107 protein-coding genes, 3 tRNA genes, 1 other RNA gene and 1 pseudogene (1 of these 112 running past the window's edge) are annotated in these 115,343 nt (G+C 48.5%); 63 read left to right on the top strand and 49 right to left on the bottom strand.

Features of this window, described 5'->3' with window-relative positions; translation table 11 throughout:
* Positions 1-535 precede the first annotated feature (535 nt).
* The 4 genes from IPL32_15700 (at position 536) to IPL32_15685 (ending at position 3,606) form a co-directional block, all read left to right on the top strand.
* Complete coding sequence (locus IPL32_15700) at positions 536-1,228, top strand: hypothetical protein (protein ID MBK8467262.1); 693 nt, start codon at positions 536-538, stop codon at positions 1,226-1,228.
* Complete coding sequence (gene terL, locus IPL32_15695) at positions 1,225-2,253, top strand: phage terminase large subunit (GenBank protein MBK8467261.1); 1,029 nt, start codon at positions 1,225-1,227, stop codon at positions 2,251-2,253. Before IPL32_15700 ends, terL begins: the two co-directional genes overlap by 4 nt.
* A 75-nt stretch (positions 2,254-2,328) precedes the next feature.
* Positions 2,329-2,844, top strand: a complete 516-nt coding sequence (locus IPL32_15690; GenBank protein MBK8467260.1) for a hypothetical protein — start codon at positions 2,329-2,331, stop codon at positions 2,842-2,844.
* A gap of 192 nt (positions 2,845-3,036) precedes the next feature.
* A complete protein-coding gene (locus IPL32_15685) occupies positions 3,037-3,606 on the top strand; it encodes a hypothetical protein (GenBank protein MBK8467259.1) in 570 nt (189 codons plus the stop codon).
* A gap of 89 nt (positions 3,607-3,695) precedes the next feature.
* Here the strand turns inward: IPL32_15685 and IPL32_15680 are convergent, their stop codons facing one another.
* The 6 genes from IPL32_15680 to IPL32_15655 all read right to left on the bottom strand — a co-directional run bounded on the left by IPL32_15680 (position 3,696) and on the right by IPL32_15655 (position 11,757).
* Positions 3,696-5,429 (bottom strand): hypothetical protein, encoded by a 1,734-nt coding sequence (locus tag IPL32_15680; GenBank protein MBK8467258.1) that lies wholly within the window; start codon positions 5,427-5,429, stop codon positions 3,696-3,698.
* Positions 5,430-5,433: 4 nt separating this feature from the next.
* Positions 5,434-7,242, bottom strand: coding sequence for an HD domain-containing protein (locus IPL32_15675; protein ID MBK8467257.1), 1,809 nt, complete (start codon positions 7,240-7,242; stop codon positions 5,434-5,436).
* A gap of 78 nt (positions 7,243-7,320) precedes the next feature.
* Positions 7,321-8,979 carry a SpoIIE family protein phosphatase gene (locus tag IPL32_15670; protein ID MBK8467256.1) on the bottom strand — a complete coding sequence of 553 codons (1,659 nt, stop codon included), beginning with the start codon at positions 8,977-8,979 and terminating at the stop codon, positions 7,321-7,323.
* Positions 8,980-8,981: 2 nt separating this feature from the next.
* Positions 8,982-9,482: an RDD family protein gene (locus tag IPL32_15665; GenBank protein MBK8467255.1), complete on the bottom strand. Its 501-nt coding sequence runs from the start codon at positions 9,480-9,482 to the stop codon at positions 8,982-8,984.
* A 19-nt stretch (positions 9,483-9,501) separates the two neighbouring features.
* Entirely contained in the window at positions 9,502-11,328 is a 1,827-nt protein-coding gene (locus IPL32_15660) for a protein kinase (GenBank protein MBK8467254.1), read from the bottom strand.
* 24 nt (positions 11,329-11,352) lie between these two features.
* Positions 11,353-11,757 carry an FHA domain-containing protein gene (locus IPL32_15655; GenBank protein ID MBK8467253.1) on the bottom strand — a complete coding sequence of 135 codons (405 nt, stop codon included), beginning with the start codon at positions 11,755-11,757 and terminating at the stop codon, positions 11,353-11,355.
* A gap of 430 nt (positions 11,758-12,187) precedes the next feature.
* On the opposite strand from IPL32_15655, the gene IPL32_15650 reads away from it, so the two are divergent.
* From IPL32_15650 to IPL32_15640, 3 genes are all read left to right on the top strand, one after another.
* On the top strand, positions 12,188-13,729 hold the full coding sequence (locus IPL32_15650; GenBank protein ID MBK8467252.1) for an efflux RND transporter periplasmic adaptor subunit: 1,542 nt from the start codon (positions 12,188-12,190) through the stop codon (positions 13,727-13,729).
* A 154-nt stretch (positions 13,730-13,883) separates the two neighbouring features.
* Positions 13,884-14,561 (top strand): ABC transporter ATP-binding protein, encoded by a 678-nt coding sequence (locus IPL32_15645; GenBank protein MBK8467251.1) that lies wholly within the window; start codon positions 13,884-13,886, stop codon positions 14,559-14,561.
* A gap of 206 nt (positions 14,562-14,767) precedes the next feature.
* On the top strand, positions 14,768-15,298 hold the full coding sequence (locus tag IPL32_15640; GenBank protein MBK8467250.1) for a TonB family protein: 531 nt from the start codon (positions 14,768-14,770) through the stop codon (positions 15,296-15,298).
* Positions 15,299-15,359: 61 nt separating this feature from the next.
* On the opposite strand, the gene IPL32_15635 is transcribed toward IPL32_15640, so the two are convergent.
* Positions 15,360-16,016 carry a hypothetical protein gene (locus IPL32_15635; GenBank protein ID MBK8467249.1) on the bottom strand — a complete coding sequence of 219 codons (657 nt, stop codon included), beginning with the start codon at positions 16,014-16,016 and terminating at the stop codon, positions 15,360-15,362.
* Positions 16,017-16,208: 192 nt separating this feature from the next.
* Between IPL32_15635 and IPL32_15630 the strand changes: the two genes are divergently transcribed.
* A complete protein-coding gene (locus IPL32_15630; GenBank protein MBK8467248.1) occupies positions 16,209-16,406 on the top strand; it encodes a hypothetical protein in 198 nt (65 codons plus the stop codon).
* Here IPL32_15630 and IPL32_15625 read toward each other — a convergent pair.
* The gene (locus tag IPL32_15625; protein ID MBK8467247.1) at positions 16,403-17,260 is read right to left on the bottom strand and encodes a hypothetical protein; all 858 of its coding nucleotides are present in this window, start codon (positions 17,258-17,260) and stop codon (positions 16,403-16,405) included. The two genes, IPL32_15630 and IPL32_15625, sit on opposite strands and share 4 nt — an antisense overlap.
* Before the next feature lie 159 nt (positions 17,261-17,419).
* Between IPL32_15625 and ftsY the strand changes: the two genes are divergently transcribed.
* From ftsY to rsmA, 4 genes are all read left to right on the top strand, one after another.
* A complete protein-coding gene (gene ftsY / locus IPL32_15620; protein MBK8467246.1) occupies positions 17,420-18,454 on the top strand; it encodes a signal recognition particle-docking protein FtsY in 1,035 nt (344 codons plus the stop codon).
* 126 nt (positions 18,455-18,580) lie between these two features.
* Entirely contained in the window at positions 18,581-18,946 is a 366-nt protein-coding gene (locus IPL32_15615; protein MBK8467245.1) for a hypothetical protein, read from the top strand.
* Positions 18,947-18,948: 2 nt separating this feature from the next.
* Positions 18,949-20,046, top strand: a complete 1,098-nt coding sequence (gene ribD / locus IPL32_15610) for a bifunctional diaminohydroxyphosphoribosylaminopyrimidine deaminase/5-amino-6-(5-phosphoribosylamino)uracil reductase RibD (protein MBK8467244.1) — start codon at positions 18,949-18,951, stop codon at positions 20,044-20,046.
* A 12-nt stretch (positions 20,047-20,058) separates the two neighbouring features.
* Complete coding sequence (gene rsmA, locus IPL32_15605; protein ID MBK8467243.1) at positions 20,059-20,865, top strand: ribosomal RNA small subunit methyltransferase A; 807 nt, start codon at positions 20,059-20,061, stop codon at positions 20,863-20,865.
* A 27-nt stretch (positions 20,866-20,892) separates the two neighbouring features.
* On the opposite strand, the gene IPL32_15600 is transcribed toward rsmA, so the two are convergent.
* From IPL32_15600 to IPL32_15580, 5 genes are all read right to left on the bottom strand, one after another.
* Positions 20,893-22,890 carry a hypothetical protein gene (locus IPL32_15600; GenBank protein ID MBK8467242.1) on the bottom strand — a complete coding sequence of 666 codons (1,998 nt, stop codon included), beginning with the start codon at positions 22,888-22,890 and terminating at the stop codon, positions 20,893-20,895.
* A gap of 13 nt (positions 22,891-22,903) precedes the next feature.
* Positions 22,904-23,545 (bottom strand): RNA polymerase sigma factor, encoded by a 642-nt coding sequence (locus tag IPL32_15595; GenBank protein MBK8467241.1) that lies wholly within the window; start codon positions 23,543-23,545, stop codon positions 22,904-22,906.
* A 38-nt stretch (positions 23,546-23,583) separates the two neighbouring features.
* A complete protein-coding gene (locus tag IPL32_15590) occupies positions 23,584-24,735 on the bottom strand; it encodes a hypothetical protein (GenBank protein MBK8467240.1) in 1,152 nt (383 codons plus the stop codon).
* 28 nt (positions 24,736-24,763) lie between these two features.
* Positions 24,764-25,483 (bottom strand): hypothetical protein, encoded by a 720-nt coding sequence (locus tag IPL32_15585; protein ID MBK8467239.1) that lies wholly within the window; start codon positions 25,481-25,483, stop codon positions 24,764-24,766.
* Positions 25,484-25,667: 184 nt separating this feature from the next.
* Positions 25,668-27,740, bottom strand: a complete 2,073-nt coding sequence (locus IPL32_15580) for a CHRD domain-containing protein (protein ID MBK8467238.1) — start codon at positions 27,738-27,740, stop codon at positions 25,668-25,670.
* Positions 27,741-28,535: 795 nt separating this feature from the next.
* Between IPL32_15580 and IPL32_15575 the strand changes: the two genes are divergently transcribed.
* The 19 genes from IPL32_15575 (at position 28,536) to IPL32_15485 (ending at position 47,556) form a co-directional block, all read left to right on the top strand.
* Positions 28,536-30,197 carry a ribonuclease J gene (locus tag IPL32_15575; GenBank protein ID MBK8467237.1) on the top strand — a complete coding sequence of 554 codons (1,662 nt, stop codon included), beginning with the start codon at positions 28,536-28,538 and terminating at the stop codon, positions 30,195-30,197.
* A 14-nt stretch (positions 30,198-30,211) separates the two neighbouring features.
* Positions 30,212-30,580 (top strand): hypothetical protein, encoded by a 369-nt coding sequence (locus tag IPL32_15570; protein MBK8467236.1) that lies wholly within the window; start codon positions 30,212-30,214, stop codon positions 30,578-30,580.
* Positions 30,577-31,311 carry an SDR family NAD(P)-dependent oxidoreductase gene (locus IPL32_15565; GenBank protein MBK8467235.1) on the top strand — a complete coding sequence of 245 codons (735 nt, stop codon included), beginning with the start codon at positions 30,577-30,579 and terminating at the stop codon, positions 31,309-31,311. Before IPL32_15570 ends, IPL32_15565 begins: the two co-directional genes overlap by 4 nt.
* A 130-nt stretch (positions 31,312-31,441) precedes the next feature.
* Positions 31,442-32,338: a UDP-diphosphatase gene (locus IPL32_15560; protein ID MBK8467234.1), complete on the top strand. Its 897-nt coding sequence runs from the start codon at positions 31,442-31,444 to the stop codon at positions 32,336-32,338.
* 21 nt (positions 32,339-32,359) lie between these two features.
* Positions 32,360-34,060, top strand: a complete 1,701-nt coding sequence (gene recJ, locus IPL32_15555; protein ID MBK8467233.1) for a single-stranded-DNA-specific exonuclease RecJ — start codon at positions 32,360-32,362, stop codon at positions 34,058-34,060.
* Between the two features lie 5 nt (positions 34,061-34,065).
* Positions 34,066-36,705 carry an LPS export ABC transporter periplasmic protein LptC gene (lptC, locus tag IPL32_15550; protein MBK8467232.1) on the top strand — a complete coding sequence of 880 codons (2,640 nt, stop codon included), beginning with the start codon at positions 34,066-34,068 and terminating at the stop codon, positions 36,703-36,705.
* Positions 36,706-36,717: 12 nt separating this feature from the next.
* A complete protein-coding gene (lptB, locus tag IPL32_15545; GenBank protein ID MBK8467231.1) occupies positions 36,718-37,482 on the top strand; it encodes an LPS export ABC transporter ATP-binding protein in 765 nt (254 codons plus the stop codon).
* A gap of 107 nt (positions 37,483-37,589) precedes the next feature.
* Positions 37,590-39,167, top strand: a complete 1,578-nt coding sequence (gene rpoN, locus IPL32_15540; protein MBK8467230.1) for an RNA polymerase factor sigma-54 — start codon at positions 37,590-37,592, stop codon at positions 39,165-39,167.
* A gap of 41 nt (positions 39,168-39,208) precedes the next feature.
* Entirely contained in the window at positions 39,209-39,553 is a 345-nt protein-coding gene (gene raiA, locus IPL32_15535) for a ribosome-associated translation inhibitor RaiA (GenBank protein ID MBK8467229.1), read from the top strand.
* Between the two features lie 4 nt (positions 39,554-39,557).
* Positions 39,558-40,466, top strand: a complete 909-nt coding sequence (gene rapZ / locus IPL32_15530) for an RNase adapter RapZ (protein ID MBK8467228.1) — start codon at positions 39,558-39,560, stop codon at positions 40,464-40,466.
* A 1-nt stretch (position 40,467) separates the two neighbouring features.
* Entirely contained in the window at positions 40,468-40,902 is a 435-nt protein-coding gene (locus IPL32_15525) for a PTS sugar transporter subunit IIA (protein MBK8467227.1), read from the top strand.
* Entirely contained in the window at positions 40,895-41,173 is a 279-nt protein-coding gene (locus IPL32_15520; GenBank protein ID MBK8467226.1) for an HPr family phosphocarrier protein, read from the top strand. Before IPL32_15525 ends, IPL32_15520 begins: the two co-directional genes overlap by 8 nt.
* Before the next feature lie 3 nt (positions 41,174-41,176).
* Positions 41,177-42,106, top strand: a complete 930-nt coding sequence (rocF, locus tag IPL32_15515) for an arginase (GenBank protein ID MBK8467225.1) — start codon at positions 41,177-41,179, stop codon at positions 42,104-42,106.
* 557 nt (positions 42,107-42,663) lie between these two features.
* Positions 42,664-43,242 carry an RNA polymerase sigma factor gene (locus IPL32_15510; protein MBK8467224.1) on the top strand — a complete coding sequence of 193 codons (579 nt, stop codon included), beginning with the start codon at positions 42,664-42,666 and terminating at the stop codon, positions 43,240-43,242.
* A gap of 12 nt (positions 43,243-43,254) precedes the next feature.
* Positions 43,255-43,953, top strand: a complete 699-nt coding sequence (locus IPL32_15505; GenBank protein MBK8467223.1) for a hypothetical protein — start codon at positions 43,255-43,257, stop codon at positions 43,951-43,953.
* A complete protein-coding gene (locus IPL32_15500) occupies positions 43,904-44,542 on the top strand; it encodes a periplasmic heavy metal sensor (GenBank protein ID MBK8467222.1) in 639 nt (212 codons plus the stop codon). Before IPL32_15505 ends, IPL32_15500 begins: the two co-directional genes overlap by 50 nt.
* 117 nt (positions 44,543-44,659) lie before the next feature.
* The gene (locus IPL32_15495; protein ID MBK8467221.1) at positions 44,660-45,430 is read left to right on the top strand and encodes an ABC transporter permease; all 771 of its coding nucleotides are present in this window, start codon (positions 44,660-44,662) and stop codon (positions 45,428-45,430) included.
* A gap of 20 nt (positions 45,431-45,450) precedes the next feature.
* A complete protein-coding gene (locus tag IPL32_15490) occupies positions 45,451-46,344 on the top strand; it encodes an ATP-binding cassette domain-containing protein (protein MBK8467220.1) in 894 nt (297 codons plus the stop codon).
* A gap of 6 nt (positions 46,345-46,350) precedes the next feature.
* Positions 46,351-47,556, top strand: coding sequence for an MCE family protein (locus tag IPL32_15485; GenBank protein MBK8467219.1), 1,206 nt, complete (start codon positions 46,351-46,353; stop codon positions 47,554-47,556).
* Positions 47,557-47,609: 53 nt separating this feature from the next.
* On the opposite strand, the gene IPL32_15480 is transcribed toward IPL32_15485, so the two are convergent.
* From IPL32_15480 to gap, 6 genes are all read right to left on the bottom strand, one after another.
* Positions 47,610-47,694: transfer RNA gene (locus tag IPL32_15480), tRNA-Leu, on the bottom strand.
* Positions 47,695-47,745: 51 nt separating this feature from the next.
* Positions 47,746-48,117, bottom strand: coding sequence for a preprotein translocase subunit SecG (secG, locus tag IPL32_15475; protein MBK8467218.1), 372 nt, complete (start codon positions 48,115-48,117; stop codon positions 47,746-47,748).
* Positions 48,118-48,160: 43 nt separating this feature from the next.
* A complete protein-coding gene (locus tag IPL32_15470; GenBank protein MBK8467217.1) occupies positions 48,161-48,922 on the bottom strand; it encodes a triose-phosphate isomerase in 762 nt (253 codons plus the stop codon).
* 4 nt (positions 48,923-48,926) lie between these two features.
* Positions 48,927-50,156, bottom strand: a complete 1,230-nt coding sequence (locus IPL32_15465) for a phosphoglycerate kinase (GenBank protein MBK8467216.1) — start codon at positions 50,154-50,156, stop codon at positions 48,927-48,929.
* 40 nt (positions 50,157-50,196) lie between these two features.
* On the bottom strand, positions 50,197-50,814 hold the full coding sequence (locus tag IPL32_15460) for a hypothetical protein (protein MBK8467215.1): 618 nt from the start codon (positions 50,812-50,814) through the stop codon (positions 50,197-50,199).
* 6 nt (positions 50,815-50,820) lie between these two features.
* On the bottom strand, positions 50,821-51,828 hold the full coding sequence (gene gap, locus IPL32_15455) for a type I glyceraldehyde-3-phosphate dehydrogenase (protein MBK8467214.1): 1,008 nt from the start codon (positions 51,826-51,828) through the stop codon (positions 50,821-50,823).
* Positions 51,829-52,579: 751 nt separating this feature from the next.
* On the opposite strand from gap, the gene IPL32_15450 reads away from it, so the two are divergent.
* A complete protein-coding gene (locus IPL32_15450; protein MBK8467213.1) occupies positions 52,580-54,358 on the top strand; it encodes a TolC family protein in 1,779 nt (592 codons plus the stop codon).
* A 99-nt stretch (positions 54,359-54,457) separates the two neighbouring features.
* Here IPL32_15450 and IPL32_15445 read toward each other — a convergent pair whose 3' ends face one another.
* Positions 54,458-55,972: a hypothetical protein gene (locus IPL32_15445; GenBank protein MBK8467212.1), complete on the bottom strand. Its 1,515-nt coding sequence runs from the start codon at positions 55,970-55,972 to the stop codon at positions 54,458-54,460.
* Between the two features lie 171 nt (positions 55,973-56,143).
* Here IPL32_15445 and IPL32_15440 point away from each other — a divergent pair, with 171 nt between their 5' ends.
* From IPL32_15440 to IPL32_15425, 4 genes are all read left to right on the top strand, one after another.
* Positions 56,144-56,908, top strand: coding sequence for a glycosyltransferase family 2 protein (locus IPL32_15440; GenBank protein ID MBK8467211.1), 765 nt, complete (start codon positions 56,144-56,146; stop codon positions 56,906-56,908).
* A gap of 81 nt (positions 56,909-56,989) precedes the next feature.
* Positions 56,990-57,625, top strand: a complete 636-nt coding sequence (locus IPL32_15435; GenBank protein ID MBK8467210.1) for a hypothetical protein — start codon at positions 56,990-56,992, stop codon at positions 57,623-57,625.
* Positions 57,626-57,637: 12 nt separating this feature from the next.
* Positions 57,638-58,177 carry a hypothetical protein gene (locus IPL32_15430; GenBank protein MBK8467209.1) on the top strand — a complete coding sequence of 180 codons (540 nt, stop codon included), beginning with the start codon at positions 57,638-57,640 and terminating at the stop codon, positions 58,175-58,177.
* A 13-nt stretch (positions 58,178-58,190) separates the two neighbouring features.
* Positions 58,191-59,090, top strand: a complete 900-nt coding sequence (locus IPL32_15425; GenBank protein MBK8467208.1) for a VWA domain-containing protein — start codon at positions 58,191-58,193, stop codon at positions 59,088-59,090.
* Positions 59,091-59,100: 10 nt separating this feature from the next.
* Here IPL32_15425 and IPL32_15420 read toward each other — a convergent pair whose 3' ends face one another.
* Together IPL32_15420 and IPL32_15415 are read right to left on the bottom strand one after the other, a co-directional pair.
* On the bottom strand, positions 59,101-60,174 hold the full coding sequence (locus IPL32_15420) for a D-alanine--D-alanine ligase (protein MBK8467207.1): 1,074 nt from the start codon (positions 60,172-60,174) through the stop codon (positions 59,101-59,103).
* 3 nt (positions 60,175-60,177) lie between these two features.
* Positions 60,178-61,647, bottom strand: a complete 1,470-nt coding sequence (locus tag IPL32_15415) for a proline--tRNA ligase (GenBank protein MBK8467206.1) — start codon at positions 61,645-61,647, stop codon at positions 60,178-60,180.
* 145 nt (positions 61,648-61,792) lie between these two features.
* On the opposite strand from IPL32_15415, the gene IPL32_15410 reads away from it, so the two are divergent.
* Positions 61,793-62,968 carry a proline dehydrogenase family protein gene (locus IPL32_15410; GenBank protein ID MBK8467205.1) on the top strand — a complete coding sequence of 392 codons (1,176 nt, stop codon included), beginning with the start codon at positions 61,793-61,795 and terminating at the stop codon, positions 62,966-62,968.
* 23 nt (positions 62,969-62,991) lie between these two features.
* Here IPL32_15410 and IPL32_15405 read toward each other — a convergent pair whose 3' ends face one another.
* Complete coding sequence (locus IPL32_15405) at positions 62,992-63,351, bottom strand: hypothetical protein (protein ID MBK8467204.1); 360 nt, start codon at positions 63,349-63,351, stop codon at positions 62,992-62,994.
* A 47-nt stretch (positions 63,352-63,398) separates the two neighbouring features.
* Between IPL32_15405 and IPL32_15400 the strand changes: the two genes are divergently transcribed.
* The 7 genes from IPL32_15400 (at position 63,399) to IPL32_15370 (ending at position 70,687) form a co-directional block, all read left to right on the top strand.
* Entirely contained in the window at positions 63,399-63,854 is a 456-nt protein-coding gene (locus IPL32_15400; protein ID MBK8467203.1) for a nucleoside deaminase, read from the top strand.
* A 33-nt stretch (positions 63,855-63,887) separates the two neighbouring features.
* A complete protein-coding gene (locus tag IPL32_15395; GenBank protein ID MBK8467202.1) occupies positions 63,888-65,162 on the top strand; it encodes an acetyl-CoA hydrolase/transferase family protein in 1,275 nt (424 codons plus the stop codon).
* A gap of 65 nt (positions 65,163-65,227) precedes the next feature.
* Positions 65,228-66,421 (top strand): acetyl-CoA C-acetyltransferase, encoded by a 1,194-nt coding sequence (locus IPL32_15390; GenBank protein MBK8467201.1) that lies wholly within the window; start codon positions 65,228-65,230, stop codon positions 66,419-66,421.
* Positions 66,422-66,481: 60 nt separating this feature from the next.
* A complete protein-coding gene (locus IPL32_15385) occupies positions 66,482-66,940 on the top strand; it encodes a hypothetical protein (GenBank protein MBK8467200.1) in 459 nt (152 codons plus the stop codon).
* A 138-nt stretch (positions 66,941-67,078) separates the two neighbouring features.
* Positions 67,079-67,927 carry a 3-hydroxybutyryl-CoA dehydrogenase gene (locus IPL32_15380; GenBank protein ID MBK8467199.1) on the top strand — a complete coding sequence of 283 codons (849 nt, stop codon included), beginning with the start codon at positions 67,079-67,081 and terminating at the stop codon, positions 67,925-67,927.
* Between the two features lie 96 nt (positions 67,928-68,023).
* Positions 68,024-69,778, top strand: a complete 1,755-nt coding sequence (locus tag IPL32_15375; protein MBK8467198.1) for a UbiD family decarboxylase — start codon at positions 68,024-68,026, stop codon at positions 69,776-69,778.
* A 33-nt stretch (positions 69,779-69,811) separates the two neighbouring features.
* Positions 69,812-70,687, top strand: coding sequence for a metallophosphoesterase (locus IPL32_15370; GenBank protein ID MBK8467197.1), 876 nt, complete (start codon positions 69,812-69,814; stop codon positions 70,685-70,687).
* Positions 70,688-70,708: 21 nt separating this feature from the next.
* On the opposite strand, the gene IPL32_15365 is transcribed toward IPL32_15370, so the two are convergent.
* The 6 genes from IPL32_15365 to IPL32_15340 are packed head-to-tail and all read right to left on the bottom strand — an operon-like array spanning position 70,709 to position 76,008.
* A complete protein-coding gene (locus IPL32_15365; protein MBK8467196.1) occupies positions 70,709-71,965 on the bottom strand; it encodes an alkaline phosphatase family protein in 1,257 nt (418 codons plus the stop codon).
* 28 nt (positions 71,966-71,993) lie between these two features.
* Positions 71,994-73,253 (bottom strand): hypothetical protein, encoded by a 1,260-nt coding sequence (locus IPL32_15360; GenBank protein MBK8467195.1) that lies wholly within the window; start codon positions 73,251-73,253, stop codon positions 71,994-71,996.
* Between the two features lie 16 nt (positions 73,254-73,269).
* A complete protein-coding gene (locus IPL32_15355) occupies positions 73,270-73,728 on the bottom strand; it encodes an OsmC family protein (GenBank protein ID MBK8467194.1) in 459 nt (152 codons plus the stop codon).
* A gap of 18 nt (positions 73,729-73,746) precedes the next feature.
* Positions 73,747-74,409 carry a tetratricopeptide repeat protein gene (locus IPL32_15350; protein ID MBK8467193.1) on the bottom strand — a complete coding sequence of 221 codons (663 nt, stop codon included), beginning with the start codon at positions 74,407-74,409 and terminating at the stop codon, positions 73,747-73,749.
* A gap of 9 nt (positions 74,410-74,418) precedes the next feature.
* On the bottom strand, positions 74,419-75,729 hold the full coding sequence (gene asnS, locus IPL32_15345) for an asparagine--tRNA ligase (protein ID MBK8467192.1): 1,311 nt from the start codon (positions 75,727-75,729) through the stop codon (positions 74,419-74,421).
* A gap of 57 nt (positions 75,730-75,786) precedes the next feature.
* Positions 75,787-76,008, bottom strand: a complete 222-nt coding sequence (locus tag IPL32_15340; protein ID MBK8467191.1) for a hypothetical protein — start codon at positions 76,006-76,008, stop codon at positions 75,787-75,789.
* Positions 76,009-76,296: 288 nt separating this feature from the next.
* On the opposite strand from IPL32_15340, the gene IPL32_15335 reads away from it, so the two are divergent.
* Together IPL32_15335 and IPL32_15330 are read left to right on the top strand one after the other, a co-directional pair.
* Positions 76,297-78,129, top strand: coding sequence for an ABC transporter ATP-binding protein (locus IPL32_15335; protein ID MBK8467190.1), 1,833 nt, complete (start codon positions 76,297-76,299; stop codon positions 78,127-78,129).
* 99 nt (positions 78,130-78,228) lie between these two features.
* The gene (locus tag IPL32_15330; GenBank protein MBK8467189.1) at positions 78,229-78,660 is read left to right on the top strand and encodes a hypothetical protein; all 432 of its coding nucleotides are present in this window, start codon (positions 78,229-78,231) and stop codon (positions 78,658-78,660) included.
* Here IPL32_15330 and IPL32_15325 read toward each other — a convergent pair.
* The 3 genes from IPL32_15325 to IPL32_15315 all read right to left on the bottom strand — a co-directional run bounded on the left by IPL32_15325 (position 78,657) and on the right by IPL32_15315 (position 81,489).
* Positions 78,657-79,346, bottom strand: a complete 690-nt coding sequence (locus IPL32_15325; protein ID MBK8467188.1) for a hypothetical protein — start codon at positions 79,344-79,346, stop codon at positions 78,657-78,659. The genes IPL32_15330 and IPL32_15325 overlap by 4 nt on opposite strands.
* A gap of 118 nt (positions 79,347-79,464) precedes the next feature.
* Positions 79,465-80,421, bottom strand: coding sequence for a phosphotransferase (locus IPL32_15320; GenBank protein ID MBK8467187.1), 957 nt, complete (start codon positions 80,419-80,421; stop codon positions 79,465-79,467).
* Between the two features lie 69 nt (positions 80,422-80,490).
* Positions 80,491-81,489: an NDP-sugar synthase gene (locus IPL32_15315; protein ID MBK8467186.1), complete on the bottom strand. Its 999-nt coding sequence runs from the start codon at positions 81,487-81,489 to the stop codon at positions 80,491-80,493.
* Positions 81,490-81,639: 150 nt separating this feature from the next.
* Between IPL32_15315 and IPL32_15310 the strand changes: the two genes are divergently transcribed.
* The 9 genes from IPL32_15310 to IPL32_15270 all read left to right on the top strand — a co-directional run bounded on the left by IPL32_15310 (position 81,640) and on the right by IPL32_15270 (position 89,298).
* A complete protein-coding gene (locus IPL32_15310) occupies positions 81,640-83,007 on the top strand; it encodes an MFS transporter (protein ID MBK8467185.1) in 1,368 nt (455 codons plus the stop codon).
* Positions 83,008-83,063: 56 nt separating this feature from the next.
* Positions 83,064-83,618, top strand: coding sequence for an LOG family protein (locus IPL32_15305; protein ID MBK8467184.1), 555 nt, complete (start codon positions 83,064-83,066; stop codon positions 83,616-83,618).
* Positions 83,615-84,499: a TIGR00266 family protein gene (locus tag IPL32_15300; protein MBK8467183.1), complete on the top strand. Its 885-nt coding sequence runs from the start codon at positions 83,615-83,617 to the stop codon at positions 84,497-84,499. Before IPL32_15305 ends, IPL32_15300 begins: the two co-directional genes overlap by 4 nt.
* 76 nt (positions 84,500-84,575) lie before the next feature.
* Entirely contained in the window at positions 84,576-86,330 is a 1,755-nt protein-coding gene (ptsP, locus tag IPL32_15295; protein MBK8467182.1) for a phosphoenolpyruvate--protein phosphotransferase, read from the top strand.
* Between the two features lie 85 nt (positions 86,331-86,415).
* The gene (locus tag IPL32_15290; protein ID MBK8467181.1) at positions 86,416-87,426 is read left to right on the top strand and encodes a polysaccharide biosynthesis/export family protein; all 1,011 of its coding nucleotides are present in this window, start codon (positions 86,416-86,418) and stop codon (positions 87,424-87,426) included.
* A gap of 63 nt (positions 87,427-87,489) precedes the next feature.
* An RNA gene (gene rnpB / locus IPL32_15285) (RNase P RNA component class A) lies at positions 87,490-87,871 on the top strand.
* Positions 87,872-87,919: 48 nt separating this feature from the next.
* Positions 87,920-88,189, top strand: coding sequence for a hypothetical protein (locus tag IPL32_15280; GenBank protein ID MBK8467180.1), 270 nt, complete (start codon positions 87,920-87,922; stop codon positions 88,187-88,189).
* Positions 88,190-88,279: 90 nt separating this feature from the next.
* A complete protein-coding gene (locus IPL32_15275; protein ID MBK8467179.1) occupies positions 88,280-89,017 on the top strand; it encodes a tetratricopeptide repeat protein in 738 nt (245 codons plus the stop codon).
* Positions 89,017-89,298 (top strand): hypothetical protein, encoded by a 282-nt coding sequence (locus tag IPL32_15270; protein ID MBK8467178.1) that lies wholly within the window; start codon positions 89,017-89,019, stop codon positions 89,296-89,298. Before IPL32_15275 ends, IPL32_15270 begins: the two co-directional genes overlap by 1 nt.
* A 54-nt stretch (positions 89,299-89,352) precedes the next feature.
* On the opposite strand, the gene IPL32_15265 is transcribed toward IPL32_15270, so the two are convergent.
* On the bottom strand, positions 89,353-90,243 hold the full coding sequence (locus tag IPL32_15265) for a prepilin peptidase (GenBank protein MBK8467177.1): 891 nt from the start codon (positions 90,241-90,243) through the stop codon (positions 89,353-89,355).
* Positions 90,244-90,938: 695 nt separating this feature from the next.
* Between IPL32_15265 and IPL32_15260 the strand changes: the two genes are divergently transcribed.
* The gene (locus tag IPL32_15260) at positions 90,939-91,259 is read left to right on the top strand and encodes a hypothetical protein (GenBank protein ID MBK8467176.1); all 321 of its coding nucleotides are present in this window, start codon (positions 90,939-90,941) and stop codon (positions 91,257-91,259) included.
* A gap of 2 nt (positions 91,260-91,261) precedes the next feature.
* Here IPL32_15260 and IPL32_15255 read toward each other — a convergent pair whose 3' ends face one another.
* Entirely contained in the window at positions 91,262-92,005 is a 744-nt protein-coding gene (locus tag IPL32_15255) for a tetratricopeptide repeat protein (protein MBK8467175.1), read from the bottom strand.
* Positions 92,006-92,135: 130 nt separating this feature from the next.
* Positions 92,136-93,836: a glutamate formimidoyltransferase gene (gene ftcD / locus IPL32_15250; GenBank protein MBK8467174.1), complete on the bottom strand. Its 1,701-nt coding sequence runs from the start codon at positions 93,834-93,836 to the stop codon at positions 92,136-92,138.
* A gap of 182 nt (positions 93,837-94,018) precedes the next feature.
* Here ftcD and IPL32_15245 point away from each other — a divergent pair, with 182 nt between their 5' ends.
* The 6 genes and pseudogenes from IPL32_15245 (at position 94,019) to IPL32_15220 (ending at position 100,842) form a co-directional block, all read left to right on the top strand.
* Positions 94,019-95,842, top strand: a complete 1,824-nt coding sequence (locus IPL32_15245) for an FAD-dependent oxidoreductase (protein ID MBK8467173.1) — start codon at positions 94,019-94,021, stop codon at positions 95,840-95,842.
* A gap of 818 nt (positions 95,843-96,660) precedes the next feature.
* A pseudogene (locus IPL32_15240) lies at positions 96,661-96,771 on the top strand (DUF2200 family protein).
* 28 nt (positions 96,772-96,799) lie between these two features.
* Positions 96,800-97,219: a hypothetical protein gene (locus tag IPL32_15235; protein MBK8467172.1), complete on the top strand. Its 420-nt coding sequence runs from the start codon at positions 96,800-96,802 to the stop codon at positions 97,217-97,219.
* Positions 97,220-97,272: 53 nt separating this feature from the next.
* Complete coding sequence (locus IPL32_15230; protein ID MBK8467171.1) at positions 97,273-99,222, top strand: 2-oxoacid:acceptor oxidoreductase subunit alpha; 1,950 nt, start codon at positions 97,273-97,275, stop codon at positions 99,220-99,222.
* 125 nt (positions 99,223-99,347) lie between these two features.
* On the top strand, positions 99,348-99,779 hold the full coding sequence (locus tag IPL32_15225) for a hypothetical protein (GenBank protein ID MBK8467170.1): 432 nt from the start codon (positions 99,348-99,350) through the stop codon (positions 99,777-99,779).
* Between the two features lie 10 nt (positions 99,780-99,789).
* Positions 99,790-100,842, top strand: coding sequence for a 2-oxoacid:ferredoxin oxidoreductase subunit beta (locus IPL32_15220; GenBank protein ID MBK8467169.1), 1,053 nt, complete (start codon positions 99,790-99,792; stop codon positions 100,840-100,842).
* 87 nt (positions 100,843-100,929) lie between these two features.
* Here the strand turns inward: IPL32_15220 and IPL32_15215 are convergent, their stop codons facing one another.
* The 10 genes from IPL32_15215 to IPL32_15170 all read right to left on the bottom strand — a co-directional run bounded on the left by IPL32_15215 (position 100,930) and on the right by IPL32_15170 (position 112,050).
* The gene (locus IPL32_15215) at positions 100,930-102,273 is read right to left on the bottom strand and encodes a TldD/PmbA family protein (GenBank protein ID MBK8467168.1); all 1,344 of its coding nucleotides are present in this window, start codon (positions 102,271-102,273) and stop codon (positions 100,930-100,932) included.
* A complete protein-coding gene (locus IPL32_15210; GenBank protein ID MBK8467167.1) occupies positions 102,273-103,865 on the bottom strand; it encodes a TldD/PmbA family protein in 1,593 nt (530 codons plus the stop codon). The genes IPL32_15215 and IPL32_15210 overlap by 1 nt, the downstream gene beginning before the upstream one ends.
* 10 nt (positions 103,866-103,875) lie before the next feature.
* Positions 103,876-105,807: a hypothetical protein gene (locus IPL32_15205; GenBank protein ID MBK8467166.1), complete on the bottom strand. Its 1,932-nt coding sequence runs from the start codon at positions 105,805-105,807 to the stop codon at positions 103,876-103,878.
* A gap of 11 nt (positions 105,808-105,818) precedes the next feature.
* On the bottom strand, positions 105,819-106,520 hold the full coding sequence (locus IPL32_15200; GenBank protein MBK8467165.1) for a DUF305 domain-containing protein: 702 nt from the start codon (positions 106,518-106,520) through the stop codon (positions 105,819-105,821).
* 125 nt (positions 106,521-106,645) lie between these two features.
* Positions 106,646-106,720: transfer RNA gene (locus IPL32_15195), tRNA-Cys, on the bottom strand.
* Between the two features lie 92 nt (positions 106,721-106,812).
* Positions 106,813-106,887, bottom strand: a tRNA-Gly gene (locus IPL32_15190).
* A gap of 65 nt (positions 106,888-106,952) precedes the next feature.
* Positions 106,953-108,593: an ABC transporter substrate-binding protein gene (locus IPL32_15185; protein MBK8467164.1), complete on the bottom strand. Its 1,641-nt coding sequence runs from the start codon at positions 108,591-108,593 to the stop codon at positions 106,953-106,955.
* A 15-nt stretch (positions 108,594-108,608) separates the two neighbouring features.
* On the bottom strand, positions 108,609-109,715 hold the full coding sequence (locus tag IPL32_15180) for a glycoside hydrolase family 3 protein (protein MBK8467163.1): 1,107 nt from the start codon (positions 109,713-109,715) through the stop codon (positions 108,609-108,611).
* A gap of 35 nt (positions 109,716-109,750) precedes the next feature.
* Complete coding sequence (locus IPL32_15175) at positions 109,751-109,927, bottom strand: type II toxin-antitoxin system HicB family antitoxin (GenBank protein MBK8467162.1); 177 nt, start codon at positions 109,925-109,927, stop codon at positions 109,751-109,753.
* A gap of 896 nt (positions 109,928-110,823) precedes the next feature.
* A complete protein-coding gene (locus IPL32_15170; protein ID MBK8467161.1) occupies positions 110,824-112,050 on the bottom strand; it encodes a hypothetical protein in 1,227 nt (408 codons plus the stop codon).
* Positions 112,051-112,498: 448 nt separating this feature from the next.
* Here IPL32_15170 and IPL32_15165 point away from each other — a divergent pair, with 448 nt between their 5' ends.
* A complete protein-coding gene (locus IPL32_15165; GenBank protein MBK8467160.1) occupies positions 112,499-113,488 on the top strand; it encodes a hypothetical protein in 990 nt (329 codons plus the stop codon).
* A 47-nt stretch (positions 113,489-113,535) separates the two neighbouring features.
* On the opposite strand, the gene IPL32_15160 is transcribed toward IPL32_15165, so the two are convergent.
* The 4 genes from IPL32_15160 to mutS all read right to left on the bottom strand — a co-directional run.
* Positions 113,536-113,697 (bottom strand): hypothetical protein, encoded by a 162-nt coding sequence (locus tag IPL32_15160; GenBank protein MBK8467159.1) that lies wholly within the window; start codon positions 113,695-113,697, stop codon positions 113,536-113,538.
* A 33-nt stretch (positions 113,698-113,730) separates the two neighbouring features.
* Positions 113,731-114,627, bottom strand: coding sequence for a hypothetical protein (locus tag IPL32_15155; protein ID MBK8467158.1), 897 nt, complete (start codon positions 114,625-114,627; stop codon positions 113,731-113,733).
* 10 nt (positions 114,628-114,637) lie between these two features.
* Entirely contained in the window at positions 114,638-115,102 is a 465-nt protein-coding gene (locus IPL32_15150) for a hypothetical protein (protein MBK8467157.1), read from the bottom strand.
* Between the two features lie 95 nt (positions 115,103-115,197).
* Positions 115,198-115,343 carry the 3' portion of a DNA mismatch repair protein MutS gene (mutS, locus tag IPL32_15145; protein MBK8467156.1) on the bottom strand. It continues 2,521 nt past the right edge of the window, so 146 of the gene's 2,667 nt are visible here — the last part of the coding sequence; the start codon falls outside the window, past its right edge; its stop codon occupies positions 115,198-115,200.

The following is a 115,343-nucleotide window of genomic DNA, read 5'->3' as shown; positions in this document are numbered from 1 at the left end:
AAATGTCACAGGAGTTACGCCTTTAAGCCTAAGGTTCTTATTGCAGAAGCCCGCACGGAGTAAGGGCGTTCTTTAGCGGCGACGGACGCCCTTACTTCGTGCGGGCTTCTGCATCAGGTTAGCGGTGTTTAACAATGTAGCTCTGCCTGGAAAGTTAAGCCATATCGTGTAAATCACGCCATATCGTGAAAATTGAGCTTTTTCGGGAAAATTAAGCCGTTTCGGGAAAGTTAAGCCATTTCGAGAAAGTTCAGCCATTTCGAGAAAATTGGGATATCAATTTTCAAAAAACCGCGCTAGCGTGAAGATCGAACGGAAGTATCCGTTCGGTTATCACTATGCAAAACAGAGAAGAATTTATTCAAAAGCTACATGATTGCCGTGATCTGTATTTGAAGCACGACGGACAGAATCACGAACTTATCGAGAAGGAAATGCGCGAGATGGGGTATCGGGACTTTCACAGAAGAAGTCTCTACCGCCGCTTCGAACGAGGCACATGCACGCCCGGATGGATCGAGACCTACGGATTTGAATGGCTGCTGAAGCAACAAAGAGAACAGCAAAAGGCTGCGGCGAAAAAGCCAAGGCTGCCGCTTCGGCAGACGGGGTTGTTCTCTCCAACGAGCCGCAGGCAGAGAGCTACGTCCAGACTACCGCCTTACCCGTCGTTAATAAGGAGGCGAGTTCTTTGCCGGACTTCGAAGAGTTCAAGGATTGGCTAAAACGAACGTGGCCGAAGATGACCTGGGAATGGAAGCATCAGGTCTATATTTACAAGCACCTCAAACGCATTACGGACGGCGACAGCAAACGGCTGATGATATTCATGCCGCCGCGACACGGAAAATCGGAACTCGTCACGGTCCGTTACCCTGCCTACATGCTCAAGAAAGACCCGAAAATGAAGATCATCATCGGCAGCTACAACCAAGGCCTCGCAAACCGCTTCTCGCGAATGATACGAAACGCACTCTTGGAAGATCGAGCCGTGTCAGAACCACCAGCGGCAGCTGGTGGTTTAACAAGCGATCCCACTCAAGTTCGTAAGCGATTACCGGCCAATGCTTCGACACGCTGTAGTTTCTCGCCGAATGCCAGCTTCAACCACCCGCTGCCGCAGGCGGTTCTGACTGGTTCGTCCACACGCGTGCAAAAAACTCCGAAGCCGAATGGGAAACGAGCGAAGGCGGCGGTGTCCGTGCGGTCGGAAGAGGTGCAGGCGTGACGGGTTACGGTGCTCAGCTTATCATCATTGACGATCCTGTGAAGTCCAGAGCCGAAGCCGAAAGTGAGACCTTTCGTGAAAATGTTTGGAACTGGTTCAACGACGACATCTACACACGCCTCGCTCCCGACGGCAAGATCATCCTCATCCAAACCCGCTGGCACGAAGACGACCTCGCCGGACGTTTACTAAGAGAAGCCGCCGAAGAAGGCGGCGAGCAATGGGACGTCATCTCGCTCCCTGCGGTCGCTGAAGTGCGGAATTCGGAATGCGGAATGCGGAATGAAGAAAAAAACGGCTCCCTTTCAGAAATTCCGCATTCCGCATTCCACACTCCGCATTCGACAGATGCGCTGGGACGCGCTCCCGGCGAGGCTCTCTGCCCAAAGTGGTTTGATGAAGAAGCTCTCGACCGTCTTCAACGCAAACTCGGCACTTATTCGTTTGCCGCACTCTATCAGCAAAGGCCGACACCGGCCGAAGGCGGTTTGTTTAAACGTGCATGGTTTCGCAAAGTCGATGCGGCTCCGCCAAACCTGAAATGGAAACGAGGCTATGATCTCGGAATTTCAAAGAATGCGACGGCGGATTACACAGCGAGCCTTAAAGTCGCGTATGACAGTGCAGGCAATATGTACATCGACGGCGGTTTTCGACGCCGTATCGAATATCCCGAACAACGTCGTTACATTCTGGGACGCATTCAGGCCGAAAGCAACACCGAACACGGCATCGAGCTTTCGGCAAACGGAAATGCAGTGATCCAGGACCTAAGAAGCGACCCCGCAACTCGGGGACGCGCTTTGAGAGGCATAAAAGTAAAAGGCGACAAAGTAACGCAGGCACTTCCATGGATATCACTCGCCGAAGAAGGCAAGGTCTTTCTCGTCAAGGGCGCTTGGAACACCGACTTCATAGACGAAGCCGCCGCCTTCCCTTCAGGGACGCACGACGACCAAATAGACGCCACCTCCATAGCCGTAAGAATGCACCGCGAACCCTCGTACAAAAGTTGTGGGTTTTGAAAATTCTGGGACGTAGAAGACAATTCTCATTGATAAGAACGAAATTGGTGTAATATCAACGACGTAGTATTTATTATGAAGAAGCTTTTTTTAATAGTTCTTTGTTTAGGCGTACTGGCTATTCCTTGTCTGGCAGCCAGCTGGAACAATATATTTCCTCTCAAAACAACTCGCGCGGAAGTTATTAAATTACTTGGAGAACCAAAACCATTTCAGCGAACTGGCCCGGAGTATTTTGATCATGGTAACGCACGGGTTTTTATACGCTGGACATTACCGAACTGTATTGTAAAGAAGCTTGTTATTGCAGAAGAACTTGCGGGCCCCGATGCTTTGGTATATCAGATTGCTATCGAACCTAAAGACTATCGGACAAGCCTTCCATACGAGAAAGAAGTGAGTGAATTTCTTGGTTTAATCAAGGCAAAGGATTGTATCGCATCGCGTGGTGGTTCTTGCGGGATAGGTCATGCACTACTTGGCTTCGGATACAACCGATCTGAATTTGGAATAAGTCGATTGGACTATTCTTCCTCACTTGAGGAAATGAACGCCTGGATATCGCAACGTAAACTTTGTAACCCGCGCTGAGTGCGGAAATCGCGATGAACACTTGCGATGGCAATTTGAGCCTAGGCTTTTGCAACTCTTTAGATCTTTGACAACAAGAAAAGACGATACATTCCACGCTGAAATGTAGCGCCCTTATTCTTATTAACGTACGGGCTTAGGCAAAAAAAAGTCGCTGAGAATATCGAAATTAGTGTATTATCACCAAACTGTATGGATACAATCCTTTGGGACGCAATCAACGCCAAGATTCGAACTACCGATATTGCCGGTGCAGTGGAACATCTTGAATATCTGTTGGCACAAGAAAAACACCCGCACTTTATTGAATTGATCGGCGCGGATTTCAGTAATTCAGCGTCTGATATACTGTCGGAAATAAATGAGTTTATAAAAGATTGTCAGTCCAGATTTGAGCTCAAGGCTGTTTACTTGGAAATGAACGGTTTCGATATCAATCCTGACTGCTGGTATTTCGATCTATTTGGCTACGATGAATATTCTGACATACAAACAGACGCAGACTGGTTATGCGATTGGCGTTCAACAGATTGGCCGAAAGTCGTTTTACATGGACTCGAAAGCGTCCAGACAGCATTTGAACAATATCATCGAAACGAACTTTGGAAAGATGACGTTTTTGAGACGCCTTATGAGATCGCCGAGCTATTGGTTTTATGCAAGTTCATGGCGCTTATAGAATCCGCTCTGAAAGGTGTTCGCGATAAAGACATTCCAATAATAGCAACCGCACACGACTTCGATATCTTTGCGCAGTTTTGAATTTCTCAAAACTCATTTCAACCGTTCGTCTTTTTCAATGCGGCCTCGCGGATGGTGATAACACGGTGGAGACGTTCGACGATGATCACTTACGATGGCAATTTGAGCCTGTCTGATGCTTTGAACATCGCAAAGCCGAGGATGCATGAGAATACCACTGCGAAGTAGAATCCAAACAGGCTGCCGATGGCTTTTGCGGGCATGTTGCCGACGCCGGGCATATCGAATGCGAAGAAGACCACGCCTAGAATGCCGCTGATGATGCCGGAAATTATTACTATCACGAGGCACATCAGCAGGATCTTGACGTAATCGAGGCCGAGGCGTTTGATGGTGTCGAGCCCGACGAGAGGATTGACGGTGGCTGCAAATGATTGTGTGTAGCCCGCGACCGCACACGCTGCAGGGAAGTAGAACAATCCCCAAAGCAGGCACACGCCGCCGACAAGCAGAAAGAGTGCGCCGTAACCAAGTATTGTTGACAACAATGCGGAACGCTCCTTCGCAATGGTGTCAGGAGCTTTGCCAACAGCGGCTTCGAGCTGTGCCTTTCGCGTGTCTTGAATAATTTGGTTGGCACGCATCACCATTTCTTCGCTGTCGTCAACAACCGGCGGCGAACCGTTTTCCGGCGAATTGCCGGCGGCATTATTCTGAGTTTGGTTCGCGAGTTGTTGTTGGCGGTTAAAGGCTTCAGCTTCCGGAGCGATCGAGCTAGACTCTCCGGGCATAAAATTCGGATCGTATGAGTATGCTTCTTCCGTTTCTTTTTCGATCTGCTCCATGCGGCGCTTTTGGGCTTCCTTGGTTCGATTGAGCAGTTCGTTGACGGTTTGAGTTTGCTGGTTCGCTTTCGCCGCGAGGGGAAGTTGTGGTGCGACGGTCTGTGCGGCGTCGGATTGAATGCTGTTCAGTTCATTTGATACCGAACTCGTCACAAAAAAGAATGCGACGATCATCAAAAGCAGAAGAGGCCCGAATGACGAAATATAAACTCCGATGCTCAGGAAGAACGGTTGGACGACATCTTCCCAGATCGAAAAATCGTCAAACGAAGGCATGAAATTCTCGCCGATCTTGCCCTGAGCAAAATTCTCGACCGTGTTCGATAGAACACCAAAAACGAGAGTATTGGCGAGCATATAGCTTATTAGACCGGCACCGATCAAAAAGATGCTGCCAAAGCCCGCTGCTCCTTGCCCTAACGAGCAAAACATATACAGTACCGCTCCGAGGACAAGGCTAGTTTTGAACTTTAGGGGATAAGCAAGTGCATTGATAAGATCGCCAAAGCCAAAACCGTTGCCCAAGGCTGCCGCATAATTAACGGATTCGACACGAGCCGCTTCGACCTTTGCCAGCGATTCGCACATCGCACCGCAGTAAGGGCAGATCTTAACGGTGCCGCCGTAAGATTTAGGACAGGTCTTGCAGAAGTTACTAAAGCATGTGCCGCATTGATAAGTCGCCGGAATATCATCATGCATCGAACATGAGGGCTCGGCGTTCGGCATTGGATCAACCGCTTGTGCCGGTAAAGCGTTGACTACTTTTGAAGTTTGCTGGCCTGGAAATACAGGCGGTCCGAGCTTTGTTAAAGTGATAACAGGCTTCGCAGGCTGATCGCCTTCTTTTGCATTAAAGACCGCGAGCAGCGAGGGAACTTTACCTGCTTCGATCCAACGCAGGTTGCCTTTGCGAACACGGTCCATACGCAGCAGATCACCGCGATCGATCAACGTTGTCAATTCTTCAAAACTTGTATCGTAGACTTGGCCGTTAGCCTCGATCTGCCACGTTTCTTGTTGCTGCTCCATGCTCATAGTTCTATGCCACTAATTTGGCGGAAATTTTTGCTTCTTCATTGGCCGCACGCTTTTCGGCCATCTGACGAACGATGCCGTTAGCAACTTCGCCGGAATTACAGGCGTCAACGAGAGCTTCGACGACTTCGCCTTGATAACGCGTGCCGACGAAACTTCTTAGCCGCTCCAATGCAGACGGTAGGTCCATGCCTTTCGAATAAGGCCGGTCAATTGTCATAGCGTCAAAGGTGTCTGCGACAGAAACGATCTTCGCCTGCAGCGGAATCTGATCGCCGGTCAATCCTTGCGGATAACCTTTGCCGTTGACCATTTCGTGATGCATGTACATTCCCGGAAGGTAAGCGTCCATACCCGGAATTTGCGACATTATCTTGTAACCACGTTGAGGATGCGTTTTCATTATTTCGTACTCGGCATCGGTCAGTGCGGCAGATTTTTTTAGAATGGAGTCATCGATCGCGATCTTGCCCACATCGTGCAGCAGGGCACTCATTCGAAGTGTTTCGAGTTCTTTCTCGTCCATTCCAAGACGTTTGCCCATCGCAACTGAAATACGAGCGACCCGTTCGGAATGACCGCGTGTGTATTTGTCTTTTCCATCGATCGCCGTAGCAAGGGCTTTGACAGTGCCGACAAACAGTTCGTGATTTTCCTGCGCAGCCTTGGCCAAGCTATTGATCTGCTCTTCGATCTTGTCGGTCATGACGTTGAACGTTTCGCCCAACGTTCCGATCTCGGTCAAATTTCCGGTTTCGACTCTGGTAGTGAAATCACCTGCACCGATCTTTTTCGCGGCGCTAACAAGTCGAGTGAGCGGGGCAGTCATAAATCGGGCACCGATAAAGCCGACGACCAAAGCACACACCGCAAAGATCATACTGATCAGCCATGTCTGTGCACGCATCTCGCCGACCGACGCGAGAGCCTTGCTTTCATCCTGCATCGTGATGACGCCTAATTGTGTGTTTTTACCAAGGTTGACGGTGGAGTATGCTCCGATCATCTCATGCTTTTTGCCATGAAATTCCGCAGTGAAAGGCACGAGTGCAGATTGAACAGTTTCTCCGGCTTCGAGCCATTCGCCGACGATCTTGAGATCGCCAAGCGACCTTCGCTCAGACACAAGAGTTTGATCTGGGTGAAAGACGGCTGCACCGGTTTGATCGACAACGAAGATTATCGGCAAACCTGAGTTCCATAGATCTTCTTCGCGTGATGGAACCATGCCGACAACACTTCGCTGAATATCACGTAGCGATACGATCGCCACGACCTCCGCCGCGTTCTCACCGTCTATTTTTACGGTGGAACCAAATGCCATAGTGGTTTCGCCGCTAGATGGGATCTTTTTGGGAACGCCGATCTCAAGTTTCTCGTCATCTGAACGCCAAGCGACCTCGTCAGAAATTGATTCGACATCGATCTTGTTTATCGTTTCCGAGCGAAATACTGAAAGCGATTCACCAGTAGATGGTTTTACATGAAGTGCAAGAAGATCCGGATTTTCTCTGAGAATAGAACCAAGTTTTAGTTCGGTTTGAGGAGACGAGACGATCGAAACATCATTTGATAATTCAAGAGCGACCGAAATACTCGAAACAAGGTCACCAAAACGTTTGCCGAACATCTCGATCTGCCGGGCCTTTTCCTGAACGAGTTGGATCTGATATCGATTTTCAGCCGCTCGTAATTCTCGCCCGCTCTTATCGGACAAAATCCAGCCTGTTAGGACAAGCGGAACCAGCCCGACAAGCAAGAGCGTAGCGGTAACAAAATAAATTAGGCTGACTTTTCGCTTTTCAGGAGGCATGGCGGGACGGCCTGTGATAACAAGCCTATACAATTTTATTGCAAAAGCAGGTCCGCGGTCAACAAGTTTTAACGACTGTTAGAGCTTTTTGACGATCACGAGCGTGATATCGTCATTTGCGGGTGCGGTTCCGGTAAATGCGGAAAGAGCTGACTCTACTTTATCGCGAATGCCGGATGCAGTGTTTCGAAGATTGGCCTTGAGTACATTTGTTAGGCGATCGAGGCCAAATTCTTCCTCGGCGAGGTTATTTGCCTCAGATACACCGTCGGAATATATAATGAGTACGTCACCAGAATTAAGGGCAACTTCACCGACTTCATATTCTGCCATAGGCATAAGGCCAAGCGGTAGTCCACCGGAGGATAGTTGTTCTACGGTGCCGTCTGCTCGACCGATCAAAGGCGGATTATGGCCGGCATTAATATACGTCAATTTCCCGGTTACCGGCTCAAGCTCAGCAACAAAAAGAGTCACAAAACGATTGGTCGGTGTGTTTTCTGTCAAATATTGGTTTACTGAGACAATGGCTCCGACCAGCGGTGTTTTTGCGGCAACCTGTCCATGAATTGCGGCATGCAGACTCGACATCAGCAATGCCGCAGCCGTTCCTTTGCCCGACACATCACCGAGAGCGATGAGCATAGATCCATCGTTACAGGGGATGAAATCGTAATAGTCGCCACCGATCTCATAACACGAAAACGAAATGCCCTGAAATTCGTAACCATCGATGACGGGCGGCCCTGAAGGTTGAAAACGCTGCTGGATCTCTGTTGCCAGTTCGAGTTCGCGTTCCATTCTTTCCCGGTTTATGCGTTCATCGAGAAGGCTCGCATTTTCAACCCGAATTGCCGCAACTGACGCTAAAGTGGTAAGAATATCGAGATGCTCTGTATTGAATGTCGCTGAATGGGTGGGTGAATCCACGTAGATTATTCCAAAAACATCAAATTCGTTGACACTCAACGGAACTGCCAACACCGAGCGAATCCCTTGCAATATGAGCGTTTGGCTTGCAAATTTTGGATCCTGTTGCGCGTCGGATGTAAGAACGGATTTTCCATTCTCGACAACCTCGTTCATAATTGTTCGGCTAATTCGGACTTCGCTTATCGGCTCATCAACTCCTCGCGTGCGGGCAACCTTGATCTCCATGCCCTCTTTCGATTTATCGTCACGAAGCATGATGATGACCCGTTCGGCAGGCACGGCTTGAAACACAAGCGAAGCCACTTGATTCAAAGTCTCGTCAAGGCCGCTGGACGAAAGAAGAGCGACGCCAACCTTGCTTATCAAGCCGAGAAGGTCGGTACGACTCGATAACGAAGAATCCAAGATATCGGTCGTAGGATTTTTTCTGGTCGCTAATGAGACCGTATTAGAAGGGTCCAGGGCTTGAGTGCTGTCGGCAATTAATGTCGAACTTATGTTCTTCAACGGTTGGCCATTGTCGTTAAATACGATCTTTGTTTCACCGATCTGTATCTCGCCGCCGGAGTGCAATCGAAGCGGTTCTTTTACCGGAACACCGTTGTAACGCGTGCCATTTGCCGACCCAAGATCGTGGAGCCAGAACGAATCACCTTCTTGCCTGACTTCTGCATGGAGCCTTGAGGCAAACGCATCCGGAATACAGATCTCACTTCGTGCCGAACGTCCGATCGTCACACGCAGGCGAGTCAGCGGAAACTTGTCCGAAGCTCCGTTTGAATGATTGATGAGCAATTCAGCCATATCTAGACGCGTTTCCTACGACCCTGAACAACTATCGTTCCGCCAATAAAATCGTGCAGCGAACGGCCGCTTTTATTAACGACCGCGAGCAGAAATCCCAGCCCAAAGGTAAGGGCTGTCAGTAAATAACCGACGACATTTCTTCGTATCAAATTACCGAGCCTCACCGGAGATCCATCGGTCTTGACCATCGTGATGCCAGCGAGCATTTTCCCAAAGGTTTGACCGGAAAATAAAGGAAACGCTAGAAAATTGATCAACCACAAGATAAGGACAACATACCAGGCAAAACTTGATATACCACTGCTGCCTATAATTTCGCCAAAGGATCTTCCAGAAACAAGCACTACTATTGGCGGAGCCAGCAAAAGCATATAATCGACAAAAAGTGCAGCACACCGCAAATAGAACGGGGCACTTACCTGATTGGCAAAAATTTGGACTGGCTCTTCCATTTGAAATATGGTACTTGAAAGTTCCTCCGGCTGCACGGCGTATTCCATAACTAAGCGTTAATTATCGTCATCCAACTAGAAAATGTAACGTAGTATCTCCGATACGAATTTTATCGCCGTTCGTTAATGCATGCGGCTGACGCGGCATTAGGCGAACTGAATCGCTGTTACCTGACAAAACCGTCGTGCCATTAGAAGAACCGAGATCTTCTAGTAAGAAATTTCCGCCATCGCGCCAAATACGGGCATGCTGGCGAGAGATCTTTGTCTGTGGATCAAATCTGGATAGATCTACCTCAGGGAAAATATTAGAAACCGGATCCCTTCTCCCAAGCAGCGTGTCATTCTTCTCAATAGAAAAAACCGGTGCGTCTAACTCACTTGTGCCATCAATAAACAACTTTGCAGTCAGAGCTGTTCGCCCGTAGATCTCCGAGTGGACGCCGCGCTGCGCTATTGGTTGTTTGGCTCCGCAAAATGCGCAAAAAAGATCGGTCGCAACAATTCGCTGGCCGCAAAATCCGCAAAAGACATTTTGATATGCGAGGCTCACGGCCTCGGGAATTTCTGTTACTCCGTAAGTGACGCTGCCTGTTTTCAGATTCTCAAGATGTTGCGACAAGATGTGCTGCATCTCTGCCGCACTCGAAAATCGGGCGTCCGCATTATATTCAACACACCGCATCAAGATACGCTCCATCTGATCTGAGAGCTGCGGATTTATCTGTCGCGGCCGCGGGTTTTTTTGGAAATCAAAGATCAGCAAGGGATTATTCTGCGGATCGGCTCCCGTCAGCAAATGAAACATCGTCGAACCAAGGCTGTAAATATCGGAACGCGGTTCGACGTTGCCGCTGAACAGTTCCGGCGGAGCATAGCCCATCGTTCCGACTGCTGTTACGCCATGTTCGCGTCCTTGATCTATTGAACGGGCAATGCCGAAATCAATAAGCATGATCCTGCCCGTTTTCTCGTCGATCATCAGGTTCGATGGTTTGAGATCGCGATAAACAATAGTCGTAGGCAGCGTGTGAAGGTACGATAGAACATCAACGATCTGTAAAGCCCATTCAGTAATAGTTTTTTCATCGATCCGCCCGCCGGGAGTTGTTCGCAATCGGGCTGCGAGGTCGCCGCCTCCGATATATTTCATGACGAGATAAAAACGACTCTCGCCTTCGTCAAAAAAATAATCGTAGATCGTCGGTATAGATGGATGATCGAGAGTTGAAAGTATCGTGGACTCGCGTTTGAAATCTTCGATGGCCTTCCTTTGCTGCTCCTCCTCGATCGTCGATTGGATCATTTCCTTAACGGCCCTTTCAATGCCGCCGAGGTTTCGGTCATGTGCGAGATAAACCGCTCCCATGCCGCCGCCGCCAATCTTACGAACGATCTCATATCGAGAATTTAAAATTATGCCCGCGATCAGGGGCTTTAGGCCGGAGGTCTTTCCGACCTCGCTATCATCATTCGAAGCGGATAAGCCCGTAACCGCAGTTTCAACGACAAGATCAACCTCAGCGCCATGAATTTCATCCGAAGGTCCAATGTCGTTGGTTATGATCTTTTCTTCCTGCGTTTGATCAGGGATAAGATCGCTAGACGACAATTCGATCGAAGGTGATACAAACTCTTCAAAATTTTCTGATTCGAGAGTTTTTGCGTTTACAGCGGCTTCTGTACTGGTCGGATCTTCGATCGTCTCTTCACCAAATTCAGATTTTGATGTGTCTGATTCAGGTTTTGTATTTTCGGGAAACGGCATGCTGAGGGTGCTGTCAAAGTCGGATATAACGGGACGCGAAAACGGAAGTTCAATTACAGCTCCGCAGAGCGGGCACGCAAGTTGATCCGCAGCAATCTCGGAGCCGCATTTGTTACATAAAGTCATGAATTTCGACAATCTTTCAGCAAGTCAACGAGTCACCAAAAAGCGTAAAAAAGTTTTGCCGACGATCACTTCGTCGCCATCGTTCAGTATTTGGATGTTGCCCGGTAAAAGTCTTCGGCCTCGATTAACATATGTTCCATTCGTCGAACCAAGGTCCTCTATAAAATATGATCCGTTGTTTCGGCTAATCCGTGCGTGACGGCGAGACACCTTAGCATCGTCGTCGTAAGCGTCAAGATCTACATCCGGAAAAATTCCGTTATCGGCATCCCAGCGGCCGATGGTCGACTCGTCGTTTATCAGCGTAAATTCCGTTCCCGGCGTTCCGCCTCGCTCGATCACTAAAGTTGCGTGAGCATGTTTAACCGTCTGTTCGCCGGACTCATCAGCAGAACCTTCAGCAAGCGGTTCCACTGCGAGCGGAGCCATACTGATCGAGCCGAAATTCGCAGCCTGCGCAACCGGCTGTTCAATCTGCGGCGGAATATAATCCGGTTGTGGCGAAGAAGTATGTACCAATCTCGCTCCGCATTCATCACAAAATCGAGATGTATCAAGATTCGCGGTTTGGCATGTGTGACATTTGATCATTTAGTTAATCGTTCAAGCCTGTCGTTAACAGCTAAGGTTATCTGATATTTTACAACCTAAGCCTTTGTTCGTAAAAGCTAATTCTACCGCAAATTTACGTCAAATATACAGTATGGTTCCGGGTTATTCCGAAAACCGCCGTCAAGCCTGACTTTTTTGAAACAATGGGCAAAAAAGCGTCGTAGTATCCGGTTGTTGCGAATTAACTGCTCCGATCCGATATACTTTAGCAGTAAAGATCTAAATTGATGAGAGGAAAAAGATAAATATGGCATTGAGCCGTAAAAGCAAGATCATAATCGGCGTCAGCGCCGGGCTGCTTCTATTGATCATTATTATCGCGAGTGTCTTTGCGACACGTTCAGACACGCCTGAGGTTACGGTCGTTAAACTTGAAAGGCGAAAAGAACTGCGCTCCACCGTAACGTCATCAGGTGAAGTGCGGCCGATCCAGTTCATGAATCTGACGAGCGAGGTGCAGGGACGCATCGAGGAAATTTACGTTAAGGAAGGCGACCACGTCACGAAAGGCCAGCCTCTTGTAAAGCTCGATCCGAATCAGCTTCAGTCTAACACCGACGCTCAGTTGGCGGCATTGCAAGGAGCTCAAGACGAAGTTCGGATTTCGCAGTCGCAAGTCATCGCTGCCCAGAATGCCTATGCTCAATCGCAGCAGCAGATGAATGTCGCGCAGGTTGCCGTTGACTCTGCTCGACAAGGCGTTATCACGGCGCAAACGGATGTGGACAAAGCGCAGGTTGAATTGAACGCGGCGAACCGAGAATTCAAGCGCAACGCGCAGCTGCTGGAAAGCGGTGTCATCGCACGTCAGATCTATGACGCGGCTAAAGACCGCGTTGATAACGCAAAGGTATTGCTTGAAACCGCTAAGGCAAATCTTGATTCCAGAAAGTTGTCAATAAAAGATGCCACCGCACGAGTGAATCAACAAGCCGTTGCTGTTAAAGACGCACGTCGTGCGGTCGATACTGCCAATCTGAGTGTCGAGTCGAGCCAATCGAGGGCCAACCAACAGTCTGCGACATTGCGCGGTCAGCGAAATCAGCGTGACAAAACGCTGCAGGTAGCGCCGATCAACGGGGTGATCGCAGAGATACCTTCCAAGGTCGGAACTTTCGCAGTCGCCGGACTTTCGACAACGGCACTTTTGACGATCGCAGATATGTCCTCGATCAACGTCGAGGTAAAGGTCGATGAAACATCCATCGATAAAGTCGAGGTCGGTCAAAAGGCAAAGATCAAGGTCGATGCTTTTGGAGACAAAGAAATTCTTGGCCAAGTCACGCAAAAAACTCCGCTTGCCGTTGGCAAATCGCAGACCAGCGGCGGGCTTTCGACAAACATCAACGTTCAGGAAGCAAAAGAATTTCGCGTGGTCATCGAGTTAATGGACCTGACGGAAGAAATTCGCAATGGTCTGCGTCCGGGCATGAGTGCAACTGCTGAGATCACAACAAAGACAGTTAATGAAGTTGTCGCAGTTCCGCTTCAAGCCGTGATCGAAAAGAAACCTGACGCTTCGCCGACTCCGACGCTTGCCGGCGATGCTCCTGCAACTGCGGACAAGCCTAAGACCATAACCGGCGTTTTTGTGCTCGAAGGAAACAAGGCAAAGTTTGTCGAAGTCACGACCGGCATCATCGGCGAATCTGACCGCGAGATCATTTCAGGACTCGAGCCAGGGCAAGAAGTGATCACAGGCCCAAGCCGCGTTCTCAACACGCTAAAAGACGGAACTCTCGTAAAGAAGCAAGCCAAGAAAGAAGGCGAAGCGGCTAATAAGTCTTAAGAACAGTGTGGAGTCTTGAGTTCGGAGTCTTTAGGCGATCCAAATTTTCTCCGACTCCAGACTCCAGACTTAAGACTCCAGACTTCCAACGATGTACAGGTTTATGGACGAAGAAAACGGTAACGGCAAGCAGGCTCCGCCGCCTGAAGATCTGATCATTCGGATGCAGAACATTTGGAAGACCTACCAGATGGGCACCGAGGAACTTCATGCGCTTCGCGACGTTTCTTTTGACGTTAAAAGAGGTGAGTACGTCGCGATCATTGGCCCGTCGGGTTCGGGCAAATCTACGCTGATGAACCTTATCGGTTGTCTCGATTCGCCGTCAAAGGGCGACTATTGGATCAACGGCAATCTCGTCTCGATCATGACCGACGACGAACTCGCCCGCATCCGCAACAAAGAGATCGGCTTTGTTTTCCAGACATTTAATCTTCTTGCACGAGCGACCGCTTTGCACAATGTCGAACTTCCGTTGATCTACGCCGGTATGCGTGCTGCCGAGCGTCAGGAAAAGGCCCACGCGGCTCTCGCTGCGGTAGAACTCGGCGACCGAGTCACGCATCGGCCTAATGAACTTTCCGGCGGACAGCGTCAGCGTGTAGCGATCGCTCGGGCGCTTGTGAATCATCCTTCGATCCTTCTCGCCGACGAACCGACCGGAGCACTCGACTCCAAGACCAGCATCGAGATCATGCATCTTTTCGAACGCCTTCACGACGAGGGCAACACGATCATCGTCGTCACCCACGAACCCGACATCGCCGAACGCGCCCACCGCGTCATCACCATCCGCGACGGCCGCATCGAAAAAGACGAACGGTTGAAATAATAGGCTCAAACTGTGCTCACAATCCATTGGAGCTAAAAACAACCATTTATCGATTGGTCACATCTGTTTAGGGCATGAGATCAATTCTGACGTTGTTTATACTTTCGCTGGCAATACCGGCCTTCAGTCAGCAACCACAGACAACCTATAAAGTCACCGGCACGATAAAAGACTTGAAAGGAGCTGTTATCGGCGGTTTGGCGATAATGGAAAATGAAAAGTACTCTGGTGCTGTAACAGACATCAATGGCGAATTTCAGATTGCATTGTCTCCTGGCGATCATTTATTAACGCTTGGGAAGTTTTACGACCTTCGTCTATTTCTTAAGATCGTTGATGGCGGTCCGAATCCCGACAATGTCGAACTGACCGTCGATACAAGTCGGGTTTGTTGCGTTTTATCTTCCGGCGCTGCTTTTCCTAAGCCAATTGTATTGCCAAAGCCGCCTTACCCTGCTGCTGCGAAAGCGATTCGAGCACGAGGAGAAGTTGTCGTCACTGTGAAGGTCGATCATGAAGGTAATGTCACCTCCGCAACCGCTGAAAGCGGCCATCGCTTTTTAAAGGGCACTGCTGTTGCGGCAGCAAAGTCTGCCCGTTTTGAGCCATCTACCGCAACTGAGCGAGAAGCTCGCCTGACCTTTTTTTTCTGGGACGAGGAGCCTCGTGATGGTTTAGTTCGATATTCCAATCAATATCGGATCGAAATCGTTAGTAATCCGGTATATAGCAATTAGGCGATTTTTCAAAAAGGCCGTCATGTTCACCACAACGGCCTTATCTTTACAGTCAGGAAAACTAACCGGTGATCGTGGCGCTGATGGTTTCGGACCAGGCGCTTACGGAGCCGTCTCGCATGCGCCAGCGGAGCATGTAGTGGGCGACCTTTCCGGCTTCGGCGGCGTCGTATTCGGCTAAATAGGGCGTGAAGGCGTCGAGCGTGAGAAAGATGCAATCTTTTTCGCTGCCGGGCGGCGGGCCGTCGATCTTGACCCAGATCTCGACGCCCATCGCGCCGCGCGGTTTTTTGCGGTTTTCGGGCGTCGCGTTGTCGCGCCATTCGAGTGTGTGCCGCAGACGTTCGGAAGTGTTGACCGTCACGGCAGGCACGGTTGCGTTCGACGGAGCCGAAGCGTCACCGGTCGGAATGCCGAGTGCTGCCATCGCCGCGTCGGTTGCGCCGCCAGCCTTCGCTACGTTTCGCAAAAGCCGTAACTGAGCTTCGACGTTGTCGCGGCTAGCTTCCTTTGCCGCCGTCTTCGATTTGGCTTCAGCCTGTGCCGCGACGTGTGCGATAAGGTCGGTGTTAAATGTATTTTTGAAAGTGTTCAGGTCGTCAACCTGCGGCCCGGTCACGCCGGGATATTCCGCCGTACTCGCGTCCAACACTTCCCAAACCTGTGATGCGATCAACAATAATTCACTGTCCGAAACTGTTCCAATTGAATTTGCCATTGTGTTCTCCAACTTTGCCGTAGATTTATCAAAAGCTCCGGCGAAGTAAGCTGCGGGAGCAACTGACATAACAAAGTGGCGGAATTTTAATACAAAACGCCCAAATTCTGCAACCCTCCACGCCAAAACAATTTCTTTTCTGGTCAAGAAAGATTATTTTCCTGTCGCGAAAGCTTCTTTTACTGTGGAGAAATGTCATTTTCCTGTCGAGAAAATGTTTTTTCTAGTGGAGAAAGTCTTTTTTCCTGGGAAGAAATGTTTTTTTCTGATGGAGAAAAGGTTTTTTCCGATCGAGAAACCTTTATTTCTGGCGGAGAAAGTTTGTTTTACGGTGAAGAAATGTTCTTTTCACACAAAAAAAAACCTTTAGGTTCAAATTGGCGATTCTAATCACAATAGACATATTTGATACCTGGACTGCATCCAACCGTCGCACATTGCGGGCCCGTCCATATTCGATCTTCTTCTACTAGTTTTTTTATATCGTCGCCTTTTGACCGGTAAATGCACTTCTTCATCGGTATTGTTCCACCACAGCAACCGCAACCGCAAGCGATGAATGAAAGCCCTTTTTGCGGTTTATCACATAGTGAGGAAGTTGTTCCAATAGGCCACTTATCACTGAAATAATTGATTTGATAAACCTCATTATCATACATAAATTTCTCATTCTCACCTCTAAATCTAATACTTAAACCCAGTTCACGGTACTCCATTACTACAGATTGAGTGTTCGCTGTATTAATCGTTTTTTCAAAAGAGCTTACATATGGCTGGCTCGACTTACCTTCTATAAAACAAGGGTCGCGACCATAGACGATGAGCATATAGTTGTTGCCAAACTCTTTGATAATGTCGGTTTTGGAAATGTTTTTTGGGTTTGTCTCTATCCAACTAATAATGTGCGATTTCCGATCAATACGAACAATTAAACTATCCGCTCCTCCGTAATTGTAACCCTTTGCTGTGTTGTTTAATGGTGTTTCAATAATCGAAATAGGATTACCCAAAACACGCAGTGTGTCTTTGTCCGTAGATTTTCCGACCTCAAGACCACGGTAATTGGCAGAATGCCACGGACGGAGCTCGTGTGAGATCGGTCGATCTTCGGTAGGTTGAGTTTTTGGATTAGATTGAGACTCTAGCTGTTCGGAATTGGTTGGATGAGAGGCGCAGCTTTGTAGTAAAAGGGTAAAGAACAATACTAAGCCAAAGTAAGCACCATTTCGCATTTCGTCTTTCACCAATTAATACTCTCACTTTCCGCCCGGAAATGTAGCACTTATACCGTTGACTTGGCAAGAACCCATTCGCTATCGCTCACGGTTCTGACAGAAGTTTGTTCGACCTTCAATATTCTTTTATACTCTTTAGTTTGCGAGATAGCTCGCGGTGCATACTATATGGCGTTTTTTTGGCGTAGGAAGAAGGAAGACAAATTCTCGACATCGGTGCTTGGGCTCGATAAATCGATCGAGGAGCTAAAGGCCCAGGAAGAGGCCGTTGAGCGTGAGATCGGCGTCCGCTTTACGAAGGCGATTGAGAAAACGCGGCATTCGATCAATAACCGGCTCGATACGATCTTTGAGGGGCGAAAGCAGATCGACGAAGCGTTCCTGGACGAGCTTGAGGAAATGCTCATCTCGACCGACATCGGCGTTGCGACGACGATGCAGGTGCTTGACAGCGTGAGACGCGGCGTTTCGCGGGCAGAGATCAGCGATCTTACCGCTTTGAAAGCCGCGATGAAGAAGGAGCTGCTCGACATTCTCCGACATTCGACCGAACGTGGCGTCGCCGACGAACGCACCATCGACGAATCGATCAAGCCCTACGTCTTGATGGTCGTCGGCGTAAACGGCGTCGGCAAAACCACCACCATCGGCAAGCTCGCCCAACGCATCAAGGACGAAGGCAACGATGTGCTCATCTGTGCGGCTGATACCTTTCGAGCGGCGGCGAACGACCAACTCGAGATCTGGGCAACGCGCGCGGGCGTTCAATTGATCCAGCAAAAGCAGGGAACTGACCCGGCGGCCGTTTTGTTCGACGCTTTGGCGGCGGCAAAGGCTCGAAACAGCGATGTTCTGATAGTCGATACTGCCGGACGCTTGCACAACAAGGCAAATTTGATGGCCGAGCTTGAAAAGATGAAACGCATCTCTTCGCGCGAGGTCGAGGGCGCTCCGCACGAGACTTTGCTCGTCATTGACGCCGTCACGGGCCAGAACGGACTCGAACAAGCACGCCAATTCATGAAAACCGCCGACGTCACCGGCATTGTTTTAACCAAACTCGACGGCACAGCCAAAGGCGGCATCGCCGTCGCCATCGCAAAGGAACTAAACCTCCCGATCCGCTACGTCGGCATCGGCGAACAGGTCAACGACCTAATGGTTTTCGACGCGGATAGTTATGTTAATGGGTTGTTTAACTAGCAATGGATTATGAAACACCGTTTTCTTATAGCATTATTATTCTTTACATTCTTTCTTGGGTCCGCAGGGATTGTCTCCGCGTGTACTTGTATCCGAAGTCGAGTTGGAGTCTCGGAGAAAGAGCGTGTGGAGTCTGCGAAAGATGATGCCGATGCTATTTTTGTCGGAAGAGTAATAAAAATAATTAAGGAGCGAGATCGCCACGGCGGACTGACAGGTGGTTATTATGCTGTATTCCAAGTTAGCGAATCGTGGAAGGGACCTCAATCTAAAATACTAAGAGTTTCCACGTCTTACCAATGTTGTATGTGTGGCTATGGTTTTTCCAAAGGCAAAGACTATTTGGTCTATGCATATTTCGCTGAAAGTGTGAATGCCCATAAGAAAATGCTGGATACTAGTATTTGTACAAGAACAAGGGAATTAAATGATCCTCAAGTGGAAATAGATCGGCAATATCTAGGTTTTCGACGCACGGGGGCTAGAAAGTAACCTTGACACAGTCTGACGTATTATTTTCTAAACACGCAATAGACTTAGCCGCTAAGGGCATCGGTTTAGTTTCTCCCAATCCGCTTGTCGGCTGCGTCATTGTTTCTGGTGACGGAGAGGTTGTCGGCGAAGGAACTTATGTTTACGATAATGTGACGCATGCTGAGGTCAGTGCACTTGAGCAAGCCGGTGGCAATGCGAAAGGCGGTACTGCATATGTCTCGCTTGAACCGCATTCGCATCACGGCAAAACCCCGCCTTGTACCGAAGCTCTGATCAACGCTGGCATCAAACGCATTGTTTGCCCGATAGAGGATCCAAATCCTCTTGTTTCCGGTGGTGGCTTTGAAGCACTGCGAAACGTCGGTGTCGAGGTCGTAACAGGTATCCTCGCAGATGAGGCGACGAAACAAAACGAAAAATTCATCTGCTGGCATAAGAAGCAGAGGCCGTTCGTACATTTAAAACTTGCGATGTCGTTAGACGGACGTATTTCGCTGAATCATAGCGTTTCGACTGCTTTGTCGGGCGGCGACGCTATTAAGCGTGTTCACGAACTTCGTCACGAGCATGATGCAATACTCATCGGTGGCAACACTGCGATTGTCGATAACCCGATCCTCACAGACCGCAGCGGCAAACCGCGTAGGCGTCCGCTTGTGCGTATCGTTCTCGATAATCAACTGCGGCTGTCGGCGGTCTCTAATTTGATCTCAACAGCCAGTGAAACGCCGACAATAATTTTTACTAACAACCATGACGCTGGCAAAGTGTCCGTCCTGCGAGCCTTGGGTGCGGAAGTCGTCGTATCGCCGATGGGCGGACGCGATCTGAAAGGCGTGTTGGACGAGTTGAAAAGCCGTAACATTCAGAGCGTCCTCGTCGAAGGCGGCAGCGAGATCGCAGGCGCGTTTTGCGATGCAAAGCTTGTTGATAAAGTTACATTCATCGCTGCTCCATTCATTATCGGAGGCCGCGAAGCACCAAATGCCGTTTCCGGCGCCGGAGCAGACTCGATCGCCGAAGCAATGCTGCTAACGGACATTTCCATCGAACATCTCGGCGACGACATCGAGATCACCGGCTATCCAACCGTCTGAGGCCAGAGGCTTATGCGGGCAAAAAAATCACTCGGACAGAACTTTCTACGCGATCAAACAATTATTAAGCGCATCATTGATGCTCTTGATCTTGGACATGATGAAACGGTGATCGAGATAGGGCCGGGACAAGGAGCGCTGACAGAGCAGTTGTTTATTGATGAAGCCAAAGTCATTGCAATTGAATTTGATCGGGATATGATCTCGTTGCTGCATGAACGTTTTGGCTCTTTGCATAATTTTCATCTCATAAACGAAGACGCTTTGAATGTTGATTTTTCTGACGTTCTAAAAGCAAATGCAGTCGATGCAAAAGCCAAACTTATCGCGAACTTGCCCTACAATATTTCTACGCCTATCCTCCAACGGTTGATGGATCAGCGCCATCTTTTTTCGAGCCTAGTTCTGATGTTTCAGCGTGAAGTTGTGGAACGCATTACCGCGAAAGCGGGCGGTAAAGAACGCGGCTTTTTAAGTGTGATGGTCGAGAATACATTTAATACTGAATACCTGTTTGATGTGCCGCCGCAAGCTTTTCAGCCAGTTCCAAAAGTATGGAGCGCGGTCGTCCGCCTTACGCCAAAAAGTTCATTGATCGCAGATGAAGCTCTGTTTCGTCAAATCATCAGCTTTTGCTTTTTACAGAAGCGAAAAACTATTCTCAACAATCTCAAAACTAGGTTTCCCAACGCAGCCGTCTTTCTCGAACAATGTGAGATCGACGGCATGCGGCGAGCAGAAACTCTTACCTTATGTGAGTGGGTCAAGTTAGTGTCAGCAATAAAAAGGGCCGGATCGTCTATCGACGTCCGGCCGTAATTTTGCTAAACACACTAACGTTGTTTTTTAGTCAAATGCAAGATTATCAGTCTCTACCGTTGCAAAAGAATTGGAACCAAAAATTGTAAATCTGGCAACCTGAGATGCTGAAAATCCACTGACTGCTGAAGGATCGACAACATACCACCGAGCAAAAAATGTTTTGCCCGCAACTCGAATGTTGCCGGGAAGCTGCAAGCTGACCGATGCCCAGCCGTTGCCTGCTCCGGTGTTTTGAGTTGTTGTTGCGACACGGGCCAGCGTACCTGTGGCCGGAATAACTGCTCCAACTCCCGGATCAGAATCACTGATCACCAAGACTGCATCCGCATTTCCTAAAGCACCTGAGATCGAAACGGTGAAGTTAGGATTGCCGGCGAGCGGTGGTGAAATTGCCTTAATTTCTGGCGTAAAGCCTCCCGATCCAACACGACCCGTGCCGATGATCTGAGGCACGCGAGTGGATTCGGAATATAGCGTTGGTCTATCAAACGGCGGCAACTCAGCTGTGACACGAGGGTCGGTCAGCGGCCTCTTAAGGAATGCAACTATATCCGCCTGCTGTTGTGCGTTCAATCCTCGCGGACGCACAAGCGGGTCTTTGTTCGGAGCATTAAAATCGCCGCCGCGATTATAAAATGCTACAACCTGATCAAGCGTATTGAATCGTCCATTGTGAAAGAAGGTTCCACGAAGTTCGACATTTCTCAGGCTTGGCGTTTTGAATCTGCCTAGATCACCGTTATTTCCCGTGACCTGAAAGCGACCGGTATCATCGTTCGGTGGACGAACACCAATGTATCTAAAAGTGTTGTCACTCGTGACTGCTCCAGCATGACAAACATTACACTGGACCTGAACGAACGTATTGCGGCCGTTGTTCTCCTGTTGAGACAATGGCGTGATGCCTGCATTAGCAAGATCAACCGGAGCCTGATCGGTGTAAAGGGTGCGTTCGTAGGTTGCGATCGCGAGAGCAATTCTAGCCGGTGTCACATCCGGCGTGCCAAAAACCTCACTAAAGATAGACGGATAACTTCGCCCGCCTATCCAGGTATTGAGTGCAGTCGGAATATTAGTCGCAAGAGCCAAAGGCTTCGAAACGGAAATTCTTGCTGCAACATCGTTCCAGTCGCGTCCTGAATGCGCCATTTCAACAGTACTAACAGGCGGCCCAAGGACTTGACTCTCAAGAGCACCGCCAGTATTGAGTATGATCGCATTCGTTATCGGATCGCGAAAAGTGTCGCTTGCTCGTCCATCCCAAAACGCCAGATTAAGAAAACCGGCATTCAAGTAGGACATTGAGCTACGTCCGGTGACCTGATCGTTAAGACCGTAACTTGAAGACAATAGATATGTTCCGTCAAGATTCGTTTGCGGCACGCCTTTTGAGGCGATGACGTCATCAGGCCCGCCAAAAAACTGATCTATTCCGGGATTGGTTGAGGAGGACGGAGAGGTGAGCGAACGCAGGTCATCGCCGCCGCCGTGTGCTGTGTGACATGTGCCGCAGGCAACAGTTCTTGTCGATGACATCTGCTCATCCCAAAAGAGTGCCTTACCAAGGTAAACCTTAGCAGCGGTTATAGGATTACCGGGCGGTACAGGCGGAGGTCCAAGCGGCGGAACAGGACCTTGCTGCGCTGTGTTGGAGCGTGTTCCTCGATCGCTTATACTCAATGCGCTGACCGTAGTCGCATTTTCAGCCCTTACCCAATAAAAGAACATCTGGCCCGGTGCAGCGGTAGTGTCGAGAAATGTATTCGCCGGTGTATTGCCAATATCAACTGCAGCCGCGGAGTCCGACGTAGTTCCCCGAAACACCCTATACAAAGTCGCTCCGCGAATAGCGTCCCACTCTACTCTGACCTTATCTCTGTACTTAGTGTCAGAAGCCATCACTCCTGTCGGAGCGGAAAGCGATCCGCCTGACTGGCCGTTGACTGGGTCATTAGTTAGTAATGCAAACACTCCAAATGCCGCTGCAAAAAACAAACAAACGGCCAATTTTACTCTTCTCATAAAAGTTTCCCTCTCACTTAAAAAGATGTCCAAATCTATCTCTGATACTATTGCGGCAACGAAATAATCTTGATTTAAGATTTCCGACGCTGATACCTATAACGTCCGCTGCCTCGCTCAATGAATATTCTTCTGAATAGACCAGCGTCATTGCGATCCTGTCTTTTGGGTCGAGCGATGACAGGACCTTTTCCGCGAGTTGAGCTGAAACGAGCTGAACTTCATGTCCTTTGACGCTGCTGTCTGGTATCGATTCGCCGAAAGCTTCTCCGTCGTTTTCCAAATCGGAAAATACGCTTTCCGGTCGTCGTCCGCGTCGACGAAACTCGTCGTAGCAAACGTTCACTGTTATCCGCGTCACCCACGCCGGAAAAGAGTTTCCGCTTGCCCCACGAAAGTCTTTGAGAGAAAAATATGTCTTTGTAAAACTTTGCTGGACATATTCTTCCACCTCCGAACGGTCTCGAAAAAAACGTCCGACCACTCGCGTTACCAAAATTCGGTACCTTTCAAATATCTCGGCGAATGCCTGCTCATCGCCCTCGATCACAAGGCGGACAAGTTGTTCGTCACTTGTCTGCTCACCATCCGAAAAACTGACCGCCGATGACTTAGCTTTATTTTGCAAGCCTGTATTGGAAACCTCATCGAGCATTTTCTTCAATTAGGCTTAAATAAACAAACAAAGATATTTTATCGCTGCCTTGGTGGTTTTCCGCCTGAGTTTTTTACTTCAAAGCCTTCCGGCACCGCGAACAGGCTTGCTGATGGTTCTGTACGTTTGATGTTTACCAAGCGGAAAATATGTTCGCCCGAGAGTGGATCCAGGTGCCGTGACATCACTATCAACTGCAGTTCCGGCGAATACCACTTTTCGGTAACAACCTGTATAGGTTTGTCGTTCCCGATGTGGCCCGCCGGCAGTTCGAATGTGATACGTGTTCCCTCGACCGAAATTCCTTCGATCGTTTTCGTCCCTAGCGAGTCCGACGTCGCGTCCGGATTTTGAGGGTCATCACGCGGCGGCCCGTTTGGGCCTATACCGATCTTTCGGGCGATCTTGTTGCCCAGATCAAAAAAATACTGCGTCTTCTGAGCAAAATCATTTATAAAAACTAACGTCTGAGGCTTATTGTTTTCATTTACTATACTAAAGCCGCCGACCATTTCGAAAGGCTGTTCGCGCCGGGTCCGCCCGGACGAATCACGATAGAACGCGCCTTTCGTCGTCTTAGTGACCGTCGTTCCGTCGAATAACCGACGCGTATCTTCTATAACCGTTTCCGCAGAAAATGGCTGCCCTTTAACAAGCTTGTCGCCAAATCGCAGTTCAGCGGCGATAAATGTCGCATTAAGTGGCGGCCCGACACGATCTTCGATCTCGGCACGTTCCCGCGGCGGGCGAGATTCTTCGCGGTCAAGCACACTGTCACTGTTGATATCCATTTCAGCAAATTTTTCATTTACGGTGCGTTCGAAGTCGGCTTTTGACAATGAATCAACATTCCGAAACCGGTGCATAAAAAAGAACGGCGGCAATTTGTCGCGAAGCTCGCCTGATTCACCAGGCTTTCCACGCCCCATCGGTGGACGACGGTCGGGAATTTCGTTTCGGTCGATCACGCCGTTATTGTTGCTGTCAAGACCGGCAAATGTTCGATCTATCGCGGCCTGAAACTCACTAGCCTCGATCATGCCGTTATTATTTACATCGATGCCTTTCGTCCAATCGCCTTTAGGCCGGCCATCTCCGCGAGGTGGTCCGTCAGGCCGCGGTCTTTGTGCAAAGGCGCCAACGGCTAAAAATAAGCTGAGAAAAATTGCGAATAGTATTTTCGTATTCATTATTACTTCCTTGCCGGACCGAAAAAACTTACCTTATAAATCGTATTGCCCGCGTGAGACCGTCATCGCCGACAAGCACCTCGGCATCTATCATCTCCGAAGGCGTTTTCACACTCGTCACAAGCCCAAGCGAAACCATCATCGAACTCGGCACCTTAACCCGTACGATCTGCCCGCTCTCCGGATCGCGTGCATACGAAAGTGCGATGAATTCTGTTTTGATCTCTTCTTTCTTACTCAAATTCGCTACTTCTGTATTTTTAACCACAGTTTTTCTTTCTGATGTTCGTGGTTTGTCAACGATCTGATGAACTGTATGCTTTGTTGAAACTTTGAAAGATGTTGTTTTTGAAAGAGTCGCGTCCTTTTCAGTTTTCGTCGCATTAGGAATTGCGGGAACTATTTCGCTCGGTCCTACAGGCTCCGGTTGGGTCACGGAACTGATAGGCGGCACATATACAGCCGTTTCCTTATCTCGACTTGGAGCCGAACGGAAAACAAAGAAGGAGAAGATCAAAATCGCAGCAGCCGTTACAGAGGCTCCGGCCAAAAGCCATCGAAGCACTTTGACTACAGGCGGCCATGCAGAGACTTTCGCATCCTTTTGCTCATTGATCTTCCGCTGAACGCCCCACCAAACCGTTGGCGAATCGGCTATCTCACCGAGCAACGCTTCGTCAGCGCCGGCTTCTTTTACAAGCGTTCGCATCAAAGCGTCAAGTTGTTCATCCGAAAGCTGCTTTTTCATCTTTTTGACTCCGCAAATCATCTGCCGTCAGAGAAAAGACGCGCGAGATCGCAGATCGGTTTCAAAAAAAGTTATAAATAGTCAGAATCTCCGTAGCGACTGGGTTATTTGCAAGGCCAGCCAACTAGTAAGGGCGATACACTCAACGAAGAATGTACCGCCCTTATATCCGCTCAAGGCTCAATTAAAACAGTTCGATCTTTCCGTTAGTGATTGTCACTCTCGACTCGCCTTCGTTAAACATTATCTGCTCAAACGAGATCGGCGACACCGAACCAACAGTACCAACAGAAGTAAATCTCAAATTCAACAACACGCCATCGCCATCTATCGGATAAGCTCCGTAAAGAACAACTCTCATTAGCCCTGGCTCAGTTGCATTAACCACCACCGAAAGCCCGCGGCTGACTGTTCCCGAAACATCGACCGGATCGACCAAAGGCTGCAACACCGAAGGATCATACCTGAGATCAAACTCATAAGAGATCACACCTTTGTTCGAAATGCCCTCAACACTCACAGGCACAACGATCTCTTTATCAACAGATCCAACAACCGAAGGTAATTCAACCGCAATACCCCTTTCCGGCCCGCTGCCTTCTACTTCTGCCAACTGCCTACCGTTAAAAGGCCTCGCCGCCGTCGGATTCCAGTTACCTGTGACCTCGCCGACAAGAATGCCGATGTAGTCCTGGCCCGTCTGAACACCTATCGGGTCGGCGTAACTTCGAGTCGTCGGTGATGCTCCGATCGGGAACGTCGGCTCTGTTAAGCTCGGAACGAAGAATCTCCACTGGCCTGCCAAACCTATTGGCGGCCCAAGCCCTGAAACAAACCTTGCGATCTGTGCCGCATCGGTTGAAGAGAGTGCTCCGTTGTTCGTCACGTCCGCCGCGATCCTCTGCCGGTCGTTGGTGATAAGCGAAACACCCGAAACATGCTGAGCGATCCTCGCCGCATCGGCTGACGAGACGCCGTTCTGCCCCGTTGTCTTAGTTACACCAATCGTATAGTTTCCTGTACCAAAACCTGTAAGCGTGTATTGCCCCGCAGTTCCGCCCGGCGCGTCAGTCACCGTCGTAACAAGGGGTGAACCAACCGTACTCGCTACCGTCGCATTAGAGATGAACTTCGTAGTCGGCGACGCCGGATTGCCGTATGTTACCGTTCCTGACACAGAACTTCCGCCGGGCGTAGTCGTGGCAGTTGCGGTCGGCGTGTTTGTCGAAGTAAGGGTAGATGTAGCAGTTGGCGTAGGCGTTGCCAAGCACGGTCCCGGAAGTATCTGGCCGCGAATTTCGCCGCCGGGAAATGTTGACGAATGAACGTTCCAGTAGAACAATCCGTTTTGGAATTGCGTCAACTGTGCCGGTGAGATCGCAAAAGACTGCGTAGGAACTGAGCCTGTTGGCGATAATGGTACGCCAGTCATTCCAAATAGAATTCCGGCATTTGAGCCTGCCGCAGCCGGCCCATGAATATGCGCAGCAGTCGCATTGCTGGACAAACTTGACCAGTCGAGCGTTACCGTGATCTGTGTCTGAGCGGCATTGACTGAAACCGTGCCTGTGCCTGTAGCCGTCGAACCATTAGGCGGCACCTCCTCTGAGCCTGACAAAGTCGTCACTGTGTAACAAGTCGGCGTCGGCGTTGGAGTGTTAGTCTCTGTTGCAGTGTTTGTTGGCGTCGGTCCCAAAGGCAGGCTGACCGCAGTAGTTAGATAGGTCTGATCGCCGCTGGGATTATCGTTGTTGTTTGCCTGATTACCTGCGGCATAGAACGTCACAGGGCCGACATCAGTGGCTGGGGCGTTCCAGTCGAACGTCCAAGTCGCTCCGTTAGGGGTTCCGGCGAATGTACCTGCTTGAGTATGTTCGATGTACCATCGCCCGTCGCCAAAATCTTGCTGAGTAAACGCGGTCGTGTCGGTAAATGTTCCGGCAGCTGAATTGGTGCCATCGAGAGTTGTTAATTCAAATCCCCAACGCAATCTAGTCGTGTCGGTTGTCGCGTGCTGGACCTGTATCTGGTAGGTTTGTCCGGGAATGTAATTTGCCGGAGCAAATACGGTAATAATTCCCGGCCCGGTGTCATCGTGACACAGCGAGCAGTTCTGTTCACCGGGAGCTCCGGTCATTTGCGGTGGCGGTTGGGTAGAATATGACTGCACCACAGGGGTGAAACCGTTGTTGAACAACAAAGCGGCAACGCCAAAGACCATAAAACACAACATGAAAACTAACTTGATCTTGTTCATAAAAATATCCTAACCAATTCTATTACTCTTCTCACCTCGGCCAACAATTGGAAGATACAAATTCTCCCAAAAAGACAAGGCCTTCTAAACAAACAAAACTAACCGGAGAGGGGTGTTGACTAACTATACCATACGCAAAAAACGGTTTCTATAAATATTAAGCCCGCAATAACAAAAAAGCCTCGCCGATCAAGACGAGGCCTTTTAATGCGTTCAGAGTTACGTATTTCTAAGGGCTTTAGCAAGACAGCACAAACTTATTAAACAAAAGCGTTGATCTCGAACCCATAAGCAAGAGACTTCGAGCCAGAAGCAAGAAACTTTGAGCCAGAAGCAAAGAACTTCGAGCCGGAAGCAAAGAACTTCGGAATAGAAGCAGAAATCCTTTACTCACAAGCAAAGCGCTTGCTATCAGAAGTAATTCGCTTACGCCTAACAGCAATGTGCTTTTGGGCAGAAGTAACTCGCTTTTGACCAAAAGTAATCTGCTTTTCAAGAAAAGCAGCCAACTTAGAGACAAAAGCAAACAACTTTACCCTTAAGTATTTTAGCTTTTAGCAAGTATTTATAAGGCTTTGGTGAGAATTACTCGGATAAAAGCGTTGGCTGGTCGTCTTTATTGGCTTTTTGGGTGACTTTTTCCATTGTATACCAGCAAGAAGGCTGGTTCTTGGCACTTACCCAGACCACCTCGTTATCGTAATAAACTGGACGCCACGTTTAGCGTGGCAAGAAAGCTCATGTGAGCATAAATGCCTGTGTTATCATCTAGCTTCGATTCTAATTGAGGTATTTGTGAGTAAGATAGAAATAATTCCGCTGGGCGGTATTGGCGAATTTGGGATGAACTGCATGGGCATTCGATATGCCGATGAGATGATCGTCATCGACGCCGGGATGGGCTTTCCGGAAGAGACGCCGTATGGCGTGGATATTTCCATACCAAATTTCGACTTTCTCGAAGAATACCGTGACGACCTGACCGCGATCATCCTCACCCACGGCCACGAAGACCACATCGGCGCGCTTACCTACATTCTAAAGAAATTCAATCTGCCGGTTTACGCTTCGCGGTTTACGATCGGGCTGGCAGAGAAGCGGCTCGAAGAGCACGGAATGCTCAACGATGTGATGATCCATCGCGTCAAGGCGAACGACATTATCGAGGTTGGGCATTTTCGCGTCGAGTTTATCCACGCTTCGCATTCGCTGGTCGATTGCTTTTCGCTGGCGATCCATACGCCGCTCGGCACGATAATCCACACAGGCGATTACAAGATCGACGACACACCCGTCATCGGCAAGCCATACGATCTCAAAACGCTTTCGAGGATAGGCGACGAAGGGGTACTGCTGCTGCTGGGCGATTCGACAAACGCGACCGTTCCGGGAAGGACGCCTTCGGAAATGGCTGTGATACCGGCTTTCGAGGAAATATTTGACGAGACCGAGGGACGTATATTTGTATCAACGTTTTCGTCTTCGCTGCATCGTCTGCAGATCGTCTTTGACGTCGCCCATCAATTCGGGCGAAAGGTTTGCGTCTGCGGACGTTCGATGCAAAAGAATGTCGAGATCGCTGAGGAACAGGGTTTATTAAAGATACCTTTTGGAGCGATGGTTTCGTTGGGTGATGCAAGAGCATTAGACGACGACGAAGTTTGTTATCTCGTCACCGGTTCGCAAGGCGAAAACCGCGCTGCGTTATGGAATCTCGCGACATCCACCTATAAAGGAATGGAGATCGAGAAAGGCGACACTGTTGTGCTTTCCGCCCGCATCATTCCCGGCAACGAAAAGAACATCAGCCGCCTTATCGGCAGCCTCTACAAACGCGGCGCCAACATCATCGAAGAGAAACGCCGCCTCGTTCATGTCTCAGGCCACGCCTCACAGGAAGACATCAAGATAATGGTAGAAACCGCCCGGCCAAAGTACCTTGTCCCGATCCACGGCGAATACAGGATGCTGTTCCGGCACAAGGAATATGTAAAAAACCACGTCGCCGGTTACAACGACGACAACATCATCTTGATCGAGAATGGCAATGTGCTTGAGGTCGATGAGTTCGCCTGTAAGGTCGTGGACAAACACGACTTGCACAAGACATTTATCGACGAGGAATCGCACGACGAGATCGAATACGACGTCGTCCGCGAACGCAAGAAACTCGCCTACGGTGGAGCGATCTCGCTAGTCGTGACGATCAATAAATCTTCGCACGATCTCTTTGGCGAACCACAGATCACCTTTCAAGGCGTCGCCGGTATCGATCCGACAAACGGTTTCGCCGCCGATGCCCGCTCCGAGATCCGCAAAGCCATCGGCGACATGAAACGCGAACACATCGTTGACCGCAACTTCTTTAAAGAAAACCTTCGTATCCTATTAAAACGATTCGTCCAGAAAAAGATCGGCACCAAACCCGTGATCGTGACGACAGTTGTAGAAATATAACTTCTTTACTACATATGAAGTTAGATACTTTATATTCGATCTGTGTTTTGTCAGCTATGGGCTTTTTGTATTTAGTCCACGAGTTATTGGTTAAATTTCAATTTGGCGGAGTCATAAGACTAATTGTGTTGTTATCAGTCGGGGTTGGCCTTGCTGGAAGTTTTAATTTTTTCATCAAGGGTTTGCTTATCCTTCTAAAAGCAGATGGTCACGATATTATCGACGGGTCCAAATTCGATGGGGATGATGACAAAATGATTTTGTTAAAACTTACAAATGAGAATGAAAGCGACATCTTGAAGGAAGTTCATGACGACGGTGGCGAAACTGAATATCTGGATGAAGATAAAATGATCTCGTTAAATCTCACCGACGACAAATGAAGTGGAAGAACAAAACAGTTCTTCTTACAGGAGCTTCAAGTGGCATCGGCGAGGCTCTAGCAATCGCGATCGCCTCAAAAGGAGCAACAGTCGGCCTGCTTGCGCGGCGTGAAGATCTGTTAAAAGACATCGCGGCCAAATGTGAATCTGTCGGTGGCAAGGCCCGCTATTTTGCTTGTGATGTGGTTGATTCAGATGCAGTGCATGAAGCGGCTCAAAAGTTTCGCGACGAATTCGACCATATCGATATCATGATAGCGAACGCCGGTATTGGCGGTAATAACAAAGAGACTCGCAATTACGAACCGGACGCGGTCAAGAAACTTATTGATATAAATTTACTCGGATCAGTAAATGCCATTCATGCGGTTGTGCCGCAGATGCTTGAACGCGGCTCGGGACATCTTGTAGCTATTTCAAGCCTCGCCGGATTTCGCGGCCTTCCAAAATCGGCGGCCTATTCGGCGAGTAAAGCTGCAATGACTGCATTTTTTGAAAGCGTTCGACTTGATGTAGCCGCAAAAGGTATTGATGTCACTATAATTCAGCCGGGATTCATACGCACACCGCTAACCGCTGGACGCGAAAGCAGAATGCCGTTCTTGATGGATCTCGACCACGCCGTTCCACATTTCATCAATGCTATCGAAAAAAAAAAAATTCGCCGCTTTTCCATGGCAGCTTGCGACTATCGTTCGACTTGGCAAGATAATGCCGGCTTGGCTATATGATCGTGTTGCCGGTAAGGCCCGATACCGCGAATAGCTGCATTTCCCGATAAATTCCAACTCAATCACTGCTGGATAATTGACAATGCTGGCCTCCGCATTGTCCACTATCCCTTGTCCATATTTGTTTCGTATGAATTTTCTCCAAGCGATCATTCTCGGCATAGTTCAAGGACTGACTGAATTTATACCGGTCAGCTCAACCGCGCATCTTGTGTTTGCCAGCCGGTTTACAAATCTTTATGACGGCAATCCCGAGATGATCACTGCGACGATGGCTGTGATTCAGTTGGGCACGCTTGGGGCGGTTCTAATCTATTTCGCGGGTGATATTTTGGGGATTTCAGTTGCGTTCGTTCGCGATCATTTTGCTTTGTTGACCGGTAAGCGAGGAATGAGATTCTCTGGCACTGACGGCGTGAGGCCAATATGGCTGTCTGAAGAAGCCTGGCTCGGATGGCTTGTAATATTAGGCTCGATTCCAATAGGTGCTGTCGGATATATATTTAAGGATTTTATCGAGGGCAGCGGAACTAAAAATCTTTGGATAATCGCAACGATGCTTATAGTTGTAGCCGTCTTTCTTTCCATTGCAGAATACGTCGGCAAACAGCGAAAAGAAATGAGGCATTTGGGACTTGTCGATGCGATCGTAGTCGGCTTAGCTCAGGTGCTTGCTCTTATGCCCGGTGCGAGCCGTTCGGGAACGACAATTACAGGCGGACTTCTCGCAGGTCAAAAACGCGAGACTGCCGCTAGGTTTTCTTTTTTGTTATCTATACCTGCTATCACAGCAAGCGGCTTGCTTGAGCTTCGTAAGGCCATACATATATTACCATCGGAGAGCTTTACACCATTGATCGTGGCGACGATCGTCGCTGGCATCGTCGGCTATCTATCGATCTGGTTTTTGCTGTCATTTCTCAAACGTAATTCGACTGCCGTTTTTATTATTTATCGCATTATTCTAGGAACAGTAATTCTCGTCTTATTAGGAATGGGAATTATTGGTCCCTTAGTAACATTGTGAAATTGGATATTAACTTCTTAAGTGCAAAAACGCTGGAAAATTCGAAAACACGATGCTGCCGCAGTCAGCAAACTTGCCAGTCAGATCAGTGTAAAACCGCTCGTAGCTGCGCTTCTTATTTCACGCGGACACGAAACGCAGGAAAAGGCGTTTGAATTTCTTCATCCTTCGCCTGAACATCTTCACGAGCCTTTTTTATTAAAAGGCATGAAGGAAGCGATCGAGCGTATCCAGAGAGCGATTGCCGAAAGCGAAAAAATACTTATCTGGGGCGATTATGATGTTGACGGCACGACCGGAACAGTTCTGTTGCGTAAGATGTTATCGCTGCTAGGCTCGGACTCCGTTTTTCACATTCCAAATCGCTTTACCGAAGGCTACGGCATCAATATTCCAGCTCTCGAAGAAGCGTATAAAAACGGCGTCACGCTCGTCATTAGCGTGGATACCGGCACGACCAGCGTTAAAGAGGTCGAGTTTGCCAACAGCATCGGACTCGATGTAATAATTACCGATCATCACTTGCCAAAAACCGGCGAACCTCTCCCACCGGCCATTGCAGTCATAAATCCAAATCAACCCGGCTGCACTTATCCAGACAAACATCTTGCCGGCGTAGGTGTTGCTTTTAAACTTGCTCATGCGCTTCTGCGTGAAAATAATCTGGAACATGAAGTTCCCGGTTTTCTAAAGATCGCAGCACTGGGAACGGTCGCCGATATGATGTCTCTCACCGGAGAAAATCGTGCGATCGTTTCACTCGGCCTGATCGATCTCCCAAAGACCGATAGCTTTGGTCTCAAAGCATTAATGGAAGTCGCCGATTGCCGTTCTGATATGACTAGCTATCACATCGGTTTTCGGATCGGACCGCGAATTAATGCCGCAGGCCGCATGGATGTTGCGAAACACGTTGTCGAGTTATTTGAAGAAAAGAGTTTTGGAAAAGCTCGCGAGTTGGCCGCTCTATTGGACAGCCGGAACCGTGAACGCCAACAAATGCAGCAAAAGATAACCGATCTTGCGTTGACCGAAACTGAAACCCACGACGGAAAACATTTTGTTGTTGTTTCAGGCGAAGGCTGGCATCAGGGTGTAATCGGCCTTGCTGCGTCACGTATCGCTGAAAAGCTGTATCGTCCAACTATAGTTTTGTCATTAAGAGACGGAATTGGTCACGGCAGCGCACGAAGCATTGCGGGCTTTCATTTACTCGAAGCTCTCGAATCCTGTGGCGATCTTTTTGAGAAATTCGGCGGCCATGCTGCCGCAGCCGGTATGTCGATCAAGCAAGACAACATCGTCGAATTGAGAGAAAGACTTAATGAATATGCCTCAGCTAAACTCTCACCCGACGAACTAATCCCCGAACTCAACATCGACGCTTTGGTGACAAGTGAATCGCTTGGTCTTGATCTAGTCGAACAGCTTGGTGCTTTTGAACCTTTTGGAATGGGCAATCCAAAGCCAGTGTTTGTGACAAGAGATCTCGTCCTTCGCGATGAGCCTTTTGTAATGAAGGACAAGCATTTGAAATTGAAGGTGATAGGCGAAGGGAACAAGCAGTTTGAAGCAGTTTGGTGGGATGGTGTCGAACGATCAAAGGGGCAAACTCTCAGACCTAATTCACGCATCGAATTAGCTTACGTCGCCGAAGCAAATATTTGGCAAGGAAATACGCGGCTTCAACTTGTCGTAGAGGATTTGAGAACGGATAATTAAGGTCAGTGCCGGAACAAATAACCCACAATCAAGATCTATATAGGTTGCGGGCAAAATTGCCGCAGTACTTCCGCATCGCTGCTGTTGGTGTAATTGCTGTCACGATACTTGCAGTTGTAATAGGTTTTTATCGCGAGCGGTCGAAATCACCATTTAAGCTAAAGAGCGAGCATACTCGGCTTTCTACGGATGTCGTCGCCGACGTTAACGGCTACGAAAGACTTGAAACTGACGGCGGCGTCTCGAAATTCTATATTAAAGCCGACTCCGCCAAAACATTTTCGGACGAGCATCAGGAACTTCAGAATGTCTATGTAGAAACATTCGACAATGAGGGTTTGTCGAACAATAAGATGACAGCCGAATCGGCACTCTATGTTCCCGAAGCAGACAAGAACTTTACGGCCTATCTAAAAGGCAATGTACAGATCGAAACTCCCGACGCGCTTAAGATAAAGACAAACAACATTATCTACACCAAAAAAAATGAAACTGCCGAAGCTGACGAGGCTGTCGAATTTGAACGAGCAAACATTCGAGGTAAATCATTTGGAGCAAGTGTTAAGATTGGCGACAAAATAATCGAACTGTTAAAGAATGTCGAGATCGAGGCGTTTGAATCGCCCGAACTCGTTAGATCAAATATTCGCTATGCGAAGATCAATACCAATTCGGCCGTATTTGACCAATTGGGCAATAGGATAGATCTCCGTGACAATGTCGCTATAAACATCGAGTCAAAAGGGAAGTCGTCAGGAAAGCCGCAAATGACTGATGTCCTTGCAGAACGAGCCTCGGTCTTTCTTAACGGTTCCGATCCTAGATCATCACAATTAAAGAGATTTGAATTTTTTGATAAAGTTCACATCGTTTCATCAGAATCCGGTACGGCATCAACCAATATTGATTGCGGCTACGCATCTTATGACAGGTATGCTGACCGTTTTGAACTAAAAAACGGGACACATATCGTCATGTCCCCAAATGATAAACCGACGGACATTACGTCGTCTGAAGCAATATATGAACAGTCCGCCGGAAAACTCACATTGACTGGCAATGCTGTGATCACACAAGGCTCCGATTATCTGAAAGGTGAACTTCTGCACGCAAATCTGTTTCCCGACAAGAAAGTTAAGGATGCGGTCATTCGGGGCAATGCCTCGGCGCGGCAAACAACGACAGAACGTACAACGCTGATCGCTGCTCCAGAAATGAATGCAGCATTCGGCGAATCGCGTCAGCTTCATGACGCAAATGCAATCGGACAAAGTGACGTTGAGATCATTCCCAACGAAAATAAGGAATATTCAAAAGTTAGTATTTCAGCGGCAAGTGGAATTGGCTTGCTGTTCAAGGGCCCGGGCATGATCGATGCTTTGCGGACAGATGGACGGACATCGATTCAGCTTAGTGCACCTGATGCACCCGACGCGGCAAACAAGCGTGTCTCTGCCGATGTTGTCCGAACGACCTTTGGTGCAAACGGGAAGGACATCAGTAAAGCCGAAGCTGTAGGAAATGCAGAGCTGAATGTAGAGCCGTTGCATAACGATAGAAAAAACTATAAAACAACCATCAATGCACCGCGTTTCGATTGTGAGTTCTTTCCGACGGGAAATAACGCCAAAACTTGTACCGGCGGACGCAAAACAAAAACTGTGCGAGTCCCTACTATTCCGGAACAGACGCACGGGACACAGACACTTGTTGCCGATCAAATAACAGCCAACTTCGATCCGCAATCAAAGGATTTCGAACAGTTAAATGCGTCAGGTAATGCTAGATTTACCGAACTTGACAACAATGCTATAGCCGCAGAAATGACTTTCACCCAAGCGGATGAAACTCTGAGACTTAGAGGCGGTGAGCCGACCGGTTGGAACTCGAAATATAGATCAAAGGCCAAGGAGATCGACTGGAACATCCGCAGCCAGCATTCTTTTATGCGAGGCAAAGTAAGCACAACATACTACAGCCTCAAACAATTGAACAACGCTGCTCCTTTCGGCCAATCGGATAAGCCGGTTTTTATTACATCGGACAGTGCCGAATTTGACCAGCCCGGCGAAACCGCAATCTACCTCGGTAATGCTCGAGCATGGCAGGAAAATAACTATATTCACGGTGATAAATTTACGCTAAAGCAAAAAGATGGCCAGTTCCTTGCTGACGGCAACGTCCGCAGCGCGGCCTACAACGTGAAAGTAAATCAAAAAACGGGTAATGCATCCGTTCCGGTTTTTGCCTCTGCCAGTACCATGACTTATGGCCGTGATAGCCAGCTCCTGCAATATCGAACACATGTTGACATACGACAAGGAACCGACAGGATCACCGCAAACTCCGCTGATGTTTACCTTAATAAGGAAAATGAGGTAACAAAGACGATTGCAGAAACCAACGTTGTGGTATCTCAGCCGGGAAGACGCGGAACCGGTGACTGGCTGCAATACACGTCTAGCGACGAAATGGCTATCCTTCGCGGCAGCCCGGCACTTGTAGAAGACGCTGAAAACGGCTCATCTCAGGCCGCTCAATTGACACTCTATATGCGCGAAAAACGTGTAGTCAGTGAAGGGAAATCTAAGCAACCAACATCCACACGGATGAAGTCAGTTTACAAGGTGCAGGGCAAGCAATAATATATAAGCACAATGGACCCCAACGCCTCAAACGGACATTCGCCTAAACACGATATCGATTCACTGGCCGCCCAACATTTGCAGAAAACATACGGCAGCAGACGTGTTGTTGATAATGTAAGCCTGTCAGTTGCACCGGGCGAGGTCGTCGGCTTATTAGGGGCAAACGGAGCCGGAAAGACGACAACATTCTATATGATGGTCGGGCTTGAAAGTTCTGAAGAAGGCTCGATCTCGATGAACGGCCGCGATGTATCAGCTCTGCCGATGTACCTGCGTGCCCGGCTCGGCCTTGGATATCTACCTCAGGAATCGTCAGTTTTTCGCAAGCTCACCGCCGAGCAGAACATTCTCGCCGTACTCGAAACGATGAAAATGAGCCGCATTGAACGTTTTTCGCGACTCGAAGAGCTTCTTGAAGAATTTGGGATCACGCATGTTCGAAAGAACAGAGGCGACTCACTGTCCGGCGGCGAAAGAAGACGCGTCGAGATCGCTCGCTGCCTGGCTACCAACCCTCGTTACATTTTACTTGATGAGCCCTTTGCCGGCATTGACCCGCTTGCAATAGACGATATTCGCGAGATCATTTTGTATCTAAAAAAGCAAGGCATCGGTATCCTGATCACTGACCACAATGTCCGCGAAACACTTGGAATTACAGATCGGGCCTACATTCTTTCCGAAGGTAAGATCCTTCGTTCAGGCGACCCGTCCGCACTTATTGATGATCCCGATGTCCGGCGGTTATATTTGGGCGAAAGGTTTACCTTGTAAACTTACAGTCTTTTCCATTTTCCATTCAAACTCGGTATAATCTAGGTGTGATTCGCTGTTTCTCACATCGAGTAACAGTTGAATAGCTAACGCGCTCCTTCCTGAATATGTCATCTCTACGGCTAACTCATCAATTGCAGCAAAAGATGGTTTTGACGCCCCAACTGCGTCAGCGTATCGAAATGCTGCAGATGACGTCGCTCGAATTGAATGAACTGATCGAGCTGGAGATGGTAGCCAATCCTGTACTTGAGGAAGTTCTGCCCGGAGAAGAGGTCCAAGAGATCGGAGATAACATTCTTGATCAAAATTCCAGCGGTGATGATGACGGATTCGATAACAATGCTGATCACTCAGCTGATGCCATTTCCGAAGCGCGCACCGATCATCTCGCGGAGATTGACGGAATTGTGCCCGAAGGATCGAGCCTTAACGGCAACGAAGAACATAGCACAGACATCGACGGGGACGACGATTCGCATGCGGAAAGCGCCGATTCTTTTGATGAGATCGATTATGGTCGTGAATTTCAGGATTATCTCGATCCCGGTTATCGCACTCAGGAGATCGAATATAAAGATGACGCTCCGAGCTTTGAACAGTTTTTAACTCATTCGCAGTCACTCAGCGAACACTTAGAATGGCAGCTTCATCTTCTTAGCTTGAACAGCGAAACGGAAGAGGCGGCGATCCTCGTGATCGGCAATTTGGATGACGACGGACGTTTATCGACAAGCATCGACGAAATTGCTGAGATGTGCGGCAGTTCAGTGGAAACTGTTGAACGCGCGAGACAAGCGGTTATGAAGCTCGACCCAGTCGGCTGTGGAGCGTTCAGCGTACACGAATGCCTGCTCGCACAGTTGCATGTGATCGGTGAGCGAGAAAGTCTCGCGGCGGACCTTGTCATAAATCATTTGGAAGACCTTCAGCCGCACAGGCTTCAGCATCTGGCAAAAAAAACGGGTGTTGATCTACAAACTCTCGATAAAGAGATCGAAAAGATCAGGCAGCTTGATCCATTCCCGGGAAGGCGTTATTCGTCCGAAGAAGCGATCTTCGTGTCCCCCGAAGTTTACGTGGAAAAGCTCGAAGACGATTATGTCATCTATTTTGCCGATGATGGCAGCCCGAGACTTCGTATAAGTCACACCTATAACAAACTGCTCGACCAAACCGACTCATCAAAAGAAACTAAGGATTTTATTAAAGAAAAGATGCGATCGGCGGTTGATCTGCTTCGAAATATCGAGCATCGGCGGCAGACTATCTACCGCGTGGTAGAGTGTATAGTTTCTCGCCAACGGGACTTTCTTGATAATGGCGTCGAACATATTAAACCGATGATGTTGAAAGACATTGCGGAAGATATCGGCATGCATCTTTCCACAATTTCGCGAGTAGTAAATCGTAAATACGCCCATACGCCGCAGGGCGTGATTGAGTTGAGGCGGTTTTTTACTGAAGGAATGCTAAATGAAGAAGGTGAAGAGGTTTCGACGCGCATACTTAAGCTGAGGATCAAGAAAATGGTTGAGGACGAGGATACTAAGAAGCCATTGACCGATGACCAGATCGCAAGAGTTTTGAGTAACGAAGGAGTCAAACTTTCAAGGAGAACGGTCGCAAAATATCGCGATCAAATGAACATTCCCGGCTCGCGGGAACGTAAGACTGTTATTTAATTTCGGTAATCATACATACTAATTAAGAGAGACGAACAAACATGAACTTTGAATTCACAGGACGACACATTGACGTAACACCGGCACTAAAATCCCATGTGGAAGAACATTTTAAGAGGATCGAACATATTTTTGACGGCAAGCCGCCTAAAGCGCACGTAATAATTGAAGTAGAGCGCGGCAGGCATCGATCCGAGGTCGTGATCAATTGGCGAAACGAAGTTTTGACGGCTGAGACCAGTAACTCAGATATGTACCAATCGCTGTCTCAGACCATCGAAAAGATCGAAAAGCAGGCTAGAAAATTGAAGGATAAAGTGATCGATAAATCGCACAAAGCGACAAAGGCGTCTGTGATACCGACACTTGAGGATGAGGTCGATTAGCTTTATGCCCTCAGAAAGACGTAAAAAGCAGCGGAAAAGTGTAGAGCTTCCTGAGTTCGTGATCGTGACAGGACTTAGCGGATCGGGAATGAGCTCGGCAACGGATGCATTTGAGGATCTTGGATATTTTTGCGTCGATAATCTGCCTTTGACGATGCTTTCGACTTTTGGACGTTTGCTGATCGAAGGCGAAGACGGCACTCCGCCAATAGAGAAGGCTGCTTTGGTAATAGATATTCGCGAACGTCATTTCTTGTCTCAATTCCAGAGTGAACTTGCTAAGTTAGCAAAGAAAAAGATTAGACCGTTTATCGTTTTTTTTGAGGCGTCAGACGAAGTCTTGCTTCGTCGCTTTTCCGAAACGCGCCGTCGTCATCCTGCCGACAACGACAAAGGCCTTCTCGCCGCGATCCGCGCGGAACGACGGACGCTCAAAGATGTCCGCAAACTTGCGGATCTTCACATCGACACGTCCGAGCATACTGTTCACACGCTGCGACATTTGATGGTCCAGAAATTCAGCGGCTCCGACAAAGGTGTGCCGATGAAGGTCGAGGTGATAAGTTTCGGGCACAAATACGGCAGCCCTCGCGGTGTCGATCTTATGTTTGATGTCCGGCATTTGCCTAATCCATATTTTCAACAGGACCTAAAACATCTTGCCGGCGAAGATCCAAAGATAATTAAATACCTCCGCGACAAGCCTGAAGTAAACGAGACGATTAAAAGACTTATTGATCTGCTGTTATATCTGCTGCCGCTATATCAACGCGAAGGCAAATCTTATTTAACGATCGGTGTTGGCTGTACAGGCGGACGACATCGTTCGGTGATGGTCGCGAACAGCCTGCGCGACGCGCTTAAGAAAGAGAAGTTTGACGTTTCGGTGACGCATCGAGACATTCAGAAATAATATGAGCGAAACAAAACGAATCGGCGGAGTCATCGTATCTCACGGACAAGTCGCAAATGAATTGCTAGCAGCGGCAGAAGCTGTCGTCGGCGATCTCAGCCACATCACTGCGGTCTCGATCGGCTGGCATGACGATGTCGATATGGCCAAAGTCGAGATAGAACGTGCGATCGCACAGGTTTCTAATGGTAACGGAGTTTTGGTGTTGACCGATATGTTCGGCGGCACGCCGACGAATATCTCGGCAATGTTTCTCAAAGAGAACGAAGTCGAGATCGTTACCGGCGTCAATTTGCCGATGGTGATAAAGCTCGCATCCAACAACAAAGAAATTACGCTTCACGAACTCGCAATAGAGGTCGAGGATCAGGGTAAAGAAGCGATCTGTCGAACTAGCGCCTTTCTTGAGCCGCAGAAAATGAAAAAGGATGCTTGAGCGCGAAGTGAGTATCACAAACGCGCTCGGCTTGCATGCGAGAGCGGCGGCAAAGCTCGTGCGGCTTGCTAACACGTTCCGCAGCAGCGTTACGCTTACGCGAACTGACACAAACGTAAGTGCTGACGGCAAGGATATATTAGGCCTTTTGCAGATCGCAGCGGGAATCGGCGTCGATCTGAAGATCACAGTCGAAGGCATTGACGAACAAGACGCCATCGAGCAGATCACAAAACTCTTCGCCGACAAATTTGGCGAGGATCAAGATTGAATTATGACTGATAAAAAAGTAGGAATACTCGGCGTGCCGCTTGGCTTTGGTGCGGGGAAGACGGGAAGCGAGCTTGGCGTTAATGCGATGCGTTTGACGGAGTTTCGCGGGCTGAGCCTCGCTGAGCACATACGCGGCGGCTATCAAGTCGTCGATCACGGCGACGCAGCGATTGTCCAACCCGAGCCGGGATCTGACGGAGGCCATCCCAAACATCTAAAGGAAATGCTCGCTTCAAGCGAGAACATCATCAAAGCGGTGAGCGACATTCTCAACGCCGGTGAACTGCCGATCATTCTCGGCGGCGATCACGCTATTGCGATACCGACATTCTCGGCCATCGCCAATCACTATAAGCAAAAGGGAACTGAGATCGGCTTGATCTGGTTTGATGCTCACTCGGACATCAACACGCCTGATACTTCGCCGTCGGGCAACATTCACGGCATGCCGCTGGCGACGATACTCGGCTACGGCAACGAACAGCTCGTCAACCTCTGCGGCTACGCGCCAAAGCTCAACCACAAATACTTCGCGCACATCGGAGCCCGCGACATCGATCAGGGCGAACGTGCCACGATCGAAAAGCTTGGGCTTCGCAAGAATTTCTTTACGATGAGCGACATCGACAAACGCGGGATGGCTGCGTGCGTCGAAGATGCTATTAAGATCGCTTCACAGGCTCCGGGCGGTTACGCCGTGACGTTTGACATCGACATGATCGATCCGCGATTCGCACCGGGCAGCGGCACCTTGGTCCGCGGCGGCACGACCTATCGCGAAGCCCATCTCGCCCTAGAGATCATCGCCGAACACGGCGGCATGCGGTCCTTCGAAATAGTCGAAGTCAACCCGCTCCTCGACCAAAGCAACATCACCGTCGAACTAGCCTGCGAACTGATCCTGTCGGCGTTGGGTAAGACAATCTTGTAGGTGATTTCTAAGATAGAATCTGAAATTTAGTTTATTTTCATGAAACATGCTTTTTGTCGCCAGCGTATCACAGATAATATCTTCGACGACATGTGCACATATGTTATCTTACAGGATACTTGAATCGATCTTTGACAACTCAAAAAATACCTTGAAACTTGTGTCGGATTGTGGCGCAAATATTTTTTTTTCAAATTAGGCGGACAAAGTAAAAATATGCGATGTAACCTCAATAGTTGCAACAGTTAGAATGTCCGGTGTGGTGTCCGGACACGCCGGACAAGGCGATCTGAAAAACCGGGCTTAACCTATTGCAGCAATTGGGTTTATGCGAATCGTGCTGTGTCACAATGTGACATTTGTCCGGTCGGTAATGCGAGTTTTGTCTAATTTTGAAGCGTTGTTTTTGGTACCCGCTGGCAACATCGCCAAGGAACTTATTCAGACTTTTTTATTATTTTTTGCGTCTTAGTTTTGTTGACGTGAACAGCCTGGCGTTTGGTCCGTGAATTTTGAGGTATGATTCTCGTGAAAAGATAGTGTGTTGACACGAGTCGATGTTGCAAAGCAAAACCGATGAACAGCTTGTCGAACTGGCAGTTTCTGACGACAGGGAAGCCTTCGACGAAATCGTTAGAAGGTGGGAACGAAAGATCTTCGCTCTCTGCTTCGGTATGCTCGGGCGCGAGGACGACGCAGGCGACGCCTGTCAGGAAGCCTTTATCGCGGCCTACCGCAACATAAAGAATTTTCGCGGCGAGGCAAAGGTTTCGTCGTGGCTGCACCGGATTGCGGTGAACCAGTGTTTGACAATAAAACGTCGTCAAAAATCGCGGTCGGAGGATTTCCTCGACGATGATGAAGGAGCCGAAGATCGAACATTCGTTGCATCGCCGAATTATTCTCCGTCGAAAGTCATCGAAAAGAGTGAGCGGTTGACGCTCGTGAGACAAGCGGTTGGCGGTTTGCCGACGGAATTGAGGCAGGTGATCGTGATGAAGGAGTTTGAGGAAATGACGTTTCAGGAAATTTCGGAAACGCTCGAACTGCCGCTCAGCACGGTCAAAAGCAGGCTTTACACGGCATTGAAACAGTTGAAAATGAGGTTGGAGCGAACGCCCGTCGAGGTCGTTTGATCTTTAGAAGCAATGAAGAATAACGGCAAAACAAATTGCCCATTTGAGGACGAGATCGTTTCGTATATGTACGACGAAATGGTTGGCGTTGAGCGTTCACAATTCGAGACGCATCTGGCTGATTGCACAGTCTGTACAGACGATTTCGCCGCGATCTCGGAAGCAAGGTTTTCGGTGTTCGAATGGCAGAAAGAAGAGTTCAACCATCTGCCGACCCCGGAAATCGTAATTCCATACGAGCCGAGGCAAAAGTTTGTCGAACAAAGTGAGTCTGTTGGACTATGGGCAGGGCTTCGCGGTTGGCTACAGCCTTTACCGCTTGCGGCTGTGGCTGGATTGGTACTATTTTTGGGCGTGGGCTTTTTGATGTTGAGATCAACCGGCACGAGCGAACTGCCGATCGCGTCTAACGTCCGGCCAAACGACGTGCCGAGTACCGCTCCGCTCAAGAATACTGAGACGAGCAAGCAGCCAGAGTTAGATCAGTCTGACGTTGCTGTAACGACTCCTAAGACAACGAATAAGGACATTCAGCCGATCAAGGCCGTCGCCCGTCGTCAGATTTCTAATGCGAAACAAACAGTCGCGACAACCGTTAGAAGGCAACCTACGACGACATTGCCTTCGACCGCTCCGGTTTTGAGCAATTATGAGGCTGAAGATGACAATTCGCTTCGGCTCGCCGATCTGTTTGCGGATATTGACAGTTAAAAAGTTTAAGGAAGATATGATGGGAAAGAAATACTTCACAACAATTATCATGCTGGCTTTGGCATTTGTTTTTTCTTCAACTGCCATTGCTCAAGATGCAAAACCCTCTGACGCTCCTCCGCGTGAAGTCCAGCGTCCGGAGATGAAGCAAACCCGCGACCCTCGCACCGACTTTCTTCACAAGCTCGGATTGACGGAAGAGCAAGTACAGCAGATCCGTAAGATCCATCAAGAGAAAAAGGCATTGATGGAAGAAGCTCAAAAGCGTTTTCGAGAGGCCAACCGTGCTCTTAATGAAGCGATCTATGCCGACCAGACCAATGCAGAAGAAGTCCAGGCTCGGTTGAGTGAACGTCAGATGGCGCAGGCTGAAGTTGAGAAACTGCGGTATATGAATGAGTTTGCCGTCCGCCGTGTTTTGACGCAGGAGCAATTGGTTCGTTTTCGTGAGCTTCGTCAGAGATTTGAAAAGATGCGGGAAGAGCTAAAGATGCGTCGTCAATTCAATGTTGATAGAACCCGACATCATGGCAAACCACAGACTGCAGAGTCCTCAAGATCAAAAGACCAACAACGGCAAGACTTGTAAAAATAGTAATTTGTTTTATGATTCAGCCGGTTCTTGAAAGGGCCGGCGGTTCTTTTGTGTTTGATGTTTTGTAAGTGTTCGTTATATCCTGAACCAAATATATTTGGCTCTCCATTAATGAATCCACTAACAAAATTCCTTTTCGAACTTCAAGATATCACAAATCTATTGTGGCGTTCGATCAAAGGTCTGCGCAAGAGACCGCGATATTTTGATGAGATCATCAATCAAATGGACCAGATCGGTGTCGGCTCGCTGGGAATTGTCGTACTTACCGGTTTTTTCACCGGCGGCGTATTGGTTCTGCAAACATACCCCACGCTGCAATATTATGGAGCCCAAAGCAACGTAGGGCAGGGAGTTGCGGTCTCATTGATCCGTGAATTGGGGCCAGTTTTGACAGCGTTGATGGTCGCAGGCCGTGTTGGCTCTGCGATAGCCGCCGAGCTAGGGTCAATGGTCGTATCGCAGCAGATCGATGCAATGCGTGCGCTTGGAACGTCCCCGGTTCGTAAGCTGGTCACTCCGCGATTGATCGCTTTGCTGGTCACTCTTCCGTTATTGACGATCGCGGCTGACCTGTTTGGGTTGATCGGCGGCGGAATCGTCGCAAAGCAGTTGCATGGACTCGATCTTAATGTTTATATATCGTCGGTTCGCACCGGCACTGCCGTTGACGACCTAGTGGCGGGTATCGTAAAGCCAGTATTTTTTGGTGTGATCATAGGAATGATCTCGTGCTACAAGGGGTTGAATACCAAAGGCGGTACGGTTGGGGTCGGAGTTTCTACTACGCAGGCGGTTGTCGCGTCATCAATCAACATTATCATTGCAGATTTTTTCCTCTCCAAAATTTTACAAACTTTACTGCAGGGTACATTATTTTAAGGCGGTGAGTACGAGCTGATATGTCATTTGAGAATATTGAATTTCGAGAGCAGATACACGCGGACGGTTTGCTTCCCGCTAGCTCGTCGGACGCCCGCAGTAGTGAGCGTATTCTGCCTGCGATCGAGTTTCGAGACGTTGAACTGGCATTTGACGATCAGGTCATTTTGGACAAGATCAGCTTTTCCGTTAGGCGTGGAGAGACAAAGATAGTTTTGGGCGGCTCGGGAAGCGGTAAGTCAACGATCATCAAGCTGATTCTCGGACTCTTAAAGCCCGATGCGGGCCAAATCTTTATAGAGGGCGAAGATATCACGGACTTAGACGACGTCGAGCTGATGCGTATCCGTGAAAATATCGGTATGGTGTTTCAGGAAGGAGCCTTGTTCGATTCTTTGTCCGTATATGATAATGTCGCTTATCGCCTGCATGAAGATGGAATTGATGAGGATGAGGTTGAGCACGAAGTCCGCCGAATGCTCCAATTCGTTGATCTCGAAGACGCAATTGATAAGATGCCTATAGAGCTTTCCGGAGGCATGCGGCGGCGTGTAGGTATAGCCCGGGCACTCGTAGGAAATCCCGGCATCGTACTTTTTGACGAACCGACTGCAGGGCTTGATCCGCCGACTGCGAGAACCATATGCGAACTGGCAATTAAACTTCGCGACCTCGAGGATGTATCATCTATATTTGTAACGCACGAGATGAACAATCTTGAATATATCTCTTCTGAATACACTGTGCTGGACCGCAAGGGAAAGGTGCATTTTGAACTCGAAGGCGAACGATTGTGCTTAATAAATACCGAGGTAATGATGCTGCGGAACGGTAAGATCATCTTTAGCGGAAAGGACGAACAACTTCGTGCCAATAGTGATTCTTACATACAGAGATTTATTCGAGGAAAGTAAAAAACGATGCCCAGACGTCAACAAAAACTTACCTTAAGTGAGCTTCGCGTGGGAATATTTATGCTCGGCGCGTTGCTGGTCACTGGTTTCCTGATCCTTAACTCAAGTGGGGGCTTTAATCCGTTTGAGAAAAAACTGCGGCTAAAGTCCCGATTCGAAAGCGCAGACGGCCTGCATCCGGGAGCCGATGTTCAGCTGGCTGGCGTTTCCGTTGGGAAGGTCGAGGACGTTAGGTTTCTTCCGCCTGACTCGCCCGCAGGACAACGGATCGAAGCGACGCTTGCAGTAGTCCAGGAATTGGACAACAAGCCAATTTCCGACCTGATCCGTACTGATTCTCGTGCACAATTGGTCGCTACGTCGATCCTCGGCAACGACAAGATGATAAACATCATTCCCGGCACGTCAAAAGGCAGTCCTATCGTCAATGGTGCTTTGCTCGATTCAAGCGCGGGAAATTCGTTAACCCAACTGACTGAAACCGGAAATGATCTGCTCAAAAAGATCAATGAGATCGCTGTTCCGGCAAATGATATTCTGAACAAGGCTAACCAAGGCGACGGCACACTTGGCCGCATTATCAATGATGAATCGCTCTATAAAAGTCTCGACAGCGCCGTCCTTGAAACTCGAGCAACGATGACGCGCCTGCAAACTACGATAGACAAAATAAATAAGGGCCAGGGCAGCGCAGGCAAATTGGTGAACGATCCCGCTCTTTACGATAGTTTGAATAAAACAGTAGCGCAGTTGGAAGCTATCTCAGGCGATATCAAAGCCGGACGCGGCTCCGCGGGGAAATTTGTCAATGATGACGCTTTGTATTTAGAGACTCGCGATGCAGTGGCTAACCTAAAAGTTTCGGCGGAAAAGATCTCGGCGATCGCCGATGATGTAAAACTAATAACGTCTGACATTCGAGACGGTAAAGGTTCAGCCGGAAAATTGTTCCGAGACGACAAGTTATACGACGAGACGAAAGATGCTATTGCCCGCTTCGCCGCAACAACTGTCCGTATCGAAGCGATACTCGCCGATGCACAGGCAGGCAAAGGAACGATCGGACGCCTTGTAACCGACGAAACGCTTTACAACAGCATTAATCAAACCGCTAATAACGTAAACACCCTATCGAGCGAAGGCACGAAACTTCTCTATGATTTTCGGCAGAATCCTAAGAAATTCCTACGCATTAAATTGGCGTTGTTTTAGAAGTTACTTACAAATAAAAAAGACAGGTACAAAACCTGTCTTTTTTATTTCGATGGTGCTCAGGGCGAGACTCGAACTCGCACGGATTACTCCACACGCCCCTCAAACGTGCGCGGCTACCAATTACGCCACCTGAGCAGTATCTTTCTCAAATCTGAGATATCAGATCTGAAATTTGAAATATCAAAATTACTTGTTCGCCGGAGAACCTTCAGTGGGCTCGGACGTATTTGCATTGGCATCGGCCGGTGCAGCAGTATTCGAGTTAGCATCCGTTGATGTCGCCGTGTTTGAATTTGCATCATCGGGGTTTGCATCAATCGAAGCCGGAGCTTCCGTCGGTGTTTCCGGAATGCTGTTCAAAACCGAGACGTTACCGGTCAAAGCAGGCATCGCCAGCAACAATGCTGATAACATAAACATTGACGCTGCTGCGATCGTCACTTTTGACAACACCGTTGCGGTTCCGCGCGGACTCATTGCCGAACTCGAAACATTGCTGGTGAACAAAGCTCCTGCATCAGTCTTACCAGGCTGCAACAAGACCGCAGCGATAAGCACAAAACAAGAAAGGAAAAATAAACCGTATAAAAAATAAACCATCTTAATTACGTCCGTAGTTTACGATCTGAGCGAAGCTCCCCGCTTCGAGACTCGACCCTCCGACCAATGCACCATCCACATCCGGCTGCGACATAAGTGTCGCGATGTTGTCCGGTTTTACCGATCCGCCATAGAGAATACGAACTTTGTCCGCTGTTTCGCCGGCGTGTGTTTCGGCAACGGTTCGGCGAATGAAGCCGTGCATTTCTTGAGCCTGTTCGGGCGTCGCGGTTTTACCCGTTCCGATCGCCCAGACAGGCTCGTAAGCGATTATGATACGTTCCATATCCGCAACTGTCAAACCGTCTAACCCGCTTACCAGTTGTCTTTTAACGACACTTTCAGCCTGTCCGGCATCTCTCTCATCAAGCATTTCGCCCACACATACGATGGCTGTCAACCCAGCCGCAAGGGCAGCTTTCGTCTTTCTATTTACCGATTCGTCGGTCTCCCCATAAAACTGCCGCCGCTCGCTGTGGCCGATAATAACGTATCGACAGCCGACATCCTTTATTATCGTTGGAGAGATCTCGCCTGTGTGAGCACCAAATTCGTTCCGAGCAGCGCAATCCTGAGCCGCCAGACCTATATTCGAACCTTCGAGCCGGTCGGCAACAGTTTTCAATGCCGTAAAAACCGGAGCAATTACAATTTCGCAATGATTAGCGTTTGCCACAAGCGGTTTTAACGCAAGCGCAGTGTCAACTGCCTCTCCGAGCAGTTTGTACATTTTCCAATTTCCGGCGATTACGGGTTTTCTCATATTTTTACTTATCGTTCAGTGCGGCTACGCCCGGAAGCACGTCACCGGCCAAAAACTCTAGTGTTGCTCCGCCGCCGGTTGAGATGTGGCTTATTTTTTCGTTAAGGCCTGCCTGATTTACGGCAGAGACTGAATCGCCGCCGCCGACGATTGATATTGCTCCGTTGTCGGTAGCGTTAGCGACTGCTTTTGCTATCGCGACTGTGCCTTCGTCAAACGGCTTTTCTTCGAACATTCCCATCGGCCCGTTCCAGACGATCGTTTTTGCTCCTTCGAGGGCTTGTTTGAATATTTCAATTGTCTCGACGCCGATATCGAGGCCTACTAGTCCCGCGTTTGTAAATGCGACAGGAATGGTCTTTCGCGAATTAAGCGGGTCATAGCTATCGACGACCTGATGATCGGTTGGCAGTATCAATTCGACGCCGGCATCCTTTGCCATTTGCTCGATCTCGAGCGCTTTTGGCATCATTTCGTCCTCGACCAGCGATTTACCGATGGTAAAGCCTTGAGCCTTAAAGAACGTGTATGCCATTGCTCCGCCGATCAGCAGCTTATCGACTTTGCGGTTTATAAGCGATTCTATGACAGGTATCTTGTCCGAGACCTTTGCACCGCCTAAAATAGCCACGAACGGCCTTTCCGGGTCATGCAGAGCTTTTCCGAGAAAATTAAGTTCTTTCTCCATCAACAGCCCTGCAACGCAATCATCAACATAATGCGTTATGCCTTCTGTCGAAGCGTGTGCTCGATGTGCCGTACCAAAAGCATCATTTACATAAACGTCAATCTCTTCTGCAAGTAATTTCGCGAATTCTGGGTCATTCTTTTCCTCGCCCGGATGCAGCCTAAGATTTTCATACATTATTATTTCACCATTGACCATCGCATTTTTCATAGAAAACATGTCCATCGCATCATCGACATCTTCAAAATGTATGGATTTGCCGAGCAATTTTGATAAATATTCAGCGACAGGCCGCAGACTGTATTTTGCCGGATCATACGGCAAGCCTTTTTCCTCAGTCTTCTTTTTGTCCTTTAACGGGCGTCCCAAGTGCGAAGCCAAAATGACCTTTGCTCCTTGTTCGACGGCATACTGAATCGTCGGCATGGCTCCGAGAATGCGAGTATCGTCGGAGATTTTCCCATCTTTGATCGGCACGTTGAAATCAACACGCATAAAAACCCGTTTGCCGGACAATTGGACATCTTTTATGGTTTTCTTATTCATCAGTCTATGCCCTTACTTAGTTCGGGCTTCTACAACCGGTTTATTTATCGAGACCAACCTGTGTTCTTGACATTATCTTGTCGTTCTTAAAAGTAAGTATGATCGACTTAAAATTGTCGCCTTCCCATTTATTGACCGAAAAACGCATCCCTCCGCCGCTTGAGCTGCTGATCTCGACACCTTTTCCGCCGAGAATGCTCTCAACCTCGGAACGGTCCATATCCATCTTGAGACGGTTGTAATTCTCCAGAGTCAGGTAGCTTTCCGATTTTCCGGTTTTAAGCGGCGTTGACGAAGATGTTGGTGATGCCGATGGCTTTTGTGTTGGCAGGCTGGGCCATTCAGAACTTACAGAAGATTGCTGGCTTCGCAGAAACAAAAAGCCGGCGATCGAACCTCCACCACAAAGCAGAATCGAAACCCCAAGTATGAGCAACACCCAAATCCACGCGTTTGAAGATTTCCGAGTCGTTTGGGATTGTTGCATCGGTGTCTGCCATTGAGTCGGAGCGGCCTGCTGAGTTCCGGTTTCACTTGGAGATGGCATCACAACTGTCGGAGCAGCTTGATCCGTGACGTTGAGCGCACTTCCGTCATCAAGACAAAAATTCAGATTATTGTCTTCGTACGTTTTGCGGCATTTCGGACAAATTTTCATCTAAGATCAAAGGCCTTTTTCGGCGACGAACCTTACGAGATCACGCACACGGCATGAGTAGCCCCATTCGTTGTCGTACCACGAAAGCACCTTTATACATGTGCCGCCGATGACCTTTGTATTCTCGGCATCAACGATCGACGAATTCGAATTGCCTTTAAAGTCAATGGAAACCAATGGTTCTTCGCTGAATGCCAAAATCCCTTTAAGTTCACCGTGTGCGGCTTCTTTTAGGATCGCATTGACCTCTTCTGTCGAGGTTTCTTTTTCGACATTCATCACTACATCGACAAGCGAAACGTTCGGCGTCGGAACACGAACTGAAATGCCGTCAAACTTTCCTTTTAATTCAGGAATTACAAGAGCTATGGCCTTAGCGGCACCGGTCGAGGTCGGGATCATCGACAAAGCAGCAGCACGCGCTCGGCGAAGGTCTTTATGCGGCAGATCAAGCAACTGCTGATCGTTCGTGTAGCTGTGGATCGTATTCATCAAAGCGCTTTTGATACCGAATTTCTCATGAATGACCTTCGCAACTGGAGCCAAACAGTTCGTTGTGCATGAGGCATTCGAAATGATGTGATGGCTTGCTGCATCGTACATTTTCTCATTTACGCCTAGTACGATCGTGATGTCTTCGCCTTTTGCGGGAGCAGAAATAACGACCTTCTTCACGCTGCCGCGAATGTGCTTGCCCGCATCCTCCGCCTTGGTAAATCTTCCGGTTGATTCGATAACAATATCGGCACCGACCTCTTCCCACGGTATCAGCGCGGGATCCTTTTCAGAAAACACGCGAAAACTGTCGCCCTCGACCTCGATCTTGCCGTCACCCGCAGTGATCTTGTGGTCTAGATTGCCCATTACCGAATCGTATTTGAGCAAATGTGCAAGCGTTTTGGTATCCGTAAGATCGTTTACCGCAACTAGATCGATATCCGAATCGCCCAACCACGTCCTGACAACCGAGCGTCCGATGCGTCCAAAACCATTTATACCTACTTTTATAGCCATTGTTATCTAAATTCCTCCCAAAAAGTGCGTATATTAAAATCTTGAAGATACCGCAAATTTGCCTAGATTTCAAAGGGCGGCCAATAAGCGTGCGGTCAATTTTGAAATGTAACTTGGTCCCGACACTTTTGTCCGGTCTGTCAGGAGCTTGTCCAATCGCATGGTTATGATGATGTCCCAGTGTCCCACCGTTTTTTCGCAAAAATCGTGCACCAAACGTTCCGCACCGTTCCACCTTAAGGTGGAACGGTGTAAACCTTGACGTTGAACGACTTAGGACGTATAAAACGCCCGCATTCCACGATTTTTTGAAAAAAATAAGACTGCAGGTTACAACACCGGTAACTGTTGCAATCACTAATGTTACGGTTAGCAAGGACCCGTGAAACACCGACTCTTTGCTGGAACGCTATTTCCAAATAAAGACCGCAGACCTAAGACTCCAGACCCCCAAATTTGTCAAAGATCCCAAATCGCCATACAGCAATTCCCGCATCACCCTAGCGCATTTCGAGACAAATTGGAAGACCAACTTTCCCGATATGACGTAATTTTCTTGAAATCACCCAACTTTCCGGGGCTGAATCAGCCAGTCGCTATCGCTCCCGGTGATGTGACAAGATTGTTGAAACAAACCTAAATTCGCGGGCGTAATAACGGATTAAGTTTTTTCTGGCATAATTAAGTGCGACCTACCAATGTGCCGAGGCAAAGGAAAATGAAATTTTTGCGATTAAATCCTACTTTAAGATTGACAGTATTCATTTGCGTTCTCGGCATTTCGGTGATGGCATCGCCGCAGACCGATACACGTACTAACGAAAATGTCAGCGACGACAAGATGACCGCATCTATTGCGAACATCCCGTCACAGCCGACAAATACGAGTTCCCTTAAAACGCGAAATGCGGCTACCGGACTTGCACGCGTCGGAGTTCAAACGGCACAGCCTTTAACACTTACGCTGCAGGATGCTATTCGCCGGGCTCTTGAGAGCAATAATGATATTGAGGTTTCTCGCGGCGATGTTCGTTTCCAGGAAACACAGGTTCGATCACTGAAGGGCATTTACGACCCTGTCTTTTCGGTGTCGCCAAATTATTCACGGAGCAGTACAACCGGTTCACCTGCTACGAATGATTTCCGTGTTAATGCCGGCCTCACGCAGTTCATTGAGCGGGGCGGCGGTAATTATCAGGCATTTTTCAACAATCAGCGAACTGAAAACGCTTTTAATCAGGCTCAGGTGAGTTCGGGCTCTGTCCAGGGCGGCACTGCGGTCTTTTCATCAAGCCTAGGCTTTACTTATACTCAGCCGCTTTTTAGAAATTTTCGGATAGACAGCAAACGTCATCAGATCATAATTGCCCAAAAACGTCTCGAACAAACAGATTCGGAATTTCGACTAACAGCAACGAGCACAATAACTCAGGTTCAGCGGGCCTATTGGGACCTCGTCTTCGCTTCGCGAAATCAGCAAAATCAGATCGCTAATGTTAACCTCGCAAAAGAAAATCTGCGTCAGGTCGAAGCGAAGATCGAGGCGGGTGCGGCGGCTCCGCTTGAACGAGCAGAGGTCGAAACAGAACTTGCGAATCGCGAAGGCGATCTTCTGCTTGCGACCCAGCAGGTTGGAATCGCTGAAAATCTATTGAAACAGTTAATCCTCCGTGACCCGCTTTCAAATGAATGGTCACAGTCATTAGTTCCGACTGACGCTCCTCAAGTTAGCCTGGATGCTCTCAACTTGGACAACGCAATGAAGGACGCGATGGACAATCGTTTTGAACTGCGACGGCTAAAGCTTCAGAAAGAGATCAACTCGACGGATATTCGTTTTTATAAAAATCAGACAAAGCCCCAGATCGACTTTAATTCGACATTTTCACTCGACGGCCTTTCACAAGGGGGAACATCTACAGATTCAACATTCGTTCCTCAGTTCACGGGCAATGATGAAATACTGCGACAAAAATTGAATCTGTTATTTGCTCCGGGTAGTCAGATCCCAAATCCGCTGATTGAGATTCCCGGCACGCCATCATTTTTGGTTGGCGGCTTTAATCGTTCGCTTGCAAATATATTCCGTAGCGATGCTCCCAATTTTTCATTGGGTGTTACGATTTCATTCCCATTCCGAAATCGCACTGCGAAAGCGAATCTCGACGGAGCACGAATACAAGAACAGCAGCTGGAAGCCCAAACCCGCGGCCAGGAACAGACAGTCATCGTCGAGGTGAGAAATGCCGTGCAAGCGGTTGAGACCGCGCGGCAACGTGTGCTGACCGCTCGTCGAGCAAGGCAAAATGCTGAGATACAATTGGCTGGGGAGCAGAAACTTTACGAGGCAGGCAGATCTACAACGTTTTTGCTTTTTCAGCGTGAGAACTCTTTGACCAACGCGAAAAATGCTGAGATACGAGCTGAGACGGATTTCAACAAAGCGGTTGCCGATCTTCAGCGTGTAACTTCAACTGCGTTTCGTGAAAATAACATCACGATAGATTCACCAGTTCCGGGATTGAAATAATTTGGGCAATGCAGAAGCCCGCACTTTTTTCTGGGCGATACATTCGATGTTGAGTGTATCGCCCTTACTTACGTGCGGGCTTGAGCAAGCTATTCTTATCTAAAACAGGTCTATTTTACCGTCGACCAGATTTACCATTGACTCGCCTTCGTTAAACATAAGACGTTCCCAAGTTAGCGGCGAAATTGATCCCGGCTTACCAATCGCAGTAAATCTGAGATTCAAGAGCAATCCATCACCCTCAATCGGCATCGCTCCGTAAACTGCGACTCTCAAGAGTCCAGGCTCAACCGAGTTGACCATTGCAGAAAGGCCGCGGCTGACTGTTCCTACGACGTCGACCGGTTTTTTCAGTGGCTGAATCACCGATGGGTCATATCTGAGATCAAACTCATATGAGATCACTCCCTTGTCAACTATGCCTTGGACGCTCACGGGAACGATCATGTCCCTCGCATTGCCAATTTCAATATTCGGCAAACTGACATTCATTGTCTTTTCCGGCCCACTCGTTTTAGCAGACCGAGCCGCAGAACTGGTCCAGTTGCCTGTAACCTCTCCCATGAGCAACGCCGAATAATCTTCGCCGGAAATACTCGACAACACAGAAGCGTAGATCTTATTTGCCGGAAGGAATTTCCAGTTTCCTGTCACTCCAGAAGGCGGTGTTTGTATCACATAGCTAGCAACTGCGGCCGCGTCAAAGGACGTTATCTGGCCGTTGTCGCTGGTATCAGCCACGATCAACTGGTTGCCGGTCAAAGTAAATGCTCCAGCGACATGCTGAGCGATCCTTGCGGCATCGAATGACGTAATGCCGTTCTGTCCGCCTGACTTAGTTGGCGTGACAGCATAAGAACCGGCTCCAAAACCAGAAAGTGAATAGCTGCCGTCGGGAAAATCACTTGTAGTTGAAACATTAGGCGATCCTGCTCCGCTCAACAACACATTTGAAACAAAACGCGGATTCGGCGATCCAGCCGCGTTGCCATATGTGATCGTTCCGCTTATCGCAACCGTCGGGGTTGGAGTGCTGGTAGGCGACGGAGCGATTTGGCTTGCAGCGGTGGCCGTATACGTCTGATCCCCTAAGCGTCCGTTATTGTTATTCGCCTGAATACCGGCGGCGTAGAACGTGACCGGCCCAACATCTGTTGCCGGAGCGGTCCAATCAAAAGTCCACGTTGCACCGTTGCCAGTTCCCGCAAAAGTTCCGGTCTGGGTGTGCGCCACATAAAATCGTGAATTACCAAAATCAGCGTAAGTGAATCCGTCCGTCGAGGTAAACGAGCCGGCGGCATTGTTCGTACCATCCAGTGCAGTCATTTGAAATCCCCATCTCAGCCGTGTCGCGTCAGTTGTTGAATGCTGAACACTAATTTGGTATGTCTGTCCAGGAATGTAGTTGGGCGGAGCCGTGATGGAGAGTAGTCCGATGCCGGCGTTCTGAGTATGGCAGTCAGTACAAGTGATTTCGCCGGGTGCTCCGGTGAAACTCACTGGAGGTCCTCCAGAAAATGACTCAGCAGTGGACACTATGCCGTTATCTATAAACAGCAATCCGATACCGAACGCTAGAAAACCGATTACAAGAACGATCTTTATCTTATTCATAGTCATTAAAATTTACTTTCTGATCAATGGCATAACAGGGACAAGTTAGGAGGGTCGGAAAATATGATACTTCCGAAGGGTTTTTTTTGCAACCACTTTTCGCTGCCACCTTTGAATTCATTTGCAATTTTAACCTTTATCTTTCCCACCAACTCTGCGAAAATCCAGTGGATGAACATCTCAGCCGTGATCATTGCCGGAAATGAGGAAAGCAAGATAGCCGATGCTATTAGCTCGGTCAACTGGGTCGATGAGGTTCTCGTTGTCGATTCAGAAAGCACCGACAATACTCGTGCGATCGCAGAAGGGATGGGTGCTAACGTAATAACAAGGCCATGGCCCGGTTTTTCGGCTCAGAAGCAGTTTGGCATTGAAGCGGCATCTTTCGACTGGATTCTTAGCCTTGACGCAGACGAGCGCATATCGCCAGAGTTGCGTGATGAAATTCTAAACTTACGAAACGTTCCGATGAGTCTTAGGGCAGACGGCTACAAGATGCCGAGGCTTTCCTTTTATATGGATCGAGCGATCAGGCACAGCGGATGGTATCCTGATTGGCAGCTTCGCTTTTTCAACCGTCAAAAAGGAAAATGGAAAGATGTTTTGGTACATGAGTCATTTCAAATGACAGCGGACGCAAAGGTCGAAAAGTTAAAACACAACATTCTTCACTACAGTTCCGAAGGAGCTCAACATCATCACGAAATGATCGGTAAAAGATATGCTCCGCTTGCGGCACAGCAGTTATTTAACGAAGGTGTTATGACCTCACCTATTAGCATCGCACTCGCGGGGCCCGTAGCTTTTTTCTCGACCTTTTTTCTCAAACTGGGATTTCTTGATGGCCTGCCCGGCTATTGCATCGCCCGTTTTGCCGCTCAACATGCGTTTATGAAAAAATTATGTTTGTGGGAGATCCAAAATGCAAAAAGGTAGTTTTAAGCCGTCATTACAACTATTGAGAGACTCGACTCATCTAAATCTTTTAAGGACAGACAGCTTACGGTATATTTTTTTATGATCATGCATCTCACAAAATTTTGCTTTGCACTTGTATTCACCATCTTGTTCGCTGGGGTTGATGCCTATTCGCAGAAGGGTGTTGACTCGCAAACGCAAAAGATCAAGGACGATGGCAACAAAGTCACGACTCGAAGTAGCGACGCGACTCGTTCATTTGATTGGGGCAAGGGCAAGACTAAAGTTCGCGACCGCCTCGCAAACCCTTATAAACTGGCTTCGCGTCGCGATGTGTTGATTGAGACTATTGTTGAAGTCCTCCGTGAAAATAATATTATTGTCGATGATGCTTCCACCCGGATGAAGGACGGAATTATTATTACTCAGCCTTTTGTTTTTGCGAAAGGTTCCGTAATTGCGCAGAACGAGTTGAATCGTTACGCCGTTCTCGACTCATCTTATTCCACATGGACACGGGCTCGATACACTCTGACCATCGAGGTGCAATCTATCGACGGAGTGCAGAACAATGTCTCTGTGGTTGCCAAGATCGAGGGGCGCTCGGGCAATGGGTTGATGTCAGAGTGGCTGACACTACGCAGTTCCGGGGCTGCAGAAGACGAGTTTATTTCAAAGTTGGTCGAACGTGTAACTGGTTCCTCACCTGAACCGGTTCAGGATACACTTCGATAGGATTTTTTGGCCATGCGATTAATTGATCGAGTAATTCTGATTCTCTCATTTTTTGTTCTAGGCGTTTTGACCGCATTCGGACAAGGTGCGGATGGAAAACCGATCTTTGGAAACTTAAATGAGTGCGAGAGCCTCGAACGAAATCTTAGGGGAACGTGCATCACTCTGCGCATTAAGAGGGAAGAGAAAGAGCACGAAGAAATGCTCGAACGAGCTGAAGAAGTCCTCCGACTCTCCGACCGTCTCGAAAAGTCGTTTGCCCAAAACGGAAATCTATCCCAGACTGACCGTGCGGCGCTTGAGGCTGTTGAGAAAGCTGTCAAAAAGATCCGCAGCGAGCTCGGCGGCGATGGTGATGACGAAAAGATCGACGATATCTTACCGGCAGGTAAGAATGCTTCATTTGCCGACGCTGTGGATACCCTCAAAACTTTTTCTGCGAGTCTTGTGGAAGAGCTAAAAAAGACAAGCCGCTTGACCATTTCGGCGACAGCGATCCAAACTTCAAATGCTGTTCTGACGGTTACTCGTTTTTTGCGTATTAAGAACTGACCTTTGTCGCTGTATGAAGTTTTTCTCAGGTTTAATTTTTCTGGTCCTTGTCCTCTCGCTCAATGTTCCCAATTTCTACGCTCAAACAGACGATGATGCCATTAGTGTCGAATCCTCGATCGTTGTTCTCAACGCTTCTATCACCGACTCGTCCGGAAAGGCAGTAGGCGGCCTTACTCAAAAACTGTTTCATATTTTCGAAGACGGTGTCGAACAAAAGATCGAAACATTTGATACCCAAGAAACGCCGTTTGCGGCCGTGATCCTGCTTGATACGTCGGGCAGCATGGAAAATAGGGTTTCGCTTGCAAGAGCGGCAGCCATCAATTTTCTGGAAAGACTGCGAGTGACAGATAACGCGACAATTTACAATTTCAGTTCAAAGGTCGAATTGGTACAGGATTTTTCGAATAGCCGCGATATTCGCTATCAGGCGTTCGATCTTAAAGCCGACGGGATGACCGCACTTAATGACGCTGTTTACAAAGCGGCTGAAGTTCTCTCAAAGCGGCTGGAAAAGCGCCGTGCGATCATCGTTTTGTCAGACGGGGCCGATACGATGAGCAAAGTCTCGGAGAGCAAATCTCTCAAGGCGGCTCTGTCCGTTAATGCAATGATCTTCGCCGTAGATATGTCGTCGCCAGATCTTAAACCCAACGAACGAACACAAAATCGTGGTACTCTGACAAACTTTGCGGAGAAAACAGGCGGGCGTTATATTTCAACACCTGGCGGCATCGCGATGCGAGATGCGTTTACTCGAATCGTCGAGGAACTCGGCACCCAATACACGCTCACCTATCAACCATCGAACATAAAAAAAGACGGCAAATGGCATGCGATAGAGCTGCGGGTTTCAAAACCCAATCTCGCTATCCGCACTCGCAAAGGCTACAACGCTCAAAAGAAGTAACCACCAAATCTTATTTGGTCGTTTTATTTTTCTTCTTGTCTTTGTGTCGCTCGAAAGCAAATTGAATGAGTTCGTCAATGACTTGGGGAAAAGCCTTTCCGGTGCCGGCCCACATTTTTGGAAAGCCCGAAGCGTCGGTGAGACCGGGCATTGTATTGACCTCATTTACCAATAACGCTCCGTTGTCATTACGCAAAAAGAAGTCAACCCGAGCAAGCCCCGAACCGTCGATCGCCTTGAAGGCGGTGACGGCCATTTGCCGTATTCTGGCAGAGAGCTCCGGAGAGACCGGAGCGGGCACGACGAATTCGTTGTTACCAGTTCCCGAATATTTTTCGGTGTAATCAAGGAACGCTTTCGACGAATCTCGAATTATATACTCGCCGGGCAAACTCGCTTGCGGCAGATCGTTGCCAATGACGGCACATTCGATCTCACGCATTTCAAGGCCCTCCTCAACAATGATCTTGCGGTCGTATTCGGCAGCCAGAGAAATTGCTTCGGCAAGACTCGCAGGATCAACTGCTTTTGAAACGCCAACGGACGAACCTAAATTTGCAGGTTTCACAAAGCAGGGAAAACCAAGTTTGTTTGCAACTTGTGTTAGCGTTGCTTCGCGGTTGCGAACCCATTCGTCCCGAAGAAACCACACGTAATCACATAGAGGCAATCCGGCGTCGCGAAACAGCGTTTTCATAAACGCCTTGTCCATACCGGTCGAACTCGCAAGTACGCCGCAGCCCACATACGGCAGGTCAGCCATTTCAAACAGACCTTGAATGGTGCCGTCCTCTCCGTAAGTGCCATGCAAAACGGGAAAAATGACGTCTAACGAGGTAGGAGACAGAAGACGGGAAACTGGATAAAGAAGTTCCTTGTGATTCTTCGTCTCTTGCGTTCCGCCGTTCTCGAAAAACGCCCGCGACTTTTCGGCGTCAAGCCACACGCCTTCGGGCGTGATGGCAATCGGCACGATCTCATATTTCTCTGGATCAGCCTGCTCGATGACCGTCTTCGCCGATCGGATCGAGATCTCATGCTCACCCGAACGCCCGCCAAAAATTACTCCAACACGTGTTTTCATAGTTTAGTAAGCTCTGGCAAAGATTACTCGCTTATTTGAGGCTGAACCCGAATATACACATTTCCCGCTTTCTTCCACCGCGTCGAGCGGGATGCAGCGGATCGTGGCTTTAGTTTCGGTTTTGATCTTTTCTTCGGTTTCCGAAGTGCCGTCCCAATGTGCCGAGATAAAGCCGCCTTTTTCGATCTGACCCTTGAATTCATCCCACGTATCGACACGAAAAGTATTTTCCTCGCGAAAGTTCAGAGCTTTCTGATAAATAGTTGCTTGGATTTCATCGAGCAGAGCCGTGACGTGTTCGACGATGCCTTCAAGCGGTTGCGATTCTTTGGTCAGAGTGTCGCGGCGGGCGACTTCGACGGTGCCGTTCTCAAGATCTCGCATGCCCATCCCGAGACGAATAGGAACACCGCGAAGTTCATACTCGGCAAACTTCCATCCGGAACGCTGATTGTCGGCGTCGTCGTATTTGACCAAAACCCCGGCGGCCTTTAACTTCTCAAACACTGGCGCGACCTTTTCGGAGATCGTTGCGAGATCCTCGGGAGTTTTGTAGATCGGAATAATAACGACCTGGATCGGAGCGAGTTTTGGCGGCAGGACGAGTCCCTGATCGTCGGAGTGCGCCATGATGAGAGCACCCATCAGTCGCGTCGAAACGCCCCAGCTCGTCGCCCACGGAAACTCAAGCTGATTTTCTTTATTTACAAACTTAACATCGAATGACTTAGAAAAATTCTGTCCAAGAAAGTGCGACGTGCCGCATTGGAGAGCTTTGCCGTCTTGCATCAGTCCTTCGATGCAGTAGGTTTCGACGGCTCCGGCAAAACGCTCGTTCGGCGTTTTCAAACCACGCAAAACAGGCAGGCCGATCCATTCCTCCGCAAATGTCGCGTAAACGCCGAGCATTCGCTCGGTCTCTTCGATAGCCTCGGCTTCCGTCGAGTGAGCAGTGTGGCCTTCTTGCCATAGGAACTCGGCCGTGCGAAGAAAAAGCCGTGTTCGCATTTCCCAGCGAACGATGTTGCACCACTGATTAATGAGCAGTGGCAGATCGCGCCACGATTGTATCCAGTTTTTGTAGGTGTTCCAAATGACGGTTTCGGATGTCGGGCGAATTATCAGTTCTTCTTCGAGTTTGGCGTTCGGATCAACCATCAGCCCGCCATTCGGATCAACTTTGAGGCGATAGTGCGTAACGACCGCACACTCTTTTGCAAAACCTTCGGCGTGTTCCTCTTCTTTTTCGAGAAAAGATTTAGGCACGAAAAGAGGGAAGTATGCATTCTGATGCCCGGTCGCTTTGAACATATCGTCCAACGCACGCTGCATCTTTTCCCAGATCGCGTAACCGTAAGGCTTGATGACCATACAGCCGCGAACGGCTGAATTCTCAGCCAAATCGGCACGTTTGACGATCTCGTTATACCACTCGGAATAGTTTTCCGATCTTTTTGGAAGCCCTTTACTCATAAAATACTATTATCCACGGAGTTCACAGAGAACATTGAGATAAAACAAGAATAATAAGGCAATTACATTCAAGACACAATTTGCCATTTTCATAGTTTGTGTTTTACTCTGCGTCTTTGAGTCTCTGTGGTAAAGTAACTTCTTTATGAGCGAATTCTCTCTGGATTTCCAAGATACAGCAACGGCATTTGCGGACAAATCCGATTCACAGCTAAACGAGAAGTACCGGCTGTTTAAAATGTTGAATTCGCCGTTCATGAATGCGGTCGGTTCAACGGCGGCAAGATTTGCTTTATCCATCGGATTGCCGGTCCAGGGATTGATCAAGGCAACGATCTTTGAGCAATTCTGCGGCGGCGAGACTATCGAGGAATGTGAGAAAGCGATTTCCAATCTCGGCCGTTCAAACGTTGGTACAATCCTCGATTATTCCGTCGAGGGCAAATCTACCGAGGAAGACTTTGACCAGACGAAGGATGAGATCATTCGCACAATAGAACGTGCAAAAAATGATCCTAATATTCCTTTTGCGGTTTTCAAGGTAACAGGAATCGCCCCTCTCGGCACATTGGAGCGTCTGAGCAATAAGAAAAAATTAGATGCCAAGAGTCAGGCAAAATGCGAACGCATACACAATCGCGTTGATGAGATATGTGAATATGCCTACTCTGCCGGCCAGCCGATTTTTATCGACGCTGAGGATTCGTGGATACAAGATGCAATTGATCGTCTTGCGATAGAGATGATGGAAAAATACAATCGTGAGCGACCTATCGTCTTTAACACGATTCAAATGTATAGAACCGACCGTTTGCAATATCTAAAAAACAGCCGGCGCCAGGCGAGGCTCGACGGCTATATCATGGCGGTCAAACTTGTTCGCGGCGCTTATATGGAAAAAGAACGCGATCGGGCCAGGGAAATGGGATATCCCTCACCTATACATGCAACGAAGGCGGACACCGATGCGGATTATAATGCCGCGATCGAATATTGTTTGCGTCATTTCCAAACTATGTCCTTCGTTGCCGCGACGCACAACGAGGACAGTACGAAATTTCTTGCCGAACAAATGCACGATCTCGAAATATCGTCAGATAATCCGAGCATATTTTTTTCTCAACTTTATGGCATGGGAGACAACATTTCTTATGTGCTGGCAGCAGGAGGTTATAACGTATCGAAATATGTTCCGTACGGCCCTGTGGCCGAATCTATCCCATATTTGATCCGCCGTGCGGAGGAAAATTCGTCGTCGGCGGGCCAGGTCAGTAGAGAACTCGAGATGATTGAACGGGAACTGAAACGCCGAAAAATATAAACATACTTAACCGCTGGTTAAGCTCATCGCAAGCCAAGCATCAAGCGCACGGAGCGATCGGACACTTCACGATCAAGATCACTTCTCCATTTATTCAGTGGTTCCACATCCTGATCGGTCAGCGGAACATTCGCTATTCTTGCAACTTGAGTACTCTCGAAAGCTCGATTTGTCAGAGCGATGTGTAGCTTGCTTATGGTTAGACGTTTGGGTTCGTTGGTACTCGCTTCCGCACTATCGACATCTGGAAAGAAATCGCTATATGCGGCAACATGCCAGACTTTGGTATTATCGAGCTCGTCCGTTGCAAGCATACGCAAAAGTGCAAAGCCACTTTCCAACTGAAAAACAAGAAAATCACCTGCCTGAAAATTCTGGGACATAAAACAAGATTAGCATACGACGAAGTTTGCTTATAAAATCGTAGTATATGAATGCCAATCTCGACAAAAATGCATTGCTCAATTTCGCCATCGAGGAAGCTCGAACAGGACTCGCTGAAGGCGGCGTCCCAATCGGTGCGGCTCTTTTTGATGCCGAAGGCAATCTATTAGGCCGCGGCCACAATCGGCGCGTGCAGGAAAGCGACCCGTCGATCCACGGCGAAACCGACGCATTTCGGAAAGCGGGCCGCCAGCGCAGCTACAAAAATACGATTATGGTCACAACGCTTGCCCCGTGTTGGTATTGCAGCGGCCTTGTGAGGCAATTCGGCATCGGTACCGTTATTGTCGGTGAATCGGTGACTTTTCGGGGCGGTATCGAATGGCTTCGCGAGAATGGCGTAGAAGTAATTGAAATTGATTCTACGGAGTGTAAGGAACTGCTCGGCGGATTTATTGCTGAACACCCCGAGATCTGGAATGAGGATATTGGAAAAGAATAAACTTAAACTCTAAACAAATAGCTCTTTAAAACCATGCCAAAGACAATCTCAGCGGACGAAGCCGTAAAAGCTATCAAGTCAGGCGACCGTGTATTCATCCATGGGGTAGCGGCTGCACCGGCAACTTTAATACAGGCAATGACCGATCGTGCCGATGAACTCCGCAATGTCGAGATCGTTCATTTGCACACTGAGGGTACTGCTCCGTATTCGGAACCGCGCTACACCGAAAGTTTTCACGTAAATGCTTTTTTTGTCGGTGCAAATGTTCGAAAGGCTGTGCAGGAAGGACGCGGCGATTACATTCCTGTTTTTCTGTCGGAAATACCGGCACTTTTTCGCAAAAACGTGCTGCCGCTGGATGTAGCTTTGATCCATGTTTCGCCGCCGGACAAACATGGTTTTTACTCGCTCGGTGTTTCGGTTGACATTGCCCGTGCTGCCGTTGAATGTGCTAAATACGTCATCGCCCAAGTAAATCCTCAGATGCCTAGGACTATCGGTGACGCCCTAGTTCGCCCCTGCGACATCGATGCTCTTGTAGAAGTCGATGAACCTCTCCCCGAAGCCCCGGCTCCCAAATTGACAGATATCGACAGCGCTATCGGACAACATATTTCAGGCATGATCGATGACGGTGCGACCCTGCAAATGGGTATAGGATCAATTCCCAATGCCGTGCTTTCGGCGATCACGGATCACCAGCATCTCGGGATCCATACCGAAATGTTTTCTGACGGCCTGATCGATCTCGTTGAACGCGGGGTCGTCACTGGTGAAAAGAAAAAAAAGCATCCCGGCAAGATCGTTGCCGGATTCGTAATGGGAACACGGCATGTCTATGATTTTATTGACGACAATCCTCAGGTCCTAATGCTTGATATCGCCTACGTCAACGACAGCGCAGTTATTCGCCGCAATCCAAAAGTGACCGCTATAAACAGCGCTATCGAGGTTGATCTGACAGGACAAGTCTGTGCTGATTCGATCGGAACATACCAGTATTCAGGCGTCGGCGGCCAAATGGATTTTATTCGCGGTGCTTCATTGTCCGAGGGAGGCAAGCCGATCATCGCATTGCCCTCTACCACCAAACGCGGCGATAGCAAGATCGTGCCTTTTTTGAAAGAGGGAGCGGGTGTTGTCTCGACTAGGGCACACATCCACTACATTGTCACGGAATATGGCGTTGCCAATCTTTACGGCAAAAATCTCCGCCAACGCGCGACAGAACTGATCCGCATCGCCCATCCCGACCATAGAGAGGCTCTGGAAATAGCGGCATTTGACCGGTTCAAATCGAATTGAATTTTGTTTGACGACTGTCAGTGATAGACTATTATTTTATTTAATTTCAATGGGAAACAACATTTATGTCTAATAATAAACAAGCAGTAATTATAAGCGCGGCAAGGACGCCGACAGGAAGATTTCAGGGACTATTAAAGGGCTTTTCAGCCCCAGATCTGGGAGCAATCGCTATCAGGGAAGCCGTCAAGCGAGCCGGCATTACGGGCGACAAGGTTGACGAGGTTATTATGGGTTGCGTTGTTCAGGCCGGAATCGGTCAGGCTCCGGCGAGGCAGGCGGCTTTGAAGGCTGATCTGCCGCCGGAAGTTTCGGCATTGACGATCAATATGGTTTGCGGCTCGGGTTTGCGTGCGGTTTCCTTGGCGTCGCAGGCAGTTCAGCTTGGCGATGCCGAATACGTCGTCGCGGGCGGGATGGAATCGATGTCGAATATTCCTTATGCGTTGCCGGGTGCTCGTGACGGTTATAAAATGGGCAATCAGACTGTCACCGATCTGATGATCCACGACGGTTTGTGGTGTCCGTTTGAGAATTGGCACATGGGCAACACAGGTGAACTCGTCGCCGAAAAATATCAGATCTCGCGTGAAGAGCAGGACGATTTTGCTTTTAACTCGCATAAAAAAGCTCACGAAGCACAGCAGGAAGGTCGGTTCAAAGATGAATTGGCTGCTATCGAAATTCCGCAAAAGAAAGGCGACCCTATTGTTTTGGATTACGACGAACCGGTGCGGCCCGAGACCACGGTTGAGAGTCTCGCCAAATTGCGTCCGGCTTTTAAGAAAGACGGCGGCACGGTTACGGCCGGTAATGCTCCAGGCGTCAACGATGGTGCCTCGGCCCTGGTCGTAACATCAGCAGAAAATGCAGCGAGTTTGGGCATTGAACCGCTCGGTCGCGTGGTAGCATCAGCTACTTCAGGCATCGAACCGAAACTCATAATGATGGCGCCGGTCAAAGGCGTTCAGAATGTGCTCGCGAAAGCCGGATGGGATATGAAGGACGTCGATCTTTTTGAGCTGAACGAAGCGTTCTCCGTGCAGGCACTTGGAGTAATGAAAGAACTCGGCCTCGATATGGAAAAGGTCAACGTCAACGGCGGAGCTGTCGCTCTCGGCCACGCTATCGGCAACTCTGGTGGACGTGTTTTGACCACGCTTCTTTACGAGATGAAACGACGCGGTGTAAAACGCGGCGTCGCGGCTCTTTGCTTAGGCGGCGGCAATTCGGTTGCCATGGCTGTTGAACGCGATTAGTTCGATTTTACGAACAAAATGGAAGTGTTTTCGTAGCTATTCTGGTGAGGGCTAACTCCTATGAATGCTCATGACAAAGCTCGATTACTCGGGCTATTCTTTTGGTTGTTTACAGCGTTTAATGTTCTGGTGGTCGGAATTATTGCGATCATTTATATTGCGTTGTTCGGGTTTATTTTTACTGCGACTCCACAAAAAGCAGGTGATCCGCCGCCAGAATTGATAATGGGCATTATCATGGCGGTTTTTATTTTTGTTCTGATCTTTACAGTTCTTTTCTCTGTGCCAAAGGTTGTTGCGGGATACGGGCTTCGAAAAAATAAACCATGGGCCCGAACATGGACGATCATCGCCTCGATCATGTGCTGCCTTTCATTTCCATTTGGAACTGCTATTGGCGTTTTCGGCCTGATCTTTCTTTTTAGTGATGACGGCAAGCGATATTTTGAGGACGCCGCATACAGAGACCAGTTGGCCGGAAGCAATGTTGCACCGCTGCCGCCAAATAGCTGGCAGTAATAGTGCTCCAGATCATCAGCAAATAGCGACTGGGATTAAGGGCGGCCGGAAGTTAATTCCGACCGCTCGTTTGTCTTGGTGCCGACTTTTCGATAGATTCTTATTTTGCTTTTAAACTTTAATTTGAGGAATTTATAAATGAATGAATTGATCGGTGTTATAGGTGCGGGAACGATGGGCAACGGTATTGCTCAAACAGCTGCAAGCGCAGGTTTTGACGTCGTGATTTGCGATGTAAACACAGAATTCGTCGAGCGTGGATTGGCGAATATCCGCAAGAGCCTTGATCGTTTTGTTAAGAAAGAAACAATGACTGAGGCTCAAAAATCAGATATTCTCGGTCGAATAACGACTACGACGAATCTCGATGATGTGAAAAACTGTTCGCTGATCGTCGAAGCCGCCTCGGAGAATTTCGAGATTAAAAAGGCGATATTTGAAAAGCTGGATCAAATTACTTCGCCGGATGCGATCCTGTCGTCAAACACGTCGTCTATTTCGATCACAAAGATCGCGGCTACTACAAAACGCCCCGACAAAGTTATCGGGATGCATTTCTTTAATCCGGTACCGCTTATGAAATTGGTTGAAGTCATCCGCGGAATTGCTACTTCGGATGAAACTTATGCCAAAATGAAGGGGCTGTCGGAAAAACTCGGCAAAGTTCCTGTCGAATGCAATGATTACCCGGGTTTTGTGTCAAACCGCGTGCTAATGCCGATGATAAACGAAGCCATTTTCGCCCTGCACGAAGGCGTCGCGACCAAAGAATCGATAGACGAGATAATGAAGCTCGGTATGAATCATCCAATGGGTCCATTGACACTCGCAGACTTCATTGGTTTAGACGTTTGCCTTGCAATACTTAATGTATTACATGAAGGCCTTGGCGACCCCAAATACCGTCCAAGTCCGCTACTCAAAAAGTACGTTGATGCCGGATGGCTCGGACGCAAGAGCGGCAAAGGATTTTACGATTACAATTAGTTTTTTGCCACAGAGGACACAGAGAACAGAGAAAATAGGTATTTTACCTCTGTGACCTCCGCGTCTCTGTGGCGTACTTTTTCTGGTCATTAAGGGATGCATCGAAACCTTCGTACATTTATTGAGTCTCTGAGAAATGAGGACGAGATTGTTGAAATCACGGCTGAAGTTGACCCGTATCTTGAGATATCCGAGATCCATCGCCGCGTGATCGATAGTCAGGGTAGGGCTTTGCTTTTTAACAATGTAAAAGGATCTGCATTTCCTGTTGTTACAAACCTATTCGGGACGAACAAACGCATCGATCTGGCATTTGGTAAAAAACCGTTGGAGTTTGTCCGTCGAGCGGTGGAAGCAGCCGAAAATCTATTACCACCGAAACTGAACAAGCTCTGGGAATATCGTGACCTAGCATTTTCTGCTCTTAAGTTCGGCACAAAAGCCACGCAAAACGCTCCGGTACTCGAAAACAGACAATCAGCCGTCAATCTCGAGAAATTGCCTTTTTTACAGCTCTGGCACGAAGACGGTGGACATTTCAACACGCTTCCGCTTGTTTATACCGAGAGTCCGACTGACAGTAAGCACAATCTTGGGATGTACCGGATGCAGCGTTACGACGCGACTTCGACCGGTATGCATTGGCAGATCGGCAAGGGCGGCGGCTTTCATTATTTTGAGGCTGAGAAGCAAAATAAAACCTTGCCAGTCACGGTCTTTCTCGGCGGAGCTCCGGCGATGATCCTTGCGGCGGTCGCTCCATTGCCCGAAGGTCTGCCAGAATTAATGCTTGCTTCGCTGCTAGCAGACGGCAAGATTGAAACTTCTGCAAATCCTCTAGGTGCTGATCGGCATCGTTTAATTGCTGAAGCCGAATTCGCGATCTGCGGTCACGTCCAACCTCACGAACGTCGTCCAGAAGGCCCTTTCGGCGATCATTATGGTTATTATTCGCTAGTACACGATTATCCAGTCTTTCACGCCGACGCCGTATTTCATCGCAAAGACGCGATCTTTCCCGCGACGGTTGTAGGTAAGCCTCGTCAGGAGGATTTTTTTATCGGCGATTATTTGCAAGATCTGCTTTCGCCGCTGTTTCCGCTGGTGATGCCTGCGGTTCGCGACCTGTGGAGTTACGGCGAGACCGGTTTTCATTCGCTTGCGGCTGCTGTTGTAAGAGAACGTTATGCACGTGAAGCCTTATCCGCGGGTTTCCGCATCCTTGGCGAAGGCCAGTTGACACTAACCAAGTTTCTGCTGCTGACCGATACGCCGCTAGACCTTCGTGACTTCAGATCGCTCTTTGAACACATCCTTGCCCGAGCTGATTGGCAGCGCGATCTGTTTATCTTCAGCCAAACAGCGTTCGACACATTAGATTACGCAAGCGGCAAGATCAATCACGGCAGTAAGGCCATCTTGATGGGTTTAGGAAAGGCAAAAAGAGAATTGAAGCGTGAATTTCACAGCGAACTTCCATCTGGCATTAAGCATGTCAAACCATTCTGCGGCGGCTGTCTCGTCGTCGAAGGTGAAACATACGAAAACGACAAAGATCTTGCCGACCATATTGCAAGATCAGGTAACTTCGACGATTGGCAGGTCGTGGTCGTTCACGATGATGCTAACTATGCGAGATCGACGGAACAATTTCTATGGGCAACCTGGACACGGTTTAATCCGGCAACCGACATCTTTGCAAAAGAAATAACGACCAGGAATAATCACATTGGCTATACTTCACCGATAGTCATAGATGCTCGAATGAAACCGTGGTATCCCAAAGAGGTCGAGGCTCGCGAGGATATCGTTGAGTTGGTAGATTCACGGTGGGGTGATTATTTTTGTTAGATTTCACCACAAAGTCACAAAGGACACAAAGAAATGAAAAATAAGATCCTTTACGGTTTTGTGATAATCAGCTTTGTCTCTCTGTGGTGTCTAGCATATTCATATTTCATCGAACCCAACCGTCTTGTCGTCACTTCTGAAACTTTGAAGATCAAGAACTGGAATCCTGCTTTCGACGGCTTAAAGATAGTCATGTTGGGAGACCTTCATGGCGGCTCGCATGGCGTTACTGAGGAAAAGATTCGCGCGATTGTCTTAAAGATTAATGAGCAAGACCCTGACGTTGTCGTTATGCTCGGCGATTATGTTTCGGAATGGAGCGACGGTAGTCTAAAAATGCCGGTAGAAACTATTGCCGCAAATTTGGCCGGCATAAACGCAACTTACGGCGTATTTGCAGTGCTCGGCAATCATGATGGCGACTATGATGATGATCGAGTAGCCGCGGCCTTAAGTGGCAACGGTTACAAAGTCCTTCAAAACGAAGTTGCACCCATTGAAAAAAATGGACAGCGAATACGCATCTTTGGAATGAAAGACCATTTGAAATTGGCCGGCGGATGGCTGCGAATTTCAGCCGACTCAAAAAAATATTTAAGCACGACAGGTTCAGGCGATATGATCGTTCTTCAACACAGCCCTGACATTTTGCCAGTTATCGCGGGCGAATACTCGGTCTCACCTGATCTGCGGCTCATCCTCGCCGCTCATACTCATGGCGGACAAGTTTGGTTTCCTATCTTAGGAAGAATGGTCGTGCCTTCAGGCTTTGGTCAGAAATACGCTTACGGTCACGTACTCGATAAAGGCGTAGATATGTTCGTAACAAGCGGCATCGGCTCAAGCGTGCTGCCATTTAGATTTATGGTCCCGCCTGAAATAGTTTCGCTCACCATCAGATCAGAATAAATTTTCAAGTAGCAAAACGAGCTATCGCAGTATCGCTTTAACTCTATCTAAATCTCCGTCATTTTTTGCAGGCTTAAGCTTTAAAAGCTTACACATCACGTTATAAACCTCGATATTTTCAAACGGCTCCGAGAGATAACCTTTCTTAAAAGCTGGGCCGTGGGCAATGAATGTTGCCTGCATTTCCTGATAGCGATTATCATGTCCATGCCCGCCGCGCGGCCGTTCGGGGTCGCCTTTATCCTTCACATAATCATCATACCGCTCGTGCGTTGTGACAATATAACCTGGATCAGTAGAGCAAACTATCGGAGCGATTCGGCGGCCTTCGTTGTAGTGAAGCCTTGCCGGAATTTCCTCTTTTTTCCAACACGTAGCATGCGGCATGGCTTTGAGTCGGGAGTAGATGTAATCGAGCCTACCGGGCTTCGGGAATATCTGGTTGATCTCGTGCGTGTAAAGCACCTTTTCCGCATCATCTTCGATACTAAAATAATCATCGAGAAAAGATGCTTTTCTAATATCGACCGCAGCCATTCCATGATCGGAAACGATGATGACATTTACCTTTTTATCGACACCGCGAGATTTTAATCCTGCCATGAGACGCGATATATAACGGTCATCATTAAGCACAGCATATTTCAATTCTTCGGAATCAGGACTAAATTCATGCCCTGCGTCGTCCGTATCGCTGAAATACATTGTGATCATCGTCGGACGTTTGTCAGCCGGAAGATCGAGCCACTCAAGCACTTTATCAACACGCATTTCCGGCGGCACTTTACCGTTGTATGCACGCCAGTAATCGGGATGCATGTTCATCACAGGAGCCTCTGATCCGACATAAAAATACGACGCCGCGATCTGTCCCTGTTTTCGCGCCGTCACCCATATCGGTTCGCCCCACCACCAACGCTGCTCCTGCACCTTGTCGCGGTCGTGGATCATAAATACTTCGCCGAAGTCATAAACGTTGTTCTCGACGATGCCATGATGCTCAGGATAGAGTCCGGTTGCGATCGTGTAATGATTTGGAAATGTTTTGGTTGGGAACGATGGGATCATCCATTTCGCTCGCACACCATTTTTTGCAAGAGCGTTGAGCGTCGGAGGTTGATATTTGTCCAGATAATCGTAACGAAACCCGTCAAGTGATATAAGGATAACCGTTGATTTGAGATCTTTGATCGTCTGCTGTGCGACGTTCGAAGTAGCATTGCCCGCAACCAGCAAGAGGAACATCAAAAGAAAACGTATAGCTCCGAATGTGTTCATATATTAACTTCTGTAACAAATTTTCGATTTAGCGTGTGTCGCCGACTCGGTCAAAGCCCCCATCAAAGAACGCTCGCGCTTTTGAGATCGCAGGAGCGATGCCGGTTAAATGATTGAAGGTCGAAGGGATCATTACCTTCCGCATGGTACGCTCCGAGACTCCCCGCCGCCGCATTGATGAATAGGCTTTCTCAGTATTCTCAGGACTGACAACAAAGTCTTTATCAACATAGATCATCAGCATCTCACTCTCAGGCTTCCAATCATAAACATCGTTTTCTTGGAGCATTCTCACAAATGGATTGGTCTTGCGGTTTTCTTTCATATCTTTAAGGAATGCCGGCTGTAGAACATTCGACAATCGATTCTTCGACCGCATTAGAGCCGTCGTAATACCTATATTCTTGATTACGCCTTCGTCGGTCGGGCTAAGACGATAGTTGACACCGAGAGCGTTCGCAAGGGCTTGTTTGTAGAAGGTGTTGAGTTTCACACCTTTCTCCTTATTTAAATAATTTGTGGCATAGGACATTAAATAAAGCCTGAGAACGAAACCGGTTTGCTCACCGGTTTCCTGCAGCATGAACTCACGTGTTGTTCCAGAAAGATCGTACGGCCCACTGGCGGGAGCACTTCGCGTTACCCTAAACTCGTCATTCGTATATGACTGCAATTGTTGCGTAAGCGCCATTGCAACACCACCGCCTTCGCTATAGCCGGTGATGTAAAGTTCCTTACCTATCCTGTAGTTCTTCTGAACCGCAAATGATCGAGCCGCCGATATCATATCAATTCCTGACCGTGCATTTACACGGCTGAGCGGATATGGATGAGCGGCTTTGTGATCTCCGAGCCCGAGATAATCTGGCAAGATCACCGCGTAACCACCTGTCGCAAAGCCGGTGATCGCCTCGATCGTTTCAGGCGCCTCACCTTTTCCTTTGAACTTTGACGGCGAACGATCGCGGTCGACAGTTGTCCCGTGACAATATACAACTAAACCTTTCGGCGCACCGCCAACCGGCCACGCGACAAGCCCGGTGAGATTTACTTTCTTATTGCTTACGTTTAGCGAAGTATAGGTCACCTTATGCAGCTCAACATCGGTCAAAGTCGTCGGAACAGAATAACTGCCAAAGGCCTTTTCCATTCGCTCGTTCAATTCAGCAGCCAACATCGTGCCGTTTAGCGACGACGAAACTAATGATTGGCCTGAAACAAACGTAAAAGCTACTGCAAAAATAGCTGCTACAAGAAGCATTCTGAATGTAGTAGGTGCTCTCAACATAAAAACCTTCTTATTATCAGTTTTTGACGATCACGTCAGATTTGATCGAGTTAGCAATGTAACACTGCTCGTGGGCGTGTCGATGAAGATCGGTGAGCTGTTCCGCCGAAGGCTCGTCGCCGATCCAAACGATCTGCGGGTTGAGCGTGATCTTTGAGACCCATTGACTTCCGCTTTCCGTCGCAGCCATCTCACCAACTGCATTGTCGGTGTATGATTCGATGTTAAATCCAGCCTTTGCCGCGAGCCACAGAAAGGTAAGCATATGACACGACGAGGCCGACGCAACTAAAGCTTCTTCCGGATCAACCGCCGCCTCAACCGAAAACGGAACCCGCACCGCATGAGGCGACGAACTCGCCGGCACAGTCACTCCGCCATCAAACGACCACTCGTGACCCCGCGTGTAATGATTCTTCGAAAACGTTTCCGGCGAGTCAGTTTTCCACGAAATCTTAACTGTGTATGTTGACATGATTCCACTTACCTTTCGCTACGGCTTCTCACGCTCAATTTGTTGCAGCATTTGCTGGGCATCAGCGTCCTTCGGATTGATCGCGAGCAATTTCTTTAATAACGCCTTAGCCTCGGAAAACTGTTTCAAATTCGCATGCATTGCGGCCGCACTAAAAATTCCATTCTCAAATTTCGGATCTAGTTCAAAAGATTTTTTATACAAGTCCAATGCCTTCTTAAAGTCACGTTGGTTCTCAGCGACAACACCTAAACTATAAATCGGTAGTGGGTCTTTAGGAGCGATGTCCGCCGCTTTCTGAAAAGCCTTTATTGCTGCATCAAATTTGTCCTGCATTGCAAGACCGTTGCCTAGATTTATATACGCCTTCCAATATCTCGGGCTTGTATCAATCGCCTTTTGCGCCCAGATAGCTTCTTGTTCAGCATCTCCTTGTTTCCCATATATCCCCGCAATCGTATTCATTGCCGCGAAATCTTTCGGTTCAAGCTTTAAAATTTCCTTGTATTTATCGATCGCGCTAACAAGCATCATCGCATCTTCAAGCTTTATAGCCTGCTTGATCAGTTCAACCGCCTTAGGATTCTTTTCTGAAGGAGATACCGGCTCAGTTTGGGCGGAAACAGATATACAGAAAAGGGCAATTATGACAGTCGTGAACAATTGCAATCTAGTTTTCATATTTTCTCCTTAGGGTTTCAATCGATACAACATCCTTGGAAACGGAATTGTCTCGCGGACGTGTTCGATGCCGGCCATCCAGGCGGTGCAGCGTTCGATGCCCATTCCGAAGCCGGCGTGCGGGACGCTGCCGTAGCGGCGGAGGTCGAGATACCATTCGAAGGTTGCCTGGTCGAGCCCATGATGTTTAAGCTGCTCGATCAAGTAATCGAGGTTCGAGGCACGTTCGCCGCCGCCGATGATCTCGCCGTAGCCTTCGGGAGCGAGCAGGTCGATGCCGAGGGCACATTCGGGGCGATCTTTGTCCACCTCAAAGTAAAATCCTTTGATCGCGGCAGGGAAGTGATGGACAAAAACCGGCTTGCCGTGCTGCGTCGATAGATATGTCTCGTCCGGCGATCCAAAATCGCCGCCCCATTCGAAATTGTTCTCCAACTCGCCTTTTGCGTGGCCTTCCTGGAGCATCTTGACGGCGTCATCGTAATGCAGACGCGGGAACGGCGAATTGATGGCTTCGAGGACTGTCGTATCACGTTCGAGCGTTTTCAGCTCTTCCTGACGATCAGTTAAAACTCGTTCGACGATAGAGAGGATCATCTCTTCGCCGAGATCCATCATGTCTTCGTAACCGGCGTACGCGACCTCAGGCTCGACCATCCAGAACTCTGTCAGGTGACGACGCGTCTTCGATTTTTCCGCACGAAACGTCGGCCCAAAAGCATAAGACTTACCAAAAGCCGCCGCCGTGGCTTCGTTATAAAGCTGACCCGATTGCGTCAAATATGCCTTCGCGTCGTCAAAATAATCAACCTCAAACAGCGTCGTCGTGCCTTCGCACGCGGCCGGTGTAAAGATCGGCGTATCAGCGAGCGTAAACCCTCTGTTGTCAAAGAAATCACGAACTGCCTTGATGACCGTATGACGAATTTTCAAAACCGCGTGCTGCTTTTTCGAGCGTATCCACAGATGTCGATTGTCCATCAGGAACTCGGTGCCGTGCTCTTTTGGAGTGATCGGGTAATCGTGGACGTTTTGCAGGACCTCGAGAGCGGTCACGTCAAGCTCGACGCCCAGCGACGAACGCGTGTCTTCTTTAACCATACCGGTAACGATGATCGAGCTTTCCTGCCCAAGCGAATCGGCAACATCATACAACGCCTCGTCGTTAGGCTTAAACACGACACACTGAACAATGCCCGTGCCGTCGCGAAGCTGCAAAAAAACGAGCTTGCCGCTCGAACGTTTGTTATAGAGCCACCCTTTAAGCGTGACCGATTCGCCAATGTGGCCCTTCAATTGATTAATGTATGTTTGCTTCATATTAGATAAAAGGAAATTCTAAATGAAAGCCGCTAAACAAACAAAAGCAACCTCAAACTACCTATGACCGAACGGACCCCGCCTTGTGGCAGAAGCAAGCGGCTCGCGAACCGGCCGAGTTGTTTCACGCTGCTCTTGCTTTGCGATCAGTAGCCGCCGATCGGCGCGTGCCAACTCCCTAAAGTAGTCGCTGACCGACGAAAAACCGCCATTCCGAACCCGCCAGCGGGCAAAATCTTCGAGCGTTTTAGGTACCGAAATTGTTAATCTTGAGATCATATTTTTCTCCTTTTTCATACTTATTCATACTTATTCATACTTGTTCATACCGTGGGATAGGCTTGGGACAGCCAAGCTATTGTAAATACGTGTTTTAGCAGTTTTGTCCCACTGTCCCAGTGTCCCAGTCTTTTTTCAATGCGTTTTTTGCGGAGCTATCGCATTAGCAAAATTTGCCTTTGATGACCGTATCATAAAATTGCGTGGTTCGCAATATGTCTTATATGTGCAACACCTTTAATGTAGGTTGACATATGTTGCTGCGGTCATCAGACTTAGAAAAAGACTATGGCGGAAGAAGTAAAGAAAAAGAAAATCGATTATTCGAGCGCATGGGCCGAGGCGAGAAAGCTGATATGGAATGCTCGCTGGCGGCTGCTTTTAGGAAGCGTTTTGATGCTGATTTCGCGGCTTGCCGGAATGGTTTTGCCCGCCTCGACCAAATTCATTGGCGACGAGGTTTTCACAAATGAACGCTATGATCTAATCAAATGGATCGCGCTTGCTATCGGTGTATCGACGCTTATCCAAGGCGTCACGTCGTTCGCTCTGTCGCAGATATTGGGCGTTGCGGCGCAGCTTGCGATCACCAATATGCGGATGCGCGTTCAACGGCATATTGAGCGTTTACCGATCTCGTATTTTGATTCGACGCAGAGCGGGCAATTGATCTCGCGGATCATGAACGATGCCGAAGGCATTCGTAATCTCGTCGGCACAGGTCTCGGCCAAATTCTTGGCAGCCTTGTCACGGCGACGATCGCGATCGGCGTGTTGTTTTACATTAATTGGCAGTTGACGACGGCGACGCTCGTTGTGCTTCTCATCTTTGGCGGAGCGTTGATGTATGCGTTTAGCGTTCTGCGTCCTGTGTTTCGCGAGCGAAATGTTATCAACGGAGAAGTTACCGGCCGGCTTGGCGAATCTCTCGGCGGCATCCGCATTGTTAAAGCATACACTGCCGAGAAGCGTGAGGAATTGTCATTCGCACGCGGTGCTCACAAGTTGTTTCGCAACGTCGCAAAAACTGTAACGGGCGTATCAGCGATATCGTCATTCTCATCTGTCATCATAGGTGCCATCGCCGTAGTGATGATTGTCATCGGAGGCAACGCCGTACAAGGAAATACGATGACGCTTGGCGATTTTCTGATGTATATTTCGTTTACGTTTCTGCTTGCGATGCCGGTGATCGAACTAACCTCGATCGGCACACAGATCACCGAAGCTCTCGCCGGACTCGACCGCATTCGCGAAGTAATGTCGATGACGACCGAGGACGACGCTGACTCGGGTAAAGAAGCTCTGCCCGATATCAAGGGCACGATCGATTTTGAGGACGTTCATTTCGAGTACGACGAAGGCGTGCCGGTGCTAAAAGGAGTTGCATTTCATGCGAAAGCCGGTGCGACGACGGCTTTGGTTGGTTCCAGCGGTTCGGGAAAATCAACGATCCTTAGTTTGGTTTTAAATTTTATTCAGCCAACTACAGGTGTTATTAAGATCGATGGTAAAGATCTCCAGAAAGTCAAATTACGAGATTATCGAAGGCATCTCGGCGTTGTGCTTCAGGATAACTTTCTGTTCGACGGAACGATCCTTGAGAATATCCGTTTTTCAAATCCTGAGGCCAATTTCGATACGATCAAAGACGTTTGTAAGATCGCTAACGCGGATGAATTTATCGAGAAATTCCCTAATGGCTACGACACCATCGTCGGCGAACGCGGCGTAAAACTTTCCGGCGGCCAGCGGCAGAGGATTGCCATCGCCAGGGCTTTGCTTGCAAATCCGCGCATCCTGATCCTCGACGAAGCGACATCAAGCCTCGACAGCGAATCCGAGGCACTGATCCAGGAAGGCTTGCTCCGTTTGAGACAAGGGCGGACGACATTCGTCATCGCCCATCGGCTTTCAACAATTCGCAGTGCCGATCAGATCCTTGTCGTCGAAGCGGGTGAGATACTCGAACGCGGCAGTCATGATGAACTCATCGCTCTCGACGGCCGTTACAAACAGCTTTACGATAAGCAGTATCGTTTTGAGCAGAATCTATTCGTCAATCCCGGCGAAGATTTTACCGGCAAACCGCCGGAGGCATTGGCACAGACAAAACTATAGCGGGCGGAAACGCGAGTGTGAACGAGGGTGCCCATTGCAGGTCCGCACACTCGTTTACACTCGCGTTTCTACCCGTAGAATTACAGGAGACTTTACCTAATGACAGATCAAAATTACTCAAATCACACACGCTGGTATCCACTGTTCCATTTTGTCGTGATGCCCCTGCTCACGCTCAATTTTCTTTCGCATCTTTTTCGTTTTTTTATGACTCCGAGTTGGGGCCTGGCATTCTGGACCATCCTCGGCATCGCTCTTATCCTTATGGCTTTTGTATCGCGTCTACAAGCCTTGAAAGCTCAAGATCGGGTCATCCGGCTTGAGGAAAGGATGCGATATCGGGATGTGCTTTCGCCGGAGTTGGCGAAACGCGCTAACGATCTTCGAGCTGGTCAGATCATCGCACTTAGGTTTGCTTCAGATGAAGAGTTGTCCGGTTTGGTCGAACGTACGCTGAACGGTGAATTTGCAAAACCGAAAGAGATCAAGCAGGCGATCAAGAATTGGCGCGGCGACAATTTCCGTGTCTAACGCGGACATGGTTTCTTAATACTAACGAGGTAAATATTTTTCCATCTGTCGAATCTGATCACTTGATTTGGTGAAGTAGTAGCACTCGAACTGGGTGCCTCAATAATTTTACCTTTGCCGCCGTTTTCGGCTTCCTCACGAGTGGTGATTTGAAGGACTCCCTCGCCAAAGACTGAAAGCGAAAGCTGCGACAGTTCTGAATCGTCGAATCCCAAATAAAGTACATTTTCGTCATACGAAACACCTATAGGAATCGATCGAAAAGGAATTCGCCATTTTCTTTTTATTGTCGTTTTATCTTTAGAATCAAGCAATACGGCCTCATTTGAGTAAAAATTGGATGGTAATTGAAACTTAATATTTCTCCCCTCGACGACCGTAACAAAAGCCTTGTCAGTGATCTCCAATATTGGCAATTCAATATAGCAACCGCCACATTCCGCAGCAGTAATATGCGGTTCCGGCAGGACAAGTGAGGCTCCCTCCGCATCGACAGATTTCAAAGTAGCTCCGAGCTTGATGGGAACGTTTGGATCCTTTTGTTGGTCTTTTAGATTTTTTATCTTTTCGCAAGTGGCAGCATCGAATGAGATCACAAAACCGATTCCGTTTTTCTCAAGCAGCCTGTTAGCCGCTTCTGCAAACTCTTGTGAGGTTAACTTTGGATTAGCTGTCTTCAACGCCATTATTTGGTCAATAACCGTTGATTTCCGGACCGAAAACGCCGATATTTTCACTTGTTGGCCGAATATCACAGCCGAAAGCCCGGTAAAAACTAATAACACTAGGACTAATCCAGATAATTTATTTCTCATCGATCTGCTCCATAAGTATTTCTTTTAATACTGGAAAACGTCCGATGTTGATCGCTCCGCGAATAGAGATGCCAAACATCGGCTTGATAAATGGAATGAAATGCTTCTTGCCGCGTACGGCGGATTGATAGGAAAAAGTGCCGGCGGCCTTGAGGCATCGTTGTATGGTTTGCAAGCGGAATTCGTAGGCAAATTCGTCCTCATCGATCTTTGGCAATCCGAGACGCCGCCGCACGTCGAGGAAATATGCCCGTTTATCCGCGAGCCATTCTGGCGAAGGAAGCTCCGTTATCCTATCAAGCAAAAGCGACACCAGATCGTATGCCGGTGAACCGATTCGCGCGTCTTGATGGTCGATGATCCGCATTCGGTCTTCCTTGTCGATCATCAGATTTGCCAGATGAAAATCGCGGTGGCAAAGGACCGACGCATACGATTCAAGCTCGACCGCAAGTTCATGAAACTCAGCCGACAGGCTCGCATCATCTTCGGCGGAAAGGGGCTTATTCAGGAACGTTTCAAAATAATGCGTTTTGAAATAATTCAATTCCCATTCGAGCTTTTCCGTATCAAATTTGAGTCGTGATGCGACTGAATTGATTTGAAAGGCTTTTGGAGTTAGCAATTGAACTCTGGCGATAAGAGAGATCGCTTCGTTACGAAGACGTTTTCGTCTTTCCGCATCTGCCGTACTGATAACATCGCGCAAAATGATGTCGCCGAGATCCTCCTGAATAATAATGCCTTGTTTGCCGTCGAAATCGAGTATCTCAGCGACCGGCAACCCGCCCGCGAGAAAAAGCGTGGTGACGTCGAGATATGTTCGAGCAGCTTCTTCAAAAGGCTCGGGGTAAACACACGCTATTGCACTCTTGCCCTTCCATTCAGTACGAAAATAATCACGGGTTGATGCATCGGCAGTTAGCACCGTAACTTCCGTTGGCAAATTTCGTGAGACTAGGAATTGTTGAAGCCTTGTTAGATGGTCCGACATTTATGAGTGTAAAAATCAAGTTCAGTTTAATGGAACGATATAGTTTTCACCCTGAATATATCCCCTCAAGGCCTTTTTTGGAATATCTTTGCAGCTGCGGACACTATCTGCCCGGACGATCGCAGCGTTTTCAAAATGCTCACCCGCACTGATCGTGACACCGTCAGCAATAATAGTTCGATAAAGAACTGCTCCGTCACCTACCGTTACGTCATCCCAAATCACAGAATTCTTAATGTTCGCTGAACCCGACAATTGACAATGTCTGCCAACATGCACGTCGCTGCCGTTCATCATCGCAAGTGAAATATCGAGATACCGTGGAATCGTTGAAAGTTCGAACCAGTGAGCATCGGTGATATGAGCAGCGATCTTCTCACCTTTTCGCAAAGCCGGATTGTAAAAAGTCGGCACGATATCGGAGTAAATGCCTCGAGGAATATAGTCAAAAACGCGCGGTTCAAGAATATGGATTCCTGTAAACATCAACAGATTTCGTGCTGTCCATTTTGGATCGCGTATCTCGTCTTCAGTCAACGGCGGAGCATCATCGCCAAAACCTGTAACGTAGCCATCGAGCTCTTCGACAATGGTAAATTTCTCCCGTTTAAGGTTTGGCTTCAACACCATGGTCGCGATCGCACCCGATCGTTTATGGGTTTCAACGGCTGCTCCGATATCGATGTCAGTGATTATCTTGCCATTTATGATCAGGAAAGTACCATCTTCGAGAAATTGGCGGGCGTTGTCGAGAGCTCCTGCGGTTCCCAGAATGTTGGGTTCCTCGCGAGTATAATCTATGTGAACTCCAAAGTCGCTGCCGTCACCCAGTGCGTCGATAACGGAGTCAGGCTGATGATGCAGATTGACAACGAAATCCTTGATACCATATCCCGCGACGTACTCGGCAACATAGCCGACAAGCGGCTTCCCCAGAAAAGGAATCGCCGGCTTGGTGCGGTCTATCGTTAATGGAAAGAGCCGCGTGCCAAAGCCGGCGGCTAGGATCATGGCCTTCATATCGTCGAGAGTTCCGAAACTAGATGATACGGGAACACGGAATCGTTTTACAATCGGTGACCTAAAAACATATTACAGTCGCATCGATAGCGATAGACAATTCGGGTGCTCTGCTTTATTGTGAACGGGTAGGAACGATAAGCAAATACAATGGATTCATCTGTAACGGGGAAAAATGATCGAAGGGAGATCTTTGGCTGGCTCACTTATGACTGGGCAAATTCGGCCTTCTACACGACCGTTGTCACTGTTCTTGCCGGCCCGTATCTGACCGCTCTTGCTCAAGATGATGTCGGGAAGGCGGGAGTGGTTCTTCAACTTGGGCCGTTTGGTTCGATAACCTCGGACAATCTTTTTACTTCGACCCTCGGAGCATCGATATTCCTCCAGATCTTTCTGTTGCCGATGCTCGGATCGATCGCCGATTTCACGCCGTACAAAAAAAAGATGATGGCATTTTTTTGCTATATCGGTGTGCTAGCAAGCTCGTTATTGTTCTTTGTCTCCGGGACAAATTATCTCTGGGGCTGTCTTTTCCTGCTTATTTCAAATATCTGCTTTGCCGCGTCGAATGTTTTTTACAATTCGTTCCTCGTCGACCTAACGACTGAAGATAAACGAGACAAGATCAGCAGTTACGGATATGCGTCGGGTTATCTGGGCGGCTTGGTAATGCTTTTCGTGAACCTGGCGATGATCAACTTTGCTCCGTCTTTTGGGGTGGATAAAGGAACGGCCGTTCGAGTCTCAATGCTTGTTGCGTCGATCTGGTGGGGAGTTTTTGCTGCGCTCACTTTCACACTCGTAAAATCGAGGCATCCCGAACAGGATGCAAAAGGCAGGAGCCTTGTCACCGTTGGTTTTATAGAGCTGTTGAGAACACTTCGTGAACTCGCCGGCCTGAAATACACTTTGCTTTTTCTCGCCGGATATCTACTGTATAACGACGGCGTTCAGACCGTTATTCTTAATTCCTCGATATTTCTTTCTCAGGAACTATTTATTTCAAAGGGACTAGAGAGCGATCCAACTTTTCTATTGATGATATTCGTGATTGCACAAGTGTGTGCTTTGATCGGAGCACTTGCTTTCGAACGGCTGTCGCGTGTGATCGGCACAAAAAGAACGATCATCGCTTGTCTGGCTATCTGGTCGGGAATAGTGATCTTTGCATACGGATTTCTACAATCGACATTTCAGGCTCAGATAATGGCGGCGTTTATTGGCTTGGTTTTAGGGCCAACGCAAGCTCTATCGCGTTCGCTATTCTCGCAAATGATCCCAAAATCACGCGAGTCGGCATTCTTCGGCCTATACGAGATATCTGAAAAAGGTACTTCGTGGATCGGAAATCTGGTGTTCGCAGTAGTTGTCGGCACGACGGGCTCGTATCGGCAGGCGATTTTGGCCTTGATCGTATTCTTCGTTGCGGGAATGATTATTCTATTGATCACCAACACTACCAAAGCTATACACGCAGCAGGAAACCTGACTCCCGAAGAGGTAACAGGCAAATGATCGATTGGAAATGGAATCGGCAATCGCTATAATTATTACAACTGGAATCTACTATCGTGATCACTAAATCAAACGAAAAAATTGTAACCATCTTTGGCGGTTCGAAATGTGCAAAGAGTTCGGCTGAGTACCATGAAGCTATGGAGCTTGGAGGCCGTTTGGCCGAGGCGGGTTTTACCATTTGCACTGGCGGCTATTTAGGCATTATGGAAGCGGCCTCGCGCGGAGCTCACGAAAAAGGCGGCCGCGTATTCGGAATTGTCCTGAATCAATTCAAGAATGAGCCGAATAGGTATTTGACCGATAAAGTAGCGACGAACCATTTCTATGAGCGGCTTCAAAACCTTATCACGCGAAGCGTGGGGTTTGTGGCTTTCCGCGGCGGAATGGGAACCGTTACTGAGATATCCCTCGTTTGGAATAAACTCCAAACCGGCGTAATCAAAAAGTGTCCTCTAGTATTGGTCGGCGATTGCTGGAAGCCTGTGATCGAAGCATGGAGAACAAATCTTGCCGTAAGTGATGCCGATGTAAATTTGCTGGATCTTGTTACAAGCGCTGAGGCCGCAGCCGAAATAATTATAAAAAAATCTAAAGGAGTCAAAATATGAACTGCCCGAAATGCAACGCAGAATTAATGGACGGGGCAAAATTCTGCGGCTCGTGCGGCATGGTATTGCAATCCGATCCCATTCCCCAAGCTGCGCCGACATCTACACCAACACCGTCGTATCCTTCGGGCGGAGCCTTTCACTTTGACACCGACGGGAGAGGACAAGGCCGGGGCTACACTTGGGCGATCGAGCATCAAGGAGCGTTCGCACTCGCCGTCGTCAATCTACAAGCCGAACAAACAATATGTGCAGAGGCCGGAGCAATGGTTTCAATGTCTGCAAATATTGACCTTCACTCTGAGTTGAAAGGTGGTGTTTTCGGAGCACTGAAACGCGCCGTCGGCGGTGAGTCGGCATTTGTTTCGACTTTTACGGCGAAAGGCGGACCAGGCGAAGTCACGTTTGCTCCGGGAACCCCCGGTGATGTGGCCGGGCTTGAGATGCAGAATCAGGCGTTCATGGTACAGTCGAGCTCATATCTTGCCGGTGATACGTCATTGACCGTAGATACTAAGTTTGGCGGAGCAAAATCCTTCTTCGGCGGCGAAGGGCTTTTTGTTTTGCAGATTTCTGGAACGGGTCTGTTGCTAGTCTCTTCATTCGGCGCGATACACAGGCGAACGCTCAGGCCCGGCGAACAATACGTTGTCGATACAGGACATCTAGTCGCATGGGAAGGCCATATGCAATACAACCTTCGAAAAGCAGCAAAGAGTGGCTATCTACGAAGTTTGCTGAGCGGTGAAGGCATGGTTGCTGAGTTTGTCGGCCCAGGCGAGATACTTATACAAACAAGGAATTTGGCGGCGTTTGCTGGTTTATTAAAACCGTTCTTCCCGTCACAAGGCGGCGGAAGCGGTTTTAGCTTTGGAAACTAATGGAACGTTTCCTTGGCTATCGCGTATTTGTATAAGCGCTTTGACTGAAACGAAACAAGCATCGGATATTATTCGAGTGAACCGCGAACAACGGATTCCGGCTCTTGCCGTATCTCGTGGCATCGGGATCGGACAGATCGTTTTTTTACGCGGTGAAAATATACGCTCCGTTAGGTTTGATCTTAACTCAGAAGAAACCGAAGCCGAACTGTTACGATTCAAAGCGGCTCTCGACAAATCTATATTGCGGCTTCATGAGATTGCCTCGAACGATGATCCCAACGAACCCGTTTCAGGCATCTTCGGTGTGCATCTCCTTATACTCGAATCCTCATTCGCAGAAAAGATCCAGACGTTTATTCACGAAGAACGCGTAAATGCCGAGTGGGCGATACGGATGATCTCGGATCACTACATAAAACAGCAAGAAAGTGTGTCTGACATTAGTTTTAGGGATAAATACCTTGATATAAAAGACGTCGCAAACCATCTTTTAAAGGAGCTTAACGGCTCACACGCCGCTGATCCGACGGTCTCGGGATCAGTGATCGTCGCACGCGATCTAAGCCCTTCCACAATAATAGAGATCGCTAAGAAGAAACCGGTCGCGATCATCACCGAATTGGGCGGTTGGACATCGCACTCTTCTATTCTTGCTCGTGAATTTGATCTGCCGATGGTCTCTGGTGTTAGAAATCTCGAACAGTTCGTCTCTGCCGGTGATTGTGTCATTGTTGACGGTGTTAATGGCGAGATCATATTAAATCCGAGCGACAAAACTGTTGCAGAATTCGAAGCTCTCGGTAAACCTGACAAACATTCGGGCATACATATTTCTCATAACAATGAAGCCGCCAAAACGAACGACGCAACTCACTTTTTGATCCGTGCCAATATTGACAAGCCGGAATCTTATGAGACAGCAAAAAACATGGGCGCTCAAGGAATCGGGCTATATAGATCCGAGTCATTATTGCGTCAATCAGGACCAATTCCAACGGAAGACCAGCAATTTGAGGCCTATTGCCAAATTGCGGATGCCGTCGGCGAACATGGTGTTAAGATCCGCACCTTTGATGTCGGTGTTGAGCGATTTGGCAGCGATGCACATTGGGTAGAGCGAAATCCTTCGCTTGGTCTTCGGGCTATCCGCCTCAGCCTTGCTGATCCTACACATTTTCGGATACAGATCCGTTCACTGTTACGGGCAGCTTTCGGCAGAAATATCGACATCGTTCTTCCAATGATATCCGGCGTGGGTGAAATAACTCGTTCGAAAGCGATCATTGAGGAAGAACGATTCGATCTCATCAAGTCAGGCATCGACATTGGCAAACCAAAATTAGGTGCGATGATCGAAACCCCGTCTGCTGTCCTCACAGCATTTGACATCGCAACGCAGGTGGACTTTTTGTGTCTCGGAACAAACGATCTGGTTCAATATCTGCTCGCGGTCGATCGTGATAACGATGCGGTTGCCGACTGGTATCAAACACTTCATCCGGCCGTGATCCGTGCGATCGCTAGTGTATTTGATGCGGCACAGAAAGCTGATATCCCCGTTTCTGTCTGCGGTGAGATGGCTGGTTCACCTTTTTATGTTCCGGTTTTATTAGGACTCGGAGCACGCGAATTTAGCATGAACACAACCTCGATCCCGCAGGTCCTTCAATTACTTACCGGTATTTCTCTTCCAGATTCAATTGCTTTGGTTACAAATATACAAAGCCTGCTCACGGCAGAAGAGATTGAGGGCTGCCTACGCGAATATTATCTCAAAAATTGGTCCGCCCTATTTCCGCTGGATTTTCTTAACTCTCGTTTTCGTTAATATCCCTCAAAAAATAGAAATTTGTTTGTTTTGGCATTTTATTTGATTGAACTCTAGTAGTTATACGAGTGTTGAAGTGCCAAATATGAAAGTACCAAACAAACGGTTGATGATAATTGCGGCGGCGTCAATGCTGTTCACCAGCATGGCGGGCTTCGCTCAAATTTCCGGCAGCAGTAAACGAAATAATCCTTATTCGCCGAGCCCAGCTGGAAGAAACGATGAAAAACAAGTAGCTGTGGTTTCGGCAAAAATTGACCCGGTTGAGGCAGTTTTTATCATGCAAAGCCAAAATAGTCCCATTTTGGAAGAGCGTCCGAATATCGCCCAAACGACAGTCAAGTTTGCCAAAAGGATCGAATCGAATTCTCGCACGCCAACCGAAATTTACAAGGTTGGAATCGGTGACGTGTTATTGATCAATCTTAAGAATTCGCCTCAAGGTTCCCGCTATTGCACCGTTCGCTCCGACGGCACGATAAATTTTCCGCTTGCCGGTGAAGGCCTTATCGCTGCGGGACAAACTGTCGAGGTGATCGAGGAAATGCTTGCCAGCGGCATTACGTTGTTTCCCGACCCGCAGATCGAAGTAAGGGTACGCGAATTCGGAAGTCACAAGATCACAATCTCAGGGTTAGTTGAAAATCCAGGCGAGAAAAATCTTCAACGCGAAGCCATGCCGCTGTATGCTATACGCTCCGAAGCGGTGGTGAGCCCAAAAGCTACGAAAGCCCTTATAAGACGAGCTCCGCTTGTAAAGCTAGAATCTTACGATCTGGAAAACGCGGAAACGGATAACGTACTTATCTATCCAGGCAATTCGGTTGAGTTTATTTCCGATAATCGTTCCAAATCTTACTACATCACAGGCGAAGTGAATTCTACGGGGCAAAAGGACTACTCTTCCGGCCTAACTCTGTATCAAGCGGTGATAGCAGCGGGCGGAGCCAAAGGCAATCCGAAAAAGGCAATGATCGGGCGTAAAGACGACAAGGGTTTATTCTCAAGCACCGAATACAATCTTCGGTCAATAAAAGATGGCAAGGCTGCTGATCCGGTCTTGGAATCAGGCGATGTTATCGAGATCCGAAAATAGCATTGATATAAAATGGATTTGAATGTTCAACATTTTTTGCTATAATTTTCGAGCCTTGACAGTGAAGCGTGTTGGGTGATCGCTTTGACGCAAGTGAAAGAGGAAAGTCCGAACACCATAGGGCAGCGAGCCGGATAACGACCGGGAGTTTGAGCAATCAAACGACGACAAGTGCAACAGAGAATAAACCAGCCTCGAAAGAGGTGATGGGTGAAACGGTGAGGTAAGAGCTCACCGGCGTGGCTGGTAACAGTCGCGGCCAGGTAAACTCCTCGCGGTGCAAGGCCAAATAGGGAAACGTGATTGAGCTGCTCGCTCAGTGCCGAAGTAATTCGGCGGCGTTTCCGGGTAGGCCGCTCGAGCCATGTGGCAACGCATGGCCTAGATGAATGATCATCACCCGTGAAAACGGGAACAAGATTCGGCTTATAGACGCGCTTCACTTCTTGGTTTTATCAAGCGTCTTTAGAATAACAGGAGAAATTTCTTTTTTATGGCAAACAGGAAAGGTGTATTTATCGGTGCGTATGTCCCGAATGAATTGAAAGAGTCGCTTCGCAGAAGAGCGGCCGGTGAACATCGTACACTCTCGCAGGAAATAACACGCATACTTGTCGAAGCAGTTCACGGTAAAGGCTTACCTGCTGGGAGTGTTGACCGCCGCGGCAATGCGATCGTCCCGCGTCGCCGTGCGACCGATCCGCCGATCCGCCGCAGGGCCGAAGATCTTCCATATATCGCTCCGGAAGGAAAAAAGAAATAGTTTGAGTTTTCAAATATCTATGCTGCGTTGCTGAATTTGTTTTCGGCAACGCTTTTTTTGTATTAGCTTGGTCTGGTAACATCGTTGCAGATGCATAAGAACACGTTGTTATTCATAATACTCGCGCTATTCGCTGGTTTCGTCGGCGGATTCTGGCTAGCCAATTCTCTAAATCGTTCCGCGATCAATACAGCCGCTCCTCAAACATCTAGCGCCGCGTCAAATGCCAACAGTCCGCAGATCAAAGGCGAACTTGATCTAACTGATGAAGAGATCAACGCGAAGATCGCAGAAGCGGATAAGAACGCCGGAAATTTCGGCTTTCAAAAAGAACTCGGCACAGCACTGTATCACTACTCCGCAATGAAGCAGGACTTTAATTTGCTTACAGAAGCGGCTCGAATATTGAATCGGGCCAACTCACTCAAATCCAAAGATCTCGACGTCCTTACAGCTCTTGGCCACGCTCATTTTGATATTGGCTTTGCAAAAAAAGATGCTGCCGAATATCAAAAAGCTCGCGAGATATACACAGACGCTCTCGAAATAAAACCCGGCGATGCTGACATTTCAACCGACCTAGGCTTAACCTACTTTCTCCAAGAGCCGCCTTCGTATGACAAAGCCGCTGCCCAACTGCAAAAGGTCATTGACGCCAATCCAAAACATACGCGGTCACTGCAATTTATTGTTCGCGTTCTCATCAAGCAAAACAAACTGCCGGAAGCCGAGAAAGCCCTCGAAAAATTAAGATCCATCGATCCTAACTACAACGTCATACCTGAACTCACATCTGAATTATCAGCGGCTCGTGGCGGCGGCCAATAATGAAAGAAGCGTTTATCATACTTCTTGTCGTTCTAGTTTTGGCAGCGCTGACCGCAGTGAAATATCGCAAACAAATCGCCGGGATGATCGGTTTTGCCAGGATCCTGAAGGAAGCTAAACAAAACATTGCTCAGGGTTCAAACAACTTACGAGGCACGGCTGAAAAAAGTGTTCCACTTGTCAATTGCACAAAATGCGGTGTTTGGGTGCCGCAGAACAAAGCCAGAAAAGTCGGCGATTTATATCTCTGCTCGGAACATCGGGCTGAAACGCGAGTGTAAACGAGCGTGCATTGTCGCCGTTGGCACGCTCGTTCACACTCGCGTTTCCCCCCGCTACACAAATCTACCTAAATACCACTCGATCATTCTGTCACCGAATAGCATCGCGACAATTGAACCGATCCCAAGGAATATACCAAACGGTATCTGCATCTGAAGATCTTTGTCCTTTTGTCTTGAAAGCATAATCACGCCCGCTAAAGCACCGGTAAATGCACCTATAAAGATCGTTAAGATCGTCAAACGCCATCCGAAAAGTGCTCCGATCCCGAGGAGCAATTTCACATCGCCCAAACCCATCGCATCAACTCCGCGAAGTGCCTTCCAGATCGCTCCGACCAACCACAAGGAGCCGCCGCCGATCAGAGCTCCGAATAACGCTCCTGCGAGCGATACGGCCCACATCGGATAACCTTGCAGATAAGAGATCGGTGCGAAAGCCGTGTCCGAAAAAACAACCTCGGGAAAAACGATCGGATAAACTGCACGAATGACCAACGCGATCGCGAACATCGGATAAGTGATCACGTTCGGCAAGATCATATGCTCGGCGTCGATAAAAATAAGCGCGAGCATCGCCGAAGTAAACGCCAACGCGACCGGCAAATATGCCGTCATTCCGATCTGCCAATACACCAGACAAAACACCAACGCCGTCAAAAGTTCGATCGCCGGATATCGCATCGAGATCGGCTCTTTGCAGTTGCTGCATTTACCGCCGAGCATCAGCCAACCGAAGATCGGTATGTTGTGATACGGCTTGATCGCCGTGTCGCATTTCGGACATTTCGAGCTGCCCATTAACGACTTCTCATTCGGCACGCGATAGATGACGACATTCAAAAAGCTGCCGATACACGCCCCGAACAGGAACACAAAGATATACGCAATAAATTCCGGCAAGCCAGTAAGCTGCTCGAATGACGCTAAGAGTATTGTTTGCATGAATATTGTCAGAACCAGCGTAAGCGGTGGCCGGTCTATCAGAAGAATCCAAGGACTTATCGGACGAGAACCGCCCAAAATGATAATAATCCCTTTGCCAAAAAAAGGGAAGACAATCATTCCGTTCCACACCGTTCCACTTCGCTGTGGAACGCGCAACTCACCATTTTTATTGGAGTTACGGCGTTTTTTGGCATCTATTCCATGATTTTTGAAAAAAAATTATTCAATACGATGTGAAATCCATAAACCTAGTGTTTGCATAGTTTAAGCTATTTCACATCATTGGAACGACTCGATCTTCGGTGGAACGGTCACACACCGTTCACTATTCGTCATTTTCAGTTGTCAAATATCTATTTGGCTCTAGCTATGAGGGTAGCATGACTTGCATATTCAGTCAATAGTTTTATTTGTGCAACAACACGGCCTTTCCGCGTCTCGCGGCACATAGCCACGTTGTGTACGGCGTGGTATGAATTTGATATACGATCCATCCTGTTTCAAAGGGCTTACGGTTCAGAGTTACGCCTTCAGGCGTGAAAAGCATCGCGGCTAAAGCCGTAACTCTAAACAAAGGACGGTAAACCGCCTCTAGACCATTGTTGAAACTAACCACGTGCTAAAGCAACGAGGCTATTTGCCCTGCGGGAAAGCCTCGTCAACGAGGCTGAAAGAAACATTCCGAGAAAAGCGTGGCTGGGCATCTTTTTTTGGCTTTTTGGGCTTTCTTGGTGACTTCTTCGACTAGCGGAAGGTTCATTCGTACGCCGTCGAGGATCTGCTGGACGGTTTACTATCTGCAATTTATCAAATGGCTGGAACATTTCGGGCTTGAACTTACATTGTTGTTAGCGAAGGTCGTCACGGGAGCAGTTGTTGCAATCGGAGTGACGGCTAATGATGGAATTGACCGGTGCGCACGAACCGCCGAAACGGACAAGTCTAGCGATGAAAGACATGCTAACTTCACGTCACGTCGAAGGACTTGTTGGGCTACGCCTCTTCGCATCTAGCCTTACTTGTTGAAGAGTAATTCTTTGAGCTTTTCTGCATGTTCAGGACTCGACTTCTCCAAATATAGATAATGAATCGTCGCAAAACCTCGATTGCCCTGCGCCAGATACACCAATGCAAGTTGATAGCGAGCTTCATTGTCTTGTGGTTTCAACAACACGGTCTGAGCTAAAGCCTCTTCCGCTTCCTTCAATTTATTGAGTTGCCGATATGTCACCCCCAAATTAAAGAAGTAATCCGCATCTTTATCATTGAGCCTCGTGGCTTCTTTGAACGCTTCAGCGGCTTCTGCAAATTGCCCCAGATCGGAGTAGGCTACACCAAGATTGTAATAGGCCTTATCATATTTGGGATTGCGCTTGATGGATTCTTTCAGGAAAGTAACGGCATCTTTGGGCGAGCCTGCCATACCATGAGTCACACCCAGGCCATAAAGCGCATCAGCAAAATTCGGCTTAAGCTGAAGTGCTTGCTTGTAGGATTCTAGCGCATCTGGAAAGCGTCCTGCGCCACGATATGCATTGGCAAGTTGCACCAGCGCATTCGCGTTCTTCGGGTCAACTTTAATGATTCCCTTAAAGATTTCGATAGCAGTGTCGTACTTTTCCTCTTTAATCAACTTTACACCTTTATCGTAAGTTGCCTGTTTCGACTTATCCTGAGCAATTGTTTGCAAGGCGCATAACAGTAGCATCATGAAAACCATCATGAGCACTGCAAGCGTGGCTAATTTTGATCTCACCATATTCTCTCCATTTCTTTGTACGTTAATCACCGGAAGAAGCCCAACTATTGATTAACACCAACGCGATTGATAATACACCAAACGTCGGTATTATCAACGAAACCCAGCGAATTGCGAAGTGATCCTTATGTCATGAACCGATCTTGCTGTTCACAAGGGCCATGATCTCGGATTCCTGTTGGATCGCTTGCTGTTCGATCTCGGCCCCGCGTTTTACGAGATCGTCGGCGAAGGCTTTGTCCTTTAATCCCGCGGCGTTTATTTTTACGTTGAGGTAGGCTCCCATAATGGCGGAGCGGGCGCAGAGGGCTCCTACTCCGGCGTCGGTGACTGAGTTGGGGTTTCCTGACTCCACCATCGCTTTTATTATTTCGAATGCGTCGAAGGTGCGCTGCATTGTGCGGAAAGGGATCTCGGTGGCGTATTTTGTTGCTTCCTGAATGGCAGATGTTCGGGCCTCTTTTTCTTCGTCGGTCGTTTTGGGCAGGCCGAAGGCGTCCATTACTTTGTTGAAGGCGTTAGTGTCCTCATCGACCAAAGCGAGCAGGTCGTCCTTGATCTGCTGGCCCTTGACTGCCCAGTCGGAAAACTCTTCCCAACGGTCGTCCCAGCCGGCTTTGTGCGAGGAGAGATTGGCGACCATTGTCGCGAGCGCGGCTCCGAGAGCACCCATGTAAGCCGAGATCGAGCCGCCGCCGGGAGCGGGCGATTCGGAAGCGGTCTCGTCGGCAAATTCCGCACAGGTCATATCGATGAGCTTTTTCATTTGTTCTCCTGCGGCTAGAACGTATTCGATGATCTTCTCGTTCGGATCGAAAGGTTTTAGATCATCGAGCCCCATCGACTTGATGGCGATCTTGATAATCTCAGCCTCGGTAACGCCGAGCGAGCGGCCTTGTTTTGTCAGATAATATTTTCCGGCGTCAATGATCGCTTTTTTAGGGACAAGGCCGACGATCTCAAGCCCCGTGACACGCAGGCCACGCTTCGCCGCTTTTTCGCTGACCTCGTCAAAGGCAATATGCAGCGGCGTCTGGGAAAGGTTGGTGATATTCATCGAAACCTGTGCAATGCCGTATTCCGCGATGAACCAGCCGATGGCTTTTGTGCCTTTGAGGGTGCCAGGGATCATCACTTGCTCGCCATTCTCGTCCAGCACGACCTTGCCGGTGATCGGATTGCCTTCACGCTTTGCTCGGCCTTTTTCGCGAACGTCAAATGCGATCGCGTTCGCTCGCCGCGTCGAGGTCGTATTGAGATTAAAATTTACCGCGATCAAAAAATCTCTCGCACCGACCGCTACGGCTCCCGAACGCGCGACACTTTCATTGAATTCTGCCGGACCGAAGTCGGGCTTCCAATCTGACGAACCGATCTTATCTTTCAATCCTTCGTACTCGCCTTCACGGCAATTGGCGAGGTTGCGGCGTTTTTCTTCGGTCGCGGCGTTCTCGTAAAGATAGACGGGAATGTTGAGTTCGTCGCCGATGCGTTTTCCAAGTTTACGTGCAAACTCCGCGACCTCTTCCATCGTAACGCCTGAGATAGGAACGAGCGGACAAACATCCGTCGCTCCAAAACGCGGATGATCGCCTTTGTGATGACGCATGTCGATAAGTTCCTGCGCCTTTTTGACGGCTTGAAACGCGGCTTCGACGATCTCGTCGGGCGTTCCGACGAATGTCACGACCGTTCGATTGGTCGAGTAACCGGGATCGACATCAAGCAGCTTAACGCCATCGATCTTTTCGACTTCGTCGGTGATCTGTTTGATAACCGCCATATCACGGCCTTCGCTGAAATTTGGAACACATTCGATTAGTTTTCTCATATGGTTGAAATTGACACTTATTTTACCCACGAAACACACGAAATGCACGAAACAGAAATAATTTGATTTTTTCGTGGCTTTCGTGAGTTTCGTGGATAATTCTTTCGAGCTTCGGCTAGCAAAGATTTCGAACATCATTTATTATTTTGATGTAAACACCTGATACAAAGGAACTAAACGATTTGAAGCCAACCGACATAAAAGATCCGGAATATTTTCACAAAGTGGTGGATTGCCAGTACGCATGTCCCGCGCACACGCCTGTACCGGAATACATCCGCCTGATCGCCGAAGGTAAATATACTGAAGCGTACATGATCAACTGGGATTCGAACGTGTTTCCCGGCATTTTGGGACGCACATGCGATCGTCCATGCGAACCGGCTTGCCGACGCGGACGCATCGACGAAGAACCAGTTGCTATTTGCAGATTGAAACGCGTTGCGGCTGACAATAAAGACGAAGTAAAACACCTGATGCCGCAGGCGCCTTTTAAACCGAACGGCAAGAAGATCGCTTTGATCGGTGCGGGACCGGCTTCTTTGACCGTTGCGAGAGATCTTGCTCCGCTTGGTTACGAGATACATCTGTTTGACGAGCAGATCAAAGGCGGCGGTTTTATGCGGTCGCAGATACCGGCGTTTCGTCTGCCTGAACGCGTGCTTGAGGAAGAGGTTGATTACATTCTCGATCTCGGAATTCATACGCATTTCAAACATTATGTTGATTCGCTGAAAGGGGTGCTTGAGCAGGATTACGACGCGGTGTTTGTCGGAACCGGAGCTCCTCGAGGCCGCGACCTGCCCGATCTGCCGGGACGACAGGAAGGTGCGGCGAATATTCACATCGGCATCAACTGGCTCGGCAGCGTGGCATTTGAACATACGGAAAAGATCGGCAAACGCGTGATCGTTCTCGGCGGTGGAAACACTGCGATGGATTGCTGCCGCACGGCACGGCGCTTAGGTGGAGAAGACGTGAAGGTAATTGTGCGTTCGCCGTTTGCTTCGATGAAAGCTTCGCCTTGGGAAAAGGAAGACGCTCAGCACGAAGATATTCCCATTATCGACAACCACGTTCCAAAATCTTTTGTTATCGAAGACGGCAAGCTTGTCGGGATGACGTTTGAAAAGGTCGAAGCTGTTTTTGATGAGAATGGCAAACGCAGTCTCGTTCCAACGGGCGAAGATGATGTGTTTTATCCCGCAGACGATGTTCTTATTGCTGTCGGCCAGGAAAACTCGTTTCCGTGGATCGAGCGTGACGCCGGGCTGGAGTTCGACAAGTGGGAAATGCCGGTTGTTGATAAGACGACGTTCCAATCGACCAATCCCAAAGTCTTCTTCGGCGGCGATGCGGCATTTGGTCCGGAGAACGTCATCACGGCGGTTGCTCACGGGCATCAGGCGGCTGTTTCTATCGACTTGCTGTGCAGCGGTAAAGATCTCGTTAACGAACGGCTTCACCCGATGGTGAATCTTGTCTCGCAAAAGATGGGCATCCACGAATGGGCGTATGACAGCGAGATCGACGAATACGACCGCCTCGTCGTGCCGCAAGCGCCGAAGGCAATTACGCTCGCGAGCCGCAAGCAAGAGGTCGAGATGGGCTTTGATCCGCTCGCCGGTTACAAAGAGGCCGAGCGTTGCCTCAACTGCGATGTGCAGACCGTCTTTGACGCTCCGAAGTGCATCGAGTGCGACGCGTGCGTCGATATCTGCCCGACGGCTTGCATCACGTTCACGACGGACGGCGAAGAGCCTGAACTGCGTCCGCGTCTGAAGGTTCCGGCACTAAATTTAACCCAAGACATCTACGTCGCCGACGGCCTCAAGACCGGCCGCGTCATGGTCAAAGACGAAGACGTCTGCCTCCACTGCGGCCTCTGCGCAGAACGCTGCCCCACCGCCGCCTGGGACATGCAAAAATTCTGGTACAACGTCACCAAAGCCGGCGAAGTGAAGTACGGTAACTTCGTGCAGATAGAACGGAATGGAGCGATCTAGTTCGAAGCGGGCGTATCCACTAAATGACGAATCTTAAGAAATACAGATTCGAGTACGTGCTCGTGATTGGTGCGATGGTTGCGAGTGCTGGCGGCTTCTGGAATATCTTTTTAGGTCCCGAGGCGAAGCCTAGTGCGTACCACTTTTTCCACGTCATCACGGTCTTTGTCTGGTTGATCTTGCTGCTCCTGCAACTCAACCTCATCGGAAAGAAGGGCTTCCTGAACCATAAGAGTATCGGGCTCTTGATTCTTTTCTTTGGGCCTTTGTTCGTAGCGACTACGGCGGTGATGACAATTCATTCTGCGAACAAGGGCGTGATCTCGGGTAAAGGCGACCCTTTGTTTGTGCAAAACGTGATGGGCACGTTTGAAGTGGCGGTCTTGATCCTGCTTGCTTTTGTTGTTAGGAAAAGAAGGGCATTGCATGGAGCGTTTCTCCTGAGCACGGTGCTGGCATTCACGGGGGTCGCTCTGTTTTTCCTGCTTCTCGCGTTTGTTCCTCAGTTCAAGATCGAAGGCCCGGAAACCTTTTACCGATTCGCATATGCCGCGATAACGGGTCTCGTTATTCGCCTTATTATCGGAATCCTCTTTTTCCTAAAAGATCGGAGGAACAATTGGCCACTGCTGGTTACCGGTATAATGCCGGCATCTAGTATCCTGGTCGGTGCAGTTCTCGAAAGCTACGAGCTTATGAATCCATCAACCGCCTTCGTGGGCTCATTCAATGAAATCATGACCTTTAGCGGTAGCTTTGTGATCATGCTCGTTCTATTGCTGTCAACGGGAATTCTGGCTACGAAGAAAGCGGTGATGCGCGTCGAAAACATCGAAGACGCTCTAACGTAAAAGATCCGCCAGCTCGACAAACTGAGCGACGAACTCGCGAAAGGCAAAAAGATGGAGAAGATACTGAGAACGGCGTAGTAATGTTTATCAATAAGGGAGGAACAACATGCGAATAGCAAGGCGATTTTTTAGCTCGGTGCTGATACTGGCGACAGTTCCAGGTCTGATATTTGGACAAACTCCATGTGCTCCTCAAAAACACGCCAAACTTCCGTTTGTTCTAGACCTGACCTATCACAAGGCGAGACCAAGGCTTCTGCGAGCAGGATGGCAACCGTACCCAACGATTCATCACAATGACATTACAAATCCAAGAATTTCTTACGGTAGTGCCAAAATCTTTTGGAAAAAGGGCTATTGGGAAATAGAGGAGTGTGCTGGAACCGGCCTGGATCCTTGCGCATTCTTATTCGAGGATGCCTACGGCAACAAACTCCGCGTGACGACGGCTGGCGAAGAACATCCGGGACAAAAGTACGTCGCAAGGGTCACAGGCTATAAATTCGTTTGCGGTGACTTAGACTAAGTGAATGAGTGCTAATTACGGCGGGACCAGAATAGCGATATAATAGAAAGCGAATGAATGAGAGTAAGATAAACGATTTCGTAGTTAGATTTGCGAACGTCAATGGCACGGGTTCGGCGTCGGCTAATGCTTTGTTTACGAAGGCGGTGTTTCGGATGGGCGTGCCGGTGACGCCGAAGAACATTTTCCCTTCGAATATTCAGGGTTTGCCGACTTGGTACGAGGTGCGTGTCTCGGAGAAAGGTTATTTGGGGAGACGAGAGGGCATCGATCTGATGATCGCGGTCAATCCGCAGTCAATGAAGCGAGATTATGCGGACGTACACGCGGGCGGATACTTTCTTTATGACTCGTCGAAGCCTTTGCCGCCTTCATATGAGCGTACCGATATCACGCTCATTGGCATTCCACTGATGAACCTTGTTAATGCCGCGTTCAGTGACCCTCGTCAGCGGATGCTATTTAAGAACATTGTTTACATTGGAGCTCTGTCTGTGCTCTTTGGGATGGACTTCAAGGTGCTCGAAGGGCTTATTCAGGACCAGTTCAAAGGCAAAGAAAAGTTGATCGAACCTAATTACAAAGCTCTGCAGCTCGGCATCGACTGGGTGCGTGACAATTTTGACAAGCCATTCGACCTGAAACTCGAAACTCGTGACCTGCTCGGTGACAAGATACTTTTCAGCGGCAACTCGGCATGTGGGCTCGGGGCAATATACGCCGGTGCGACCGTAGCCGCGTGGTACCCGATCACGCCTTCGACATCGGTCGTCGATGCGTTTGCGAAATACGCCGCGAAATACCGCGTCGATCCCGAAACGGGCAAGAACAATTACGCCATCGTCCAAGCCGAGGACGAACTCGCCGCGATCGGTATGGTGATGGGAGCGTGCTGGAATGGAGCCCGAGCATTCACCGCCACAAGCGGCCCGGGAGTTTCGCTGATGAACGAATTCCTCGGGTTGGGCTACTTCGCCGAGGTGCCGACCGTTCTGATAGACGTCCAACGGACAGGACCTTCGACCGGTATGCCGACGCGAACGCAGCAATCTGATATTCTACTTGCCGCCTACGCATCGCACGGCGACACTAAACATCCTTTACTTTTTCCAGCCTCTCCAAAAGAGTGCTTTGAGATGACAGCTGACGCCTTTGACCTGACGGAACGCCTCCAAACACCTGTCATCATCATGACCGACCTCGACCTCGGCATGAACGATCATGTCACCGATTCACTTGTCTGGAACGATACGCGTGCGTTTGATCGTGGAAAGGTTTTGACCACCGAACAGCTTGATCGCATCTCAGAAACCAGAGCCGCAGCCATCGAGGGTAACGGAAATGGCCATCACGCCGACCTTCCCGGCAATGACGGCAGTGAAGAGACCGCAGGCCAGCCGCTTGAGCAGTTCAAGGGCAAGTTCGGTCGCTATCTTGACATAGACGACGACGGTATCCCGTACCGCACAATCGCCGGCACTCACACCACCTACGGAGCCTTTGTCACCCGCGGCTCATCCCGCGACGAATACGCCGTCTATACCGAGGACGGCGACGTTTATCGACGCAACATGGAACGCTTGATGCGTAAATGGGACACCGCGAAGGAACTCGTCCCGCAACCGGAGTTTTATTCACCGCAGAGACGCGACGACATTAAGTCAGAACCTGGAGCAGCAGCGACTGGGTTGAGTGACGGAGTGATTTATTTCGGCACATCCACGTACGCCGCCGAGGAGGCGTTAGAGTTTCTCGCGGAAGAGGGAATTCACCTCGACGCTATGCGTGCCCGTGCATTCCCGTTTAGCAAATCTTTCCAAGATTTTGTTGACACCCACGAACGCATCTTTGTCATCGAGCAAAACCGCGATGCACAATTCAAAAGCCTGATGATGATCGATTTAGGCGTCGATGCATCGAAATTGATCTCTGTTTTGAACTACGATGGTATGCCGATCACGGCGGATAATATTTACGGGCAGATTAAAGGAGTTGTTTCGTGACCATCGGTCGAATTTTCGTTTTTGTTTTATTGTTATTCGCGGGTCTCGTGTTGTCTTCTACTGGACAGCTACAATCCATACGCTCTGTAGATTTTGCTAACTTCACATATCCTTGGCCACCGGACATGATTGACCCCGTTCAACCGAAGCGAAAATTTACCTTGACGAACGGTGAATTTAAATGCACTAAGGATCAAATGGGCGTCACGCTGAGTCGCGTAACATATGGTGACGTTACGGGAGACGGAATCGAAGAAGCGATCGTGAGTATGAGCATTCAAACTGGAGGGTCGGCAATTCCTGGCGTAGTTTATGTTTATTCTCTTCGTTCGGAACGTCCATCGCCGTTGTGGTCTTTTTCGACAGGTGATCGGGCTGATGGAGGTCTACGTGAAGTGTATTCCGAAAAAGGAAGTCTCATAGTCGAGTTATTCGGACCACAGAAAAAGGACGAAGCCGATGGGCAACAGAAACGATTTACGCGAACGCGATACATATGGAATAACAGCCGCTTTCGGCAAAAGGCCACAAAGGAAATTATAGAGTTAGCAACCTAGCGACAACAGTATGACCTACTTACGATCAACATTTCGACATCCGGCACTACCGAAGAACGACCTTGGGTACACGGTCGATTATTATGAGGGTTCGCTTTCGACGCTTTGTGCGGGGTGCGGGCATGATTCTATTAACGCGGCTATTGTTCAGGCGTGTTGGGAGATGAACATCGAGCCGCACAAGGTGGCTAAGCTATCGGGCATCGGCTGTTCTTCGAAATCGCCGGCATACTTTTTGTCGAACTCTCACGGGTTTAATTCGGTGCATGGGCGTATGCCCAGCGTTGCAACTGGAGCGAATCTCGCGAACCGCGACCTGATCTATTTTGGCGTCTCGGGTGACGGCGACACGGCTTCGATCGGGATGGGGCAGTTCGTGCATGTCGTGAGGCGAAACCTGAATATGGTTTACCTCGTGATGAACAACGGCTGCTATGGCCTGACAAAAGGCCAGGATTCCGCGACCGCAGACGCAGGATCGAAAAGCAAAGCTGGAAGCGTCAATTTATTCGAGGCGATAGACCTTGCAAGCCTCGCAATTGAACTTGGAGCGACATTTGTCGGTCAGAGCTTCTCCGGCGACAAAGAACAGCTCACGCCCTTGCTCAAAGCCGCGATGAAGCATAAAGGGTTTGCTTTTTTGAATGTTATCTCGCCTTGCGTGACATTCAACAACAATACTGGCTCAACAAAATCGTACGATTACGTTCGCGAACACGTCGAGGCAACATCGACCATGGATTTTGTGCCGCTGATGCGTGAGATCACAGCGAGTTACGAAGCTGGCGACATATCAGACATAACAATGCACGACGGGTCGGAGATACGGCTGCACAAACTGCAAAAAGATTGGGATCCGATGAATCAATTCTCTGCGATCAATGCGATGCAGCGGGCAAAGCAAAAAGGGGAGATATTAACCGGCCTGCTCTATATTGATGACGATTGCAACGACCTGCACGATATGCTCGCGACGAGCGAACAGCCTTTGAATAAACTCAGTAAAGAAATTTTATGTCCAGGCTCGGATGCACTGTTTAAACTTAACTCCTCACTTCGTTAGTAAAACTTTTTAGCCACGAATGTCACAAATGGCACGAATTATTTATTTTATTCGTGCTAGTCTTGTCATTCGTGGCTAAATTGTATTTTAGACAGCCTCAGATTGCGAAGTGAAGTTAAATTCCTTTAGCTTTAGCGCAGGTAGTAATGAGCCTCCGCCGCCTTCGCTTGAGCCAACGCGCTCGGATTTGCCGACCATCAGCACGTTGCCTGGCGCGAGCATCTTGATGGTAGATTGATTGAATCTGAAATTCTTGAGCGGATACGCGATCTTGCCATTCTCGATCCACCAAACACCGTCTCGCGTTAATCCGGTGCTGCTCGCAGTGCGCGGATCGGTTTGACGGATATACCAAAGCCGGCTGACGAGGATGCCGCGTTCGGTTGAAGCTATCATTTGTTCGAGTGTGCTGCTTGGGCCGTTCGTTTCCATGATCGTATTTACGGGTCCGGGCGTTGGCTCTACGTTTTTCTGCTTGGCCCAGAAACGATTGTATTGCAAATTTTTCAGGACACCGTCTTTCACCATTTCAATACGCTGAGCGGGAATACCGCCTTGAGCTGATTGCGAGCCGGGAAGTTCAGGATGCCACGGGTCACTATAGATAGTCACCTTTTCGTCAAATATCTTTTCACCAAGCTTTGTCTTTCCGCCCGGCGCCGAAAATGCGCTGCGGCCTTCCTCGGCCGTCCTTGCGTTAAATCCGAAGCCAAAGCCTCCAAGCAGATCGGCAACCGCCTGCGGCTCGAGAATGACCGTATAAACACCGGGATCGATCGCCCGGGGATTTTTACCTTCGAGTGCTTTGCGGATAGATTCGCGGGCGATGCGCATCGTGTCGAGCTTTGCAATGTCGTTATGACTGCGGAGAAAATAGCCTGAGCTTTGGCCGTCCGGCGTTCTTGCAGTAATCGACAGTCCGACGCCGGTCGAACGCTCAAATTCAAAGTTGCCGTTCTTCGTCGCGCTGCCGCCGGCCTGAGAATTGGCGTTGTGAAAACCTGCTCCCATCACTTTGTTTTTTTCAAACTCGGCGAGGATCGCACCGACCTGTTTTGCACGATCTGTGAGCGAAAGAGTTGCCGTTGCTTCAAAGTAGCTGTTGACCGGTTTGTATGTCTGACGTCCCAGCGTGGGAACGTATTCGCGGTCGGTCGGTGCAGTGCGGGCGATCTTTTCCGCCTGGTCGACCATTGCGCGAAGGCTGGCGTCATCGAGATCATTTGTCGATGCAGACCCGCGTTTACCGCCGATCCATACCGCTATGCTGGCCGTGCGGCTTATGCGTGTCCCGCTAGTGAGAACATTGTTTGCAGCAAACCTCAGGTGCGACTGCTTACTACTGCCGACATTCGCCGACGCATCGTCAGCTTTGACCATAGAGAGGATCTTTTCAGTCAATGACCTTACTTCAGTTTCGGTTAACAACATTATTCGTGATCCTCCGCTGCATCCGCGTTCGTACCCGATGCGGTATTCAGCACATTGATATTCCTGAATCTCGCCGCTGGGCAGCCGTGCGAGACCGCGTTTGACTGGCTTGGCTGACCCTTGCCATCATTTGCCGAACCGGGTATTTCGTATGTGCTCTGTCCACCCAAACCATCGAGCGAGCCCCAGAAATCCGTTGTTCGCGATTGATACGCCACGTCGCGGAGCATTCCTGTGACTTTGCCGTTCTTGATCTCCCAAAACGTCTGGCCGCCAAATTGAAAATTATAACGCTGCTGGTCGATCGAATAGCTGCCGTTGCCGTAGATCAAAATCCCTTTTTCAACACCGGCGATCAGATCGTCTTGAGAGACGTTTTCTTTTGACGGAGTGAGCGATACATTCGGCATACGCGGAAAGGGAACGCTGCCCCAACTATCGGCGTGCAGACAGCCATACGATCTCGATTTGCCCACGAGTTTTGCCGTGTCGCGTGTAGTTTGCCAATCGACAAAAACGCCGTCCTTTACGAGGTGCCAACTTTGGCCCGGAACAGCTTCGTCATCATAACCGACGGTCGCCATTCCCAACGGCTGTGTGCGGTCGGCAACAAAATTAACCATCTTCGAGCCAAATTGCAACTTGCCCGTTTTGTCGGGTGTCAAGAAACTCGTACCCGCATAGTTTGCTTCCCACAGTAATGCGCGATCAAGCTCTGTAGGGTGGCCGACGCTTTCGTGGATCGTCAGCCATAAATGCGACGGATGCAGCACGAGATCGTATTTGCCAGGAGCCACCGTCGGAGCAGAGAGCTTCATAACAGCGTGCTCGGCGGCAGTTTTGGCCTCGGCTGTCCAATCGTGCTTCGTCATGTACTCAAAGCCGATCTGCTGCGGTTCGCGCAACGAATCCACAGATTGAAAATCACCGGTCGCACGGTTTGTTGCCGTCGCTGTAAAACTGGGATTTGTGCGAATTATGTACTGTTCGATCCGCGAACCGTCGGACGTTGCGAGATACTTCTGTTCATTCACCGACGCAATTGACGAACTCACAAAACTGATTCCTTTGACGCCAAGGGCAGCCTCGTTAATTTTCAAAAGGATCGCTGTTTTTTCATCAACCGGAACATCGAACGGATCTTTTTCAAAGGAACTTTTCCAACCCGTGACAACTCTTGGCGTTGGCACAAGTTCGACCTTCTTACCGGTTATCACGGAGTTAGCCTTAGCGATGGCGGCGGCTTCAGTTGTCACACGTTTGACCTCATCGAGCGTGACGATCGGACTGCTGGCGAAGCCCCACGTTCCATTTATTAAGACTCGTACGCCAAAGCCAAAATTCTGGCCGCTCGAAACATTCTGCACCTGTCGCTCACGAGTACTAACAGCCTCGACTCGATAGCGGTTTATGCGGATGTCCGCATAACTCGCACCAAGTTTCTTTGCCGTGGCAAGGGCCGCGTCGGCAAGTGCATTTTTGTCAAGGCCCAAGTATGCAACGGTTTGGGCCTCGTACGCCCACGCCGGCAGAGCAGCAACGCCGAGGCTCAAACCTGCAGTTTTTATAAAATCACGTCGGGAAACGAACATTTTATTCTCCTTAAAATACCGGCCGCTTAAGGATATCGGCCAATGCACGCATTCTGGATGCATCTATCGAACTCTTCGTCCCAATGGCCCTTTTTTCGAGCGATTTCGCGAAACCGCTGAGTTTTCCTGGTTTTTTCTCGCTCTCAGCCTTCTGAATAGCAGACCTCAAGGTAGCGATCTTATCCGCCGTCATCGATTTTGAACGCTCCAGTTGATCGACATATGCTTTTGCTACAACCAATCTACGAGGCCACTCAAGTTTTGATTGGCTCTGAACATTGAGTCTGGAAAAATTTCTTGAGTTAGCGGCATCGATCTCATTCTGGGTCAGGAATTTTGTCGGGGTCAGTTCAAATATATCGAGTCCGCGTGCGATCTCAGACGAATATATCTTTCCGTTGTACCAGTATGACGACCACGAACCGCCAAGCACAAGCATGTCTTTGTAGATCGGGCCGCGATCATGATATCCGATCTCGATAGGGTGATCGGCATCGGTGAAGTCAACTAACGAGATGCCGCCTTGGTACCAAGCCTGTATTTTAATATCTCGGCCGGGAACAGGAACGAGCGAACCGTTGTGAGCTACACAGTTCTCGCTGTCGCTCTGAGCGGCTGGCAGCTTATAGTAGCTAGCAAACTTCAGCTTGTTATTCTCCAGATGAAAGATCGAGTCGGCCCCCCAGACATTAGGATCGCTCTCGCGACAGCGAGCTCCCATTCCGCCACCCCATTCGTCGGTAAAAACGACTTTCTTGCCATCATTTGAAAACGCGGCCGAATGCCAATATGCGTAATTCTTGTCGTTCACGGCATCCAGGCGTTTCGGGTTTGCGGGATCTTTGATGTCAAGCAATATGCCGTTACCTGAGCAGGCACCGGCCGCGAGTCCGAGTTGTGAATATACCGTTATATCGTGGCATTGATCGGTTTCTACGGGACGACCTTTATTGTCGTGCGAACCGCCGTCGGTTAGGGCGTTGATCGCGCCGGTCTTTTCGTCACCGAAAATGCGCGGCGTCGAAACTATCTTCGCGTCCTTTGGTGCATTTAGCGGCACTTTGATGATGTCGATACGAAAACGAGCGGATTCCTTATCTTTGGCCGGATCGCCATCCGAACATCCGGCGAGCTCTTCGTTCTGACGAACGAACGATGTTCCCGACACGTAAATGTAAACGTGGTCTTTATCATTCTGAGGAACAACTAACGTATGCGTGTGCGAACCGCGACAGGTTTGCACTGCGCCGACCTGTCTCGGATTTTTGATGTCGCTAATGTCGAATATTCTCACTCCGCGAAAGCGATCTTTTTGGGCGGAAGGCAATCCAGGCTGCTGTCCAGCTGCGGGTGGAGGATCAGGCGAAAATCCTTGCGAACCGCAATCGAGCCGGCCGTTTGGCATCTCGACCGACATGAACATCAGATTTTTGTAAACCGAGACATCTCCCTGTCCTCCCGGACAAAGCATAGAAGTCACTAATTGTGTCTTCGCGGGATCGGAAATGTCGTAGATATTCATCCCATAAAAATTGCCAAGAAACAGGTGGTTACCTTGAAACGCGAGGTCGGAGTTTGCGAATGCGAGACCGGCGATAGCCATCCGCATTTGAGCGGGAACCATGGACGCATCGCCAATCCCCATCGCACCCAAAGCGGTGCCAACTTTCGGGCTGTTTGGATCGACACCGAGATCAAAAGCACCTGGCTTTTTTAATAGCGCCAGATGTCTAATGCCAAAGGCCGCTTCACCTGCGTCATAAAGCCCTGGCGAAAGTTTGGTACGGGGATCGTTAGGGTTAGAGCCCGTCATTCCCGCCGGCAATGGCGGAGCGGGCTGTGGTGCGAATGGGTTTTCGTTTTGTGCCGTAGCACCAACCACAAAAAATAAAAGCAAAAGTACCGACCCGAATATAAGACGAATGTTGTTTGTGCGATTCATAGTTTTCTCCACTAGCGATTTTTACCTAACATTTTCTGCATGATCCTGATCTCGGCACGTTGGCCGCTGTCCACATCTGTAATGAAATTGAAAACTTCAGAATCTTGCGCCGTTCCTGGCTTTTCAACAAGCTCTTTTACCATCACTAATGCACCCTCGTGATGCTGTATCATTCCCGCCAAAAACAGCCTATCAAACTCCTTGCCCTTTGCATTTTTGAGAGCGTCCATCTGTTTTGGCGTGAGCATTCCGGGCATAAGCATGTTATGACTCGACATGTCCATTCCTGGCATATGATGATGCATATCTCCGGCCATCTGCATTGACGCGGATTCGCCTCGAACCGCAAGCCAGCGTTCCATAAACCTCATCTCTTCCGCTTGCGAATGACTAATACGTGCTCCGAGAAGACGAAGTTCTTTACTATCAACACGCGAATCCATTAGTTCCACCATCTCAACTGCCTGAGCGTGATGCATGATCATACCCTGCATAAACTCAACATCTTTCTTAGAAGTCGGCGGCAACTGGGCTCGTGTTGAAGGCGGCAGAGTTTTGGTTGGCTGCCCAGGAGCGCCGGGTCGAACCACAATGGGCACTTGTTTTGTGTCACTCTGACCGTTGACAGGTATGACGAAAACGCAAGCTAGTGCCATCACGGCGATCATGACATGAAAATATATCTTCTGTATCAAGTTGGGTCGGTAATTCATTTTTCGCTTGTTCAAGCTTATAGTACGATGTTCGATCTAAAAAGTTTAGGTGAAACGTATAAGATCTACCGATACATCAAAAGAAAAAGCAGCCATCTTGGCCGCTTTGAGTCGTTGAATCTAATTGGAGGCGGCGATCGGAATCGAACCGATGAATAAAGGTTTTGCAGACCTCTGCCTTACCACTTGGCTACGCCGCCGAACCGAAGGTTAAAGGATGAAGGCGAAAGGATAAAGATTGAGCAAGCGAATCACTTTCTCCTTTATCCTTTCGCCTTTCTCCTTTCAAAACTGGAGCGGGAGACGAGATTTGAACTCGCGACTTCGACCTTGGCAAGGTCGCGCTCTACCACTGAGCTACTCCCGCTTGGCAAACAATAATTTTACCGACTGCTCCGAAATTGTCAAGTTATACACCCTGCAATAGTTTAACTATTGAGCGGTGATGTCTTTCAAAAAGACCCAATCGCCACTGCCGCTCATTTTTATATTGCCGATGCGTTTGTTGGAAACGACGATATTTGCAGGATACCATAATGGCAACATGGGCAGGTCGTTGCTGATCATATTCCAGGTTTTTGTGTATAGGGCTTTCGCTGTGGCTTTGTCTGTCGTATTTTCAGCATCATCGATTAGTTTATCGACCTCTGAATTAACATAACGGCCACGATTACAGCAAGACACAAGTTCCGGAATCGGAATTTTCGCTGAGCTGAAAAGATCGCGCAAAAAGATCGTGTCAGTGTTGCCGCCTACCCAAATACCTGTATACATCTGAAATTGACCCAATCCCAACTGCTGGGTAAGGGTGGGTCCATCCAATGTTTCAATCTGAATATTCATTCCGATTTCCGCAAGAGAACTTTGTATTACTTGAGAATATTGACTGGTAGCTGCTCCACCAGCGCGGTATTTGAAAACAATGGGTTCATTATTATAACCAGCCTCTTGAAGTAGCTGCTGTGCCTTTGCTGGATCGTAAGTGTACTGCGTACCAGGCGAAAATGCCCACGACTCAGGAGGCAGAACGGCATCTGCAATTCGAACCTGATTCAGCAATAAGTCCGAAACTATTTTCTTTCGATCTATTGCATAACCTATCGCCTGACGAATCTGCACATTTGCAAGCGGCCCCTCCTTAGTATTGAAAAGAAGGTACTGAATATTAGAACCGTCAAACTTATCGACCTTAAGGTTGACCGATTGTCCCATCGAATTGATCATATCCGGTGGCAGATTTGACGGATTAGGAGCGAGATCAACTGTCCCGGCTTGGAGTTCAGCTTGCAATGATGAAGCATCGGGAAGAACCTTTAGCCGCATTTTTTGCACTTTAGGAGCCGAATCCCAATATTCGGCGTTTCCGGATAATTCTAGGATATTTTGAGATGTGTCAAGGTTGACAAACTTAAATGGTCCAGAGCCCAGCGGCGTTTCTTTTTGTTGACCGATTGTCCCTTCAGGAATGATCGGTATTGCGACCAAATTCGACAAGATCTTGTTCCTGAATGATGGCCTGACTACTTTGATAACGACGGTCTTGGGATCTGGCGTCTCGACCGCGCCGTCCATATAGGGCACCTTTTTTGTCTTTACCTTAACAACAGCTCCTACGCTCGCATTTGCGTTTTTTGGTTCCGTCTTCGGAGCGTTTGAATCTACATTTATCGAAGTATCCGGCGCCGTATCAAAAAAGCCGCCCGCCTTGTAGCCGTTGGATTGGAGCAGTTGGTCAAGGGTGTATTTCACATCGGCTGAGGTTAAGACTGTGCCATTGTGAAATTTTACACCCTCGCGAAGAGTAAAAGTGATCGTTTTTCCATCTTCCGTGGTTTTAATGTCGCTTGCCAGTTCGCCGACATAATCGAAATTTGCATCCTTCCTAACCAACGAATTGAATATCAAAGTTCTGACCCGTTCTGCGGCGGCATCGGATTTTACTGTCGTCAAGGTGTCAAGAGTCGTAAACTGTTCAGGCATTGCTACAGTCACCGCATCACCGCCTCGGCGGCGGCAGTTTGACGCCATAGCAAAAAACGACAAGACAATTACGATAAGGATCAATTTACGCATAAGTTCGATTTTCCTTTAGCGGCTGAGGCGGTCATTGAGAGCGGCGACATCGTCGGAGAGCTGGGCGATTTGGGCTGTGTCGAATGGAAGCGGCGGTGATAGTTTCGATTTCAATGCTGCAATGCGTGCTAGCGATTCATCAATGCGATTCATGCTAATTTCTTGCGACTCAACTGCTTTCAAGACTGCTTCATAGCCTTCGCGAACAGCATTTGGATCCGCACATATTGCCAACATATCGTTGCCGGCTGCGACTGCCATTTTACAGGCTTCGCCGATGCCGTAATTTTTTACAATTGCTCCCATTTCAAGATCGTCCGTTATACAGAGGCCGTCAAACCGAAGTTCGCCGCGAAGCAGGGTGGTTACAAAGTTGTAACTCAATGAAGATGGTAAAAGTTTGCCATTTTCGTCCTGTTCCTGCAAGGGATGCTGCGGAAACGCCGCGTGAGCAGCCATCACGACGCGAACATTGCCAGTAGCGATAAGTTCGCGATACGGAAATAGATCGACATGCGACAGCAAATATTCATCGACATCTACAACAGGTAACTCTTCATGCGAATCAACCTGTGAAGCACCCAAGCCGGGAAAATGTTTTAGACATCCAATAACTCCGTTTGTCTGCAACGTTTGTAAAAATTCACCAGCGAAAGCGGTAACTTCTTCTTTTGAATTTCCAAACGTTCGCGAAAAAAGGCCATTGGTATGTTTTGAACGCTCTTCGTCCATTGCATCGACGACCGGAGCAAAATCCATGTTGAAGCCGAGAATGCGAAGAGTTTCGGCGATGATCCTGGCTAATTCAGCGGCGTCTTGAGCATTAGCGATCTTGCTCGCGGCGGGCATCGGCGTCATTATGCGTCTGAGACGGTCAACAAGGCCGCCTTCCTGATCGATACTCAAAAAGGGAACTACAGGCAATGTTGAACGCAGTTCGTCAAGCAAGTTTCTCGTCTGCTGTGCTTCTTTAATATTGCGTGCAAACAAACACACACCGCCCGGCGAGACCTCGTCGAGCAGCTCTTGGGTCGCCTCATCAACCTCCGGTCCGGCGATGCCGATAAAAAATAGCTGGCCGATCTTTTGTTCTAGTGAAAGGGAATTGAGGTGTTCGATCATAACCTCACTTTTGGGGTCAAGGAATGCCAAGATAATTACACCCTGCGAGCGTCGGCACGATTAAATTCCAGGGCCTCGTCCAAAGTAATTCTCAAACTTTCCAACAGCTCAGGTTTCGTAGCCTCCTGGCAATTGACACCCGAAACTTCTTCGATCCATCCGATCCACCAATCGCCGTCCTGTTTCACGACCGCTGTGTAATTATTCTTCATTGGATAATGATATATTAGCCGATTCTTAAGTGTCTAGCACATCGTTACTTTAGCGGTGCACAAAGTGTCCCACTGTCCCACGGTTTTTTTGTCCGTTTGTCCGGTGTTGTCCGGTGACACCACCGGACAACGCAAACTGTTTATTCACAATAGTTTACAGCCCAGAAAATGACTTGTCCGGTAAATTTTACAAAAAAGTTTTCATCGAACTGTCCCATCGTTTTTTCAACCATTGTCGCTATTACCGTTCCAGATCGTTCCACTATCAAGTGGAACGGTCTAAACTTGGCAATTAAATGAGTTAAGTCCCCCAAAATGCCCGTATTCCACGGTTTTTGAAAAAAATAAGTTTGCGTCTTGCGAAATTCATAAATGTTGTAAATAGTATCGTTACAGCATTTCACCGCTCCAAAACCTTGCGATCATCGCTGGAACGGTAGATACGCTCAAGACTAAAGACATCAGACTCAACACTCCGCATTAGTTATCAAATAACACACTACACGGCCCATAATACGAAAAATCATACAGATTGTTCGCGTTATTATCTATGCAACAACAAGACCAGACGTATGACATTCTCGGCTAGATGTGTGGGAATGGTTCGTGGGCGTTCCAACTTGAGAGCCAGAAAAAAGTCGGAGATTTCGATAGTGCGGTATGTCGCCTAAAACGTGGAAAGGTCGCGGATCAAACGGGATGCAAACTGATCAGCTTTATCTAAAACATCCCGATCTCACCGCGTCTTATCAACAAACCCGGCTTTCTAGAGACTGTCTAAACTACTTCAACGCCTATCCAAATACCCCTTGTATTTGTACTGCTTTTTTGGACTTAGGAAATATAAAATATGTTGGGTTTGGTGTCAAGCGGGAGACCGTCCCCGTTGCATTGATTTATTCGTCAAGTTTCGCCTTATCGTCTTTAGAAGCACTGAAAATATTGAATTGAAACTGTAGAGCCATTTTAACGAGTTCTAAGAACTTTGCTTCGGAAAGGTCTCCAACACTTCTTAAGATGAATGCTCCAATCAGCAAAAAGAACACCTCCACCCCGACAAGAGTAACGAGGAAATACCCCCAAGATGAACTAAAATTTTGAATCAATAAAACTAGACCGACAACGACTACTAGTACAAATAACCAAAAACTGCCAACAGCCCACAATTTAAAGTATTTGTTTTCCTTAAACACTCGATTTGCTTCTGCTTTTTTGTAAAGTTCTAAATCTGTCTGTTTCATAATTCCTAATAAGTCAGGATCATTCTCAAAGGCCAAATACAATTTGTTCCAATCAGATGCATTCGACCTCAAAGCCTCTTTGATATTTTCTAAACGACCTTGCGATATATCATAGTATTGTTGCCATTCGGGATTTTGTCGAAAGGCTTCCATACCGAAAAGAAATGCATTTTTTTCGTGCTGTAGGACTTCTACCAACGAATTAAAAGGTAAATTTAGAGCGCCGTAGTCTCCGTTTGCTTGAAGACGCTTAATCATTATTAGAGCAATGGCAGCGGAAGCGTTTGAATGGGATCCTAATGCCCTTCCTCTCGCGATCCTACCATGTTGTGGATCGAATAGGCCGTCGATAAGCTCTAAATTTATTTCCTCCAGTCTAATCATTTCGCGATAACAATCTAAAGCTTCGACAAACGAGTAGTTATCAAAGCTTTTCCTAGCCTTATTTGCGAAATCGGAAATTTCGCTAGATCGCAGGAAATACTTCCACTTAGGAATATGTGCTCCCAAAGTATCTCTAACTTCGGTAGAGAGACCTTGAGGAAGATTCTCCAATTTGCAAAGACATTTTTTTAAATGCTCGTTAGCCTTATTCCTGAATTCCTCAGTTTTATCTGTATCACGTTTTTCATAGAAATAGGCGGCCAAACAGTCGTTTTCTTCGAAACGGTAATAGTTTGAATATACGAAGTATTGTGTTTCAAAATCTATCGGCTGGTTCGTATTTGTTAAATACTCCAGTTTGGTTGCCGCTTCGGAGAAGCGTGTAGCAGCTTGGATATAATTGTCCAAATGATGCACTTCCTTACGGGCAATCTCTTTAAATTCCACGCCCTTCGTGTACAAAATTTGAGATTCTTCTTCAATTGCTTCGACGCACATTATAATGATTAAAACTCACAGTCCTTCGATAGTTGTTTTCCTGTCGCCCACGTCAAACTGATAGCCTTCGTTGTATTTCTTTGGTTTAGACATGTGGTTGTCCTTGGACCTTATTGGTGCGTCAAAATAATAGACGACAAACGGGCGAAATGTAAAGACTATGCATGCGGAATCCGCAATTAAACGATCTCGTCTTTGACCTTGTGTGAAAAGCTGTTTCGAATTCTTCGACAGAGTGTTGATCTCGGTGTTGCGGTTTGTCGCCAAAGATTGGTCGCGAACTATACAAAACAATCCATAACAGAACGCTGAACTTTTGATTGCACATATGAACCCTATATGTTATAAGAGATTAATTCAACCAAGTCATCTCAAAATTTTGAAATTTGTACTCTCAACGAGGGTGAATTTTAAATGCTAACTTTAATCAGCTTATAGCATAAATAATATGGAAGATAACGATCAATTGATGATAGGTAAAAATACCAATATAGATCAAAACAGCCCAAAAAGTTCTGATGAAAACAATCTTTGGACCACATGGTATTCTTTTGTTTTAATCGTGTTTTTCTGTTTTGCGTTTAGTTTGAATTTTTGGCTTAAGAACGTTTTATTGATGGTTTTTGGAGAATCTATTGCCATCGACACAATTAGTTATGTAATCTCACACCTCGGTGAATTTTTAGCGTTAGTAGTCGGGGTTCATCTTATTTATCATTTTTTTTTCGCTCGACATGAACAGAACATCTTTATTAGTAATATGCGCTCTCAACTTGAAGGCACTACTAAGAAATTCGGCGATTCTTTACAAGATGCGAGTAAGTCATTAGATGCAATTAACCAATCTGTTGGCAAACTCGACGGGGCTATTCTAAAGATTGAATACATGAAAGTCCATGAGCTAATTGACCAAGCAAATCAGGAAAAGACCCAAATTTATGAAAAAGCTATCGATGAAATCAAAAAATGCGAGCATTCTATAGACATTTTTACTTCCTATCTTTCCGAAGCTAATTGCGATGACAATGGTGTAGAAAATGCTAGGAAAGAATATTTTAAGAGTTTAGAAAATCTTGTTGAAAATCCTCCCCCAAATAAGGATTTTAAGTACCGTCGAATTGTTCAAGCTAAAACTGTTGAAGATCTATGGACAGATTTTAGCAACGAATCTCCCTATAAGTCACACATTGAAAAAATCAGAAACATGGAGAAAGGCGGTCACCCATGCTCAATTGGTTTGATGAGTCGTCGTCGCCCAACAACTTACGTCATTATAGATAAGAAAGTACTATTGTGGCAGATTAACCAAGTTGAGGAAGACGGTAAAATGGACCTATATGGAATGTTCATTGTTCAAGATCCGCAACGAATATTAATTGAACATTTTAGCGAAGAATTTGACAACTGCTGGGATAAGAAGTCATCAACTTTGCCTTAATGATTTACCAATAACAAATCGCCAACTCTTTTCATTATCTTGTGTCATTACCCGATTGAAAATAGCGCAGTCAACTCACATAATGGAAAATCCGCTCTATTGCTTATGATCTTTTTGAGAAGCCGTTCGGCAGAGAGGGCGTTGATCTCGACGCCGTTAAACTCGGCTTTCACGTTAGCTTCCCTTTTTGCCAAGAATGTCGTCGCCATCTATCACGTTATCCCATCAAAATCGCAAGGATGTTAGTTGTTAATCGTGAAGGGCACGGGCGGTATCTCGGGTTGCGGTTTTACCAGCTTTATCTGTCCCTGTTCATCTACCTCGTATATTTTTGAGGTCAACGGTGATGGATAACGTTCCATTTCGCGCTCCATCTTTGCCTTCATCTCGATCTGATAGTTCTCGTCTTCGATATCTATCCATGCGTAAAAGCGATGACGGCTCGGGATGCCAAAACGAAAAGGCGAGCCTATGGTCTGTGCTATGAGATAGCGAAACTGGGAAATAAGCAGACAAGTCGTGACAAACTGCTGCCCCTTTTCCGGCCACAGTTCGTTACGCGGCGTGTTGGTCCCGACAATTTCGATGCCTTCGGAAAGATCGGCGAGGTTTTCCATCGCCTGCTTAAAAAGCTCGTCCATAGTTTTTCCCCACGAGTCGAGCATTTCCTGTGTGATCCAGTACATTATCGTTTGCTGAGGACGGTCGATCACTAATGCTGTCACCACCTCGTCGCCAAAAGGATAATGGAGTTTGCCCTCGGGGATCTCATTAAGCCGGACGTGTTGGAGCCGCACAAGGTCCTTCACATCGCCCCAAGTGAAATCCGGAACCTCTGTCGCGACAGATACGTCCTCTGCCATGTTCAGCATTCCGGCATATTCATTAAAGATCGCGTCTTTTAGATCTTCGTGCGTTTTGCCAGATATCGAGTACCGTGCATAAAGGTCGCGCAGCGGGACATTGATACGAACATTGTCCTGTTTGTTGCCCACAAAAAAACGATCTGCATCTCCCGGCTCAAGCGGACGGACAATGTACTGAGGATAGATCTCCTGAACCGCCTTGATGGCACGGTCGCGAAACGCTAACTTCTCTTCGTGAGCCAGACCAGCCCAAACTTTTTGATAGTTGATCATGTTGTCACCTCTAGTCGTCCTCGCCTTTTAGGATCGCGTCGAGTTTTGTTGCTTCGAGGATGGCAACGCTGTCGAGGAATTCTTCGCGCGTCTCGATGGGCATCGGGCCTAATACGGTTTCGGTAAACTTTTCGAGCAGATGCGGCTTTTGGTGTTTGATGCTTATGTAGAGCCGCTTTGAGGCTTCCCAAGCCCGGTCGACCGATGCCGACATCTCCGCTTCTCTCGCCTTTTCGGCTTTATAGCGGTCGTATTCCTCCGCCAGCCCTTTTTCCAACCCGTCGATGATCCGGTCAAATTCGCGTAGCTGTTCATCAACCGTCGCCTTGTCGGCGGGAGAAACGTGCACGCCCCGCGCCACACCTTCCTTGATCTGCGCCCGATATCCTTCGCGAGCTTCAAGAAACTCAGTCAGATGCACGAGGTTCTTTTTGTAGTCCTCCGGCATTTCGTATTCGTGTTGCGGTCTCGACATGTGGTTGTCCTCTTAAATTTTATTTTGTGCGTCAAAATAATAGACGACAAACGGGCGAATTGTAAAGATTACAAAGGTAGAATTGCGTAGTGTAATTAAACGATCTTGTCTTTGATCTTTGTAAGAAGCTGTTTGGATTCTTCGGCGGAGAGGGTGGTGATTTCGGTGTTGCGTAGTTCGTCTATGGCGGTTTCGTTTGTTACGGCGAAGAGGGAATATTGCGAGGCGGCGTGGCCCGCAG

The sequence above is a fragment of the Chloracidobacterium sp. genome (assembly GCA_016711345.1).
In the GTDB taxonomy this organism is placed as follows: Bacteria; Acidobacteriota; Blastocatellia; order Pyrinomonadales; family Pyrinomonadaceae; genus OLB17.
Note: the sequence above shows the minus strand (reverse complement) of the source record. Positions and strands in the feature narration are given on the sequence as shown.

What these genes read in the sequence shown, in the direction of transcription:
- IPL32_15700 (MBK8467262.1), top strand. Translation starts at nt 536, where the DNA reads ATGGCTGCTGAAGCAACAAAGAGAACAGCAAAAGGCTGCGGCGAAAAA.
- IPL32_15690 (MBK8467260.1), top strand. Translation starts at nt 2,329, where the DNA reads ATGAAGAAGCTTTTTTTAATAGTTCTTTGTTTAGGCGTACTGGCTATT.
- IPL32_15685 (MBK8467259.1), top strand. Translation starts at nt 3,037, where the DNA reads ATGGATACAATCCTTTGGGACGCAATCAACGCCAAGATTCGAACTACC.
- IPL32_15680 (MBK8467258.1), bottom strand. Translation starts at nt 5,429, where the DNA reads ATGAGCATGGAGCAGCAACAAGAAACGTGGCAGATCGAGGCTAACGGC.
- IPL32_15675 (MBK8467257.1), bottom strand. Translation starts at nt 7,242, where the DNA reads ATGCCTCCTGAAAAGCGAAAAGTCAGCCTAATTTATTTTGTTACCGCT.
- IPL32_15670 (MBK8467256.1), bottom strand. Translation starts at nt 8,979, where the DNA reads ATGGCTGAATTGCTCATCAATCATTCAAACGGAGCTTCGGACAAGTTT.
- IPL32_15665 (MBK8467255.1), bottom strand. Translation starts at nt 9,482, where the DNA reads ATGGAATACGCCGTGCAGCCGGAGGAACTTTCAAGTACCATATTTCAA.
- IPL32_15660 (MBK8467254.1), bottom strand. Translation starts at nt 11,328, where the DNA reads ATGACTTTATGTAACAAATGCGGCTCCGAGATTGCTGCGGATCAACTT.
- IPL32_15655 (MBK8467253.1), bottom strand. Translation starts at nt 11,757, where the DNA reads ATGGCTCCGCTCGCAGTGGAACCGCTTGCTGAAGGTTCTGCTGATGAG.
- IPL32_15650 (MBK8467252.1), top strand. Translation starts at nt 12,188, where the DNA reads ATGGCATTGAGCCGTAAAAGCAAGATCATAATCGGCGTCAGCGCCGGG.
- IPL32_15640 (MBK8467250.1), top strand. Translation starts at nt 14,768, where the DNA reads ATGGAAAATGAAAAGTACTCTGGTGCTGTAACAGACATCAATGGCGAA.
- IPL32_15635 (MBK8467249.1), bottom strand. Translation starts at nt 16,016, where the DNA reads ATGGCAAATTCAATTGGAACAGTTTCGGACAGTGAATTATTGTTGATC.
- IPL32_15630 (MBK8467248.1), top strand. Translation starts at nt 16,209, where the DNA reads ATGTCATTTTCCTGTCGAGAAAATGTTTTTTCTAGTGGAGAAAGTCTT.
- ftsY (MBK8467246.1), top strand. Translation starts at nt 17,420, where the DNA reads ATGGCGTTTTTTTGGCGTAGGAAGAAGGAAGACAAATTCTCGACATCG.
- rsmA (MBK8467243.1), top strand. Translation starts at nt 20,059, where the DNA reads ATGCGGGCAAAAAAATCACTCGGACAGAACTTTCTACGCGATCAAACA.
- IPL32_15600 (MBK8467242.1), bottom strand. Translation starts at nt 22,890, where the DNA reads ATGAGAAGAGTAAAATTGGCCGTTTGTTTGTTTTTTGCAGCGGCATTT.
- IPL32_15595 (MBK8467241.1), bottom strand. Translation starts at nt 23,545, where the DNA reads ATGCTCGATGAGGTTTCCAATACAGGCTTGCAAAATAAAGCTAAGTCA.
- IPL32_15590 (MBK8467240.1), bottom strand. Translation starts at nt 24,735, where the DNA reads ATGAATACGAAAATACTATTCGCAATTTTTCTCAGCTTATTTTTAGCC.
- IPL32_15585 (MBK8467239.1), bottom strand. Translation starts at nt 25,483, where the DNA reads ATGAAAAAGCAGCTTTCGGATGAACAACTTGACGCTTTGATGCGAACG.
- IPL32_15580 (MBK8467238.1), bottom strand. Translation starts at nt 27,740, where the DNA reads ATGAACAAGATCAAGTTAGTTTTCATGTTGTGTTTTATGGTCTTTGGC.
- IPL32_15570 (MBK8467236.1), top strand. Translation starts at nt 30,212, where the DNA reads ATGAAGTTAGATACTTTATATTCGATCTGTGTTTTGTCAGCTATGGGC.
- IPL32_15565 (MBK8467235.1), top strand. Translation starts at nt 30,577, where the DNA reads ATGAAGTGGAAGAACAAAACAGTTCTTCTTACAGGAGCTTCAAGTGGC.
- IPL32_15560 (MBK8467234.1), top strand. Translation starts at nt 31,442, where the DNA reads ATGAATTTTCTCCAAGCGATCATTCTCGGCATAGTTCAAGGACTGACT.
- lptB (MBK8467231.1), top strand. Translation starts at nt 36,718, where the DNA reads ATGGACCCCAACGCCTCAAACGGACATTCGCCTAAACACGATATCGAT.
- rpoN (MBK8467230.1), top strand. Translation starts at nt 37,590, where the DNA reads ATGTCATCTCTACGGCTAACTCATCAATTGCAGCAAAAGATGGTTTTG.
- raiA (MBK8467229.1), top strand. Translation starts at nt 39,209, where the DNA reads ATGAACTTTGAATTCACAGGACGACACATTGACGTAACACCGGCACTA.
- rapZ (MBK8467228.1), top strand. Translation starts at nt 39,558, where the DNA reads ATGCCCTCAGAAAGACGTAAAAAGCAGCGGAAAAGTGTAGAGCTTCCT.
- IPL32_15525 (MBK8467227.1), top strand. Translation starts at nt 40,468, where the DNA reads ATGAGCGAAACAAAACGAATCGGCGGAGTCATCGTATCTCACGGACAA.
- IPL32_15520 (MBK8467226.1), top strand. Translation starts at nt 40,895, where the DNA reads ATGCTTGAGCGCGAAGTGAGTATCACAAACGCGCTCGGCTTGCATGCG.
- rocF (MBK8467225.1), top strand. Translation starts at nt 41,177, where the DNA reads ATGACTGATAAAAAAGTAGGAATACTCGGCGTGCCGCTTGGCTTTGGT.
- IPL32_15510 (MBK8467224.1), top strand. Translation starts at nt 42,664, where the DNA reads ATGTTGCAAAGCAAAACCGATGAACAGCTTGTCGAACTGGCAGTTTCT.
- IPL32_15505 (MBK8467223.1), top strand. Translation starts at nt 43,255, where the DNA reads ATGAAGAATAACGGCAAAACAAATTGCCCATTTGAGGACGAGATCGTT.
- IPL32_15500 (MBK8467222.1), top strand. Translation starts at nt 43,904, where the DNA reads ATGACAATTCGCTTCGGCTCGCCGATCTGTTTGCGGATATTGACAGTT.
- IPL32_15495 (MBK8467221.1), top strand. Translation starts at nt 44,660, where the DNA reads ATGAATCCACTAACAAAATTCCTTTTCGAACTTCAAGATATCACAAAT.
- IPL32_15490 (MBK8467220.1), top strand. Translation starts at nt 45,451, where the DNA reads ATGTCATTTGAGAATATTGAATTTCGAGAGCAGATACACGCGGACGGT.
- IPL32_15485 (MBK8467219.1), top strand. Translation starts at nt 46,351, where the DNA reads ATGCCCAGACGTCAACAAAAACTTACCTTAAGTGAGCTTCGCGTGGGA.
- IPL32_15470 (MBK8467217.1), bottom strand. Translation starts at nt 48,922, where the DNA reads ATGAGAAAACCCGTAATCGCCGGAAATTGGAAAATGTACAAACTGCTC.
- IPL32_15465 (MBK8467216.1), bottom strand. Translation starts at nt 50,156, where the DNA reads ATGAATAAGAAAACCATAAAAGATGTCCAATTGTCCGGCAAACGGGTT.
- IPL32_15460 (MBK8467215.1), bottom strand. Translation starts at nt 50,814, where the DNA reads ATGAAAATTTGTCCGAAATGCCGCAAAACGTACGAAGACAATAATCTG.
- gap (MBK8467214.1), bottom strand. Translation starts at nt 51,828, where the DNA reads ATGGCTATAAAAGTAGGTATAAATGGTTTTGGACGCATCGGACGCTCG.
- IPL32_15445 (MBK8467212.1), bottom strand. Translation starts at nt 55,972, where the DNA reads ATGAATAAGATAAAGATCGTTCTTGTAATCGGTTTTCTAGCGTTCGGT.
- IPL32_15440 (MBK8467211.1), top strand. Translation starts at nt 56,144, where the DNA reads ATGAACATCTCAGCCGTGATCATTGCCGGAAATGAGGAAAGCAAGATA.
- IPL32_15435 (MBK8467210.1), top strand. Translation starts at nt 56,990, where the DNA reads ATGATCATGCATCTCACAAAATTTTGCTTTGCACTTGTATTCACCATC.
- IPL32_15430 (MBK8467209.1), top strand. Translation starts at nt 57,638, where the DNA reads ATGCGATTAATTGATCGAGTAATTCTGATTCTCTCATTTTTTGTTCTA.
- IPL32_15425 (MBK8467208.1), top strand. Translation starts at nt 58,191, where the DNA reads ATGAAGTTTTTCTCAGGTTTAATTTTTCTGGTCCTTGTCCTCTCGCTC.
- IPL32_15420 (MBK8467207.1), bottom strand. Translation starts at nt 60,174, where the DNA reads ATGAAAACACGTGTTGGAGTAATTTTTGGCGGGCGTTCGGGTGAGCAT.
- IPL32_15415 (MBK8467206.1), bottom strand. Translation starts at nt 61,647, where the DNA reads ATGAGTAAAGGGCTTCCAAAAAGATCGGAAAACTATTCCGAGTGGTAT.
- IPL32_15410 (MBK8467205.1), top strand. Translation starts at nt 61,793, where the DNA reads ATGAGCGAATTCTCTCTGGATTTCCAAGATACAGCAACGGCATTTGCG.
- IPL32_15405 (MBK8467204.1), bottom strand. Translation starts at nt 63,351, where the DNA reads ATGTCCCAGAATTTTCAGGCAGGTGATTTTCTTGTTTTTCAGTTGGAA.
- IPL32_15400 (MBK8467203.1), top strand. Translation starts at nt 63,399, where the DNA reads ATGAATGCCAATCTCGACAAAAATGCATTGCTCAATTTCGCCATCGAG.
- IPL32_15395 (MBK8467202.1), top strand. Translation starts at nt 63,888, where the DNA reads ATGCCAAAGACAATCTCAGCGGACGAAGCCGTAAAAGCTATCAAGTCA.
- IPL32_15390 (MBK8467201.1), top strand. Translation starts at nt 65,228, where the DNA reads ATGTCTAATAATAAACAAGCAGTAATTATAAGCGCGGCAAGGACGCCG.
- IPL32_15385 (MBK8467200.1), top strand. Translation starts at nt 66,482, where the DNA reads ATGAATGCTCATGACAAAGCTCGATTACTCGGGCTATTCTTTTGGTTG.
- IPL32_15380 (MBK8467199.1), top strand. Translation starts at nt 67,079, where the DNA reads ATGAATGAATTGATCGGTGTTATAGGTGCGGGAACGATGGGCAACGGT.
- IPL32_15375 (MBK8467198.1), top strand. Translation starts at nt 68,024, where the DNA reads ATGCATCGAAACCTTCGTACATTTATTGAGTCTCTGAGAAATGAGGAC.
- IPL32_15370 (MBK8467197.1), top strand. Translation starts at nt 69,812, where the DNA reads ATGAAAAATAAGATCCTTTACGGTTTTGTGATAATCAGCTTTGTCTCT.
- IPL32_15365 (MBK8467196.1), bottom strand. Translation starts at nt 71,965, where the DNA reads ATGAACACATTCGGAGCTATACGTTTTCTTTTGATGTTCCTCTTGCTG.
- IPL32_15360 (MBK8467195.1), bottom strand. Translation starts at nt 73,253, where the DNA reads ATGTTGAGAGCACCTACTACATTCAGAATGCTTCTTGTAGCAGCTATT.
- IPL32_15355 (MBK8467194.1), bottom strand. Translation starts at nt 73,728, where the DNA reads ATGTCAACATACACAGTTAAGATTTCGTGGAAAACTGACTCGCCGGAA.
- IPL32_15350 (MBK8467193.1), bottom strand. Translation starts at nt 74,409, where the DNA reads ATGAAAACTAGATTGCAATTGTTCACGACTGTCATAATTGCCCTTTTC.
- asnS (MBK8467192.1), bottom strand. Translation starts at nt 75,729, where the DNA reads ATGAAGCAAACATACATTAATCAATTGAAGGGCCACATTGGCGAATCG.
- IPL32_15340 (MBK8467191.1), bottom strand. Translation starts at nt 76,008, where the DNA reads ATGATCTCAAGATTAACAATTTCGGTACCTAAAACGCTCGAAGATTTT.
- IPL32_15335 (MBK8467190.1), top strand. Translation starts at nt 76,297, where the DNA reads ATGGCGGAAGAAGTAAAGAAAAAGAAAATCGATTATTCGAGCGCATGG.
- IPL32_15330 (MBK8467189.1), top strand. Translation starts at nt 78,229, where the DNA reads ATGACAGATCAAAATTACTCAAATCACACACGCTGGTATCCACTGTTC.
- IPL32_15325 (MBK8467188.1), bottom strand. Translation starts at nt 79,346, where the DNA reads ATGGCGTTGAAGACAGCTAATCCAAAGTTAACCTCACAAGAGTTTGCA.
- IPL32_15315 (MBK8467186.1), bottom strand. Translation starts at nt 81,489, where the DNA reads ATGAAGGCCATGATCCTAGCCGCCGGCTTTGGCACGCGGCTCTTTCCA.
- IPL32_15310 (MBK8467185.1), top strand. Translation starts at nt 81,640, where the DNA reads ATGGATTCATCTGTAACGGGGAAAAATGATCGAAGGGAGATCTTTGGC.
- IPL32_15300 (MBK8467183.1), top strand. Translation starts at nt 83,615, where the DNA reads ATGAACTGCCCGAAATGCAACGCAGAATTAATGGACGGGGCAAAATTC.
- IPL32_15290 (MBK8467181.1), top strand. Translation starts at nt 86,416, where the DNA reads ATGAAAGTACCAAACAAACGGTTGATGATAATTGCGGCGGCGTCAATG.
- IPL32_15280 (MBK8467180.1), top strand. Translation starts at nt 87,920, where the DNA reads ATGGCAAACAGGAAAGGTGTATTTATCGGTGCGTATGTCCCGAATGAA.
- IPL32_15275 (MBK8467179.1), top strand. Translation starts at nt 88,280, where the DNA reads ATGCATAAGAACACGTTGTTATTCATAATACTCGCGCTATTCGCTGGT.
- IPL32_15270 (MBK8467178.1), top strand. Translation starts at nt 89,017, where the DNA reads ATGAAAGAAGCGTTTATCATACTTCTTGTCGTTCTAGTTTTGGCAGCG.
- IPL32_15265 (MBK8467177.1), bottom strand. Translation starts at nt 90,243, where the DNA reads ATGCAAACAATACTCTTAGCGTCATTCGAGCAGCTTACTGGCTTGCCG.
- IPL32_15255 (MBK8467175.1), bottom strand. Translation starts at nt 92,005, where the DNA reads ATGGTGAGATCAAAATTAGCCACGCTTGCAGTGCTCATGATGGTTTTC.
- ftcD (MBK8467174.1), bottom strand. Translation starts at nt 93,836, where the DNA reads ATGAGAAAACTAATCGAATGTGTTCCAAATTTCAGCGAAGGCCGTGAT.
- IPL32_15235 (MBK8467172.1), top strand. Translation starts at nt 96,800, where the DNA reads ATGCGAATAGCAAGGCGATTTTTTAGCTCGGTGCTGATACTGGCGACA.
- IPL32_15230 (MBK8467171.1), top strand. Translation starts at nt 97,273, where the DNA reads ATGAATGAGAGTAAGATAAACGATTTCGTAGTTAGATTTGCGAACGTC.
- IPL32_15225 (MBK8467170.1), top strand. Translation starts at nt 99,348, where the DNA reads ATGATTGACCCCGTTCAACCGAAGCGAAAATTTACCTTGACGAACGGT.
- IPL32_15220 (MBK8467169.1), top strand. Translation starts at nt 99,790, where the DNA reads ATGACCTACTTACGATCAACATTTCGACATCCGGCACTACCGAAGAAC.
- IPL32_15215 (MBK8467168.1), bottom strand. Translation starts at nt 102,273, where the DNA reads ATGTTGTTAACCGAAACTGAAGTAAGGTCATTGACTGAAAAGATCCTC.
- IPL32_15210 (MBK8467167.1), bottom strand. Translation starts at nt 103,865, where the DNA reads ATGTTCGTTTCCCGACGTGATTTTATAAAAACTGCAGGTTTGAGCCTC.
- IPL32_15205 (MBK8467166.1), bottom strand. Translation starts at nt 105,807, where the DNA reads ATGAATCGCACAAACAACATTCGTCTTATATTCGGGTCGGTACTTTTG.
- IPL32_15200 (MBK8467165.1), bottom strand. Translation starts at nt 106,520, where the DNA reads ATGAATTACCGACCCAACTTGATACAGAAGATATATTTTCATGTCATG.
- IPL32_15185 (MBK8467164.1), bottom strand. Translation starts at nt 108,593, where the DNA reads ATGCGTAAATTGATCCTTATCGTAATTGTCTTGTCGTTTTTTGCTATG.
- IPL32_15180 (MBK8467163.1), bottom strand. Translation starts at nt 109,715, where the DNA reads ATGATCGAACACCTCAATTCCCTTTCACTAGAACAAAAGATCGGCCAG.
- IPL32_15175 (MBK8467162.1), bottom strand. Translation starts at nt 109,927, where the DNA reads ATGAAGAATAATTACACAGCGGTCGTGAAACAGGACGGCGATTGGTGG.
- IPL32_15170 (MBK8467161.1), bottom strand. Translation starts at nt 112,050, where the DNA reads ATGTGCGTCGAAGCAATTGAAGAAGAATCTCAAATTTTGTACACGAAG.
- IPL32_15165 (MBK8467160.1), top strand. Translation starts at nt 112,499, where the DNA reads ATGGAAGATAACGATCAATTGATGATAGGTAAAAATACCAATATAGAT.
- IPL32_15160 (MBK8467159.1), bottom strand. Translation starts at nt 113,697, where the DNA reads ATGGCGACGACATTCTTGGCAAAAAGGGAAGCTAACGTGAAAGCCGAG.
- IPL32_15155 (MBK8467158.1), bottom strand. Translation starts at nt 114,627, where the DNA reads ATGATCAACTATCAAAAAGTTTGGGCTGGTCTGGCTCACGAAGAGAAG.
- IPL32_15150 (MBK8467157.1), bottom strand. Translation starts at nt 115,102, where the DNA reads ATGTCGAGACCGCAACACGAATACGAAATGCCGGAGGACTACAAAAAG.